At 59.7% G+C, this 106,328-nt stretch carries 140 protein-coding genes (2 of these 140 running past the window's edge); 35 read left to right on the top strand and 105 right to left on the bottom strand.

Annotated features, from left to right (window positions below; translation table 11 throughout):
* From AZSP09_RS18935 to AZSP09_RS18890, 11 genes are all read left to right on the top strand, one after another.
* Positions 1–247: the end of a hypothetical protein gene (locus tag AZSP09_RS18935; RefSeq protein ID WP_152091177.1), read on the top strand. Its footprint begins 698 nt before the window's first position; 247 of the gene's 945 nt are visible here — the last part of the coding sequence; the start codon falls outside the window, past its left edge; its stop codon occupies positions 245–247.
* The gene (locus tag AZSP09_RS18930) at positions 244–2,151 is read left to right on the top strand and encodes a hypothetical protein (protein WP_152091176.1); all 1,908 of its coding nucleotides are present in this window, start codon (positions 244–246) and stop codon (positions 2,149–2,151) included. Before AZSP09_RS18935 ends, AZSP09_RS18930 begins: the two co-directional genes overlap by 4 nt.
* Before the next feature lie 105 nt (positions 2,152–2,256).
* Positions 2,257–4,617, top strand: a complete 2,361-nt coding sequence (locus AZSP09_RS18925) for a hypothetical protein (protein ID WP_152091175.1) — start codon at positions 2,257–2,259, stop codon at positions 4,615–4,617.
* A gap of 6 nt (positions 4,618–4,623) precedes the next feature.
* On the top strand, positions 4,624–4,782 hold the full coding sequence (locus AZSP09_RS20045) for a hypothetical protein (RefSeq protein ID WP_172974839.1): 159 nt from the start codon (positions 4,624–4,626) through the stop codon (positions 4,780–4,782).
* A 193-nt stretch (positions 4,783–4,975) separates the two neighbouring features.
* Positions 4,976–5,632, top strand: coding sequence for an ERCC4 domain-containing protein (locus AZSP09_RS18920; protein WP_152091174.1), 657 nt, complete (start codon positions 4,976–4,978; stop codon positions 5,630–5,632).
* A gap of 18 nt (positions 5,633–5,650) precedes the next feature.
* Positions 5,651–5,908 carry a hypothetical protein gene (locus AZSP09_RS18915; RefSeq protein WP_152091173.1) on the top strand — a complete coding sequence of 86 codons (258 nt, stop codon included), beginning with the start codon at positions 5,651–5,653 and terminating at the stop codon, positions 5,906–5,908.
* A gap of 23 nt (positions 5,909–5,931) precedes the next feature.
* On the top strand, positions 5,932–6,471 hold the full coding sequence (locus tag AZSP09_RS18910) for a hypothetical protein (protein ID WP_152091172.1): 540 nt from the start codon (positions 5,932–5,934) through the stop codon (positions 6,469–6,471).
* Positions 6,472–6,481: 10 nt separating this feature from the next.
* Positions 6,482–6,763: a hypothetical protein gene (locus AZSP09_RS18905; protein ID WP_152091171.1), complete on the top strand. Its 282-nt coding sequence runs from the start codon at positions 6,482–6,484 to the stop codon at positions 6,761–6,763.
* Complete coding sequence (locus AZSP09_RS18900; protein WP_152091170.1) at positions 6,763–7,044, top strand: hypothetical protein; 282 nt, start codon at positions 6,763–6,765, stop codon at positions 7,042–7,044. The genes AZSP09_RS18905 and AZSP09_RS18900 overlap by 1 nt, the downstream gene beginning before the upstream one ends.
* 73 nt (positions 7,045–7,117) lie before the next feature.
* A complete protein-coding gene (locus AZSP09_RS18895) occupies positions 7,118–7,324 on the top strand; it encodes a hypothetical protein (protein ID WP_152091169.1) in 207 nt (68 codons plus the stop codon).
* A 2-nt stretch (positions 7,325–7,326) separates the two neighbouring features.
* Positions 7,327–7,635, top strand: coding sequence for a hypothetical protein (locus AZSP09_RS18890; protein ID WP_152091168.1), 309 nt, complete (start codon positions 7,327–7,329; stop codon positions 7,633–7,635).
* Here the strand turns inward: AZSP09_RS18890 and AZSP09_RS18885 are convergent.
* From AZSP09_RS18885 to AZSP09_RS18855, 7 genes are all read right to left on the bottom strand, one after another.
* The gene (locus AZSP09_RS18885; RefSeq protein WP_152091167.1) at positions 7,613–7,876 is read right to left on the bottom strand and encodes a hypothetical protein; all 264 of its coding nucleotides are present in this window, start codon (positions 7,874–7,876) and stop codon (positions 7,613–7,615) included. The genes AZSP09_RS18890 and AZSP09_RS18885 overlap by 23 nt on opposite strands.
* Before the next feature lie 2 nt (positions 7,877–7,878).
* Complete coding sequence (locus AZSP09_RS18880) at positions 7,879–8,580, bottom strand: hypothetical protein (RefSeq protein ID WP_232058918.1); 702 nt, start codon at positions 8,578–8,580, stop codon at positions 7,879–7,881.
* 401 nt (positions 8,581–8,981) lie between these two features.
* Positions 8,982–9,716 carry a hypothetical protein gene (locus AZSP09_RS18875; protein ID WP_152091166.1) on the bottom strand — a complete coding sequence of 245 codons (735 nt, stop codon included), beginning with the start codon at positions 9,714–9,716 and terminating at the stop codon, positions 8,982–8,984.
* Positions 9,717–9,721: 5 nt separating this feature from the next.
* Entirely contained in the window at positions 9,722–10,009 is a 288-nt protein-coding gene (locus AZSP09_RS18870; protein ID WP_152091165.1) for a hypothetical protein, read from the bottom strand.
* Between the two features lie 116 nt (positions 10,010–10,125).
* Positions 10,126–11,217, bottom strand: coding sequence for a hypothetical protein (locus AZSP09_RS18865; protein WP_152091164.1), 1,092 nt, complete (start codon positions 11,215–11,217; stop codon positions 10,126–10,128).
* A 111-nt stretch (positions 11,218–11,328) separates the two neighbouring features.
* Positions 11,329–11,877, bottom strand: coding sequence for a hypothetical protein (locus AZSP09_RS18860; RefSeq protein ID WP_152091163.1), 549 nt, complete (start codon positions 11,875–11,877; stop codon positions 11,329–11,331).
* Positions 11,870–12,412, bottom strand: a complete 543-nt coding sequence (locus AZSP09_RS18855; RefSeq protein WP_152091162.1) for a DUF262 domain-containing protein — start codon at positions 12,410–12,412, stop codon at positions 11,870–11,872. Before AZSP09_RS18855 ends, AZSP09_RS18860 begins: the two co-directional genes overlap by 8 nt.
* Positions 12,413–12,530: 118 nt before the next feature.
* On the opposite strand from AZSP09_RS18855, the gene AZSP09_RS18850 reads away from it, so the two are divergent.
* Positions 12,531–13,178 (top strand): ribonuclease HI family protein, encoded by a 648-nt coding sequence (locus AZSP09_RS18850; RefSeq protein WP_152091161.1) that lies wholly within the window; start codon positions 12,531–12,533, stop codon positions 13,176–13,178.
* A gap of 13 nt (positions 13,179–13,191) precedes the next feature.
* On the opposite strand, the gene AZSP09_RS18845 is transcribed toward AZSP09_RS18850, so the two are convergent.
* The 29 genes from AZSP09_RS18845 to AZSP09_RS18705 all read right to left on the bottom strand — a co-directional run bounded on the left by AZSP09_RS18845 (position 13,192) and on the right by AZSP09_RS18705 (position 38,727).
* The gene (locus AZSP09_RS18845; protein WP_152091160.1) at positions 13,192–14,340 is read right to left on the bottom strand and encodes a hypothetical protein; all 1,149 of its coding nucleotides are present in this window, start codon (positions 14,338–14,340) and stop codon (positions 13,192–13,194) included.
* Between the two features lie 49 nt (positions 14,341–14,389).
* A complete protein-coding gene (locus AZSP09_RS18840) occupies positions 14,390–14,755 on the bottom strand; it encodes a hypothetical protein (RefSeq protein ID WP_152091159.1) in 366 nt (121 codons plus the stop codon).
* A gap of 12 nt (positions 14,756–14,767) precedes the next feature.
* On the bottom strand, positions 14,768–14,962 hold the full coding sequence (locus tag AZSP09_RS18835) for a hypothetical protein (RefSeq protein ID WP_152091158.1): 195 nt from the start codon (positions 14,960–14,962) through the stop codon (positions 14,768–14,770).
* Entirely contained in the window at positions 14,959–15,234 is a 276-nt protein-coding gene (locus AZSP09_RS18830) for a hypothetical protein (protein WP_152091157.1), read from the bottom strand. Before AZSP09_RS18830 ends, AZSP09_RS18835 begins: the two co-directional genes overlap by 4 nt.
* Positions 15,235–15,246: 12 nt before the next feature.
* Positions 15,247–15,756 (bottom strand): hypothetical protein, encoded by a 510-nt coding sequence (locus AZSP09_RS18825; protein ID WP_152091156.1) that lies wholly within the window; start codon positions 15,754–15,756, stop codon positions 15,247–15,249.
* Between the two features lie 17 nt (positions 15,757–15,773).
* Positions 15,774–16,238, bottom strand: coding sequence for a hypothetical protein (locus AZSP09_RS18820; protein WP_152091155.1), 465 nt, complete (start codon positions 16,236–16,238; stop codon positions 15,774–15,776).
* Between the two features lie 54 nt (positions 16,239–16,292).
* Entirely contained in the window at positions 16,293–16,493 is a 201-nt protein-coding gene (locus AZSP09_RS18815) for a hypothetical protein (RefSeq protein WP_152091154.1), read from the bottom strand.
* Positions 16,494–16,578: 85 nt separating this feature from the next.
* The gene (locus tag AZSP09_RS18810; protein WP_152091153.1) at positions 16,579–16,863 is read right to left on the bottom strand and encodes a hypothetical protein; all 285 of its coding nucleotides are present in this window, start codon (positions 16,861–16,863) and stop codon (positions 16,579–16,581) included.
* 80 nt (positions 16,864–16,943) lie between these two features.
* On the bottom strand, positions 16,944–17,315 hold the full coding sequence (locus tag AZSP09_RS18805) for a hypothetical protein (protein ID WP_152091152.1): 372 nt from the start codon (positions 17,313–17,315) through the stop codon (positions 16,944–16,946).
* A gap of 15 nt (positions 17,316–17,330) precedes the next feature.
* On the bottom strand, positions 17,331–17,846 hold the full coding sequence (locus AZSP09_RS18800) for a hypothetical protein (RefSeq protein WP_152091151.1): 516 nt from the start codon (positions 17,844–17,846) through the stop codon (positions 17,331–17,333).
* Positions 17,847–17,857: 11 nt separating this feature from the next.
* Positions 17,858–18,283, bottom strand: a complete 426-nt coding sequence (locus tag AZSP09_RS18795; RefSeq protein ID WP_152091150.1) for a hypothetical protein — start codon at positions 18,281–18,283, stop codon at positions 17,858–17,860.
* Entirely contained in the window at positions 18,280–18,549 is a 270-nt protein-coding gene (locus AZSP09_RS18790; RefSeq protein WP_152091149.1) for a hypothetical protein, read from the bottom strand. Before AZSP09_RS18790 ends, AZSP09_RS18795 begins: the two co-directional genes overlap by 4 nt.
* An 11-nt stretch (positions 18,550–18,560) precedes the next feature.
* The gene (locus tag AZSP09_RS18785) at positions 18,561–19,055 is read right to left on the bottom strand and encodes a hypothetical protein (protein WP_152091148.1); all 495 of its coding nucleotides are present in this window, start codon (positions 19,053–19,055) and stop codon (positions 18,561–18,563) included.
* A 104-nt stretch (positions 19,056–19,159) separates the two neighbouring features.
* Positions 19,160–19,480 (bottom strand): hypothetical protein, encoded by a 321-nt coding sequence (locus tag AZSP09_RS18780; RefSeq protein WP_152091147.1) that lies wholly within the window; start codon positions 19,478–19,480, stop codon positions 19,160–19,162.
* A 23-nt stretch (positions 19,481–19,503) separates the two neighbouring features.
* The gene (locus AZSP09_RS18775) at positions 19,504–22,749 is read right to left on the bottom strand and encodes a DEAD/DEAH box helicase (RefSeq protein WP_172974838.1); all 3,246 of its coding nucleotides are present in this window, start codon (positions 22,747–22,749) and stop codon (positions 19,504–19,506) included.
* Between the two features lie 182 nt (positions 22,750–22,931).
* Positions 22,932–23,234: a hypothetical protein gene (locus AZSP09_RS18770; protein ID WP_152091145.1), complete on the bottom strand. Its 303-nt coding sequence runs from the start codon at positions 23,232–23,234 to the stop codon at positions 22,932–22,934.
* 2 nt (positions 23,235–23,236) lie between these two features.
* Positions 23,237–23,656, bottom strand: coding sequence for a hypothetical protein (locus tag AZSP09_RS18765; RefSeq protein WP_152091144.1), 420 nt, complete (start codon positions 23,654–23,656; stop codon positions 23,237–23,239).
* Between the two features lie 3 nt (positions 23,657–23,659).
* Positions 23,660–24,196, bottom strand: a complete 537-nt coding sequence (locus AZSP09_RS18760; protein WP_152091143.1) for an HD domain-containing protein — start codon at positions 24,194–24,196, stop codon at positions 23,660–23,662.
* A gap of 130 nt (positions 24,197–24,326) precedes the next feature.
* Positions 24,327–27,680, bottom strand: a complete 3,354-nt coding sequence (locus AZSP09_RS18755; RefSeq protein WP_172974837.1) for a UvrD-helicase domain-containing protein — start codon at positions 27,678–27,680, stop codon at positions 24,327–24,329.
* Between the two features lie 72 nt (positions 27,681–27,752).
* Positions 27,753–30,515, bottom strand: coding sequence for a PD-(D/E)XK nuclease family protein (locus tag AZSP09_RS18750; protein WP_152091141.1), 2,763 nt, complete (start codon positions 30,513–30,515; stop codon positions 27,753–27,755).
* Positions 30,516–30,620: 105 nt separating this feature from the next.
* A complete protein-coding gene (locus AZSP09_RS18745) occupies positions 30,621–32,003 on the bottom strand; it encodes an Eco57I restriction-modification methylase domain-containing protein (RefSeq protein WP_152091140.1) in 1,383 nt (460 codons plus the stop codon).
* A gap of 59 nt (positions 32,004–32,062) precedes the next feature.
* Complete coding sequence (locus AZSP09_RS18740) at positions 32,063–33,112, bottom strand: hypothetical protein (protein ID WP_152091139.1); 1,050 nt, start codon at positions 33,110–33,112, stop codon at positions 32,063–32,065.
* An 82-nt stretch (positions 33,113–33,194) separates the two neighbouring features.
* A complete protein-coding gene (locus tag AZSP09_RS18735; RefSeq protein ID WP_152091138.1) occupies positions 33,195–34,661 on the bottom strand; it encodes a hypothetical protein in 1,467 nt (488 codons plus the stop codon).
* 73 nt (positions 34,662–34,734) lie between these two features.
* Positions 34,735–35,325 (bottom strand): hypothetical protein, encoded by a 591-nt coding sequence (locus tag AZSP09_RS18730; RefSeq protein WP_152091137.1) that lies wholly within the window; start codon positions 35,323–35,325, stop codon positions 34,735–34,737.
* Between the two features lie 92 nt (positions 35,326–35,417).
* Entirely contained in the window at positions 35,418–35,762 is a 345-nt protein-coding gene (locus AZSP09_RS18725) for a hypothetical protein (RefSeq protein WP_152091136.1), read from the bottom strand.
* A 129-nt stretch (positions 35,763–35,891) separates the two neighbouring features.
* The gene (locus tag AZSP09_RS18720; protein WP_152091135.1) at positions 35,892–36,227 is read right to left on the bottom strand and encodes a hypothetical protein; all 336 of its coding nucleotides are present in this window, start codon (positions 36,225–36,227) and stop codon (positions 35,892–35,894) included.
* Between the two features lie 425 nt (positions 36,228–36,652).
* Complete coding sequence (locus AZSP09_RS18715; RefSeq protein WP_152091134.1) at positions 36,653–38,023, bottom strand: ISL3 family transposase; 1,371 nt, start codon at positions 38,021–38,023, stop codon at positions 36,653–36,655.
* Between the two features lie 16 nt (positions 38,024–38,039).
* Positions 38,040–38,420: a helix-turn-helix domain-containing protein gene (locus tag AZSP09_RS18710; protein WP_152091133.1), complete on the bottom strand. Its 381-nt coding sequence runs from the start codon at positions 38,418–38,420 to the stop codon at positions 38,040–38,042.
* 1 nt (position 38,421) lies between these two features.
* Positions 38,422–38,727 carry a type II toxin-antitoxin system HigB family toxin gene (locus AZSP09_RS18705; protein WP_152091132.1) on the bottom strand — a complete coding sequence of 102 codons (306 nt, stop codon included), beginning with the start codon at positions 38,725–38,727 and terminating at the stop codon, positions 38,422–38,424.
* Between the two features lie 139 nt (positions 38,728–38,866).
* Between AZSP09_RS18705 and AZSP09_RS18700 the strand changes: the two genes are divergently transcribed.
* From AZSP09_RS18700 to AZSP09_RS18655, 11 genes are all read left to right on the top strand, one after another.
* A complete protein-coding gene (locus AZSP09_RS18700; protein WP_152091131.1) occupies positions 38,867–39,190 on the top strand; it encodes a hypothetical protein in 324 nt (107 codons plus the stop codon).
* A gap of 130 nt (positions 39,191–39,320) precedes the next feature.
* A complete protein-coding gene (locus AZSP09_RS18695; protein WP_152091130.1) occupies positions 39,321–39,521 on the top strand; it encodes a hypothetical protein in 201 nt (66 codons plus the stop codon).
* Positions 39,518–39,790 (top strand): hypothetical protein, encoded by a 273-nt coding sequence (locus AZSP09_RS18690; RefSeq protein ID WP_152091129.1) that lies wholly within the window; start codon positions 39,518–39,520, stop codon positions 39,788–39,790. Before AZSP09_RS18695 ends, AZSP09_RS18690 begins: the two co-directional genes overlap by 4 nt.
* On the top strand, positions 39,780–39,986 hold the full coding sequence (locus AZSP09_RS18685) for a hypothetical protein (protein WP_152091128.1): 207 nt from the start codon (positions 39,780–39,782) through the stop codon (positions 39,984–39,986). Before AZSP09_RS18690 ends, AZSP09_RS18685 begins: the two co-directional genes overlap by 11 nt.
* 11 nt (positions 39,987–39,997) lie before the next feature.
* Entirely contained in the window at positions 39,998–40,201 is a 204-nt protein-coding gene (locus tag AZSP09_RS18680) for a hypothetical protein (RefSeq protein WP_152091127.1), read from the top strand.
* 13 nt (positions 40,202–40,214) lie between these two features.
* Entirely contained in the window at positions 40,215–40,784 is a 570-nt protein-coding gene (locus AZSP09_RS18675) for a hypothetical protein (protein WP_152091126.1), read from the top strand.
* Between the two features lies 1 nt (position 40,785).
* Positions 40,786–40,992: a hypothetical protein gene (locus AZSP09_RS18670; RefSeq protein WP_152091125.1), complete on the top strand. Its 207-nt coding sequence runs from the start codon at positions 40,786–40,788 to the stop codon at positions 40,990–40,992.
* Positions 40,993–40,997: 5 nt separating this feature from the next.
* Positions 40,998–41,171, top strand: coding sequence for a hypothetical protein (locus AZSP09_RS20040; protein ID WP_172974836.1), 174 nt, complete (start codon positions 40,998–41,000; stop codon positions 41,169–41,171).
* Between the two features lie 10 nt (positions 41,172–41,181).
* Positions 41,182–41,652 carry a hypothetical protein gene (locus AZSP09_RS18665; protein WP_152091124.1) on the top strand — a complete coding sequence of 157 codons (471 nt, stop codon included), beginning with the start codon at positions 41,182–41,184 and terminating at the stop codon, positions 41,650–41,652.
* A complete protein-coding gene (locus AZSP09_RS18660) occupies positions 41,649–41,897 on the top strand; it encodes a hypothetical protein (RefSeq protein WP_152091123.1) in 249 nt (82 codons plus the stop codon). Before AZSP09_RS18665 ends, AZSP09_RS18660 begins: the two co-directional genes overlap by 4 nt.
* On the top strand, positions 41,894–42,112 hold the full coding sequence (locus AZSP09_RS18655; RefSeq protein WP_152091122.1) for a hypothetical protein: 219 nt from the start codon (positions 41,894–41,896) through the stop codon (positions 42,110–42,112). Before AZSP09_RS18660 ends, AZSP09_RS18655 begins: the two co-directional genes overlap by 4 nt.
* Before the next feature lie 223 nt (positions 42,113–42,335).
* Here AZSP09_RS18655 and AZSP09_RS18645 read toward each other — a convergent pair whose 3' ends face one another.
* The 6 genes from AZSP09_RS18645 to AZSP09_RS18620 form a co-directional block, all read right to left on the bottom strand.
* Complete coding sequence (locus AZSP09_RS18645) at positions 42,336–46,202, bottom strand: RHS repeat-associated core domain-containing protein (protein ID WP_172974835.1); 3,867 nt, start codon at positions 46,200–46,202, stop codon at positions 42,336–42,338.
* Between the two features lie 70 nt (positions 46,203–46,272).
* Complete coding sequence (locus AZSP09_RS18640; RefSeq protein ID WP_152091119.1) at positions 46,273–46,725, bottom strand: hypothetical protein; 453 nt, start codon at positions 46,723–46,725, stop codon at positions 46,273–46,275.
* Between the two features lie 83 nt (positions 46,726–46,808).
* Positions 46,809–47,039 (bottom strand): helix-turn-helix domain-containing protein, encoded by a 231-nt coding sequence (locus AZSP09_RS18635; RefSeq protein WP_152091118.1) that lies wholly within the window; start codon positions 47,037–47,039, stop codon positions 46,809–46,811.
* Between the two features lie 68 nt (positions 47,040–47,107).
* Positions 47,108–48,190: a DUF4942 domain-containing protein gene (locus AZSP09_RS18630; protein ID WP_152091117.1), complete on the bottom strand. Its 1,083-nt coding sequence runs from the start codon at positions 48,188–48,190 to the stop codon at positions 47,108–47,110.
* Positions 48,187–48,540 (bottom strand): hypothetical protein, encoded by a 354-nt coding sequence (locus AZSP09_RS18625; protein WP_152091116.1) that lies wholly within the window; start codon positions 48,538–48,540, stop codon positions 48,187–48,189. Before AZSP09_RS18625 ends, AZSP09_RS18630 begins: the two co-directional genes overlap by 4 nt.
* 1 nt (position 48,541) lies before the next feature.
* Positions 48,542–49,156, bottom strand: coding sequence for a hypothetical protein (locus AZSP09_RS18620; protein WP_152091115.1), 615 nt, complete (start codon positions 49,154–49,156; stop codon positions 48,542–48,544).
* Positions 49,157–49,358: 202 nt separating this feature from the next.
* Between AZSP09_RS18620 and AZSP09_RS18615 the strand changes: the two genes are divergently transcribed.
* Complete coding sequence (locus tag AZSP09_RS18615) at positions 49,359–49,994, top strand: hypothetical protein (RefSeq protein WP_152091114.1); 636 nt, start codon at positions 49,359–49,361, stop codon at positions 49,992–49,994.
* Here the strand turns inward: AZSP09_RS18615 and AZSP09_RS20035 are convergent.
* The 7 genes from AZSP09_RS20035 to AZSP09_RS18585 form a co-directional block, all read right to left on the bottom strand.
* Positions 49,987–50,157 carry a hypothetical protein gene (locus tag AZSP09_RS20035; RefSeq protein ID WP_172974834.1) on the bottom strand — a complete coding sequence of 57 codons (171 nt, stop codon included), beginning with the start codon at positions 50,155–50,157 and terminating at the stop codon, positions 49,987–49,989. The two genes, AZSP09_RS18615 and AZSP09_RS20035, sit on opposite strands and share 8 nt — an antisense overlap.
* Before the next feature lie 15 nt (positions 50,158–50,172).
* Positions 50,173–50,685 carry a tetratricopeptide repeat protein gene (locus AZSP09_RS18610; RefSeq protein ID WP_152091113.1) on the bottom strand — a complete coding sequence of 171 codons (513 nt, stop codon included), beginning with the start codon at positions 50,683–50,685 and terminating at the stop codon, positions 50,173–50,175.
* 230 nt (positions 50,686–50,915) lie between these two features.
* Positions 50,916–51,206, bottom strand: a complete 291-nt coding sequence (locus tag AZSP09_RS18605) for a helix-turn-helix domain-containing protein (RefSeq protein ID WP_152091112.1) — start codon at positions 51,204–51,206, stop codon at positions 50,916–50,918.
* Complete coding sequence (gene dinG / locus AZSP09_RS18600) at positions 51,203–53,353, bottom strand: ATP-dependent DNA helicase DinG (RefSeq protein ID WP_152091111.1); 2,151 nt, start codon at positions 53,351–53,353, stop codon at positions 51,203–51,205. The genes AZSP09_RS18605 and dinG overlap by 4 nt, the downstream gene beginning before the upstream one ends.
* Positions 53,354–53,424: 71 nt before the next feature.
* Positions 53,425–53,700 carry a hypothetical protein gene (locus AZSP09_RS18595; protein ID WP_152091110.1) on the bottom strand — a complete coding sequence of 92 codons (276 nt, stop codon included), beginning with the start codon at positions 53,698–53,700 and terminating at the stop codon, positions 53,425–53,427.
* 23 nt (positions 53,701–53,723) lie between these two features.
* Complete coding sequence (locus AZSP09_RS18590; protein ID WP_152091109.1) at positions 53,724–53,969, bottom strand: hypothetical protein; 246 nt, start codon at positions 53,967–53,969, stop codon at positions 53,724–53,726.
* 12 nt (positions 53,970–53,981) lie between these two features.
* The gene (locus AZSP09_RS18585; protein ID WP_152091108.1) at positions 53,982–54,401 is read right to left on the bottom strand and encodes a hypothetical protein; all 420 of its coding nucleotides are present in this window, start codon (positions 54,399–54,401) and stop codon (positions 53,982–53,984) included.
* 634 nt (positions 54,402–55,035) lie between these two features.
* Here AZSP09_RS18585 and AZSP09_RS18580 point away from each other — a divergent pair.
* The 4 genes from AZSP09_RS18580 (at position 55,036) to AZSP09_RS18565 (ending at position 57,829) form a co-directional block, all read left to right on the top strand.
* Positions 55,036–55,233, top strand: coding sequence for a hypothetical protein (locus AZSP09_RS18580; protein ID WP_152091107.1), 198 nt, complete (start codon positions 55,036–55,038; stop codon positions 55,231–55,233).
* 223 nt (positions 55,234–55,456) lie between these two features.
* Positions 55,457–55,927, top strand: a complete 471-nt coding sequence (locus AZSP09_RS18575) for a hypothetical protein (RefSeq protein WP_152091106.1) — start codon at positions 55,457–55,459, stop codon at positions 55,925–55,927.
* 220 nt (positions 55,928–56,147) lie between these two features.
* Positions 56,148–56,540, top strand: coding sequence for a hypothetical protein (locus tag AZSP09_RS18570; RefSeq protein ID WP_152091105.1), 393 nt, complete (start codon positions 56,148–56,150; stop codon positions 56,538–56,540).
* Positions 56,541–56,767: 227 nt separating this feature from the next.
* Positions 56,768–57,829, top strand: coding sequence for a DUF7146 domain-containing protein (locus AZSP09_RS18565; RefSeq protein ID WP_152091104.1), 1,062 nt, complete (start codon positions 56,768–56,770; stop codon positions 57,827–57,829).
* 86 nt (positions 57,830–57,915) lie between these two features.
* On the opposite strand, the gene AZSP09_RS18560 is transcribed toward AZSP09_RS18565, so the two are convergent.
* Positions 57,916–58,200: an HU family DNA-binding protein gene (locus AZSP09_RS18560; protein WP_152091103.1), complete on the bottom strand. Its 285-nt coding sequence runs from the start codon at positions 58,198–58,200 to the stop codon at positions 57,916–57,918.
* 214 nt (positions 58,201–58,414) lie between these two features.
* Here AZSP09_RS18560 and AZSP09_RS18555 point away from each other — a divergent pair, with 214 nt between their 5' ends.
* The 5 genes from AZSP09_RS18555 to AZSP09_RS18535 all read left to right on the top strand — a co-directional run bounded on the left by AZSP09_RS18555 (position 58,415) and on the right by AZSP09_RS18535 (position 63,044).
* Entirely contained in the window at positions 58,415–59,743 is a 1,329-nt protein-coding gene (locus AZSP09_RS18555; RefSeq protein WP_152091102.1) for a hypothetical protein, read from the top strand.
* A 223-nt stretch (positions 59,744–59,966) separates the two neighbouring features.
* A complete protein-coding gene (locus tag AZSP09_RS18550) occupies positions 59,967–60,416 on the top strand; it encodes a hypothetical protein (protein WP_152091101.1) in 450 nt (149 codons plus the stop codon).
* 227 nt (positions 60,417–60,643) lie between these two features.
* A complete protein-coding gene (locus tag AZSP09_RS18545) occupies positions 60,644–62,290 on the top strand; it encodes an ATP-binding protein (RefSeq protein ID WP_152091100.1) in 1,647 nt (548 codons plus the stop codon).
* Between the two features lie 217 nt (positions 62,291–62,507).
* A complete protein-coding gene (locus tag AZSP09_RS18540; RefSeq protein ID WP_152091099.1) occupies positions 62,508–62,846 on the top strand; it encodes a hypothetical protein in 339 nt (112 codons plus the stop codon).
* Positions 62,847–62,861: 15 nt separating this feature from the next.
* Positions 62,862–63,044: a hypothetical protein gene (locus AZSP09_RS18535; RefSeq protein WP_152091098.1), complete on the top strand. Its 183-nt coding sequence runs from the start codon at positions 62,862–62,864 to the stop codon at positions 63,042–63,044.
* A gap of 263 nt (positions 63,045–63,307) precedes the next feature.
* Here AZSP09_RS18535 and AZSP09_RS18530 read toward each other — a convergent pair whose 3' ends face one another.
* The 15 genes from AZSP09_RS18530 to AZSP09_RS18460 all read right to left on the bottom strand — a co-directional run bounded on the left by AZSP09_RS18530 (position 63,308) and on the right by AZSP09_RS18460 (position 72,713).
* Complete coding sequence (locus tag AZSP09_RS18530; protein ID WP_152091097.1) at positions 63,308–64,981, bottom strand: rhomboid family protein; 1,674 nt, start codon at positions 64,979–64,981, stop codon at positions 63,308–63,310.
* Positions 64,982–65,135: 154 nt separating this feature from the next.
* Positions 65,136–65,408: a hypothetical protein gene (locus tag AZSP09_RS18525; protein ID WP_152091096.1), complete on the bottom strand. Its 273-nt coding sequence runs from the start codon at positions 65,406–65,408 to the stop codon at positions 65,136–65,138.
* 99 nt (positions 65,409–65,507) lie between these two features.
* Positions 65,508–66,332: a restriction endonuclease gene (locus AZSP09_RS18520; RefSeq protein ID WP_152091095.1), complete on the bottom strand. Its 825-nt coding sequence runs from the start codon at positions 66,330–66,332 to the stop codon at positions 65,508–65,510.
* A 19-nt stretch (positions 66,333–66,351) separates the two neighbouring features.
* Positions 66,352–67,254: a hypothetical protein gene (locus tag AZSP09_RS18515; protein WP_152091094.1), complete on the bottom strand. Its 903-nt coding sequence runs from the start codon at positions 67,252–67,254 to the stop codon at positions 66,352–66,354.
* 9 nt (positions 67,255–67,263) lie between these two features.
* Positions 67,264–67,548, bottom strand: a complete 285-nt coding sequence (locus AZSP09_RS18510; RefSeq protein ID WP_152091093.1) for a hypothetical protein — start codon at positions 67,546–67,548, stop codon at positions 67,264–67,266.
* Positions 67,549–67,555: 7 nt separating this feature from the next.
* Positions 67,556–68,704, bottom strand: a complete 1,149-nt coding sequence (locus AZSP09_RS18505; RefSeq protein WP_152091092.1) for a hypothetical protein — start codon at positions 68,702–68,704, stop codon at positions 67,556–67,558.
* A 6-nt stretch (positions 68,705–68,710) separates the two neighbouring features.
* Positions 68,711–68,983: a hypothetical protein gene (locus AZSP09_RS18500; RefSeq protein ID WP_152091091.1), complete on the bottom strand. Its 273-nt coding sequence runs from the start codon at positions 68,981–68,983 to the stop codon at positions 68,711–68,713.
* Complete coding sequence (locus AZSP09_RS18495) at positions 68,970–69,149, bottom strand: hypothetical protein (protein WP_152091090.1); 180 nt, start codon at positions 69,147–69,149, stop codon at positions 68,970–68,972. The genes AZSP09_RS18500 and AZSP09_RS18495 overlap by 14 nt, the downstream gene beginning before the upstream one ends.
* Entirely contained in the window at positions 69,146–69,349 is a 204-nt protein-coding gene (locus AZSP09_RS18490) for a hypothetical protein (RefSeq protein WP_152091089.1), read from the bottom strand. The genes AZSP09_RS18495 and AZSP09_RS18490 overlap by 4 nt, the downstream gene beginning before the upstream one ends.
* A gap of 130 nt (positions 69,350–69,479) precedes the next feature.
* Positions 69,480–69,725 carry a hypothetical protein gene (locus tag AZSP09_RS18485; RefSeq protein WP_152091088.1) on the bottom strand — a complete coding sequence of 82 codons (246 nt, stop codon included), beginning with the start codon at positions 69,723–69,725 and terminating at the stop codon, positions 69,480–69,482.
* Positions 69,726–69,734: 9 nt separating this feature from the next.
* Positions 69,735–70,151: a hypothetical protein gene (locus AZSP09_RS18480; protein ID WP_152091087.1), complete on the bottom strand. Its 417-nt coding sequence runs from the start codon at positions 70,149–70,151 to the stop codon at positions 69,735–69,737.
* A gap of 59 nt (positions 70,152–70,210) precedes the next feature.
* Positions 70,211–70,906: a Mom family adenine methylcarbamoylation protein gene (locus tag AZSP09_RS18475; protein WP_152091086.1), complete on the bottom strand. Its 696-nt coding sequence runs from the start codon at positions 70,904–70,906 to the stop codon at positions 70,211–70,213.
* A gap of 84 nt (positions 70,907–70,990) precedes the next feature.
* Positions 70,991–71,224, bottom strand: coding sequence for a hypothetical protein (locus tag AZSP09_RS18470; RefSeq protein ID WP_152091085.1), 234 nt, complete (start codon positions 71,222–71,224; stop codon positions 70,991–70,993).
* Between the two features lie 31 nt (positions 71,225–71,255).
* Positions 71,256–71,807: a hypothetical protein gene (locus tag AZSP09_RS18465; protein ID WP_152091084.1), complete on the bottom strand. Its 552-nt coding sequence runs from the start codon at positions 71,805–71,807 to the stop codon at positions 71,256–71,258.
* An 18-nt stretch (positions 71,808–71,825) separates the two neighbouring features.
* Positions 71,826–72,713 carry a PD-(D/E)XK nuclease-like domain-containing protein gene (locus AZSP09_RS18460; protein ID WP_152091083.1) on the bottom strand — a complete coding sequence of 296 codons (888 nt, stop codon included), beginning with the start codon at positions 72,711–72,713 and terminating at the stop codon, positions 71,826–71,828.
* Between the two features lie 243 nt (positions 72,714–72,956).
* Here AZSP09_RS18460 and AZSP09_RS18455 point away from each other — a divergent pair, with 243 nt between their 5' ends.
* Positions 72,957–74,012 (top strand): exodeoxyribonuclease VII large subunit, encoded by a 1,056-nt coding sequence (locus AZSP09_RS18455; protein WP_152091082.1) that lies wholly within the window; start codon positions 72,957–72,959, stop codon positions 74,010–74,012.
* A gap of 8 nt (positions 74,013–74,020) precedes the next feature.
* Entirely contained in the window at positions 74,021–74,833 is an 813-nt protein-coding gene (locus AZSP09_RS18450; protein WP_152091081.1) for a helix-turn-helix transcriptional regulator, read from the top strand.
* On the opposite strand, the gene AZSP09_RS18445 is transcribed toward AZSP09_RS18450, so the two are convergent.
* From AZSP09_RS18445 to AZSP09_RS18255, 40 genes are all read right to left on the bottom strand, one after another.
* A complete protein-coding gene (locus tag AZSP09_RS18445) occupies positions 74,834–75,340 on the bottom strand; it encodes a DUF1643 domain-containing protein (RefSeq protein WP_152091080.1) in 507 nt (168 codons plus the stop codon).
* A gap of 15 nt (positions 75,341–75,355) precedes the next feature.
* Positions 75,356–75,589 (bottom strand): hypothetical protein, encoded by a 234-nt coding sequence (locus AZSP09_RS18440; protein WP_152091079.1) that lies wholly within the window; start codon positions 75,587–75,589, stop codon positions 75,356–75,358.
* Between the two features lie 66 nt (positions 75,590–75,655).
* Positions 75,656–75,937: a hypothetical protein gene (locus AZSP09_RS18435; RefSeq protein ID WP_152091078.1), complete on the bottom strand. Its 282-nt coding sequence runs from the start codon at positions 75,935–75,937 to the stop codon at positions 75,656–75,658.
* 12 nt (positions 75,938–75,949) lie between these two features.
* Positions 75,950–77,044, bottom strand: coding sequence for a recombination directionality factor (locus AZSP09_RS18430; RefSeq protein WP_152091077.1), 1,095 nt, complete (start codon positions 77,042–77,044; stop codon positions 75,950–75,952).
* A gap of 11 nt (positions 77,045–77,055) precedes the next feature.
* On the bottom strand, positions 77,056–77,463 hold the full coding sequence (locus tag AZSP09_RS18425) for a hypothetical protein (RefSeq protein WP_152091076.1): 408 nt from the start codon (positions 77,461–77,463) through the stop codon (positions 77,056–77,058).
* 66 nt (positions 77,464–77,529) lie between these two features.
* Positions 77,530–77,805 (bottom strand): hypothetical protein, encoded by a 276-nt coding sequence (locus tag AZSP09_RS18420; RefSeq protein ID WP_152091075.1) that lies wholly within the window; start codon positions 77,803–77,805, stop codon positions 77,530–77,532.
* A gap of 17 nt (positions 77,806–77,822) precedes the next feature.
* The gene (locus tag AZSP09_RS18415) at positions 77,823–78,575 is read right to left on the bottom strand and encodes an N-6 DNA methylase (RefSeq protein WP_152091074.1); all 753 of its coding nucleotides are present in this window, start codon (positions 78,573–78,575) and stop codon (positions 77,823–77,825) included.
* A 475-nt stretch (positions 78,576–79,050) separates the two neighbouring features.
* The gene (locus AZSP09_RS18410; RefSeq protein WP_172974833.1) at positions 79,051–79,854 is read right to left on the bottom strand and encodes a PRTRC system ThiF family protein; all 804 of its coding nucleotides are present in this window, start codon (positions 79,852–79,854) and stop codon (positions 79,051–79,053) included.
* Positions 79,844–80,521: a PRTRC system protein A gene (locus AZSP09_RS18405; RefSeq protein ID WP_152091072.1), complete on the bottom strand. Its 678-nt coding sequence runs from the start codon at positions 80,519–80,521 to the stop codon at positions 79,844–79,846. Before AZSP09_RS18405 ends, AZSP09_RS18410 begins: the two co-directional genes overlap by 11 nt.
* Before the next feature lie 2 nt (positions 80,522–80,523).
* Positions 80,524–81,282, bottom strand: a complete 759-nt coding sequence (locus AZSP09_RS18400) for a PRTRC system protein B (protein ID WP_152091071.1) — start codon at positions 81,280–81,282, stop codon at positions 80,524–80,526.
* Positions 81,272–82,291, bottom strand: coding sequence for a hypothetical protein (locus AZSP09_RS18395; protein ID WP_152091070.1), 1,020 nt, complete (start codon positions 82,289–82,291; stop codon positions 81,272–81,274). Before AZSP09_RS18395 ends, AZSP09_RS18400 begins: the two co-directional genes overlap by 11 nt.
* Positions 82,282–82,518, bottom strand: a complete 237-nt coding sequence (locus AZSP09_RS18390; protein ID WP_152091069.1) for a hypothetical protein — start codon at positions 82,516–82,518, stop codon at positions 82,282–82,284. The genes AZSP09_RS18395 and AZSP09_RS18390 overlap by 10 nt, the downstream gene beginning before the upstream one ends.
* A gap of 29 nt (positions 82,519–82,547) precedes the next feature.
* Complete coding sequence (locus tag AZSP09_RS18385; protein WP_152091068.1) at positions 82,548–82,757, bottom strand: PRTRC system protein C; 210 nt, start codon at positions 82,755–82,757, stop codon at positions 82,548–82,550.
* A gap of 42 nt (positions 82,758–82,799) precedes the next feature.
* On the bottom strand, positions 82,800–83,492 hold the full coding sequence (locus AZSP09_RS18380; protein WP_152091067.1) for a PRTRC system protein E: 693 nt from the start codon (positions 83,490–83,492) through the stop codon (positions 82,800–82,802).
* Between the two features lie 92 nt (positions 83,493–83,584).
* Entirely contained in the window at positions 83,585–84,712 is a 1,128-nt protein-coding gene (gene dnaN / locus AZSP09_RS18375) for a DNA polymerase III subunit beta (RefSeq protein ID WP_152091066.1), read from the bottom strand.
* Between the two features lie 178 nt (positions 84,713–84,890).
* The gene (locus tag AZSP09_RS18370) at positions 84,891–86,660 is read right to left on the bottom strand and encodes a hypothetical protein (protein WP_152091065.1); all 1,770 of its coding nucleotides are present in this window, start codon (positions 86,658–86,660) and stop codon (positions 84,891–84,893) included.
* A 45-nt stretch (positions 86,661–86,705) separates the two neighbouring features.
* The gene (locus tag AZSP09_RS18365) at positions 86,706–87,722 is read right to left on the bottom strand and encodes a hypothetical protein (protein WP_152091064.1); all 1,017 of its coding nucleotides are present in this window, start codon (positions 87,720–87,722) and stop codon (positions 86,706–86,708) included.
* Positions 87,709–88,077 (bottom strand): hypothetical protein, encoded by a 369-nt coding sequence (locus AZSP09_RS18360; protein ID WP_152091063.1) that lies wholly within the window; start codon positions 88,075–88,077, stop codon positions 87,709–87,711. The genes AZSP09_RS18365 and AZSP09_RS18360 overlap by 14 nt, the downstream gene beginning before the upstream one ends.
* A gap of 210 nt (positions 88,078–88,287) precedes the next feature.
* Positions 88,288–88,944: a hypothetical protein gene (locus AZSP09_RS18355; RefSeq protein WP_152091062.1), complete on the bottom strand. Its 657-nt coding sequence runs from the start codon at positions 88,942–88,944 to the stop codon at positions 88,288–88,290.
* Positions 88,945–88,970: 26 nt separating this feature from the next.
* Positions 88,971–89,600: a hypothetical protein gene (locus AZSP09_RS18350; protein ID WP_152091061.1), complete on the bottom strand. Its 630-nt coding sequence runs from the start codon at positions 89,598–89,600 to the stop codon at positions 88,971–88,973.
* A gap of 154 nt (positions 89,601–89,754) precedes the next feature.
* Complete coding sequence (locus tag AZSP09_RS18345; RefSeq protein ID WP_152091060.1) at positions 89,755–90,843, bottom strand: hypothetical protein; 1,089 nt, start codon at positions 90,841–90,843, stop codon at positions 89,755–89,757.
* Positions 90,844–90,932: 89 nt separating this feature from the next.
* Complete coding sequence (locus tag AZSP09_RS18340; protein WP_152091059.1) at positions 90,933–91,448, bottom strand: hypothetical protein; 516 nt, start codon at positions 91,446–91,448, stop codon at positions 90,933–90,935.
* 3 nt (positions 91,449–91,451) lie between these two features.
* The gene (locus tag AZSP09_RS18335; protein WP_152091058.1) at positions 91,452–91,931 is read right to left on the bottom strand and encodes a hypothetical protein; all 480 of its coding nucleotides are present in this window, start codon (positions 91,929–91,931) and stop codon (positions 91,452–91,454) included.
* A 10-nt stretch (positions 91,932–91,941) separates the two neighbouring features.
* On the bottom strand, positions 91,942–92,457 hold the full coding sequence (locus AZSP09_RS18330; protein WP_152091057.1) for a hypothetical protein: 516 nt from the start codon (positions 92,455–92,457) through the stop codon (positions 91,942–91,944).
* A complete protein-coding gene (locus AZSP09_RS18325; protein ID WP_152091056.1) occupies positions 92,454–93,215 on the bottom strand; it encodes a hypothetical protein in 762 nt (253 codons plus the stop codon). The genes AZSP09_RS18330 and AZSP09_RS18325 overlap by 4 nt, the downstream gene beginning before the upstream one ends.
* A gap of 70 nt (positions 93,216–93,285) precedes the next feature.
* The gene (locus AZSP09_RS18320) at positions 93,286–94,251 is read right to left on the bottom strand and encodes a TAXI family TRAP transporter solute-binding subunit (protein WP_152091055.1); all 966 of its coding nucleotides are present in this window, start codon (positions 94,249–94,251) and stop codon (positions 93,286–93,288) included.
* Between the two features lie 14 nt (positions 94,252–94,265).
* Positions 94,266–94,412 carry a hypothetical protein gene (locus AZSP09_RS20030; protein ID WP_172974832.1) on the bottom strand — a complete coding sequence of 49 codons (147 nt, stop codon included), beginning with the start codon at positions 94,410–94,412 and terminating at the stop codon, positions 94,266–94,268.
* Between the two features lie 4 nt (positions 94,413–94,416).
* Positions 94,417–95,193: a hypothetical protein gene (locus AZSP09_RS18315; protein ID WP_152091054.1), complete on the bottom strand. Its 777-nt coding sequence runs from the start codon at positions 95,191–95,193 to the stop codon at positions 94,417–94,419.
* Between the two features lie 117 nt (positions 95,194–95,310).
* Entirely contained in the window at positions 95,311–96,048 is a 738-nt protein-coding gene (locus tag AZSP09_RS18310) for a DUF4088 family protein (RefSeq protein ID WP_152091053.1), read from the bottom strand.
* A 2-nt stretch (positions 96,049–96,050) separates the two neighbouring features.
* Positions 96,051–96,620 carry a hypothetical protein gene (locus AZSP09_RS18305; RefSeq protein WP_152091052.1) on the bottom strand — a complete coding sequence of 190 codons (570 nt, stop codon included), beginning with the start codon at positions 96,618–96,620 and terminating at the stop codon, positions 96,051–96,053.
* Positions 96,613–97,041 carry a hypothetical protein gene (locus tag AZSP09_RS18300; protein WP_152091051.1) on the bottom strand — a complete coding sequence of 143 codons (429 nt, stop codon included), beginning with the start codon at positions 97,039–97,041 and terminating at the stop codon, positions 96,613–96,615. Before AZSP09_RS18300 ends, AZSP09_RS18305 begins: the two co-directional genes overlap by 8 nt.
* Positions 97,038–97,409: a hypothetical protein gene (locus tag AZSP09_RS20025; RefSeq protein WP_172974831.1), complete on the bottom strand. Its 372-nt coding sequence runs from the start codon at positions 97,407–97,409 to the stop codon at positions 97,038–97,040. The genes AZSP09_RS18300 and AZSP09_RS20025 overlap by 4 nt, the downstream gene beginning before the upstream one ends.
* A gap of 316 nt (positions 97,410–97,725) precedes the next feature.
* Positions 97,726–98,994: a hypothetical protein gene (locus tag AZSP09_RS18290; protein WP_152091049.1), complete on the bottom strand. Its 1,269-nt coding sequence runs from the start codon at positions 98,992–98,994 to the stop codon at positions 97,726–97,728.
* 178 nt (positions 98,995–99,172) lie between these two features.
* Positions 99,173–100,324: a toxic anion resistance protein gene (locus AZSP09_RS18285; RefSeq protein WP_152091048.1), complete on the bottom strand. Its 1,152-nt coding sequence runs from the start codon at positions 100,322–100,324 to the stop codon at positions 99,173–99,175.
* On the bottom strand, positions 100,321–101,124 hold the full coding sequence (locus AZSP09_RS18280; protein ID WP_152091047.1) for a toxic anion resistance protein: 804 nt from the start codon (positions 101,122–101,124) through the stop codon (positions 100,321–100,323). The genes AZSP09_RS18285 and AZSP09_RS18280 overlap by 4 nt, the downstream gene beginning before the upstream one ends.
* 93 nt (positions 101,125–101,217) lie before the next feature.
* Complete coding sequence (locus AZSP09_RS18275) at positions 101,218–102,843, bottom strand: hypothetical protein (protein WP_152091046.1); 1,626 nt, start codon at positions 102,841–102,843, stop codon at positions 101,218–101,220.
* A gap of 45 nt (positions 102,844–102,888) precedes the next feature.
* Positions 102,889–103,269, bottom strand: a complete 381-nt coding sequence (locus tag AZSP09_RS18270; RefSeq protein ID WP_152091045.1) for a TetR/AcrR family transcriptional regulator — start codon at positions 103,267–103,269, stop codon at positions 102,889–102,891.
* A complete protein-coding gene (locus AZSP09_RS18265; RefSeq protein ID WP_152091044.1) occupies positions 103,269–105,326 on the bottom strand; it encodes a site-specific integrase in 2,058 nt (685 codons plus the stop codon). Before AZSP09_RS18265 ends, AZSP09_RS18270 begins: the two co-directional genes overlap by 1 nt.
* Positions 105,323–105,601: a helix-turn-helix domain-containing protein gene (locus tag AZSP09_RS18260; RefSeq protein WP_232058924.1), complete on the bottom strand. Its 279-nt coding sequence runs from the start codon at positions 105,599–105,601 to the stop codon at positions 105,323–105,325. The genes AZSP09_RS18265 and AZSP09_RS18260 overlap by 4 nt, the downstream gene beginning before the upstream one ends.
* 3 nt (positions 105,602–105,604) lie before the next feature.
* Positions 105,605–106,328, bottom strand: partial view of a GIN domain-containing protein gene (locus AZSP09_RS18255; RefSeq protein ID WP_152091042.1) — the 3' portion only. It continues 191 nt past the right edge of the window; 724 of the gene's 915 nt are visible here — the last part of the coding sequence; the start codon falls outside the window, past its right edge; its stop codon occupies positions 105,605–105,607.

Genomic DNA, 106,328 nt, shown 5'->3' with positions numbered 1-106,328 from the left:
CGAGAAGACCAAGATGCCGATGGCCGAAGGCTTGAAGAAGGTAGCCCCGAAGGCGAAGACCGTGAAGCGCATCCTGCCGGCGACGTTTAGCCAGTGGGATCGCGCCATGCGCGAAATCCCCACCGAGCGCCTGGAAGCCCTCACCGACCCGGTGGTGAGCCTACTGGGGGCGGTGGCCGGCCTTGTGCCGCAGCAGATGCTGGCGGGTGCCCGCGCCCTTGGGGACGAGATGGAGGCACGGGCATGAGTAAATCCGCCAAGCTCGCCGACTGGGAAAAGTTCGTCATTGCGAACGGCTGGCAGGCCCAGGCCTACGAGCTGGCGGCCGTCGTCGGCCAGCCGGTCGATGCGATCCAGCGCCTGCGCGCCACGGGGGCATGCTCCCGCCTCGAAAAGGCCAAGGATTTCGCCGAACTCTTCGCGCTGTGGCATGGCCGGGAGCCAGGGGAAGACGATTGGCCGGCACCCCGCAAACTCGGTTCTCACGGCACTTACGAGTGGCAGTCGCCGGAAGTCGCCCTGCTTGCCAGTCTGGTTGGGCAAATCAGCCAAGCAGCGATTGCCGAGGTCCTGACGACTCGGCTGCGGGAGAAGACGGGCGATCCCGACGCTGAACGGACGCCGACGGCTATCCAGGTCCGCACGAATCTGATCGGTCTTCAAACGACCGATGTGGTCGGGGGGCTGACCACCGCCGAGGCAGCCCGTGACATCGGCTCCTTCGCCATCGTCAATCAGACCATCGACAAGGGGGAGTTGAAGACCCATCGGGTCGGGCGCCTTCACGTCATACCTTACGCCGAGTGGGAGGCATGGAAAGCCAAGCGGGTGTTCCCGCCAGAAGGCTACGTCCAGTTGTCCACCATCCGGGAGCCACTGTCGATCAAGAGCGACAAGCTCTCGGAATATGCCCGCATGGGGCTGATCCCCACGGCGATCCGATGCAACCCTTACGGAACCAAGGGGCCGTCGACGCAATTCGGGACATGGTGGATTTCCAAGGAAACCGCCGACCAGCTTCTGGCTGATCGCCGGGCCGGCCGCCAGATGCCATGGCATGGCAAATACACCGACAACCTGAGAACCACCTACAAGCTGTGGGAGAAGCGCAAGCACCCCGAAGCCTGCAAAACCTGCGTCGAGATTTGGGGCGAACAGGGCGTCCCGCAGAACTTCGAGGAATACTCGGCTCGCTATCCGGGCCTCGCCCACGGGGCCAAGCGTCATCTGACCCGCCCCTGGTCGCCGGGCATCACCCTGGAGGAAGTGGCAAACCAGGCAGGAAAGACGGTCCAGGAGGTGCAGCAGGCCATCGACAATGGCGTGCTGGCAGCGACGGCCGAGGAGGGCGTCCAGTACGTCACTCGCACAGATGCAACCCGCTGGATTGCCCGCAAGTGCCCGGACGGTGAAAGCGCCCGGTCCTGGATCACCCTGGACACCGCCTGCGACACCTACTTCTTCACGATGCGGGAGCTGCGGGGCTTCATCGACGCGGGCGATTTGAAGACCAAGATCGGCGTCACCGGCACGGCCAAGGGGGTGAACTACGTCCTGCGCCACCAATGCGGCCAGCTACGGGAAAAGATCGGGTTCACCGAGGAGCAGGCGGCCCGCCGCCTGGGAATCACCGTCGAGCGTTTCCGCCACCTGGTCGAGGGGGTTGATTGGCGTGCCGCCGAGAAGATTCCCCTGGTGACCGTCCAGGCCGTCCGCAAGCGACTCGAATCGCGCCAGGGCTACACCATCGAGGAAGCGGCTGCTGCGCTTGGCAGAACCGAAGGGTGGGTGAAGGAGCAGATCGAGAAGGGCGCTACGCGGGTTTCCCGCGCCAAGTGGGACCGTCGCCGCCTCTACATCACCGAGCCGATGTTGCTGCGGCTGCGGGAAGTGTCGGAGCAGCCCCCCGAGGTCGAGAAGCTGGGCGCTGAGTGGCTGTCTTTGAGCGAAGCCGCACTTGAGGCAGCAGTGAGCCTCGCTACCCTGAATGCTTGGGGTGTGAAGGGCGAGCTTCCCTACAAGGAACACAAGGGCGTTCGCCACTACCACCGGGAGGCGGTTCGTGCCAGGGCGCGTAGCTATTGGGAGAATCCACGGCTCCATCGAGCGATCCCCCCGGCCTGGTTCCAAGCGGAAACCTGTGCGGCATGAGGCGAGGGCTTCTGACGAAAAGCCAGAACCCCGTCATCCAGCCTGATAGGATCGACCCATGAACGAGATCAGCCAACTCAAAGAGACCAAGATTATTGGCCTTCAGTGACTGATACCAAATGCCTTAAAGTAGCACCTGATTTTGATGAAATAGGTACAGAAATGATCAAACGCCCACTTTCCAAGGAAGCCTTAGCAATTCTCTCCAAGGTGACACCCCAAAACGTTCAAAACGTGATGCTGAACGCTGTGGAGAAAGCGCTTGTGGAACTTCGGGATGAAGGGTTTCATGTTCTGTCTGAAGCAATTTGCGCTTGCCCCGATGAGAAACTTCGCGAATTGATGGGGAACGCTATGCGCTCTGCCATGAATTTACTTCGCTTTGGTTTTACTCCTCAGCGGCGAGAGAAAATGAGTAGCTGCGCGCATTTGATTGTCACAGTGCCTTTTACTCTGTCGGGTTCTGGTCACTGGAACAGCATCGATGTCCTGAAGATTTTGTCCTCCGGGATTGATGTTCAGATGGATCAGTTGCGCGATCCGAATGGCGCCCAAATGCCTGGATTGGTTGTGGCGGTACCAAATAAAGCCACAAGCCCAATGGATCTGGTCGGGTTGAATTTTATTCTGAGCAACCCGGAGAAGAATGATGCTGATCAGCAGTATTTCGACTGGTGGGCCTTGGCAGGAAGAACCACAGTCATAGCAAATCAGGCCGCGACTGACCCGGAATGGTACTCGCGGCAAGCATTCTTTTACGCATTTGCCATGGCTGTGCCGAATATGCCAATCAGAGAGGCTATCGATGGCCCATTAATTCTGACTGACTACGGCCAGAAGGTTCTCGACATTATCATGACCTCGGTAGCGCAGATCAATCGGACGCAAACCGACCTCCGCGTTGACCTGATGGCTGTACGCAAACTGTCTGACGGAATTACGTGCACCCAGGGCATTGCAATTCAGAAGGCTTTGGCGACTGTACATGATTCTCTGGGGAGCGTGAGAACCCAGGCAACAGATCCAGACCGCTTGATGAAAATCGTGGCAGGGATGGAATTTGTTCGCCGCCCTTCGTCGGCGCAACTTCTGGGAGTTCAGTTTGTGGGTGAAAGCGGAGCGATGTTGGCGTCGAGCCGACTGTTGCTTCCTGCGGGATTTCCCCAGAATCTTGCGGACATGGAGATCGACAATTTTTCCAAAAAGGCTGGCGTGGAAATTCAAAGACTTCCATCGGTTGAATTGGATCAATACCAGAAAAACGAAATAGGCTCGCCTTATGTCCGGTGGGTTGACGGTCAATGGTATGACCCGTCATTGCTCAAGGCTGGACCAAAGGCTCGAGACATTCTTCTGACTGGTGAATGGGCTATTGGATGGGATGCTCGAATCCAGAATTCCGACAATCCAACATTCCTCGAACAATTGAAGACGCTTCCAGACCCTGTGCGTCAAGCACGCGGCGGTATTGAAAACGTCTTACGAGAACATTACACCAAGGCGTTCTTGAAGGACTTCAAGGAGACTATCAGGCGCCCAGGGCTGTCCAGGGAGGCTGCCGCTGTAGTGCTGGATGAAGAGCTTGGTTACCCAGTTCTGGATCTGCTTCAAGCTGGACATGCAATGCAAGTCTTGCCGTGCCAGCAAATGTACTGCGCCGCTCACTTTGCTGCTGCAGGAGGGGCGCTGTTCGTTGTACGCGAACGTCTGATGGACGCATTGGCTCAAACGGACCTTTCCGACGACTATCCAACAGAGGCGATACGAATACCGTTCCCGGATTGCTATTTCCACTTCGAGAAGCCCATCACCATTGATTCTTCGGATGGCAAATCACACATCTATATCGACGGTTTCTATGTTTCCGAAGAGACCTCCGAGGCAGATGAAAACGGCCCGGAGGAGCGGCGTTATACGATCGTTCCAATAACCGTAGAGGCTGATAAAACATTCGACTTGACCAGCGAGGCTATGCGGATTGTTTGTTCGCCAGGTGACGGAAAGTTGATAGGAGAGAGTTTGGCGTGTGTTGATAATGCCGTGGCTGAGCACGCGGAAGACAAGAGTGCGAAGGCTGTAGGTTCTCTCTTCAAGGAATTCATGCGCACGATGGTTAAGGTCCTGCTCTACACCTCGTTGCCTGACCAACGGCGCCGAGAGGTGAATTCAAAAACCGATGGCATGACCAGTGCTCGACAAAAGCAAGGGAAAGAGCGCCAGAAAGCGATGGATCGGGCGTCAAAGCTCTACGATTACATATCAATAGGCCCGGAAAGCGACGAAGAGAACGATTTGCTTCCAAGTGGCGAAAGCAAAGGGAAATCAACCCATGTGCGTCGGGGCTCATACGTGTGGCAACCTTGGGGGCCTGGGAATTCACTCCGCAGGAACCAGTGGCGTCGACCGACTATTGTGAATCGTGACAAGGCAGATGAGCCTGACAAAAAGACGTACAAGGTTGGCTAACAGGGTATGAAGACGACAAGCTGGGTGATTCGGGAAAAGGCAACCGGGAAAGTGCTTCTGGAGACCTTCGACAAAAGGAAGGTCGAGGCGCTGAATGTTGCCAAATACGAGGCAGTGCCGATCCTGGAATACCTGGGCAGCCTGAATTCGCCCCGCTCGAACTGATACAATTTTGACAACACGGCCCCTCTCGGTGACCTCGCGGCAGCGGGGAAGCTGCTGAGGGGTTCTTTTTTGGGCCAGCAGGTCCATTCCTCCGCCTAACCCCCGGAATCAAACTGCATTTCCGCATGGAGCCAGGCAGCTTCCTCCCCGATAATCGATTATCCCCTCACGGCGCCGCCGTATTCCCTTTCGCATGACCGAAAAATCCGCAAAGGACGGTATCAAGCCCGTCATCATCACCGCCGACAGCCGCGAAAGCCGCTCCGGGATCGCGCTCAAGCTGCAAAACCTCCCTGGCGTGTCCCTTGAGCAGGCCGAACTGACCAGCGGCGACTATCTCATCGGGCCGGGCGTCGCCGTCGAGCGCAAAGCTGCCAGTGACTTCGTGATCAGCCTGATGGAGGGCCGCTTGTTCGACCAGCTCGCCCGCATGGCCATCGAGCATGAGCGGGCAATCGTCCTGGTGGAAGGCAACATCTACGAGACTCGCTCGGCGATCAGCCCAGAATCCCTGGATGGAGCCTTGTCCTACATCTCCTTGCTCTCGGGAGCATCGCTGATCCACTCGCCGTCCCTGGCGCGAACCCCCTACATCCTTCACCGCATGGCGCTCCACGTCCAGCATGGTCTGGGCTACGAGCTGCCGCTTCGAGCCGGCAAACCGAAGGGGCCGGCTGCGGCTCAGTACATTCTCGAAGGCCTGCCCAGCGTCGGGCCGAAGCTCGCTCAGGTTCTGCTCGCCCATTTCGGTTCGCCGCGCGCCGTGTTTGCCGCAACCCGAGAGGAGTTGCTGCAGGTGAAGGGACTCGGCCCCAAGAGCGCCGACACCATCATTGCAGCCCTCTCGTAACCTCCCTGGAGATACCTCATGAGAACCTTGCTTCGCAACTTCTTCTACGCCGTCGGCCTGGTGCTGATTGCCTTCCTCTACACGTCCAACCCGGACGAGATACAGCTTCGCGATTTTGCCCTCCTTGTCCAGAGCAACACGGCCCAGCAGCTCACGTTCCTGCTGACCATGGTGATCACCGCGCTCGAGTTCATGTTTGGCTTCTCGTACACCCGGTCGCTCCCGGCTGTGGGTGTCGCGGTCGCCAAGGGATCGAGTACCGCCCTGAAGTGCTGAACACGAAAGAGGACTAGACCGTCATGGACAAGAAATCCATCCGAAAGCGAATGGCCGAACTGCGGGCGCAGGGCGTGTCCAAGAAGGACATCTTCGAGGAGTTGAAGGGCGGGGCCTATTCGGACGGCCGCCTGGCCTACCTTTTGGCATCCAAGGCCGATATCAGCCTGGTGCGCGCGAACAAGTGGAAGATCCGGGTCATGATCACCGTGGCCGTCATCCAGATGATGCTGGCCTTCCTGGTGGGGTGGCAGGTGGGCGAGCCCGTCAGCACCGGCTATGCCCTTCTGGGCGGCCTGGTGGCCTGCGCGATCCCGGCCCTGACAGCCTACGGGTTCATCAACCACAACGTCGCCGCCTACAACCTCTTCATCGTCGTCAGCCTGTTCCAGTATTGGATTCAGGTCCGCGACGTCATGCAGGGCTATAACGCTGCCTGGGTGGGGGTTGCCTTCGCCACGGTGATGCTGACCTTCGTGGTCTACCTCCGGATCCGGCTCTTCCCGGAGATCCGGGCGATCTGTCCGGCCAAGGACGCTTCCGGCCAGTATGCTTTTGCCTGACGGGGTGCTGATGCTGGCAACCATCCTTCATCCGGGCGGCGAGACCGACACCTGCGAGTTACCAGAGGACGAGGTTCAGCGGCTGCGGCTGCTTCAGGATCTTGTCGGTGGCCACCTCGAGGCGGTGCCCGTGCCGGGCGCCAAATACCTGGTGTTTGGGGGGGAGGCGAAGGATGGCTTGCATGTCGTCAATGAGACTGCCTCCGCGACCGCACGAGAGGCCGAGTCCATTCAACCTGACGACTACATCGCCGGGGTTGTCGTCGTCGTGCCCAGGGAGGCGCTGGCCTGATGTCCACCGTGTCCAATCGCGAACTCTGTGAGCGGTTCGGCATCGCCTTCTACAAGGTTGGCGAAGTCTACGAGACCGACAGAGCCGGGCAGCCCATACCGGACGAGGATAAAGGCAAGTGGTTCGTGTCGGCGCCCGTGGGGACGTTCGCGCCGGGCGAGATCGAGGCAATTTCGCTCTCGGATACAGAGGAACTGGCCGAAGCGCTGGCAGTGGAAAAGCTCGGGCTGCTCGAGCTGTGGCGGACCATTGAGGGAATGCGTACCAACGATGTGCTCTGATCGCCGCCGGCGGGCGGGAACCTGCCCGGAATGTGACAAGGCCGTCCAGGCCGTAAGCCAGGGCCGCCCACCGTTGCGCGTCCTGGTCGGCCATGCCCTCGGCCTGCTGCTTTTGATTTGCGTGGTGGCCCTGTTTGCCAGCGCCGCTGGGGTCAGCGAAGAGCGGATCAACATCCTGGGCATGCTGGTCGTGCCGGTGGGCGCGGTATGGCTGCTGGCGGGGGCGGTTGGTGGCCAGCAGGAAGGGTTCTTCTGCCGCGGCTGCGGCTATTCGGAGTGACAATGGACCGGGAACGCCTGATCGCCTTGCATACCCTGTCCATGCTGACAGCGATCGGGGGTTTTTTGTCTCTGTTCAGCAATTGGGTGCTGGTCATGACTGTCATGCCGCTCCATGTCTATTTCGCCGTCCATGGTGCTCGGGCTGCTGGTTCCCGCCGCATCGCCTCGGTGGCCATCGCCTTAGCGGCAGTGCTGCCGGGGATCAATACCTTGGTGCTCCTGGTGGTGAACAACCGGCTGGCCAAGGCCATGTTGGCCGCCGGTGTTCCCCGCGAAGCCTTCGGCTTCAGGATGCTGCGGAAGGCGTAGCCTCGGCGACTTCCTCAACCTGGAAAGAGCCGTAGATCCAGAGGCAGTGCATCGGATCGTTCCTGACCTCGGAGCCGTAGAAGCGGCGATGGCGATGTGCGTTCTCCGGCTCATCTTCCCATAGCTCGATGGCGGCATCGAGATCCTTGTCGTTGATGATCAGGCGCTGATTGCCGTTGGTCACCACACGACCCCGCAGGAACTCGAGGCCGTGCTTACGGATGGCTTCCGTAATGGTCATGCTCAGGCGCCGCCGGGAATGGTCGCGATGAGGGTGTTGACCATCGTGCCGGAGGCCTTGAAGGCGCCTTCGGGCAGGGCTTCGATGTCACCGCCGCGGGCGCGGATCAGATCGCGGAAATCCTGAGTGAGCTTGTTGTCGCGGAAGGAGACACCGGCGGACATCACCGAGGTCAGCAGGCCATCGGGCTTCAGGAAGCGGAGGGCGTGTTGGACATGCTTGATATCGGCCTGCTTCAGGAACGGAGGATTCATCGTGATACGGTCGTAGATCGGCATGGGCTCGACTGCCAGGAAGTCCATGTGGTGCACAGAGTTGAAGCGCCCGCTGCTGACCAGGAAGTCGAAGTTCGCCTGCATTAGCTCGTAGCAATCGACGACGGCACCGGCATCGACACAGGCGAAGGCGATGTCGCCGCGGCCGGCTTCCGGCTCCAGAACCATCATGCCCGGGCGAATACCGGCGATTTCCATCAGGCGGCCGACGACGGCCGGCGGGGTCGGGAAGAAATTGAACTCGTCCTTGGGGACTTCGACCTGGCCGGTGAGGATGATCTGGTCGATGCGCGTGAAGGCGTCGTCATCGAAGAGGTGGGCCTGGGCTTTGCGGTTCCACTTGCCGCCGGCTGCCTCAAGAACCTTGTTGGTGCGCTGGTACATGTTGCGGTCCAGCTGCTCGTCAATCTTCAGGGCATTGCCGTTCATTTGGGCTCGGCTCAGGACGGCCAGAACATCGGTAGCTACTTGCATCATTTCTTCCTCATGAAAGGGCTGCAGGAGGTCTGCTGCCTACAGGAAGAATTCTGCCGATCTACCATCACTGATTCTGATTTGATTGGAACCTCGGAAACCAAGCAACGGCAAGGGTTGCGGGTCCATAAAGGACCGTGTTTCCCCCTAGAATTTCCCGTCGTCGATCGCCTTGCTCAACTTGTCGATACTCACGCCGTAGCAGACGCGCTCCCCCTTCTCATTGGTCCCAAAGGACAGCAATGATTCGTCCGAGAAAAGCCGGGCGCGGAACTTCTCGAACTCAAGGTCGCGCCTCTGTCGGCGAGGCCTGCTGGATGTCCGCCCTGCGGTTTTGTCTCCAGTCGCGCCCATCGTCATTTCCCTTGCGGACACCGAGAAAGATCATTTGCAGCCGCCCAGATACGCACATGGCCGTCCCCACTGGGCACGGTTCCGTAGGTGGTGGGGGTGCCCTCGGAGTCGTCGCTATCCACAGAACAGAGCCGGAACGGGTTGTCGCGGGTCTGCCCACCCTCGGACAAAAGGATGGATTCCACGATCCACTCGCCATCCCAGCCTTTCGCCGTCACGAAGTCACCAACAGAAATTCCTGCGTGACGTTCGGTGCGCACCTCGTCCGGTGTGCGATCGTTGCCTTCGGGCAAAGGGGGCGGGGACCACCCGGCAGGCCGGTCATTGAGTCGATAATCGCCGTCGGCACGGCAGCGCGCGATGACATCAAGAGCCAGCGCCCGAGCAGCCCTCGGCGTCGGGCGGTAGCTCAACGGGCGGTCGTCGACAAACGCAAGGAAGCCGGATTCGCAGCCCTTGCCGATGCACCAATCATGGCGACCATCCTCCCCGCTGGTAGGGATAGCCTCGACCAAACCGCGATAGCCCACATGGGCGATGGAGAAACTGAGCAGGGAGCGTTCCAGGGTGCCGCGCCAGGTGGCGCCCAGCTTGCATCCGTCGTCGCAATAGACGTTGAAGATGTCCCCATTCTTGATGCCATGTCCGACACAGACACGGTGGACATGGGGCAGTCCCAACACATCGAAGTCATCGAAGCCATGCTCGGAAGAGGTGAGGTGGGTTGTGATCTGCATGGTGATTAGCTCCCTTCCTTGTCGAAGAAGGCCTGAAGCTCCTTGAGTTCGGATTTGGCCATCAGCGTGCGCTCGCTGCGCGCTTGCTGGAGGCCGGTCTTGAGCGCGTCGAGAATCTGGTCGAGGTTGCTGCACAGCCCGATATTCAGCGACGGCTGATCGCCCTCATTGGGCACTCCGACGGTCAGGGTGATGGACAGGCCGGCGGCATGGTATTCGCCTTGCGTGCTGATCCGATCGAGCGCCTTCAACTGCCCATCGATGGCCTTGATGCGCGAAATATGGTCGTTCATGGGATTCCCCTGTGCTGTAAGTCGATGAGGGTATTTTGCCGATCGGCACTCCCCGTTTCTGGGATAAGTAGAACGAAGCCGAGGCCACGATTTCGCATGGCCCCGGTGTGTGCTGGTTAGGCGGCCAGCAGTTCGGCGGAGGTGTCGACTTCATCCTCGCCAAGGCCCGCGCGGTACTTCAACTGGCGCAGGTTGCAGGCGGCGATGGTCTGGTCAGTGCGCTGTCCGCGATAGATCGGCTGGACGAGGCTCTTGACGACGTACAGGTACTCCACCTCGACCAGAGCTGCAATGGAGGGGATGGGGTAATTGGCCGGGATCGTGACCGATCCGAGCGGGACAGCGACACCCATGTCGTCGATCGCCTGCACGGTGATGCTGCGCTTCGTCGGGTGGATCGAGGCGACTTGCAAGGTGGCGGACTCGATGAACTTGATCTTGATTTGGGCGTCTGTCTTGCCCTCGCCATAGCTGGCGTCGATCAACTTGAAGACGATGCCTTCCTTCCGCTCGGCCCGCAGGCGGGCGTAGAGGGCGCGCTTGGCGGCAGTGCCAACGGCGGTTTCGATGGATACGATGTTGGCCGGGTTGCCGAGACGATTCACCAGCACGTCAACCTTACGCTTGCGCTCGAGGCAGGCCACGTCGCGCTGACACTCGCCCGCGATCTTCATCACGTCAAACACGTACAGCACCTCACCGACCTGTTCGGCGTCAATCTCGGTGTCTTGGGGAAGGGAGGTCAGGACATCGACCACGGCAGCCGGAAGGGTGGTCTGGAAGCCGTTCTTGTTGCTGCCGATCACGGTTTCGCGGCGGGCGACCGGGCGGCGCTCGCCGTCGTACTTTTCCTGAGCCAGATAGCGGTCATCGTTGATGTAACGATCGACATCGGACTCAGGAACCTGTGTGAGCAGATGAAGCTTGATGCCGGTCGGCGTGCCGACATCGGCAGGAACCACGTAGGCTGCGCCCGTATCGGCAGGGTTATAGCCACCCTTGAGTTTGCTTTTCACCAAGGCATCGAACGCCTTCTTGGCTTCGTCGTAGGGGGCAGGGGTGGCGATCTTGGGTTGAGCCTTCAGAGGCCCACCGCGCCGACCGTTGAAACCCGTGACGATGAAACCACCGTCCTTTGCTTCAAGCTGGACGCGGTATTCCTTGTCTGCCCCATCTTTGGTGGAGAGAAGGCGGATCGATTCGTTCATGTTGCGGCTCCTGTAGTGGTTGAGTTACAGGAGCCATCCTACGCAGGCAGGCCGGGCGATTCTGGATTAAATAGAATCACCGAAAGCCGCTCCCAGTAAGGGTTTTCGTCGCTAACGGACAGCCGCAATGTCACCAATCGCAGCGGATTTTTCGCGCACCAGGCGCGTCCATTCTTCCCAGTCTGCATCGCTCATGGTCAGCTGCTGGCGATCGCGCATGAAGCGTTCGTCGACCGCATCATTCAGTGCCGCAAGTTCCTTGGGCGAGGTCACCCGGCCCAGCATGGCTCGGACATCAGCAAAAGTCCGCAACCCATCAAAGGGGTCTGTGCCCGTCCCTGCGGACTCGTCTGCTCGAAGCAAGATGTGGCTGGCCACCCGCTCGATCAGCTCTTGGATAGGCGTGGATGCCTGGATGTCCTCGTCAGGAGAGAAACCAACGTAATCGACATACCACTCCAACAACCCAGGGCGTCCAGCAAGGACGGTCTCCGAGACCTTTTCGTATTCCTCCTCGCGACAGACCGTGATGGTCATGGCATCGCGTTCGGGATCGACGTGCCCGGGCTGGAAACTGACGAGGGCGTAGAAGGCCGGGGCATCCGGCTCTTTGACGTGGAATGCGGGTTGTTCGGGAGTGGTGACGCAGAGTTCAATCATGGCGAGCTTCCTTCTGGATGGAGGGGCTGGGCAGCACACGCTGCTCGGCGGTATGAGGGGTGCCGCTGAAGTTGAGCCGGTCATAAAGCTCCATCAGGGCGTTTTCGTCGATCGTGTAGTCGAGCTCGAAGCACTGGAACGGGCGGCGCTTGAACCGAAGTTGATCGGCGGCGGGCATCGAGGGGAAGCAGACATCATCGAAGACCACCAGGTCGCCGGCGAGGAAGTCTCGCAGGGCCGAAATCCGTTGCTGTCCGTCCAGCAGCCAGGCGGACATTGGCTTGGGCTGTCCATCCGGTTCCCAATCCGACCCGTTCACCACGTATTGACCGCACCCAAGGCCGAGGAAGATGCCTTCCACGAAGCGACGCTTCTGGGCTTGGGTCCAAACTTCCGGGCGCTGCCATGGCGGCAGGGTCAGGTTGAGCAGGCGCCGCTCAGCCGGCACTGCGGGGCCCGGCGGTGGAATATCGACCAGATGACCAATCTGGTAATCATGCAGGGTTCCTTTGAGGAGGGGGGGCGGTATTGGCATGGTGCTTAACGATCAAATGACAGGTGAGACAAGTATATGGAAGCACATGCTGTCGTTCTGGAAATTGAGAAAGGTTGGGGCGGAATCGGTACGATTGAAATATCGAAGGAGATGACACATGAACAACAGCACCTGGCAAGCCTGGTTCGACGGCGCCACCAACCCGAATCCGGGGGCGCGCGGTATCGGCGGCGTCCTCAAAGGACCCGCTGGCGAGCGAATCGAGATTTCAGAGAACATCGGGTTCGGCACCAACAATGAGGCGGAGTACGCTGCCCTGATGGCGGTACTGGATGCGGCAATCGACGCCAAGGTGCAGAAGCTGGAGGTCTTTGGGGACAGCCAACTGGTCATCAAGCAGGTGAGTGGGGAATGGCTCATCAATTCCAAGGCGCTCGTCCCGATGTGCCAGTCCGTGCTGGACCTGAAGGCCCAAATCCCCAGTGTGGCCCTGAGATGGATACCCCGAGAGCAGAATGCCGAAGCCGACGTCCTCTCGAAGCGGGCGATCGGTGTCACCGAGCCGGCCGTGGTCGACCGGGCGATATGGATGAAGATTACGGATATCGGCAAGCCGTTTGGCCTCTCTGGCATTGCCCTGGGGAAGAAGATGGACCTGGCCAAATTACGCGAAAACGGCAAACCGACGCAGCTGGCCTTGGACAAGGGGTGTGCGCTGAGGGTCGAGAACGGGTTTGGCCACGACACGTATTGGCACCGCCAGCTGCTGCCGGCGGCGCTGCGTGAAGCCCTGTTGCTGGACTGATTCTCTGGTAGGGCTACTGAAACGGGATAGTGGGGACGGATGCGGCCCAGGTGGTGCGTTTCCAGCCGTCCGGTAAGACCACGTTGCCGACGATGCCCGCCATGGACGAACAATCCACGAACTCATCCTTCTCCACCAGGCGGGCCATTTCCTCGCACAACGAGTGATTCTCCTGGATGAATACCTCCGCCAAGCCGGCGTAATGGTCGCGTAGGCGGCCGATGGCAGCCCGGTTGGCGGCTACGCCGAGCTCGTCCGCCGGCGAGGGATCGAAGACTTCCCCGTGGCCGGCCGACAGGTAGGCGGTGGCGAGCTGGGACATCGAGGCGATGTCGCCGGATCCGCTCAGGGACTTTTCACCGAAGAAATGATGCTCGGCGGCCACGCCGGCCATCGTCATCAGCATCGACCACTCCAAGCGCTCCTTGGTGACTTCGGTTGGGTCCTTGGGGGTTGGGATGGTGACAGAACCGACGATCAGCGAGTTGAGGTCCGTGTCGATGCACACATAGGCGTCCTCCGGGACGGCCGTGGTGAGCCCGTAGCAGATGGCATGGCCGGCCTCGTGAATCGCTACCCGGTGGCGGCCCTCCGGGGTCAGTGACGAAACGTCAGCCAGCTCCAGGACGCCAGTGTCCCGGATGAGCACGCTGCGAAGGAACCAGACGAAGACGTCGCGGAAGCCGAAAACCACAATGGAACAGAGCAGGGCGACATAGACCGCGGGCGCTGGCGCCGCAAGATAAAACGCGCGCCACTCGTCGAAGGCCAGATACCCCAGGCCCGCTACACAGGCCGCCACAAAAAGTCCGTTGAGGCAGCGCATCCAGACCTGGCGCGTGAGGACCGGCTGCAGGACGAAATGCCCCAGGCCGACCGCAATCGCAGCCAGCCCGAGAGCAATGATGACGGGGATGGAAACAAGGCCAAGGGCGTCCGCCGGCGGGGCTGCGCGGAGCAGGGCCCGGAGCATCCATATCCCGCCGCAAAACAGGCCCAGCATGGCCACGCTACTGACCTGCCGATGGTGCACGCCAAACCAGCGCCGCAGCCAGCTTCGCAGCAGGATGGTCGAGAGGGTAAGTCCATACCAGAGGCCGCGAGAGCGCGCCGCCGAGAAGATGGTGGAGATCAGCAGGGTGGAGTTCTTCAGGTTCGACATGCAGTAGGGCTTAGTGGTGAATCAAACCGCATAGCTTGCCACAGCATCATCAAGGGGCAACGGGAAGCCCTTCAACAAAATGCCAGTCCGTGATGGATGCCTGATCTTTGATGGCAACCTTGCTGCCCACGCTGCCGTGCCACTTGAACCACAGCTTTCCGATCCGGTAGGCCTCGCCACGGTTCGTCATCACGACTTGCCGGTCGGGCGGGAACACCAGGCCTCGAAGCGAATTTCGCACGAACAGCCTGAAGTCTGCGTCGGTCAGCTTCTCGTTGTCGACGTTGGCTGCCAGTGTCGGCAGGAAAATATCCGCTGCGGACCGGCGGGGCGCGAGGTCAATGGCGGCCAGCGTAGCCTGGGCCTCGGTGAGGAGGTGGGCGGCCTGTTCAATCCGCTCCTGGTTGGTGGGCATGTCGTTCTCCGATTAGGCGGGCCACTGGCCCGTAATCATGAAGGTCCATTCCTGGGCAAGAAAGCCAGTCACGCCCTGGGCGCGAACCTCGCGGACACGCTTCAGGGTCAGGTTGAATTTGGCTGCGAGGGCGGCGATGGTGACCTTGTGCTTGCGCATCATGGTGCAGACCATCGGCCCCGACAGCCAGAGGGGGCCAGTTTTCACCACTTCACCCGGAGGGCCATATCGACGAACTGGCTCTCCTGGTAGAACAGGTCCACCGCGTAGCCGGCGGCCTTCAGAGCGTCGATGGCCTTGCGCGGCTCGGCGGCGAGCTCGTTCGAGCCATAGAGCCAGTGTGCGAACGGTTCATCGCGGATCAGCACTTCGCGTTTCTTGTCCTCGGCGGCCTTCCGGATGTGCTGCTCGATGGTGGCAAGGTAGTCCTCGGCACTGGGGCCGCTGATCTCGCGGGCCTGGGCGGCGGTAAGGATCATGGGTGCTCCTGGTCAGTTCGGGGATTGGATGGGGTAGCAGAGGGCGCCGCACTCGCATTCGCCGGAGGGAAGCGGATCGCCAGCCTCGACACGCATCGTCAGATCCTTGACGTCCTGCAGCGACTCGTCCGTATGCAGCCGGCCGCAGTCGTCGCACCGGTGCAGGTTGTAGATCTCGAAGGCGTCTTCGATGGCGTCGTCTTGGGCGTTCGCCTGAGTGGTGTGGTAGCCGTTCGACTGGCGGGCATCATTCACCCAGTAATGCCGGAAGCCGTCGGGCCCGTCTTCGCGGAGGTGGTAGCCCAGTCCCTCGAGGTCCTTGATGGACAAGACGGCTTCCGGCGGCAGCTTGGCCGGATCGGGCAGGTGGCGGGAAGCGTCGGACTTGACGGCGACTTCCCACAGATCCTCCGGCAACGGGGTGACCTCGATCCAGCAGGACTGCTTGAGCAGGCCCGCGACGACGAGGCTGATCTGCCGGGGACCGTAGAGGCGGCGGCAAACGGTGTCTTGAACGGACATGGTGGATTTCTCCCTGGTCAGTTGAAGGTTGCGACAGGAGTGGCATGCTCGCCGGCGGGGATCTCGAGCCGGTCCCAAGGCATGGTTGTGTGCGCAGGTACCACGGTGAGGCCGATGGCTTCCAGCGTCTTGCGCAGGGCCGCAGGGGGGTTGTCCTGGGCATTGGCGTCGAAGGTGGCATGGATCACCGTGCCGATGACTGCGTTGATACCGAGGCCTCCCGGGACAACCGCATGGATGCCCTTTTCCGGATCGCCGGCAGAAGGGATATGGATCACCGCAGCCGGCGCCTGGGGAAGTTGCGACTTCTCCCAGATCAGCGACACCAGATCCTTGGCTTGGAAGTCCGCCGGAAGGTCGTTGGCGGCGCGGAGGGCCGCAATCAGGTCGCGGGCGGTCTTGAGGGCTTCGCGCTCACCTTCACCGAAGAGGGTGGCATTGGCTAGGCGTTCGGCGGTGAATTCGAGGTCTTTCAGGTTCATGGCTGGCTCCAACAGGGGAGAAAGGTTATCTGGGCGGCTGAATTTATCGAGGGTCTAGCTTTCGTAGGCAATCGCCTTTTTTTGCTCATCGGTCAGACGGGAAAAGTCGTCGTTGGTGACCAGTTCGCAATGCTCACCTTCGCCGCTCTTGCAGTAATCACAGGCGTTGCACGAAAAACAATAACCACACCCGCAATCATTACCGCCGCAATCGCAGCAGTTGTAGTGGTCGTGGCATACATCGGGAGTCTTCATGGTCAAACCTCTATTCAGGAGGGGTACTGTCATGTCATTTTGCCAATCAGACCCTAGCGGTTCTGATTTAAGTAGAGGGTCGCGCTCAGGACGTGATGCCCATGAAGAAGGATTCGCCTTGAGGTCCGTCATAGACGGTCGGAAGGGTCGTGGTGAGCCACTTCGGGAACATCGAGCCTTCGTCCATGCTGTCGTCCATGCGGACAGAAACCTTGCAGCGCCCGACGGAGCGGGAACTGGTTTGAGTCATCTGCCGCCACTCTTTCCCCGAGATCGTGAGGGTGGTGTTGCCGCCGAAAATCAGGCGATCCAGCGGCTTGAGGATCAAGCGACGGAACGTGGCGGAAAGAGTGTTGTGAGCGGTTTTCATAGATAAGAAGATAGCAATTCGCTACCTCCTAATCTGAAAAACCTCCTTATCAAGAATTCTCGTAGCCCAGGACCTCCGGGTCAGGAGCATTTGAACCAACCGAACGCTCTCTTGATGCGTTCCAGTAGGGACTCGGTGGGCCTCCATGTGCACCATCCCTCTTCGCGCGGGCCTGTGATCCGCATGTCGTCGTGCATCCGGTACAGGAAGGGGGTGGCAATGCGGCAATGCGGGCAGGCACCAACAGCTTCGACAACCGCCACGGACGGCAGGGGGCGGGTCACGATCCCTCGGAGCAAGTCATCAGGAATTTCGCGATCACAAAATTTGCACTCGCCGGTAAAGTCGGTCCAGCAAGCGCCGTTGGGAAACTTGATTGGCATCTGGCTGGCGATGGTTTCCATCCCGAGCAATTCGCGCTCGCGAGGGGTGATGGGTTTGGTGCCGTCCATGTCTGGTTCTGCCTATTACGCGGGGATCGGGGCGGACTCTTCCGCGCAGGAGGCATCACTGAACTCTGCTGCGGCCGTGGAAAGACATTCATTGCCATCTTCCTGGCTGGTTGGCCAGATATCCACGATTGCGCCCTCATGCGTTCGCTTGATGAGCACCGACAAGTCGCCGCCTTCATCCGCTGGGAGGAGGGCCGGGACGGTGATCCAGAGCGAATCCATCGCCTTGGGGTCAGTGGCGATCAGGTTGTACTCAAAGCCCGGAAGCAGGGAGACTGCCTGACCAGGGAAGGCATCCCCTTCGATGTAGGTGTCGTTGCAGATCGCGTCGCCAATCTCGTCCTGTACCGCCTGCAGGAGCATCTGATCGCCGGCCCAGGCAAGGCGCCAGTCGATGATCCAACTGCGAGCATCAGCATCATCCGGATCGACCGGTTGGGCGGCGGTGCGCAGCATGTCGTTGAGGCCGTCGGCGATGCGTGAATCATCGTCTTCATCGACCAGAATTTGCAGGGTGACTATCTTTGCCATGAGAGCGTCCTTTACGGATAGGCGTAGGTGAGAACGGTGCAGGTAACGGGGGTGGTTCGCTCGACTTGGAGCGCCGATCCGTCAGGGAAGGTGAAGAGGTCCGTGCTGGCCACCGGATCGCTATCACTGTGCCCGCCGTGGTCATGGGCGATCTTGTGGGACAGGATCGGAGGATTACCGTCCAGCGCCATGACTGCTTGCTCGGCGGCGCAGGCTGGGCGATGAAGGGCCGCTGGGCACCCGACTCCCGGGAAATTCATGTTGCCGGCGCGGACGGCCGCGACTTCGGCGGCGTCGGCTGCCTTGTAATCGGGGTGGGCACGCTCGCGCGCCTTGCAAGGGCTGCAGATGGTTTCGGTGTTGAACTTCGACACGATGCTGGACACCTTGCTCAGATCAGCGCCACAACGCTCGCAGTGGGTCGGCCAGAGGCTCATGCAGCCTTCCTCCCATACTGATGGTTGAGAGTGCTGGCGATGGCGTCAGCAACCCCCTTGGATGGGCAATCCGCCAGGTTGTCGATGGAGTTGTCGGGCAGCACCCCGTAGATGCCCCAGGCGGATACGTTAGGATCGTCGTCGGTGGTGGTTTCGTGCGTCACGGCGGCGATCTCCGTCAGCGAGTCAGGCGGGATCGGCAGTCCGTTCTCGCAAAGGGCGACGACACCGAGAACGATGAAGCTCTGGTAGATGGTCAAAGGCATAGCGGCTCCCATCACAGCGCAGCCAACTGGATGATGAGGTCTGCCGCATCCGACACGCCCATATCCACGTGCTCGGCAACGGCCTTCTCGTTGGTGGCCAGTGCAATGGCCTTGTCAGGGACATTCATGCCGAGGCGCTTCATCTCGCTCAGTTCGCGCACCAGATGCGCGGAGAACTGCGCCGTGTCGTCGTCGCTGACGTCTTGCCAGCACCACGAAAAGGCACCCACCGGGTAGAGCTTCTGTCCGTCGATGAGCACGGCCTTGTAGGCGTCGGGACGCTCGCCGCTCTCGATGCCGAATTCGTGGAACAGGAAAGCATCCTGCTCGGCGTCATAGACGATCTGGCCGCAGAAGTCGGTATGGTTGTTGAGGACCATCAGCCGCTGCGCCTCCTCGAAGGAGAACAGCGGGCAGGCAAAGCCATTCCAGTGCTGGTCCTGGGTGACACCATGGAAATAGCTTTCGATGGCGTCGATCTGGAAAACTGCGGGGCGTTGCGGCATGGGTTACTCCTGTAGTGCGATGGAGTCCATGCTACGCAGGCGGTACCGGCGTTTCTGGAATTTCTAGGGAAACGCGAACCGGCAGATTCCCGGTCCGGGAAGGACTAGATGGTCGGCTGAATGAGGCTGACCACAGCGGTCACGATCAGCGTGGCGAAGAGTTGATTGAGGGCGCGAGCCTTCAGGTTGGCGTGCCATTCCAGTCCAGCAGTGACAGCCGAAACGGCGATGCACAGGCCAAGCACTGGCAGCGCCGATTCGTGGCCAAAGAGTTGCAGGCCGAGGGCGGCTACGCCCAGGACCCCGCTGATGACGACGCCGGCCGCCAGGGCCGGGGATGAGGCGTAGATCTTGCCGGCGATGCGCGCATCCGCTGATTCGTCGAAGGGCTTGAGTTGAAGCAAGCCAGGCAGGTGGATTTTCATGGTTGCCAGATCTTCTGGATGGGCTAATGCCCCGGTGAAAACAGCATCTCGATGTCGTCGAAGTTGAGGCCGCCGGAGTGGGCTGCAGCATCACCGTCCATCACGGCGGCGATCATTTCTCCCTTTCGCTCGCCGATCTTGATGACGCCTTCTTCAAGCGATCCCTTGATGACAAGGAAGTAGGCGGTAACCGTCTTGTCTCGATCGTCACGGGTGAGGCGGGCAATCGCCTGGTCGATCTTCTTCGGGTTCCACCAGGGGGCAAAGATAATGATCGCGTCCCCTTCGGGAATATCCAGGCCGACACCGCCAACGCCAAGGGTCATGAGGAGCACGTCGCTCTTCCCCTCGCGGAAATCGGCCACATTCACGCCCCGCTGCTTGAGGGACATGTTGCCCAGGAGCATGCGGTGGTTGATGCCGGAGTTGTTCAATCTATCTGCGATCAGGCCAAGCATTTCGGCCCATTCGCTGGTGATGACGACTTTCTTGTTTTCGGCCAGCAGCTCCTCGAGGACCTGCATCAGGTATTCGAGCTTGGCCGACTCGGCGTTCTTGGGAACCTGGTCCGACTTGACCAGGGCCGGGTGGCAGCAGATCTGCCGGAGGCGGGTGATAGCAGCCAGGATCGAGATTTGGTTCTTGGCCAGGCCGGTCTCCGCAATCATGTCGCGGATTTCCTTGTCCAGCGTGGCTCGGGTGGCCTCGTAGAACTTGCTCTGCTCGTCGCCCATGTTGATGTACCGATACACGGTATTGACGGGCGGAAGGGCGTTTCCAACGTCCTTGTTGCTCCGGTGCAGGTGATAGGGGGCGGTCAACATGCCCACCATGCGCAATCGCTCGGTGGCGAAGAGCTCGCCTTGTCGAACCTGCTTGACGAAGTTACGCCGGAACCAGGCGTTGTCGCGGAGAAGGCCGGGAGCAACGATGTCCGCAACGGACCACATTTCCTCGATGTGGTTCTGAAGGATGGTCCCGGAGATGACAACCTTCTGTGCGGCCTTCAACTGCTTGCAGGCCCGGGTCTTCTGGGCCTTGTGATTTCGTAGGTCGTGCCCCTCGTCCATCGCTACGATGTGCCAGTCGTGCTGGAGAAACAGTTCGATGTCGCCGGAAAGGGTGCCATAGGTCGTAACAATGGCATCGCTCTCCTCGCGCATGGTGCCAAGCTCGGCCCGTCCGGTTCCGTGATAGACGCCGATCTTCATCGTTGGGTAGAACTTCTGTCCCTCGTCGACCCACTTGCTGATGAGAGTGGGGGGAACCACGATCAGCGAGTTAGGGGCATCCGGAGTATCGGAACACTCTGCCCAGATGTGCGAAAGCGTCTGGACGGTCTTCCCGATGGCCATCTCGTCCCCAAGGATCGCGCCCACACCGACCTTTAGCCGGGAGCGAAGCCAGGATACCCCGTATCCCTGGTAGGGGCGGAGTGGCAGAACAGCGTCCTTGAGCAGACCATCAGCGATGGGCGCTGGCGGCGAAAGGAGCGCCTTGTGGAATGCCTTGATGTCCTCGGCGCCGTTGATGATGATCCCAGCACCATCCCCGATATGGTCGAGCAAGGCGACATCAAAGCGGCTCATGCGGAGAGGCTTTGATGCGCCGCCCTGGTCGTTGATGTCGAGCAGCAGCCGGGCCAGGCGTTGAACCTGGTTCATCGGGATGCGAATGAAGTTCCCGTTTGGAAGTCGGGAATACCAGGACCGATCTGTCTCCGTCCCTAGCTTGACCTGTTCGACAAACTTCGGGTTCTGCAGCAGCTGGCGAAGAACTTCGACCAGATTGACCTTGTGCTCACCGATGGTCACTTCCAGACGGACGTTGTACCACCCATTCTCCTCCGTTTCTTCTACCGTCATGGCCCAGTCTTGATTGGGCAACACGCGAAGGTTGAAGTCGTTGGCGTAGGTGACGTTCCAGCCTGCTTCAATCAGGGCGGGAACATATTCGTCCTGGAATTCGATGGCCGCCAGAAGGTAGTCTTCATCGTCGTCGTAGTCTGCGGCGATGATGTAGGTCGAGCTGTCTTCTCGCGAGAGAACCGGCGTTTCGGCAAGGGTGCCAATCATCTGGTGCTCGTAGGCAACATCCCTTTCGATCCGATAGCGTTTGGCGCCTTCCGTCTTGACGATCTCGGTACCGGAGAACGGTACCATCCGATGGCCTGGGTACTGGAACCACACCTTGACGAAAACTTTCCGTTCCCAGTGTGTCTCCGAGTTGTTCATTTCCAGGCAGGCGACAGGCGTGACGCGGCCTTGGTCAATCACCTCGATCGTGGGCAGCGCGGGGAGGGCAGAGGACGCACCGAGGGAATCGACAACCTTCTGAAGCTCCTCGATGTCCTTGTAGACGATTTCGGTGTTTGCTTCAGCCGCAGCCAATGCGAGCGCAGGGAGTTCGTTGGTGACACGCCCGATGGTTACGGTGTTGGGGTCGATGTACCAGGGTGGATTGCTCGGAAGCAGAAAAGCGCGCTCGCCATCGGGGAAGGTGCATGCCAGGCGCCAATGGTCTTCGCCGTTCGGAAGCCAAGCAAAATTCAGAGTCGCATCCTTGCCGCGAGTCAGAAAGGTATCCGGCCGAAGGGTGGAATACGCCCGTCCCGTATCGACAAGCGAGGCAATGAATTGCTCGCTACCAATCAGTCCTTTGACATTGAGTTCGCTACCGCTGGGGAGGTCGTTGCCATTGACGAAAAGTTCGCGAATGATTCGCTTGTCCTCGTCGTTGAAGAACGTTTCCATTGGAGCGCGGTGATATCCCATCCCATAGGACCGGCTAGGGGTGCTAACGGCTGCTGACCAAGAACCGTCAATCCGTTTTGTCTTCGAGAGCCCGCCCTTTTTCAGGTAGGCCGAACTGCCCAGTGAGACGTGGTGCCCGGAGAAACAATAGATTGTCGCTCGGGTAGGGGCATTCGTCTGATTGGCGGGGGTTCGTAGCTTCGCCAATTGGGCCGCCGGCGCCGACATTTGTCGCGCCAGGTTGATGAGTTGCTGGGCACCCGTCGAGAAGGCATGCGAGGGCGTTATTGCTCCGCGCACTGAATGAGTTGGTGTCTTTATCAGCTCAATGAGTGCTGCCGCCGCATGCGGGCACTTGGATGCTCCACAGGAGCAGGCGCCGAATATTTGGTAAGGAGGTCGAGTATATTTGTCGTACTTAATCCGGAATTGGGCACGAACCGGACGAAAACTTCTTGGGTCGCGAATATCCGCCGTAAACAGCCCAGACTGATCCTGGTTGATGTTGAGGAACATGACATCTTCCCAAACACCATATGCGCGATTGAGTTCAGTCTTGTTGAGGCATTCTAAAACCTTGAGGAAATCAGGATTATTAGAGGCAAGGGAAATATTCGGTGTCATATAACAGCGGAAATCTGGACAACAAAATTGTAATCCGGTAGTCCTTTTTGACCAAAGGGTTATCGGCGATCTGATTACTGGCCCTGATGATTTGCGAAATCGATCAGAGGCCCGAGGTCGCGGCGATCCGCGAGATCGAATTCCGAGAAGAAGACGCGCCGGTCAGTAGCATGGCCATGCGCCTCCAAATACGCCGTCAGTTGCGGATCGGCAGAAGTCCCGATGAAGCGCCAACCGCATTCGTAGTCGTGCCAGCCCTTGATCGGGGTAACGGTTGCCGTCCGCTGGGGATAGGCTTCATTGTTGAAGCTGCCGTCGGAGATGGCGGTTCCGCCAGCAGGGTTGTTGAAGCAAAATTCGGTGACCGTAATTTCCATGGTCAATCTCCTGTAGCGGCGACGAACTTCCCCACAATGACGACCGTTTTGGCCGCATGAACAGGGTGTTTCGTCTCCCGATTGATGAAGGTGGGGGTGTAGTAGGGCTGGTAAGTCGTGTCCCTTCCTCCTGCTGCCAGAATGGCGCGGTGCTTAGCGGTCAGGCACGGGGCCGGAGTCGCCTCCATACTTGCCTCGACGACACGACCCCGGACTGTGGCGTGGACATTCTTGCAGCGGTCACGGATAACCCGCTGGCGCCCGGCTTCGGAAACACGGAAGGAACAATCTTCCAACTGGATGGCGCTTACATGGCCGACGACACGCCCCTTATCCGGCCCCTCGGCCGCGCGGACAGACAAGAACCCGGTCTTATGAAGGTTGAGATACACGTCACAGAGCAGGCCATTGGTAATCGACATGATCTAATCCTTGCCCTGGGCCAGAGTACGCAGTGATTCCTCAAGGATGTGCCGAGCCCGGGCAAGAAGGATCGGATCGGCTCGCACCAGTACGTCGAGCAGGGCTTCCTTCTCGCTGAGATAGACCCTCGCAAACTTGTGGTCGTGAGCCATGATGCTCAGGCTGTTGTCGATCAAATCGGCAACCTTGATCGTTTGTGCTTGCGCTGGCGCTTGGGCGCTGTGTTCCCTATCGATTGCCTTCCGGGCAGCACGGTTGCCATCTTCCGGCTGCGATACGTCGGTCAGCCAGCCGACCAGCTCGGCGACCTCGGCACCAAACTCCTCTTCAATCTCCTCGATTGTGGTTTGGGTGTCCTCCACCGTGTCGTGAAGGTAGGATGCCGCGACCATCACCGGGATATGGGCGACCGAACGCACGATTTCCGCTACCGCCTCGGGATGGACGATATAGGCGTCGCCGGTGTACTTGCGTTTGTGATCGATCGCCGCATGGGCTTTATCGGCAAAGTCATGGGCACGCTGTTCGAGGTCGTTCATGGTCGGCTTGAGCATTGATAGGCAATGACGACAGCGTACCCCATTGCCTATGCCGTTTCTGGGATGGTTGCCGTGTCAGAAACGGACCGGCAGCACTGCCCAGGGGAAGAGGGAATCGCCCCTGCGGCAGTCACAGTTCTACCAGTTCGTCCTGCAACGGAAAGTAGATGGCCGTCCGTAAGGAATGCGCATCCGATGGAAACAGGTTCGCATAGCGTTGCAGTTGGGGGCGGAAAGATTCGGCGCGCGTGGCAAGAGCTTCCCGGCCAACTCCATTGGCGATCCGGACAGTCTTGTAATCAATGATCCACCGCTGATTCGCGAAAACGAATGTACGGTCGATCACGTGATTAGACGTGCCCTTCTGGCCCAGGCTAGACCACGCCTCCTCGGCGGCGCTTTGCGGGTGATCTGCGAGTAGCCACTGACCGACTTCGCTGTTCAGCGTCCGTATGATTGCTTCTGCTGCTTCCTCCGCGCCGGCAATAGCGTCCCGCGCATGCCCTTGCCGAGCAAGCCAGCGCTGCCAGGCAGGTTGCAGAGCTTGTACGCGACCGATAGACCAGTTCGCCATCCCCTCGACAACAATCTGCTGCAATACCCGGTGCACCAGTGTGCCCACAGATGCCTCCAGGCGTTGTGCGCCCTCCAGTGCTTCCAGAGGGAGCGGAGGATTGTCGTTGTCGATTGCCAAGTCCTGACCTTGCAGCAACGCGGGCGTTGTGGGCTGGCGAAGCCGGATCAACGGCGGAACGAATGCGGCGGAGGAATTCACCGGCAACTGGGAGGCGTCGACCGACAAATCGAGCGCAGCAGCTGCGAACACGGGTTGCGCAACTTCGTTCCAGATCAGGGCGAGCAAACTCCCGGAGGCCGGGGTGCTCAATCCGTCAAACTTGGTGAGGTCAGACTTGGCGACCCCAACCAGGTGGAGTTGGCGGATTGCCCGTGTCGCGGCAACGTACAAAAGGCGCTCGTCTTCATGCGCAGCGCGTTCATTTTCAAGACGACGCAAGGTGTCATAGGGGATCGGGTCTTTGCCGGTGCCTTTGCGGCGCATCGGGGCAACAAGCAGATTGGAGCGACCATGAGGGCCTGCAACTTCATCCCACAGCAGGAGAGAACTGTCATTCCCTCCCGTTTCGTGGTCCAACCCGAGGACAATTACCGTGTCGAATTCCAGCCCCTTGGACTTGTGGATGGTCATCATCTGTACCGCGTCCCCCAAGGGATCGGCAGGCGCAAACAGCTTCGCGGCGCGATCAGCCAGTTCGTCGGCGTCCAGTTGATGCTCGAAGGTCAGGCTATCCATCAGATCAAGGAACGCAGTGACATCGGCCATGGCGGACGGCATATCGAGACAACGGGGGCCATCCAGCATCAGCCAAACTCCCTCAAGCCAACGGCGGGGAGATTGACGGTCACGATTGGCAAAAGCCTGCTGAAACACTGACCGAACGTGCAACAGTCGCATCTGGCCGTCTTGTGAGAGTCGCTGGACGCGATCCTCCTGGTTCATGAGTTGCCAGATCGTCCGGGCATGGTCGTCGCCGGCGAGGGCATGCAGATCGGCCAGCGTCAGACCACACCAAGGGGCGCGCAGCGCGGCAAGCCAGTGCACCCGGTCAGCACGATGACAGAGGGCGCGATACAGGGTGAGAAGGTCCTGGACGTGTTGCCGCCCATCCAAGCCCTCGATATCGACCGCCTGGAAGCGCAGGGAGGGGCTTCTGTGCCGGATTTCTGCAACAAGCGCATCGAGATGCTTCCGGGCACGAACTAGAACCGCGATTTTCTCCGTCGGCGCTTGCTGACGTGCGTTGATAATCAGATCGAGAACACAGGCGGCTTCAGCGCCAGCGGAATCTGACCCTGGGCGTTCGATCACTGCATGCACCGTTACCCCGGCGTCGGCTCGCGCCGGCTTGGTTGCAACCGATTCAGAGTAGCGCACAGCGCCGGCCTCTGGGCTGTCTTCGGCCGGGAAAACCGTCGGGAACGTGTTGTTTACCCAGTCAACAATCGCAGGGAAAGAGCGGTTGTTGCGGCAAAGGCGCAGGTGCTGGAGGCTAATGTCGCCAATCCCAAAATCGCGAACGCGCAGGAACAGCCCGACATCCGCCTTGCGGAAGCGGTAGATCGACTGCATAGGGTCGCCGACAACGAAGAGGGTTCGACCGTCGCCCGGCACCCAGCCTCGCGTTAGCTTTTCCAGAAGCGCCACCTGGCTTGGGCTCGTGTCCTGAAACTCATCCACCAGCAGATGTTGAATCCGGTAGTCCAGCGCTTGCGCCAGATCGGTAGGAGCCTCTTCGTCCCCGAGAGCCATTCCGGCGCGGCCGGCGATTTCGATGAAGTCGACTTCACCAACGTCCTGGAAAACGAGCCATAGCTGCCCCGCAGCCAAACGAAGCAATCGGGAGAAGCATTCGACCGTCGCCCAGTCCGCGCGATCAAATTGCGGCTCAGGCAAGGAAGGGACAACAGAAAGGGCGTCAGCCAGGCCGGGAAGCCCGGAAAGGCTGCGCAGCAATTCAAGCATGGCCTGCTTCTGGTCGGCATTGTCCGCACCGGCGGGAAAGCCTGAGCGTTTGTCGACGGTCTTTCGGATCGTGCCGGAGCTGGTGAGCAGGAATTCGGCCAGAGCCTGCCAACCGGGGAGGTCGTCGATGGAGGCGTCAAACGGGACAGTCCAATTGCTCAACGCGTCAAAGCAGCCCGGAGCGTTGGCAGCGGCAAAGCGAGCAAGGGGCATGATCTCGGCTTGCAGTGCGGCGTCCAGCAAGTCGGCCACGCGCACCAGATCACGTTCGATCAAGGCAGCAAAGCCGGCCTCGACTTCGGGACGTAAAGCACCGCTCTCGATGCGAGATGCATGATGAACCCATTGGTCACGGCGGCCAAGCATGGACACCAGCAGGGATTCCAGGCGGCCAGCATGGTTGTCCATGAAAGACAGCGCCTGTGCCACCACGTCGGCGTCAGCGGTCCCATCATCCACCATTTCCAGCGTGCGCTGGGCGGCGGTGGCGTAGTGGATGTCGGGTTCCGCGCACACGGGGGGCTGACAACCAAAACGACTGAGATAGGGCATTTGCCGGGCAAGGTTCGCACACAGGGCATCCAGCGTGGTGATACGCAAGCGGCCAGGGTGCCCCAGCAAATTCCAGTGACGGGCGGCATCACGCTTCAGAACGTCTTGAGCGAGATCGAAGGTTTTGCGCTTGTGCGGCTCGGACGGAACAATCCCGGCAGCCGAGCGTTCAAGGCTCCCAAGGATGCGGTCTCGCATCTCCGTGGAAGCCTTGTTGGTGAACGTCAGGGCCATGACTTCTTCCGGGTTTTCAACAACAGCCAGCAGTCGCAGAAAGCGCTGGGTCAGCAGTTCCGTTTTCCCGGCCCCGGCTGGCGCCTCAACGATGAATGAGTTGATTTCAAGCGCCTGTTGCCGCGCTTCTGCATCCTGAATCAAAGGAGTAGTCATGTGATCCCCGGCCATGCCATAAGAGTTGGTATGGGCCTATTTTGCCAATGTGGGTATGCTGTTTTTGGAATTTCAGGGGGCGGGATTTCCGCTCTGAGCAAGCAACCGGCGATACTCCGGCAGGCGCAGCAGAGGGAGAACTTCGCAATACTGGAGTTCCTTTTCGTCAGAAAAGAGCACAGGCGCATGACCGACCTTGATTTCCTGCGCGATGGCTTGCAGGCGCGTTTCCCAGTGCTGAATCACGCTGGTCCACGAGGGATACGCTGCTGGCGGGAAAAGCTTTTGTTTGTCGTCGCCGATTCCAGGCACGCCCGGTAGCATGTCCGAGTCCTTGGCCACGCCGACAAATGCCGGCTTGTCGAGTTGCACCTTGGCAAACGCAATTGCGGAGACATCCTCACCGGCCAGGGCCGCATAAATGGGCACCTGGGGCTCCGTGATCCGTTGGGACGCCCAGTTCTTGATGTCGATGCTCGCGCCGGTCTTGTAGTCGATGACGATACGGCGGCCGTCGTCCAGTTCATCAATCCGGTCGATGACCACATTGACGGCAATATCAGCGACCCTGATGACGCGCTGCTCTTCCTTGGCGACGACCGTGAACGGAACGGTACGTTTGGCTTCGATGTCCAGCCAGAGCCCAAGAATGCGCTCAAGACGCTTGGCTTCAATCTCGCGAATCCGAGGGGAAAAGGTCTGATGCGACTTTTTCTCGAACTGCGCGATGCCGGCGATAGCCGCGCGGGAAATCGCGGCGGCACGCTCATCGCCGCTCAGCGACTGAAGTGCATTGGAACCCGTTACTTCGGTCCAAAATGCTTCGAGGGTTGCGTGCACCAAGGTGCCGCGATCAGCAGGGTTGAAGCCCTCAACCGGAGCCTTGAGCGCTTGCGCGCCCAAACGGTACTGGTAGAAGGCCCAGGCCGGGCAAATCGCCTGCGCCCGGAGCAGCGAACTCCCGCCGCCTACAACCTCCCCAGCAGCGACAGGGGGCGCAACAGTGTCGTCGACCGCTTCGCAAGCCCCGGAATGGGCATTGGCCAACTGAGAGGCAAGCGTGAGCGGGTAGGAATAATGGGAAACGACCTGAGCTATTCCCTCAAGCAGTGGGCTTGGCCGACGAATCCTGTTTCCATCGGCCAGAGCATAGGAAAAGGTGATTTCAGGCGCAGCAAACAGCAGCCGAGAATGGACGCGCTGGGCGAATTCAAATTCGACCTCAGCACTGGATCGCGCGCTTCCTGCTTCGCGTTGCACGGTTGCCGGCAGCAAAGGATTGGGGCGGGGGGCGGGGGGCCAGGTGTCATCGTTCATTCCCATCACCCACAGAGCGTCGAAAGCAAGGCCGGCGCTTTCCAGAACCCCCAACACCTGGATGGTTGGGGTGCCGCGCGTTTCCGGCTGGAAGATCCGCTGCCTGCAAATCTGGTTGAGGCGTCGAACAGCATCGGTTGCGCCAATCGGGCCGAGCAGCGCATCAAGAGCCGCAAGGCCGTCCAGAACCTCTGCGAATGCAGCGCGTGCCTGAAACTCGGAACTGGACAGGGAGCGTTCCCCCGGCCACCCGGCGGCCCCAAGGCAGGCGCGGAAATGGTCAGCCCATTCACTGGCATGACGGCGGTTCGGCCCGCTGGATGCCAGGTCAAGCAAGCGGCGCAAGGCATCAACCGTAAGGGGGCACAGTTCGCGGCCTTGCTGAGCCAGCCGCTCGGCCAATCGCAATAGCGCATGCCCGGAGGTAAAACACGGAAGCTCCTGACGCATCGCTGCATCAAGTCGAGCACGCTCATCAGCCTCGCTGTCCGCTGCGGACCAGCTTCCGGCGAGAAGGATGCCAGAAAGGCGCGTTTGTTCGATCACTCCGCGTGACGTTGCCACCGACAAAAGATCGAGGGCGACACGGACAAGGGGCTGCTCGGCCAGGTTGTAGCCCAGCGAAAAATTGAACGGGCGAGCCCGGTCACCAGAGCCGGGCCGCAAGGTCTCAGGCACCAAGGCGTCATCGAGGAGGTGGTGGAGTTTTTCGCGGACGCTGGCGAGATCGGGCGCGACAATACCAATGCTGCGCCCCGTTCCCTTTTCCATCTGCTCAATGGCCCAGGCGACAACAGTGGCGCACTCGGCATTGCTATCCGCAAGGGCAATGGCGCTGGTATGCCCGGATTCCGCCGAGACAGCATCATCGTGCAGCACACGCTTTCCAACCGAGGAAGGGGAGCAAAACTCCACAACCGCGCCGCGCGCCTTCAGCGCCGCAAAAAGACGGTTCTCCAGTGGCGTAGTGCGGTCAAATCCGACAACCTTCAGTCGCTCGGGAATCGAGAAGAACCCTTTTTCGAGCAGGCAAATGACGCGCTCGTTCCAGCCTCCGAGATCAAGGGAATCAATCTCCTTGCAGCGATCAAGAAAGGCATCTCGCCAGCGCAGGAACAAGCCACCTTCGCTTGAAACTTCTGCCCCGGAATCCGGGAGCATCCAGTTGCGTTGCAGGGCCAGTGCTTCCGCCGCCGCACTGGCCATACCTCCCAAGTCGAACAGTTGAGCCGCATCGCTAAGTGAGCTGGCAATCACCTGCTCCCAAAGCAACCCCTCGGAGAAGGTATCCAGAGGATTCGGCAGATCGTCGAGGCCGGCAATCAGCGCCTCATTACCCAGATCGGCTAACCACTGCCCGAGAGTGAGTGTTCGAGGCGTGCGCCACACCCGGCATTCATCGCTCGGCGGGATGGCCCGCAGGGTTTGAGCCAGGCGGCTGGTTGCACAGAGATAAAGGGTGCTGTCGGACAGGGACTGTACGGCAGCGTGATCAATATGGGATTGGTGCGCTGACATGGGATTGCCTTGGAAAGGATATGAATCAAGGCTACAGAAATGAAGGGGGGCTTTCTTGAAAAGCTCGAATAAGCAATCCGTCCCGATTCGATGATTGCAGGCGCATTACAAACGGACCGGCAGCTGCCGCAAAAGCGTGGTGGTCAGCGAGAAGAATTCCGATTCCAACCGGGCGGCGTGCGCCTGCATCCACTCGTTAGCATCCTTTGAGGACAGCATCTCCTCGATCTCGTCCAGGGTCTTGCTATCGGCGGCCACGATGGACAAGTTGTGGTTGATGGGGAGCACTCCTTGCGGGACACGCACCGGGCGCAGAGTGCGCGCAATACGCGGTACCAGCAGGATCGGCTCGCTGAGGGATCGCCGATGCCAGCTTTCGGGTGGCATCCACGGGATCTTGCGCAACCCTCGCTTGGCCATGCGGTGCATGTTCGCCTTCAGGTGGGCAAGGATCGCCGGCGGGGGAGGCGTATCCGGGTTGGTTCGGATCGCATATCGCTTCGGAGGCTGAAGCTGTCCATCACGGATGTCGTCGGTGTCGATTGCCGGCACCAGGAACTCGGCGGGAAGGGTTGCGGCGGTGGCCTCGTCCACCACGAAGATGCCATTGGTGCCGAGCCAGGGGGCAAGCGTCACGCTGGCGATGTCGCCCAGGGTAGGCCCCTTGTGCTGGTTGGGATGTTCCAGCCGGTCGGGGAACACTGGCGCGGCACTCAGGGGAATGGATGCCGGGGACGGCGGGCGCAAGACCACAGCTACCGGGTGAATTCGCGGGGGCGTGCCGGCCCGACGGTCCTTGGGCCGGTAGAAGGTCGTCGAAGGGTCAAGCCGGCGCAGGTGATCGATCGCCAGACGCTTGCCGATGGCCTCGCGGAGCTTTGAGGCACCCAGGTTGAACAGCCAGCGATCAGCGGTGACAAGGGCCACCTCGCCGTCAGGCAGCAGGGCGGAGGCGCAGCGGTCAAGGAAACTGTGCAACAGGTCGGCGACAGCGTGTTGCGGGAGGGCGGCTGCGTATTCTTCACGCAGCAGGGCCGGTACGTTGGCCCAGCGAAGGTAGGGCGGATTGCCCGCGATGACGTGGCAGTAGGGGGTGGTCGGCCCCTGGGTCAGAAAGTCGGCGTGGCGCACCAGGCGTGTGGCGATCGCGGCCGCCATGGTCGCACACCAGCCATGCTCCTCCAGTATCTCGGCAACCCGCTCGCGGGAGTGCTGCGCTGCGCCCGGGTGCAGCTCCCAGCCTTGCAGCACGTCCACGAGGGTGTCGCCATCGATGTCGGGTTCTTCCCGCAGCAGGCGGACGAGGGCTCGCCCAAGAAATACCCCGTCCCCGCAGGACGGATCGACGAGGCGGCGCTTGCCGCGGGGCCAATCAACCGCGTCGAGGAGGTCGTCGACCACCGGTTCGCGGGTATAGATCGCCGTGGCGGCATGCAGGGTGTGGATGGCTTGGTCGCGCGGCGAAAGGGTGAAGAGGTCTCGGTTCATGGGGATGCCTTGTTGAGCTGCGGAGCCGCCTGGACGGCTCCGGGAAACAGGTAGAGCGGTCAGCGGACTCGGGAGACGCTATGGCAGGGGCCGTAGTCCGGACTTTCCCAGGTCTCGCCGACGGCAAGGTTGCGGATGTCGGCGATATCCTCGTCCGAATAGCCGAGGGCTTCGCAGAACATCGCGGGGCCGATGATCAGGCGCGAGTCCTTGCTGGTGGGGGAATGGAAGGCGCTGACGTCCCAGAACCCTAGATAGAGCGGGATGACGGGGCCGCTTTGGTCGAGGCCAAGTTTTTTCACCGCATCGACGGCCGCTTCGTCGGCCGAGTCGAAGCTATGGTCGCAGGCATCGCCGGCGGGGCCGATCCAGTCCCACATGCCTTCGATTTCCGGCTCCACAGCTTCCGTCAGCCGAACCCCATGCTCGCCGCACTTCAGGTGAGCCCAGAGGCCGTGCCGGTGACGGCGGAGCCAGGCCAGCGCATCCTTGGGATTGACCGTGCACTCGAACCCGACTTCGGTTTTCAGCGCGTTCTTGGCGCTCAGGTAGTCGAATAACGAGGACACCGGAGATGCGCCATCAAAGTGACGTGCGACGGAATCCGCAACGTCGCTACGGCCCCACTCGTCGGACGCCAGCACGATGATGTCCACGTCCTGGGCGGCGACGAACCAATCGTTGGCGAAGAACTGACGCTCGATCACACGATCGTCGCTGTGCGCCTCGGCGCGGATCAACTCGTACTTGATCGCCAGCTCGTCAGCCGAGAGGCTGTGAATGTCCTCCAGGGACACCTGCTGGGGCCACGACGAATAAGGGCAGGTCAGGTCATTGCACAGCTGGCCATTCAGCGACGTACCGCACTTGGCGCAAATCATCGGGACGGCAGGTGCCGGAGATGCATCGGCGTAGCGAGCGATCAGGTCTTCAAAGGACAGGTCTTCGCGCACCGCGTTGACCGAGTAGCCTAGGGCCGTCGAGAGATTGTCGGCGGCGGTTTGGACCATCACACCGGAATCGTCGGCGGTGTCGCCGTGGATGATGAGGTGATTGCGGACCACCAGGGCAATGAGGCCGCCCGGGGTGGTGATGAGTTGCAGTGACATGTGGTGCCCTCCTGAGTGATATGCACCCAGGTTACCGATCCACGTTCCCACATTCTGAGAAAAGTAGAACGAAAGGGCGGGCTTACGGATGCTGTCTCAGGAGGACGGTCTGGTTCTGCCCGACAAACCCTTCCAGGTATTGCCCCGTGGCGGTGAGCAGACTGCCGAGCGGAGATCCATTGGGGAGCATGATCGTCTCCGGACGCCACTTGGCGATGAAGTCGCCATAGCCCGGCGCCCCGTTCATCGCCCTGGTGAAGTCCATCACGAATTCGTCCCCGTAGAGGTCAAACCGGCTGTCGGCAAAGACTTTCATCTGGGGGTGGTGGAATGCGATGTAGCCGCCGAAGTTGAAGTCGTGCATCACGTGGGAGGTCTGTCCGCTGGCGACCAGATAGTTGATCGCGTCGGTCGCAAAGAATCGCTGCTCCTCCTTCTCTCCATATCCGTTGAGCCCCAGGCGAGCGACGAACAGCAAGGGGAGCGCACACGCCAGGACCAGCGCTTGCCGACGGAAAGAGAGCGTTGGGGGGATCTGTGCCGCCAGCCTGTCCATCATGGGCGTTTGCGCGGACAGGCGAGCGATGATCGGGAGCATGGCCATGACGAAGTAGGGCATGTTCCGCTGAGCGTCATAGGCGATCAGGAAGAAGCTGAGGAAGATCACGACGTCCCGGAGCGACAGCCTGCATCGAGAGAAGCCAGCCGCCGCGACCGTGGCGGCAATGAGAATGACGAGTTGGCCACCATACAGATCGCTCAGTGCCGGCGAGCGCCACTCGTGGATCAGCTTGCTCTTGGTAACGGTCGAGGACGCGATCTCGAAGACCGATTTCCACACGTCGAAGCCATAGGGGTTGGCGCCGGTGAACAACGCGGCAACCAGGGCGGCAGCCAGGATGGGCAGGGTGATTCGCGCGGCCGATTTGATGTCCTGTTGGATGTACCCCTGGACGAGGATGGCAGCGGCCAATACCCCGAGGTAAAGCAACCCCATGGGGAATCCACCATGGAGGTTGGCCCACAGAAGCATGCCGCACGGAATGAGGGCAAGGTAGAGCGTCTTCCGGGTGGCCACCCAGCGATCGCCGAGATAGATGAACAGGCCGAACAGGAGAAACGAGAAGATTTGGGGCCGTCCGTACATGGTCAGCACGCTGCCGGCCGACAACGATGCGGTAAGACCGAACGCCAACAGCGCGTTGGTGAAGTGCGGTCGAACAACGCCGTAGAGGCTCATGAAAAGTGCCGCGGCAACAGCCGAAACCAAGATCCTGACACCATCAAGTCCGCCGAGGCGGAAGGCCTCCGCGACGAGAACTTCCCCTCCCCACTGAGTCAGGCGGTAGGGTTTCCCGTTCATCGTCCAAGAGAGCTCATCCACTTTCGGGAGCTGCATGTGATCAAGGATCCAGTTTCCGTTGATGAGATGCCAGTGAAAATCCGAGTTCATCACGCCGCTCGCGTTGTACTGGACGAGCAGGGCGCCGGCGAACAAGAGCACCAGGATTGCCAGTCCTGAACGGAGGTCGAGGAGAAGAGATTTCATGCGGTCTTTCAGTGAGCCAATGCGGCAATCATACCGGCATGGGAATGCGGTTTCAGGAGGCGCTGCTGAAGGGTCAGAATAGGGCCGTGAGCAACGCTTGGCTTCTGGCTGACAGGTGGGGTTGGGTGCGAGGCTTGGGCCTGGCTGGGGCGGTTTGTGGAGGCTGTGCTGGCGCCAAGGAAAGCTGCCCAACTGTCCACATGTTCACGTTCTTGTACCGGACGATATCGACCTGCAGCAGATTCGAGAGCGATGGCTTCACCGTCCATGACGGATTCGCACCGGCAAATCGGTCATCGATGGAACGGAGTTGCCGGCATTCGTCCTTGGTCAGCGCGCGACCGGAGCCCAGAGGCGACGACAACCGGAGTTGGCCAACGCCGGCCGTGGGAAGGTGCCAGGTCGATTCGGCGTGGCGGCTACCACGATTGCTCATCTTCGACAGTGCCGCGTGCAGGAGGCCATTGATCGATACCGGCGAAAGCTCCCAGTTATCCCTGGTGGTCGGCTTGATTGCGGCGTCCCGCTCGCATATCTGGGCGGCTTCGTCGGGCGTGAGCCGACGTGGGGCATTGAGTGGGATGCTGAGATGCAAGGGGGCCAGAAAAGGCTTCTTGATCCCGAAAAGATGATTCAGATCAGCGTCGCTGGCAGCAGTCATCATAAAACCTCGTGAAGAATGCTGTCAGCTTACAGATCAGCGCGTCCCAGATATGAAAAAAGCCCGCCGGAGCGGGCCGCGATGCGCGATTTTCATCAATCTGCCAATTTGCGAACGCGAAGAACGGTATCGGCAAATGAAGAAATTAAACCAACTGGAGATTTGGAAAGTTCCTTCAGGACGGGAGTAGCGAGATCAGCTCCACCAAAATTGATCAGATGTGAAGCTGCAGCAAGGCGAACAGAAGGGGATGCGTGGTTCAGCAACTGCTGAAGACGCTCCGCTGCGACACCGGCACGACCCCATTGGTTGACGATCTTGTCCACAAGCTTCGCCTTCTTGTTTCCTGAAGATGGGTCGCCTGCCTCAATGTCAACCCACTGTCCTTCTGCTGCCAGGATAAATTGGTGTGATTGGTCCTGAATATTCGATTCAGTCATTATCGAGCAACCTCTGTCTGAACGATGTCGTCAAGATCAACGAGCGAGCGCTAGGCCATTGCAATACGAGCTGGAGTTTCATAGGGTTAAAAGCCCGCCGAGGCGGGCCGGATCACGTAACCGAAATCACTATTTTGCGTAGCACCTAAGGACAGCTCTTGCAGACTGTTTTATCAGTTCCGCAGGATCTTCAGCTAGTTCTACAAGAACAGTACGTGCTTCTTCAAGGCCATCACTTTTGATCAAAGCTGCGGCTGCTGCGAGCCTTACCTTCGATGAAGAGTTGTGCAATAAGGGTGATAGCACCAATTTGGCTTTGCCTTGCTTAACAAGTGCGGCCACCAGCTTTTCGTTCTCACGGTTAACGGCATTGGCTGACTTGGAATCGGCTCTCGCAATGTGACTCCAATATTGTTCTGCATTGCGGGCAAAATCGACGGTTATGTTTTCCATCGCGGTATTCATTTCAACTCTCCATTCAATACGCCTCGAATAACGCTCATGCCAATCTCGTGCTGCTCTTCAAAAGATAAACCACTCAGGGTATTCCTGAAGCGAACGCTTGTAGCAGAGACATTCGTTGAATAGTAGGCACTTATTTGTTGGTGAGCAGACTTGGGCAGATATACAAAATTATCAGTTGAGTTCAAGCGACTTACAGCAAATCCACTCTTGGTAGCTTGGCACTGTTCAACAACGTGGTGTAACTCCAAGCCGGGTATCCGAAGGCTATTCTGCGCCTGGCGGAAATTACGGAATGTCTGGATGGTACCAAGTTCTTGCGCGACGGTCTTAAGCGCTTTGCCAGCACCAAACGCGGCTTCGGAGGCGGGCGTTGGAGCTCCTGACAATATCTGGGGCTTCGGATTTTCTGGTGTACAGACCCTGATTTAGTCCCTTGTTGGCCAATGGTCGATTTCGGCCAGTAAGGTGGACAGGTCGGTTCCGAGCGTCACTTCCTTTACGACGTTCCGGACATCGTATTGCGGTTCCTCGGGCGTCATCCGACCAAGGCTGAAATACATCCGTGGGCCTTCAAGTTCCTCAAACTTCGGTCGGCGCTTCACCTTCACCTGCTCCACCCGCCGTGCTTTTCGCTGCAACACATCGGTGAAGAGCACCTTGGCGCGCAGCACCTCGAAGCTGTAGCCATTCCCCTCCTGGTACACCTTCCGGATTTTGGCATTGAACGACTCGGTGAAAGCGTTGGTGATCGGATGCTCGAAGTAGGCCAGAATCTGTTTCCGCCATGTCCGCCAGGCGGTGGTGATGGCCCGGAACGGCTTGGCAAGCTCCGGCGGAATGGCTTCCTGCCAGCGCAGGTACTCCGCCGCCGCCTCGTCAGGGGATTCGCAGTCCCAAATCCTGAAGTAGCGTTCCTTCAGTTCGTAGGCGGCCTTCAGCTGCGGGAAGTTGTTGAGCCAGCCGGAAACTGCCAGCCATTGCTCGTCGGATAGCTCGTGCTGGCGCATCGTCAGCAGCTTTCGCTCGCGCTTCAAAGCCAGATTCAGCTTGCCGCTGATCGTGTCCTTCATTCGTCGCCGGACGGCCTCTAGTGCTTCATTGCCCATGCGGATGATGTGGTACTTATCGACCACATGAACGACGTGCGGCAGCACTTCCTGGATGGCCTCGCGGTAGGGGCGATACATGTCCGTGCTGGCGGCCTGAATCCACTCCGGATGCTCAAGACCGCGCAGGAATTCGACGATGGTCTTCTTGTACCGGTTTTCCAGCATATCCACCAGGCACCGGTCGCCGATGTTGGTGATGACGCCGCGTGGCCGGGATAGGTAGATTTCATCCAGTCCAAGGATGACCGGTGTATCGCGCTGGTATTGCTTCTCCAGTACGGCAACGTACTCCCCAAAGATGGCGCGAACGGTCTTCTCATCAATGCCGACCTGCTTGGCGATCTCCGTGAACGGGTATTCAAGCGATTGCCGCCCGATCCAGCGCACCAGGCGCTCGGTCATCTGCCGGTCGGCGTCGACCTCCGGTACGACGGCGGTAAAGGTGCGCACGCAGTCATGGCATTTGAGGCGCGGGACATCGAGATGGATAGCGACTGCGCGGCCGTGGCTTGGCAGGTCACGGACGAACAAAGTTTTCTGCTGGTGAATGACCACCTTACCCGCCGGACCACATGACGGACACAGGCGGGAAATCGCCTTGGGCGTGGCGCGAACGTGATATTCGGTGTCGGTTTCCCGGAAATCCACCACATCCAGGCCGGGCAGATTAAGGAAGTTGACCGGCATGGCGCTGCCTACCGGATCAAGCAGCGGCAGACAGCTTGGATGGGCGAATCAGGCTCTCGGCGGGGATTCCGAACTTCTCGTGCAGTCGCCAGATCATGTTGAGCGTCAGTGGGCGTTTGTGATTCAGGATTTCATAGACGCGGTTCAGACGGCCGATGGCCGGCACCAAGTCCTTCGGTGCTAGTCCGGCTTGCTCCATGCGGAACTTGATGGCTTCCACCGGATCGGGGAGGTCGATGGGGAAGTGCTTGGCCTCATAGGCTTCGACCAGCGTCACCAGCACCTCGAACCGGTCTCCTTCCGGCGTGCCAGGCTCCGGCTCGTTTTCGAAATACGCCGATACTTCGCGCAGAACAGCCCGATAGTCGGCGTCGGTATGAATTGGGCGGATTTCCATGTCAGGGCTCCATTTCGACGGTTTCGGCGTCAATCAGATCGTACTCGGCGTGCGTGCCGATGAATTTCACGTAGATGGCCTGGAAGCGATAGGCCACCGAGACCACCAGGCGATAGTCATTACCCTTGATGTTGAAGACGACCCGGCGATTTTTCAGGATGCTGGCGCTTCGGTACTGCGCCTTGATATCCGATGGCTGGCTCCAGTTCGCCTTCTTCGCTTCATCTACCCATGATTTCAAAGGTTGCTCGGCGTCCGGATTGGATTCCCAGAAAAGTCGCAGGTAGCTGACGGCAATGATTCTCATGCGACAAGTATAGTCCCGCCGTGGGATATAGCGCAAGCAACCAAAGGGGCAACCAAAGGGAAAACACCGCTCGGCATTGAAAAGGTCTTGCAAAATACTCGCAACGCGAGTATGATTAACTCATCAACTGGAGCTAATTATGCGAACCGACATTGACGTTATTTGCGATCGACTTCTGGATTCCGAGGAGCACGCTGTTGAATCTGCCATCCCACAAGTTGCGGAGGATGCCGTTAATCTGATTCGCGGACTCGAAGCGGATGCGCTGCGCTTCCGCAAGCTCATGGCGCTGCTTCAATCCGCTTACAACGCCGATCCGGCGGAATTCGACGGACTCACCGCCTATTGCTCGATGCTGTCCGGCTGGCGCAATGAGCGCACCGTCAAGGCAGAAATTACGTGGCGAGATGAGCGCGATGCTGATCTCGATCTGGCGTCCGTGCTGGACAAAATCAACCTGTGAGGACAATCAAAATGGGGCTTTCTGACGCATTTTTGGCAATGCTCTGGGATGAGGTCGAGCGTAACAGCCTCTGGGGCTGCGAAGCATATGCCGTCCGCAATGCCTTGATGGGCTATCCGGGGTTCTGATCATGAGCTTGGAAAATTGTGCCATCGAAGACCATCTGCACTCCTCTGGTTATAAGACCGAGCGGATCGGAGGCGTGGTGAATGTCCATGATCCGATCCATAGTGCAGTAACTGGCTCATCCGAACTGGTTGTGACCGGCTGGCGGCTCAAGGAAATCCGCACGATTGGGCAGGCGTGGGCGTTCATCGAGGAGCGTTCGTGATTGATCAGCGAGCCATCGTACTCGATACGTGGGCGGGACGCCGCTACTACGCTGTCGAGGTGATTGGCGAGACGCCCAAGAAGGTTCGCGTCCGGATTCTGACGCAAGGTGGCGTGATGTTACCCGGCCGTCGCTACCTCCATTGTGGCGAGGAAGTGCTGGTTCCAAAGCATGCGGTTGTCAATCTGCCCGCAGAACAGCACAAGATCGAGCAAGGCTACTACGACGGGCATGTGACTGGATATGGAGGGGTCGGAGATGCGAGATAACGCCGAGGCGAAGCTTCAAAATGCTGCACGCAAACCGCGCCGCAAGAAGCAGGATCTGGAATTCATCAAGTTCCGTGCTCGCCTGTTTTCGGACGAATCGCTGCTGAAGTTCGGAACCAACGAGAAGGGTGAGCGGGTCTGCTACGGGGTGTGCCTCGACAAGCTCTGTCAGGCTATCGATGAAGGCAGGTTTTAGGGGGAAATTGCATGAACGCATTGGAATACCGCTTGATTCAGGACCTGCACAAGAAGCCGCTGGTAATGATCGAGAGTGCCTTGGGTAACGGACAGGAAATCTATCCGGATACGCTTCGCTCTCTTGCTGCTGCGCTGATCAAGATCGCCGCCGAGTCGGAAGCCAGAGATATGGGCAAGGGCTATTGCCCGGCAAGAGAAACAATCCGGTTTTGAAGGAGAAATCAAAATGGCTACCCTGAAGTTCTACCTGCTGCCCGCTGACCAATGCGCCAGTGCATTGCAACTCCATGTGCTTGCTAAAGAGGATGCCCTGGCGGCGAAACGCGAACTCTTGGCCAAGTACGGTGCCGATGCAATTTTGCGTTCCGGTGCACACGTTGAAGCCCTGGCTTGGCGCGACAAACCCATTGCGATGACCGGGTTTACGGTTCCGCGATTCGAGCATAAACAAGGGGTGTGGCTTCAGAAACCGAAGAACAATACGCTGCGCGGCAAACAAGCCGCACTCGACATGGAGGAAGTGGGCGAGCTACTGGAAATCTGGCAATGGTCACTTGAACGCGCGCTGGGCGTGCACGGCAGCGTATTCGGCTACTACCGCGGCAGCCGCGTATTCCTTAATTCGGTTGCTCGACCGCTGGATGATGGTCGGGTGGTATTGAGCTTGCCGGTGCGCGATCGTCAGGATTCCGAGCGCAGTTCGGGCAGCGATCCAGTGGCGCCGCCTTTCGCTGTGCAGATCGCACAGGAAGAAGCTGAACGGCTGGTGGGCGAACCAATTGCCGAGGTGGTGTAACGTGGCCTTCAATCCCTCCCCAAAAGTCGCCGACTGCCGCGACATTGCCAAGAAGTGGAACAAGCCGCAGATCATCATCCTGGCCATCGATCCGATTGCGGGCACACTGGAATACGCCAGCTACGGCGAGAACAAGGCGAACTGCGACGAGGCCAAGCGCCTCGCGGATGTTGCCTACCAAGCCATCATGGACAAGTACGAGGAATAGCCGCCATGCACATCATCACCATCGAAAAGGGCGCAGCCGGGAAATTCAACGTCCTGCTCAACGGGCACAGTTACCGGATTCATCGGAACCTTTCGGAAAACCGAGCGGTCGAGGTCGCAGAAGATGCTCGCCGGCAGTTCTGCGCAATGAAACAACGCAGCGTGATCGAGCGCGTCTAAAGAGGCCGGTATGGAATCCATTCAGCAAGCCATCAAGTACGCCGTTGCCACGAACCGCATGCGTGTTCAGGCGCCTACCGACATCGAGGCCGCAGATCATATCTGGTCGGCGGTGCTGGAGGCGATGAAGACCGAGGGCATGGTCCTGTTGGACAAGCCAGTCACCACGGCCATGCTGCACCGACAGATTGAGGAAACCGGAAAGTTCGAACAGACGCTGGCCGAGGTTGCGCAGGAACTCAACGAAGCTTTGGGCAACTTCGATTACGCCGAGTCCACGGAGGATGCCGGGAAGGCGCTCAAGGCTTTGGTGGATACGGTTCGCCAGGCCGTGACGATGGTCGAGCAGACCAACCCAAACTGGCCACTGCATAAGCAGCCACCGCAGTCCGCCGAGGACAGACTGTGGGAACATCATCTACTGCGCGGCACCCTGCCAAGTGATGCGGCAATTTTAGCTTCCCGGAAAGCGGCCACATGAACATCCAGACCGGCGAGAAACTGTTTGAATTCCGCAGCAAGCAAGATTGGATCAATAAAGCCTCACGCATCTGGCGCTTTCACCAGGTCAGATCCGAAAACACAATCTGCGTCGACCAGCAGGGTCGTATCTGCAACATCGGCGCGCACTTCATGACCGCCGAGCGCGACAACGCCTATCCAATCGAGGTTTTTCTGTTGCGGCAGGATATGGTGCTCATTAACAAGGAGCCTATTGGTCCATGAGCCAGAACAACAAAAAGATGGAGAAACACGGACTATCCGAAGCCGATCTGCTGCTGGAGAATGGTCATCGCTTCGTGGAGGTTGCCAAGCTTGGCCTGAAACACGCAGGTAAGTGCTGTCTCGATTGTGGCTTCATGCGTCGCGCGGACGGCAATAACAAACCATGCAAAGGGCCGGTAAAGCTGGCACTCCGGTCGAATGAAGCCGATCAGTGAGCGAATTGCCCCGCCAGCACCACAGGATGTCCGGGCGACCAGAAAGGCGGCTGGACTCACGCAGGCGCAGGCTGCGGCGCTGGTGTCACCGGCGCAGGGAAAATCCGCTTACCGGGCGTGGCAGGTCTACGAGGTTGAAGCGGGACAACCCGACCATCGCGCCATTCCGCTCCCGACGTGGGAACTATTCCTGTTGCTGACCGGGCAACATCCAACAATGAAACTAACCAAGAAACGGGCTCTGTCCACCAGTAACTCCGAAGGGTAATTTGTCGGGGTGCCGATTCTCAACCTCTTCGTACACCGGAAAATCCGAAGCCCCCAATATCTCTGCGGTGATACCAATTAAAGGGACAAGTCGGGGAGTCCAAACTGCAGCGTAATACAGCGGAATCCACCAAAAGCGCCCTTCTACGTCCACCCGTGACAAGGGGTTCCCGGCTACATATGCGAAGGAGTTGATACCGCCTGACAACCCGATAGGGTCGCTCTCCAGATATCGACCTGACGCCTTGTCGTAGGTCCGATTCCAGTTCTGGTACAGCCCAGTCTCAGCCTCGTGGTACTGGCCCGGATAGCGCAGGGTGACGGTCACAGACCCGGTGGGAGCCGCGACACCGAACGGCAGGTCCTGCCACTGCCACACGACGTTCTTTGCGCTGTCGGTACCGATGCGCGGGCTGCCCAGATGGTCAGGATGCAGGTACGTGACGACACCGGCGCTGATCTGAGCCAGGGGGCGTCCCTGGTCATCCCAGACGTATTCCTTCAGCGTCGTGCCAGCGGCATCGGTTTCGGCCAGCAGGTTGTCGTCGGCGCCGTAGTGAAACAGCGTGGAGGCACCTTGGACGATCTTCTGGGCCCGGTGGCCATCGAAGCTGTAGGCATACTGGCCCAGGAGGGTACCGATCGATCGCGCAGCCGCAAGCCGGCCGGCTTGGTTGTACTCGAAGGTCAGACCGCTCGCTGCCAGGGTATTGCCGGCGGCATCGAGCGTGACCGTACCGGACGGGTTGTTCGCCATGCGGTTGGAGTTGGCCGAATAGCCGTACCAGCCGCTGCCATCCCCCTGGCGATTCCCGTTGGCGTCCCAGATGAAGTTGAGTGCCGAGTTGCTGTTGGTGATCCGATCAAGCCAGTCATACCCGTAGGTGTTGGCGTTGATCGAGGTGATGTTGCCGTTGGCGTCGTAGCCATAGGTGCGGCTATCGATGGTGCCGGTCGTCCAGGAAGTCAGGCGGCCCTGGAGATCATAGGCGCGGGTATCCACCAGGCCGTTGCCATAGGTCTGACCGGTGAGCAGCCCGTCCGCACGGTACGTGCGGCCGGTGACGATGTTCTGCCCGCCGGTGGCGATCGACGAGATCTGGCCCAGGCTGTTCCGGGTGTAGCTCAGGGTTCGCCCGCTGGGGTAGGTGATGCTGGCCAGCTTGTCCGCTGGCGTCCAGGTGTAGCCCGTCGTGAAGACCTGGTTGCCGGTCGTCCAGGTGACCGAGGCAATACGGCCAAGGCCGTCGTAGGCGTAGGACCTCGAACCCGTCGGATCGGTGACAGAGCAAAGGCGGCCGATGCCGTTGGAGCAGGTGTCGTAGGCGTAGGTGACGTCTTCGCCCGTCGTCGGGTAGGTGATGCTGGTCAGCCGGTTGAGAGCGTCGTAGGAGAAGCTGGCGGTGATGCCGCGGGCGTCCGTGCTGGACAGCACATTGCCTGCCGCATCGAAGGTCCGCAGGATCTGTCCGCGGTCGGGACTGCTTTCGCTCTCCTGGTTGCCCAGGCCATCCGTCGTGAATGCCCAATGGGCGCCGTTGGGGACTGTCAGGCTGGCCAGGTTGCCCGAGGCATCGTAGCTCGAACTGGTTGTGCCCTGCAGACGGTCCACCGCGCTGGTGATCCGATTCAGCGGGTCATAGGCATAGCTGCTGGCGTGCCCGTTCGGGTCCGTGATCCCGGTGGTGTTGCCCACCGCATCCAGGACCATCTGCGTGGCCGAGCCGCCGGCATTGACGTTGGTGACGAAGTTGCGCGCGTTGAAGGCGTAATCGACCTGGCGGCGGATCGTACCGGCCGAATCCTTCACGACGGTCTGGGTCCGGTTGTCCTTGAGGTCGTAGGCGTAGGCGACCTTGTTGCCCGCGTTGTCCGTGACGCTCGTCAAGCGATGGGCCGCATCGTAGGCATAGGTCAGCACCACGCCGTCTGGTAGGGTAGCCGTCTTCAGCTGCTGGGCATTGTCGTAGGTGAAGCTGGTCGTCCGGGCGCTGCCGCCGCCGGCCGGAGGCGTCTCGGTCGCCGAAGTGACGTTGCCTGCCTTGTTGTAGACGAACGTGGTGGCCACGCCGTTGGGGCTGGTCGTCTTCAGCAGGCGGCCGGCGCCATCGTACTGGTCGAAGGTCGTGACGTGCCCCAGGGCGTTGGTCAGCTTCTTGATCTGGCCGCATTGTGCCCCGGTGGTGCAGTCCCAGTATTCGAGGGTTCGGGTGTCACTGAGATCGACTCTCGGGCCCGAGATGGTGGCCACCTGGCCCTTGGCCGTGTAGGTGAGGATGAGGGTGCGGCTGCTGCCACCGGCGGAAACGGTGATGGTCGTCGGCAGGGTGCCCGTGTAGGTGATGCTGGTGGTTCGATCAGGCTCGGTGATCGTCGTGGGCAGGTCGAGATCCGGCGACGAGTAGCTGTAGGTGGTCGTCCGCTCTGCACTGGTGCCGGCCGCCTCGGTCATGCCGGTCAGCCGATGTAGGCCATCCCACGAATAATTCGTGACTCGGCCTTCTTCATCGGTTCGGCTGGTGAGGTTGTTGGCTGAATCGAACGTCTGGCTGCGGGTCTTTCCGTCGGAGCTGTCAGTGCGGCTGACCAGCAGGTTGATACCCAGGCTGTTCGAGAAGGTGAGGGTTTGCGTGTTCCCGATGGCGTCCGTGATGACGGTCTGATTCCCGTTGTAGGCCAGGGTGAACTTGCCATTGCCGCCGGCGTGCTGAGTGCTGACGGCCTTGCCGGAGGTGCTGTCATAGGCGTAGGTGGCAAACCGCGAGCTGTTCTCGTCAACGATTCCGGTCAGTGAATGGGGATTGGCCGTGTCCTCGTAGAGGTACTGGGTGACGACGCCGGCCGCCACAACGGTGTCTGCCCGGGTGGCGCTGGCCAGGTTGTATTTCGCATTCCTGACAAACTTCACCCAGGACCCATCGGGGAACGTGGCCGTAGTGAGGCCAGTGCCGTACCAGGTCAGCGTGATCTTGTGCCCGAAGGAGCCGGTGACGCTTTGAAGGAAGCCGTCGCCACTGAAGACGTAGGTGGTAACCAGACCTCGGGGGTTGGTGTCGGTGACCGGCAAGCCTTTCGGATTGAACACCTCGATGGAGCCATCGGTGCTGGTGATCGTGTAGTACCCGTTGGCAACTGTCAGTTTCGCCTGGATGTCAGCACCGGCAACCCAGCTCGAACCGGATTTCGTGAAGATGATGACGCTGCCGTTGCCACCGACATACTGAATCTGCGCAGCCCCGATGAGAAGCCGCTTGTTGAACGAGTACGACCAGCCTGTCCCCAAGCCATCGTCCCGCGTGGACAGGCTGTTGTAGAAGCGCTGGAAGGAGGGGATTCCAAACCCACCAGGGAAATCAGTCTCGACGTGGAGCTTGTTCCCGGTCGAAGCGTCGCAAGGGTTGCCGACCAGGCTGGTATCACCGACGACGGCCGTCCGTGAGGCCCCTGTCTTGCCAGCAGGGCAGGATGAAGCGGCATGCGACGATCCACCGCCAAGCTGAGGTTGGCTCGACGCCACGGCCTGAGTTTTCCCCGGGCTGATGCAGTCGTTCCCCAGCGGGCCGGTGAAGGAATAGCCCGCCGGGCACGGCACGGACGGGTAAGAGTAGGAGTGATATTCGGTCTGAACCGAGTAGGGGCACTGCCCACCCGGATAGGGGGCTTGCGAGGTCTGGATGATGACGGCACACCCACCATTGCAGCCGGAATAAGTGCCGCACCAGCGGGTTAAGGCATAGCCACCGGGCGAGCAGGCCTGCCCGGGAACGGAGCCTTCCGCCTGACAAGCCGCAAAGGCGGATGCCTGGTCGGGGTAGTAGGACATGGTATTGGCGTCCGCCACGGACGCCATGCACCACATCAATATCGGAATGAGGTATCTGATAAGCATGACTTTACGAGAGGTTGGTTGGAACGGACCCGGTGATTTCCCAGGCAGCGTAGATGCAGCGGTCAGGCCGGTTCTCGAAGGAATCCAGCAACACACCATCAACGATCGCGAACACGTGTTTTGCTACTTGGCAGATGAAGCGGCCCTTGGGGAACTGCCTGACGAACGTTGCGGGGTTCATGCGCCGCTGCCCTTTGACGGCAGGGAAGCTGATCCGCGCGGCCCATCCCTGGCGATTTAGCCAAGCCGAGAACTGGAAGCCTCGGCTGCACTTGCGGCCGGCCTCCTTCAGGAGGTCGTAGGCGTCGTCATAGGAAAGACTGCCAGCGATGGCCAAGGCCCTCACCGTGCAGTCATTGAGCTGCCGGGGGCGGGAACTCGAGGCGCGGCCGCCATCGGTGCAAACCCATGGGTACGCAAGTCGATGGGCACGGCGGTCAAAATCGACCAGGCTCATGACGACCTGCCGGGGAGAGTTGGTGGACGTGATCATGGATGTGAAGCGGGCCCACCATCGGCTGATGGCAGGCCCTGCGGCGATCACAGGCCGGCGACAGCGCGTGCGTGTGCCAGATCGTCGTCGCTCACCTTGCCGCTGGCGTGGAGCGCCATCAGGAGCTTCGTCGGCGAGGGGATGTTGCGGCCCTGTTCGTAACGGCTACCGCCGCTCTGCGTGACGCCGAACTTGCGCCAGTAGGTTGCCTGGTTCTCGCCGGCCTTCTTGCGCAGCTCGACGGGGTTGCTGAGATCGATTTTCGCTTGTTTTGCCATTTCCCGACCTTTCTGTCGTTAGTGATTAGGTGAAACGAGTATGCCAACCGGTAATAAGTGTTTCTGGATTAAGTGGAGGCGACCTCGGGTATCCGGCCCGTCCGCTCTGCTTCATGGAGGGCGGTCCCAAAGTCGTAGTCGAACTGCCAACTACTCTCGTCCTGCCGTCCGCCGTGGCGCCGCATAAATTCCGCGACCCTTACGGACACGGGCGAGGGGAAGAAGACCCGGCGTCCGTCCGGAGAGAACAGCCCTTCGCCAATGCCGGAAATGATGTCGAAGGGGATGAGTCCGTGATGCAGGGGACGATCGACCTTCTCTTTGGCTGGGACCTTGCGGAACCGAGCAGGAATGGCGGCCGGATTGCGCCAGGCCAGGACCATGTTCAAGCGGTAGGCGATGTCCGGATGAACTTCGAGATGGCAGGTGCCAATCTTGTAGAGTCTCACCCTGATTGCGCCGCCATCGAGCTCGTGCCAGACGCCAAATTCGCCAGCCTGGTGGATGGTCTCCAGCACCCGGGTGGTGATAATTGCCGGCGGCTCGCCGCGGCCGAAGAACTTGGCGATCACGCATCGCAGGTCATGGACGAAGTTGCAGCGCTCGTGACAGAAGGAGCCGAAGTAGGTCCGCATCCTTGAGATGATCATCCGCTTGTAGAAGCCTTCGGGGCTGTTCGTGGCATGGTGGTCGCTGAGGTTGAAGAACAGTCCTTCCACCCGGTCCGCAAAGAACTGGGCGCGGTTGGCGATCATGGTCTGAAGGGTGGCGCGCACGCTGTCCGGCTCGAACGGTGGCGTTTCGTGAGCGCGGATCTGGCGGGACCATTCGTTGCGGGCTTCAGCCGGCATCAGGTCCAGGACATCAGTGAGCTTCATCGCTCGCGACCAGAAGGCCGCGTCCAGAGAGCGGATGGCGGGGCCGGCGGCGAAAAGGGTCGTTGCCGTGTAGTTGCCGATGCTGCGTTCCTTCTGGGCGCCGGTCAGGAAGTAGCACATGACATCCGATGCGCCGGCGACGTAGGAGGCAATTTGCTCGATGTCAGCGCGCAGCTTCCGGTATTCGGCGAAGAGGGCGTCGAGCGGCGTGTAGAGGGTGAGCGCAGCATGCTCCCCGTCGAGGAGGGCCAGGACCTCGGTTTCCCCGCTCATTCCGACAGCCCCGATGGTAATGGATTGCCCGTCATCTCATGCAGGATGGTCACTGGCGCATGACTCACGCCGACCCCATTCCGGCGCGTGTAGACGCGGAGCGCGCCCGTCAGCATGCAATCCCACACCTCGTCCACCTCCGACTGGGTGGCGAGCCGGGTCAGAAAGACATTCAGGACCTTGTGCAGCTGGTCGCCGGACATCCAGGTAAATTCCCCAATGCCCAGGGCGTTTCCGTAGCACGGCAGGCCTTGCCAGCCGAGAGCGCGCCAGGCGCGCCATGCCTCCAGTGCAGTGGCGCCAAGAGAGGGTTTGCAAACTGCCTTGGCGTGGTGCGTTGCTTCGATCATCTCAGGCCGCCTGCAGGTAGGTTGTGCCAAGCTGGACGAGGCCCGCCAGCACCTCTTCATGACGGGACAGACTGGAACGAGGAATGCCGTCAAAGCGCCTCGGCGCCTCGATCTCGTTCCGGACGGCGGTGTAGTGGCGCGACGCCTTGGCGGATTCATCGGCTGCCACAGCTTGGAATGCATGCGCAGCGGCGTCGGGAGCGCCGTTCTGGGATGAGCTATCCCGCGAATCGGCCTTCCGAAGCACGTCCAGGCGCTGATCATTGGCTTCCCAGCTCTTCCGTTCTGCGGCGGTCAACTCGCCGCGTAGCGCGGCATTCACCACCCGTTTGAACTCCGTGATCTGGGCCACGTCGTCGATGGGGATCGACCCAAGTACCGAAGCCGAGACATTGAAGCGCAGGCAGTAACTGAAGTAGGGGGCGGGGACCTGGCGGCGATCAACCCAGATGTTGGGGCGCTCGAGGATGTCATCGGCCGACTCGAAGTAGCGTCCAAGATGGCGAGTCGTTCGGGTAACGGTGCGACGTGGATCAAGGGCGAGGACCTGCATGAGGGCGCAGGCCTGTTGCCATCCTTCATCATCGGGGCTGATTTTTTGCGGCCAAATGACCATGGGAATCTCCTTCGTCGGGTCGGTGCAGTTGAGAACTGCAGCCAATCCTACGCAGGGGGCATAGCCATTTCTGGAAATTCTACGGAACCGAGAACCCGGCAGAATCCACGGAAATCGACGTCCATGTCCGTTCAGGACACGCCACTTAAATTCCATTCGGCAGCTGGCGACCGCGCCGACAGAGCTGTTGCATAATGGCCGGATGGTTTTTTGCGAAGCTCCTCCCCTCATCCTGTTCCTGCATGGCGACCTGGCCATCACCACGCGCTCGATCCCGTCGGTGCTGGCCGTGCCCATCTACCTGCTCGTCTGCCTGGTGCTGTGCATTCGGAGGCGGACACTCGGGTGGGTGGATCCGCTGATCGTTGCCGGGCTCGTCGCTGGGCAGCTCGCTCTGCTGAAAACAGGGGTGGTCACCGACGGTGCCGCAGGACTGCCGGGCTATGCGCTCCTCGCGCCCTTCATGATCTTCCTGGCTGGTTATGCCGTGTGGCGGCTGACCGGGAAAAAACCGCTGTCGAATTGGCCGTGGCCACGCTTTGGCCTGGTGGCCACGTTGACGCTGCTGCTATCGGATATCGGGATCGCCCTGATAACGCCAGCGGCTTCCGGCAAGGTCTGGCAATTGGGCGGCGCGTGCATGAAGGATGCGTTGCTGATTGGTCCGCCGTTCGTGATGATCGTGTTCTACTGGCTCCTGGACTGTCGGTCGTCCATGGTCTTCTGTAGCCAGAAATGCGTCCGCCTTGGACGCTGCCGTTTCGGGATGGATGGGAAAAGCGGGGACTGCCACTGCCAGGGTGACAAGGACCTGGAAGAAGCGTCCCGCGCTAGTTGATCAGCAGATCCGAGAGGACCAGGAAGGTGAAGAGGAAGGCCGCGGTGATGCCGGCCGCCTTCCACCCGGTCAGACGGAACCGGTCGAGATTGAAGGAAACCGCGACACCAAGCACGGCGCCGATGGTCAGTTGAACAACTTCAGCAGTGTTTGCAGCAACCATTTTCGCCACCTCCGCTCAGTGTAACTGCGCCGAAACCGCCGGAGCGGTGGGATTCCGCGTCGCCAGCTTGCGCAGCTGCATCACCAGTTTGCAAAGCTCGTCCTCGGTGAAGTGCTCACCGACGATCGAATTGTCCTTGTAGGCGAGCGCGCCCAGCACTTCGATGGCCTGCATACTGCCCGCCTTACCGGCGCGGTACAGCCAGTAAGCGGCTTCCTTGCGGTCCACCGGGGCGCCAAGACCACCGGCCAGGCACATGCCCAGCGCTGCCTGAGACGGGACGTGATCCCGGTTGGCCGCCTGGCGAAACCAGGCGCAGGCATCTTCCGGGTTCTTATCGACACCACGACCGAGGGCGGACAGGGCGGCGAACAGACCCATTGCGCGGGCGTCTTCCTTGTTCATGGCGACCTTCAGCAGCGGCACGGCAGCGGCATAGTCACGCCGTTCCAGGGGCGCGACGTAGGGAGCCGGAGCAGCGTCCTCGCGGAACGCATCAGCGCCGAAGAAGCTATCCAGAATGTTCATAATCCTTTTTCCTTTCGCGAAAACGCATGCGGTTCCGCCTTGTGGGCAGATTAGGCGATGCGAGCGAGCTGCGGATGTTCAGCTTTAGCATGAGTGTGCTCCAAGTTTGTTGCCACAGCCAAACCCTGTCGGGATCGGCGAGCAGCGAGTTGTGAAACTATTCGGCATAGTCGTCCGTAATGTACGGGGAAATCGGCTTTGCCACTGCATGACTCACTTATACCGGGCCGTCACGGGCGTTTCTGTTTTTTCTTCGACGCATCCTCCTCGGTCGGCACCACATCGTCCGGCCGCGGATCCAGAATGTCGCCCGGGCGGCAGCCGAGAACGATGGTCAGCACCGCCAGAGTCTGCAGGTTGAGGCGCGCCGGCGGCGATTCTACGATCCGGGCGAGCTGGGCATACTTGATCGCATCGGGGGCGATCGCCTTGATCCGGTTGTGCAGCTCGGTGACAGTATCGATCTTGGCGGCCTGCATGCATTCGCGCAGCCTCCAGGTGACAGGGTATTTCAAGCTCATGGTCTTACCTCCTTGCCCATCGCCATCACGCGGAAGGGCGGCAATCCGCGCAGCATTGCGCGGCCAAAACGAGATTCCCACAGACGGGGGTCGGTAACGACAACTTGACCGTGGTCAGTTTCAGTACGGATCAAACGGCCGACGGATTGCTCGAGCTTGCGCGCGGCATCCGGTACCGAGATCTCCATGAAAGGGTTTCCGCCGCGGCGCTCGATCCAGCTGGACAACGTGCGCAGTACCGGGCTGTCGGGCACAGCAAACGGAAGCTTGGTGATGACGACCTGGGTGCAGTAGCTCGAGGGAAGATCGACGCCCTCGGTGAATGATGCCAGGCCGAAAATCGTTGAGGGCTTGCCAGCATCGATTGCGGCGCAGTGCGCGGCAATGATCGCAGCCTTGGACTGCTCGCCCTGGACCAGTACCCGGGCACGCAACTCTTTCGGCAGCCGGCCGGCGATGTCTTCCATCTGGCGCCGACTGGTGAAGAGCACCAACATCCCTTCAGGGCCCTGCTTCGTCATGTCGTCCACCAGGCGATCGGTAACTGCCTTGGTATGGGCGTCGTAGTTTTTTGGGCTCGGCATCTTCGGGATATCGATGAGGCCTTGGGTGGCATAGTCGAACGGGCTGGGCAGATCCACGCACGGCACGTCGTAGGAAGCAAGGCCGGTCCGGCGGAGGAAATCGTCGAAGTTCCCCAGTGTGGTCATGGTGGCGGACGTCAGCACCACGCCTGCAGCCTTTTCCCAGAGGAGGTTGCGCAGGTAGCCGCCGGCGAACACCGGAGATGCATTGATCTGGTAGTCGACGCTGTTCTTCTTGAAGCTGACGGTCTCAATCCATTTGGCCACCGGCGGGGCATTCTCACCGGGTTCCTCGAGGAAGAGAGTCCAGGTGGTGTTCACCTCTTCCATCCGGCCCAGCTGGAAGCCGACGTCGGCCAGCAGCTTCTCGAACAGCGCTTGTTTGCTGCGATCGGTGCCGAGCCGGTCATTGAGGGCACCCTGGCACTCATCCAGCAGGCCGGCCAGGCTGTTCGTCAGGTTCTTGATGTTTTCGCCGATCTCGAAGAATTCCTCGGGGAGGCAGGAGTCCTCGAACTCGAGCGTCGGCCGCGGGCATTCGGTGGTCGCCCGGAGCTGAGCAAGGCTCGAGAGGAAGCCGTAGGCGTCGCTGAGGTCGGAACGCAACCGGTCAGCCTCATCGTGGATCCGCTCACACGTGGGCTCGAACGCCGTCCCCAGAGCGTCTTGAAGCGAGGCGGCCAGGTTGGCCAGCTTTTCAGCAGACCGGCGCTCAGCGTTGATGAAATGGCCAGAGGCAAAGCTGGAGACCGCCTTTTCAGGAAGGCCATGAGCCTCGTCGATGACGTAGAAACATTCTTCCGGAGACGGGAGGATTTTGCCACCGCCCATCGCCAGGTCAGCGAGGAGCAGATCGTGGTTGGCGACGATCACGGACGCATCCCGCAGGCGCCTGCGAGCAGCCATCTGGGCACAGCTCTTGTAGGACGGGCAAGCGCGGTTGAGGCATCCGTGGCGGTCAGTTGTGATCGACTTCCACACCTCGTCGGCTACCGATTCCCGCGTGTCGCGATCGCCATTCCAACGACCTTCAGCGAACTCCTTGGCCATGGCCTCGAGATCTTGCCGGATCACATCGGAGTCGCTTTCGCTGGCGGCGCGCTCCTCCTTGCGGTCGAACATGGTGATCTGCTGCATGTCACCGATCGCCTGGTTGAGCTTGTACTGGCAGACGTACCGGGTCCGGCCCTTGGCGAGCTCGATCGACACCTTGATGCCCGCCGCCTGGCTGAAAAGGGGGAGGTCGCGGGTAGTCAGTTGCTCCTGCAGCGCGATGGTCGACGAGGAGATAACCAGCTTTTTGCCCTTGCGCATGGCCATGATCATGCCGGCAAGGCCGTAGCCCAAGGACTTGCCGGTACCGGTGGAACCTTGGACGACCAGTACCGTCTGCCCCGGGACCGGCTTGCCGGCATTCGGGCCAGGGTCCGGGCAGCGGCCCAGGGTTTTCGCCACTTCGGCGATCATGACCCGCTGTGCCGGGCGCGAACGGAAGCCTGGGATGACCTTGGAGATGGCAGCCAGCTTGTCGCGGATTTCTTGTTTGGTGTCTTCGGTGAGCATGGACGTCGGTCGGTAATGTCTGATCTGTTTCCAAGGCTACCGACCTGACCTGGGCGCGTTTGGAATTAGTTCTACTCTGCGTAGTAACCGTCCGAATCGACTGCATCCGGAGTGGTGATGCAGTGCTCGATACGGGTCTGAGTCTCTTGCCAGTCGTGGTGAATCGTCTTCAGGCCGCGGGGGAGGGCGGCGCAGGGCCGCACCTCGATGTAGCCGTCGCCGGTGACCCGATAATCCAGCTTGTGCCGGCTGACCAGCTTCCGAAATGCCCGGTAGTGCGGATCGGGTGAGCTCCGCTTTCTGGAGGGGGAAAATGCCCGCGTCAACAGTTTTCCGAGAAGCTTCATGTCCGGTCTCCAAAGGGCTCGTGTCAGCAGGGAAGTTGCATGGGGTTGGCTGTGCGCAGGAAGGCCGCCGAGGGGACCATGCGGACGAAGGTGCCGTCTTCGTAGTCTTCGGTAACCGGCACGGTCTGCTCGACGCCGGTGACAAAATCCAGGATCGGACTCGCTGACTCGAAGACGCCGCTGTTGAGGGCGGCGAACACGGCGTTTTCTGCCTCTTCCGGATTGTCGGTAGCGCAGAGGATGAAAGCCTTGATCACGATTGCAGCCATGAGGGAAGGTCCTTACGAATGAATGACGGCGGCGGGCGCCGAGGTGATGTGAATGGGGGCGCGGTACTTCGCGCGAAGGCGTTCGCTCTCGACCTGGATGAAGGCGGCCAGGCGGGGGAATCGCCCTTGGATTTGTCGCCACTCGGTCATGAGGCGGCCGCGGTGCCGCAGAAAGGACTGCTCGTCCTCTTCCTCGGCCAGGGCAGCCAGCTGAGCACGGACAATGCTTTCGGCCCGGCCGTAGGCGGTGCGCTCGATGCGGCTAAGCGAGGACACCGAGTTGCGGAGGCTGCGGAGCATTGCGGGCACTGGAACGTTCATCCCGGCAATGACCTCGCGGATGTTCGTGCTGCGGTGGATCTGCTCGAGGGCCATTCGGCCCCGGATCTCCAGGTTGCGCAGCTCGTTGTCGATGAAGGTGGATGTGTTCATGCCTTGGCAGCTTATGGAAGCGACCAGGGCATTTCTGGAAAAATGGCGATCTGGCGTACCGCCAACACACCCCGTCCGTAACGGACCAGCAGGATTCAATGACGGTTGAATCGGGGGCTTGCAATTTAGGCGAATTGAAGATAGGATTCCCGCGAAGGGCTGAGTACCGCCCACCGGTTTCATTTGTTCCGGTGCAATCTCACTGGCGTCTTACGGGTTGTCGATATTCAACCTGCTTTTTCGGTCGCGAAGCTTTTTACAAAGCTTCCGTCTTCCGGACTCTGGCCTGCGGTCGTAGGCTAGTTCTTGACCTGTCCTTGGCAATGGACTTCACCCAGGTCAACTCTCTGTCACTTCTGTGACGGATTTTTTCGATGCGGCCGCATCGGACTCCCCAAGTTTTTCATTGGCTGACCCTTGATTGGATCAGGTTCGTTTGACGTGCGGTTTCCGCTCGTCATGAAGATATGTGCTGTACATATCAAGAATGGAATTTCAGATCGACTCTGCAGAAGTTGATCGCCGCTGGATCAAGCGAGAATAGCCCCACGGGGTTATTCCGCTCCAGCGTATCCACCCTCTCGGGACACCATCCCGACAGGGATCACGGTGTCCCCTTCTTGGAGACACAGTGATGAAAGTTATGATGATTGTCTGGATCGCTGCTCTGAGCATCGCCTATCTGGTTGCTGGCCGTTCTTTTGAACAGGCTCTGCTTGCTGGAAAAATCGTGCTCTTCGGCTTCGTCCTCGGATTTGTCGGTGCCAAGCTTTCCGCTGCGCTCCATGCGTATCGTGATGCAAAGCCCGCCCTTTCCTCCCATCGTCGTTAACTCGCAGTATTAGACCCTTTCGATTTTTCGAGGGGTCTTCTTTATGAGGCCCACCAGGCTGCATAAACAAGACTCTTTACCTGGCTGAGTTATCAGCTCGTCCCTTACTGCTTCGGACGTGATCGAAGCCGCTTACCGTCGCCCCTGGCGACAATTCCCTGATCGGGGCACCTTCCCCGACAGGGGTCATGGTGCCCTTTTTCGTTTACGAAGGAGTTCCACCATGAAAGCACGTCTCTCCCTGTCCGTCCTGTTTGTTCTGCTCATCGCTGCCAGCGCTCCCGCGCGGGCCGATCTGCTGACTGGTCTTCTCGTAGATGCGAGCTCGCGTCTCCTGAGCAAGGCTGGCCATGCTGTCGTCGCCTCGGTGAAGGATGCCGTCACACCGAAGGAATCCGACGAAGAACGCAGGCTGCGCGAAAACGCCGAAATCGAAAAGGCTGCTGACCAGATCCTGGCCCAGTACCCCGAAGATCAACGCGAGGCCAAAAAGCCTGAAGTCATGATGCGTCTCACCAAAGTCTATGCGCAGTACAAGACGATGGAAGCGCGTCAGGAAGCTGTTCGCGCCGAGCAAAACAGCATCGGAAACATTCTCATCGATTCCACGGTTGGCTCTGCCTCCGCGGTGATCGGCAACCGCATGGCGATCGATGGCGCCGCTCGTTCCGCATTTCTTCGCACGCGGTTTTGAGGTGGTGCCCGGCAGTTCTCCCTGGCCTCTGGTTGGGGAGCTTTTCAAAGCGCCTTCGCTGAGGACGCTCCGAAAAGCTGCATGGTCGGTTTTCCCGAGTGATCGGAAACGCCTACTGCTCTGCGTTATGAGCTGCTAACCATCCTCACCCAAGTGAGGTTCCCGTCGGGGCACAATTCCCGACAGGGAGTGGTGCTCTTCTCAACCAAGGAGTTGCACCATGAAAAGCTTTCCCATGATCGCCTCGTTGCGTAAGTCCAGTAGCAAGGTCATTCCCTTTGCCAAGGCCGCCTATTTGGCTGCCGTGGCTGCAGCGACCCAGATCGCCATCAGCTCCATCCCGGAAGAGGGGGTGGTGTTGTGGTCGTGTCGCGTCGGCAGTGATCGGCGGTACTACTATCAATACCAAGTGCGCCTTTATCCGGATCAGCAGTATCGAATCGTGTCGCGCCACAGTTCTGGGCACGAGAATTCTTCTGATGAGGCCTACACCTTCCTGGTGGATGCCATCCTGGAGGCGCTGCTGCAGCGTCGTGATTACTATCAGGCTGAAGCGGACGACCGCGAAGCTGCGCTCGATGCCTACTACGCCGATCTGGCGATGCAGGTCTAACGCATCGCTTCCTGGCATCTGCAACCTTTTCCCCTTCCTTCTGGAGGGGGCTTCTCAGCGTTCCTGTGCCAACGGGGGCGGCGAAAAGCAAAGTTTTCCCGAGTGATCGGAAACGCTTACGGCTCTGCGTTATGAGCTGCTTCCCTCCCCGATGTTTGGTGAGGATCCCCTAGTCGGGCCCATCTCCCGACAGGGGGCATGGTGCCCTTTTGTGTGAAGGAAACACCATGTCGAACATCCGTTTTTCGGATATCTGCAAGAAGGAAGTCAAGGCCAAAGCCGCTGGCATGTGGGACCGGATCATCCAGTCCCTGGCGCCGTCGATATCTTCTGCGCTGGACCATCCGGGTCTGGTGCATATCGACTGCCCGATGCATGGGGGTTCTGGCGATTTCCGGGTCTATCGCGACGTTGTTGACTCAGGTGGTGGCGTTTGCACCTGCGGAAACTGGCCCGACGGCATTGCGCTGATCGGAGCGGTGAATGACTGGACGTTCAAGGACTCGCTTTCGGAGATTGGTCGGATGATCTTGGGTGACAAGCCCCAGCTGACTCCTGTCCATCGTGAAGCGCGCAAGCGTGACACGGCCCGCGAAGATGCTGCCATCCGGCATCGTCTCGTGGCTCTCTGGAATGGTGGTTTGTCCATCAAGAGTGCTGACGCTCGGATCGCCTGGATGTACCTGGTGAGCCGTGGGCTGAAGCTGCCCCGCAACCTCCAGAGTGTCCGTTTTCATCCGTCGATGGCCTACTACGAGAAGGGCGAGCTGGTCGGGCATTTCCCAGGCTTCATGGCCTGCGTGATGTCGCCTGATGGCACCCCGGTGACCATTCACCGGACGTTCCTCTCGGAAGATGGTCGCAAGGCCCCTGTCGAGTCGCCGAAGAAGCTGTGCCCTCATGCGAGCTACCGCCCGCTGCAAGGATCGGCAATTCGACTGTTCCCGGCTACGGACACCCTTGCGGTGGCCGAAGGCATCGAGACTGCGCTGGCAGTAACGGAAATGACCGGCATTCCTTGCTGGGCAACCGTTACGGCTGGTCTGATGGCGGAATTCGTTCCTCCTCCAGGCATCAAGCGCGTTACGGTCTTTGCCGACAAGGACAGCCCGAGCAAATTCCACCCAAGCGGTCATGGGCAGGAAGCTGCGAAGGCCTTGGCGGAGCGGCTGTGGAAATGCGGTATCCAGGCTGGCGTTGAACTTCCGCCCGGTGATATCCCTGAAGGAAGGAAAGGGATTGACTGGCTGGATGTCCTGGAGGGTGTCAATGCTCTCAAGGCAGCCTAATTACATGATTCACCAACTTCTCCCCGACTTGTCGGGGAGTTTTCCAGACGGCCTGATGCAGACCGTCCGGAAAGCTGAGCGAGAAGTTATTTCTTCTTTTTCGCCACGGCCGCCTTGAAAGCAGCGCCGGCGGAAAACTTCGGTACCGTGGTCGCCTCGATCTTGATCTCGGCACCGGTCTTCGGATTCTTGCCGGTGCGCGCGGCACGGGAGGATGCCTTGAAGGAACCGAAGCCCACGAGGGTCACCTGATCGCCTTTGGCGACGGCAGCGGTGATGGTGTCGATAGCAGCGTCCAGGGCCTTGCCCGCAGCAGCTTTGGAAATGTCGGCGCCGGCAGCAATGGCGTCCACGAGTTCGGATTTATTCATTGGGTTTTCTCCTAGTGATGAATTGCGAGGCAAATCAATGCCTCCAAACAGATCATAACCTCCTGACATTGGGGTTTCTGGTTTTCTCGGGTGCCCGAGGACGCGAACTGGTCTGCGTTATGACCTGCCACTGACGAGTATCACTATCGTCTTTCCCTTGTGGGGCCACATTCCCCACTGGGGAGCATGGGCCCCTGTTTATCGGAGGTGTCCCATGTTTAGCAACAAAGAAGCTGCACTCAATAACATTCTTCGGCCGGAAACGGTCGTTGCATTGGAAAACGTCTCCTTCTCCATGCGCGCTCAAGCGTTGCCTGGGGTTGTGGAAGTGTCTTACAGCATCGATGAGGTTCTGATGTCCGGCGACAACCCGGACGGAGACACCATTGATGTTCGCCGCTGCATGCGCATCTCTCCGGATATCGAGGAGCGCATGGTGGTCCTCGATCGCAACCAGGGCATCATCATTGCTGCTGGCCTCGCCTATGACCAGGATTCGAGTCACCTGAATCCCTGCGAACCCGGCACGGCCAACGGCAACATTTATCACGTCAGCAAACGGCGTGGAGATGCCGATGAGCAGCGCAGCTATTACGCGGCGCTCGGTCTCGACGGCGACGGCAACAAGGATTTCTCGTGCCAAGTCGTTGCGGACCGGATCGTGAAGCGTGTGATGAAAGGGCTCGGTAACGATCTCTCGACGCTCACGCGGCTGCTGCACCGCTTGCGTGCCACCGGCCGTCCCGTATCGAAGGCCTCCCTGGAAACCGTGTTTCGGTTCGCGATCGAACAGGAAGGCTGGGAATATGCCATTGACTACGTTGTTGACGCGCTCTATGGCGTCCGCTTCTGGAATCATATGGACGGCAAGCTGCAGGATGCTCTTCAGCCCCTGGCGGATCTCTTCTCCGAATCGGAGGCCGAGGCCTGCTGGGATGAAGCGTTCGCAGCTGGCGAAGTGGGTAGCCCTCTCGCTGTTCCGCTCGATATCTATGAGCACTCGGGCATCGCTTACTCCGTGAGCGGTACCGGGATGAACTGCGCCTGGGACACCTCCCGCGCTGCGGCGGTTTGGGTGCCTGACGATGATGCCATCGACAATATTCGGTCGAATGTGCTGTCGGAGTTGGGAGTCGGCCAGGTCGCATGGTTTGGTGCGCTCGGCAGTGAGACCGATCCGCTGCATGCCAGATTCACCCTGGACGGTTCAACCTGGGTGGGTGAAGGCAAAGGCTGGAAGTGGCGTGAAGCGCTCGACCAAATGGTCGCGGCGAGTTCCATGTTCATCGACCGGAAGGCGCTGGACTCCCTGATGAACGCCAAGGCAGTGGAATACTGCAAGGGCGTGCTCGAGGAGTACAACGATTGGGTGAACGGCAACGTCTATGGCGTGCTGTGCTACGTGATCGATCGCTCTACCGGCCGGATCATCAAGGACGAGGAAACTGAAAGCTGGGGTCATCTCGGCAGCCAGTATGCTGAAGACGAGCTCGATGCAATCGTGCTCGCCAAGGCGCTGGAATACAGCCAAACCGTCCATTAAGGATTCGTTCCTTACCGTCCGCAAGGGCGGTTTTCTTGAGAGCCCTGGAAGTTCAGGCCCTTCAAGAAAGCCACCGGTTTTGTCTCGTGAGAGGCCAACGCTAACGATCCTGCGAAATGGATCGCTTCATCTCTTGGCAAGTTGCCTTGAGGTACACCAACCCTGCGGGTCCAAATCCCGACAGGGGTGGATTACCGCAAAAATCCTTATGAGGAGATTTGCCATGTTTGATCCAATGACAGAGGTTCAGAAGGCGGCGGTAGCTTTAAGTCTGCATAAGGCGGGCGTTCAGCAATTGCCGACGTGCTACACGGATGACGAAAAGCAGGTGACTTCCGAAGACGGTGAATCAACGTGGTGGGAGCCCATTATTGACGGGTATCTACTATGGACTTCAAAAACCAGCCCCGGCTGGGGAGAGTGGGTTGAAGTACGGGTCTCGGAAAACATGCAATTCTTCTACGTTGTGGCTGATGAATATCAGCCATGGGGTACCGGAATGGATGTCTCGTGGCGCGTAGCAACTTATCCCGCCACCAACCTACTGGACGCTGTGCGCCATGCGATCAAAGTTTCCCAATCTGAGTTTTCGCTTGATGGTTTGATTGAAAATGAAGACACGGGAAGATATGAACGATACGTGCATAAGCCGCAGATAGCTCTCGATGCTTAGTTCTGCGGATTAGAAGAACCCCAAGTCTGGGGTTCTCTTTTTTGAACACCTTGTTTCGGCATGGTATTGAGAAAAGATTTTGTCTCGTGAGAGGCCAACGCCCGCGTGTCCTGCGTTATGGACCGCAATCTTCCCTTGGCCGACGGGCCTTGGGGATATTCAACCCTGCGGGGGCATCTCCCCGCCGGGGAGTGCTGCCCGCAAGAATCCTTGCAAGGAGATTTGCCATGAACCAAGCAGCACTCGAAAGCAACAGCATCACCAGCGGCGTCAACGAATCCCGCTTCCTGGAGCACCTGAAAACGCTCTTCAGTACCTCGACCACCGTCCTCGCGGAATGTTTGCAGAACGGCCGGCGTGCTGGTGCCAGCTCAGTCGTGTTCGATTACGACGTCTCGGAATCCTCCCTGACGATCACGGACAACGGCTGCGGTATCGCCGACTTCCGTGCTCTCATCACGGTAGCCGAGTCGGGCTGGTCACAGGAAACGATGGACAGCGAACGTCCTTTTGGCATCGGCTTTTTCTCGGTTAGCTTCGCCGCCGAGAGCGTCCTTGTCGAAAGCAAAGGCAAGCAGATCGTGTTCTCCTCGGAGGATCTGATTGCCAAGCGCCAAATCGCAGTCGAGCCGTCCAGTTTCATCGGCGGCACCCGCATCACGCTGCAGCACTGCAAGCTCGATGCAGTGAAGGTGGGCCAAGCACTCGCCTCCTATGCCAAAGGCTTCGCCATTCCTGTCTTCTGGCAGGGAGACGAGATGCCGCGGCCGCACGCACACGCCAACCTGGTTGGAACGCAAACGTCTGTGGGGTTCGTCCACGTGCCTGGAATTCATAACGATTCCAAGCCCGAGTTCGAGTCCATGGGCTATGTGTACTGCCAGGGCCTGCCGGTCAATGTCTCAGGCTTCACCTCGCACTACGGCGGAGAAATTCGCCCGATCGTGCATGTGGACCACCTGCGATACACGCCGCGCATGCCGGATCGCGACAGCCTCATTGACCCCCAACAGGCAGCCAAGGATTTCGACGTGGCCCTGAAGGAGATCTGGCGGGAGCATCTGGTGGCAAAGAAGGCTGAGATGTCCGCTGCGGACTTCGTAGAGACCTGCTGGTCAAATGCGAAGCGCGCGGGATGCCTCGACCTGATGGTGGACGTGCCTGTTTTGCCCACCAAGGTCCTTACCTACGTGGGTGAGACGCCGGTGCAGCGCCGCGACGGTGACAGTTTCCTGTATCACAACCGTGAGCAGGTAACTCAAGCCCAAGTGGTATCGGGAGCAGTAATGCTCTTCCGGGATTTCGACGAGGAAGACCAGGGCGATGACTTCACCCGCCTCATGTGGGCGGAGAAAGCCCAGGTTCTCTTCGTTTCGCACGAGCTGCCGTCGCAACACTGGGCGGTGCAGCACTTGCGAGATCTCGCAGAGGAAGAGGTCAAGGTTAGCGGCCGCGTCGTGGCCAAAGACGAGTTCAGCGGTGGCTGGGTCGATGGCGACGTGAAGTTGATGGAGAACCTGGCGGTTACGATCGCCGGCGTGACTCATCTTCTGACCGAGGCCGTGGCTGTCGGGTCCGGCGATTGGGGAAGCTCCCGCACGTTCCTGGTGCCCAAGGGCATCACTCGTGCCGGGTACGTCCTGCGCCAGGCATCAACCTATACCGACTCCAACGATACGTACTGCGAAACCGACTACGAGATCGACGCTGATCGCTTTGACGACCTGGTTGCGATCCTGTCCGGTGAGCCTGCTGTGGAGACCCTTGAAAAGTGCCTCTACAACGCTGGCGTCCGTCACAAGACCAACCTCCGCAATAACAGCTTCCGCGTGCAGTTCGACGCAGACGGCACCATGACGATCACGGCTGAATAAGCCCGGTTGTCTTCGGTCTTTCCCTTTGGGAGAGACCTTTCTTGAGCAGTCCTGAACGGACAGGCTACTCAAGAAAGTCTGGTTTTCTCCCGTTTGGGAAAACGCTTGCGCGCTGTGCGATATCAGCCGCTTCAATCCAGCTTCGGCTGGGTATCTCAATCGCCCCGGGGGCCGCCTCCGGCGGTGTTCTCCGCGGGCACATCCTGTGGAGGCCACCATGGCGTTTGAAATCATCGTCACCGACCCCGCTGTTCAGTCCGCCATCATCCAGGCAGTTGGAGGAATCCTGTCAGCCGCTATTGCCGCGATCGCTGCTGCTCTCATTGGGCACCAGATCGCCGGCCGCAAGCGTCTGCAGGCCGCACTCCAGACTGCTGTTTCCGATATCCAGTTCCTCCTCGCCGTGGAGACCGCTCACTGCGATCTCCACAAGGAAGTTAGCGAGGAGTCCTTCAAGCAGCGCATCCGCCAGGTTGCCCGCGAACAAGGACACGAATGGTCCGGGAAGTTCACGCCTGGTCGGGCGCGAACGATGTCGATTCTGAATGGCGACTAAGCGAGGAGCCGCATCATGGGCTACGAAAAGTTCTGCGCAACCTACAACTCGCTCCGCGAGAAGCACCGGAACGACCCGGGCGCCCTCGAGATCATTGAGCGCTTTGGTCGTGAAGTGGCATGGATGCGCGTCCTGGACATTCTCTCGGCGTGCTTCATGGCCGACCTTGCAATCGCAAAGGCAAAACAAGCCGCCTGACCAGGCTGCTGAAACCTTCGCACCTTCCCCTCCGCCCATGGCGAAGGGGCTTTCTACAGGGCTCCTCCAAGAACCTTGCAGAAAGCAGCACCACCGGGAGGAGCTGTCCGCTAGCGGATCTGCTCGCTTTATGAACGCCAGCGTCGAAGTCTCCAGTGCTTCATCAAGGAAACGGAAACGCTAAGGAACGAAGTTTCGCAGCAAAAATTAAAGCAGCCCTCGGGCTGCTTTTTTTTCGTCCAAAATCTGGAGAATGACCGTGCTTACTGGCTGCTGCCAGCCTTGTTGATCGTAGCCATCACCGCCACCATCTCTTGTTTGATCTCCGCCGCTCTGGCCGGGTCGGCTGGCACCGGGATACTGCTCCCCGGCTGAAACACCGACTGCATTGCAAGCGACTCTTCCATCAACTCACCCATCCGGATCGTTGCTTTGAGCACCGGCATACGCGGGTCGCTGGGGGGAAGGTAGCCGTTGCGGAGGGTCTTGAGGACTTCAGCCATCCTGGGAGCGAAAACACTCCGGCTTCGCTCATCGCTTTCTTTGATCGATATCTTGCCGGCCGCGACGTCTTTCTCCTCCTGATCGAGCGACGCCATCAGCTCGGCAAACTGCTTCATCCCCACGGCCACGGTTGCCGAACCGTGAATCGACTTCTCGACATCGACCTTTGCTTCGGGGGCGAAATGCACCAGGCCAACGGTGGCCAGCAGGGCAAGCGCAAAACCAATGACGCCACGTTGAAGCCGTAGCCGATGGAATGCCTCGATATTCAGACGCTCCGGGAGGATATACGCCAGCGCCGAGCCAGCCACCAGGCCGCCAATATGCGCTGCAGTGTCGATCCCGGTCTTCGTCAGGCTCTGGATGATCGAGTAGGTGATGAAAAAGCTCAAGCTGGTGATCATCTGCTTGCTGAAGGACTTCGGCAGGCGCTTGCGGTGCTGGAAGATCGCAACGAACAGTGCGCCGGTGACGCCGAAGATCGCGCCAGATGCGCCAACGGCAACGGTGGTCTGCGAAGCGAAATAGAGGCTGAGCGAACTGCCCACAACACCGGAGGCAAAGTAGATCAGCGCGTAGAGGCGGTGCCCGTAGATGCGCTCCACAATCAGGCCGGCGCTGACCAGGGCCGCCATGTTGATGACCAGGTGGAAAACGTTTCCATGAAGGAACATCGAAGACAGCAGGCGCCATTCCTGTCCGTTCTGGACCGCCGAAGTAGAGTTTGCGCCCCACTCGTAGAGCATCGAGATCGGTGACCCGAGGATCTTGGCGCCGGCGGCGACCATGGCGATCCAGACGACTGCGTTGGCCACGACCAGGAATGAGGTGACCCACGGCATAGGGGCGAGCTCGCGGACGCTTTCCATGAATTCCCTGACCTCGCGGACAGGATTCGTGATGTCCACTGCGGACAGGTCACTCCGGTTGCGCAGGCGACGCCCGATCGCTTCCGCCAACTGGTCCTGTGCACGGGCATCCAGCCCTGCAAGGGAGATGTGCGGACGTGAAGGGTTGGAGCCGGTCAGGAAGTGTTTTTTGTCGGGCAGCCCGAGATCCGGCGAAAGCGCGAAGACCAAGCAGGGCTGGTCATGAATTGCCTGGATCGAAACGCCCTTGATGGATTCCCACGGCAGTTTCTTCTTTGGTCCGGACAACATGGGGGACTCGATGCCTTCATCAGTGACCTGGAGCACCAGTTGCCCAGGACGGAACTGACGGAGGAGGAAGTAATCCACCAGGCCGATGAGGACCAGAAACGAGACCGCCATTACGGCCACACTCGTCCCGGTATGGGGCGCGCGCAGCATCGAGATAGTGAAGCCGATCAGGGCAAAACCCCAAAGCAGCATTCGAGACTTGTACGCCTCGCCCCGATTGGACGAGAAGAAGGATTCGATCCCTGGTTGGATCACTTGCGATTTGCTGTTCACGGATACTCCCTGATAGGCCCGAAGTCGTTGCTCGCCACAGTCAAGGCGAAGACGACATTTTCAAGGCCGGGAAGGGGGGCGGCAATCAGGAAAAGCAGACGAAACAGGGGGGTTGGACGTAGGAATGGATGTGGAAATACGCCCGGAGTCGACTTTAGGCCACCATCGGGCTCAAATTGCCCCGCCGTCGGGCCCCGCGGCGATCAGAAATCAGGTCCCGCAAAGCCTTGCTATGGAACGCCATGAGGACGGATCGTTGCCTTTCAGTCAGAGCAGGATCGCTGCACATGGCCTCGAGCAGGCGAGACTGTACCCAGATCAATCGCTTCGCATGCGTTTCGGCCGACAAGCCTTTGCCATCCCCCGGCATCCGGGCCGTGATTTCCAGGGCGTCACGTCGCAGCTTGTAGCAGAGGGAGAATTCCATTGGATCCCTTGAAGACGGCCTGATTGGCTCATTGGCCGCCGCCGGCGCTCGCGCGGTGAGTCTCTTCAGGTACTGAACCATCATCAATGCCACCAAGTCCTAATCGATCGGGCGGGTACCGGTACAGGCCGGATACCTCGGGCAACCCCAGAACATAGAGCCCGCCATAGCCCCGCGCGTGGCCGATCGCTTGACCATTTCGCTTCCACAACGGGGGCAGTTTGGCTGCTCGTCTGGATAGGGGCTGCTTTCCGAGTTGGTCTGAGCGATCAGCCGCAGCATCAGGTTGGCAGACACCAGTTCGATGCTTTGGCCCTCGGCAAACTTCTTCGCGTCGGCGGTGAACTCGCCGGCCGCAACCACAAAGCCGCCGACGGCACCTTCCGCCGCCATGACCCCGTATAGCTCGCGCACGATGGCCACGCCAACCCTGGTGGATTTCCATTGCTTACACTGCACAAGGTACTTGTCCATTCCGGACCACAGCTCCAGATCGACGCCGCCATCCGGTGCATTCCCGCCGCGCTGGACCACGCGATACCCCTTTCGTCGAAACACCTCGGCGGTTAGGACCTCGAAGTCTTGCCAGGAGATTTCGCCCAGGGCGGTGTGGCTGGGGTGGTTGGCCACCTGGGCATGCAACGCGCGCTGCCGGCGCCGGCTGAAGAAGGAAATACAGGCCCCGAGAACGAAGATGAACGGGATCACGTACTGAAGGATCGCCGACAGCCCCATCAGGAGTTGCTTGCCTACATTGTTGGCCAGGTCGTGAGCGCCGGCTGCGGCGAGAGCTTGCGGGGGGGCGGAGGCAAGGTGGTGAAAGCCGAAATAGGCCCCAACGGCAATGATGAGGCTGGCCTGCCACGGCAGCAGAGATGCGATGTCGAGCATGGCGTCGAAGAGACTGGCGTTTCTACGGGACATGGTGTTTTCCCTCTTGATGTCAGCCGATCTTGTCGGTCTTGGGTTTGTAGTAGACGGTATTCCTTGCGTCCCGAGGATTGGGAGGCCAGGTTTGATAGACGGTCCGGTCCATGTCCTCATGGAGCAGGAAGAAGGCAGTTGCCCAGCAGGTGATCAACACGCCGGCCATAATCGGGATGGACCACTCGTGATGCATGGCGAATGCCTTGAAGCCTTCGATGTGCCAGCTCCGGAGGTCGATGAAATCCGCGCCGAGGTAGAACAGCACGCCATATTCGATGGTGGCGGCCGCCATGAACGTGACAGCTGCACGAGACCAGTTCTTCATCCGAAGGGCGGCGAGTAGGCGTGCCCCAAGGGTGATCGACAGAAAGAGCGCGTATGCCCGTAGCAGAAACGGAAGAGCATCGTCCACCGTCTGCCCGGTGACATGCTTGGCGGCTCCATCGCTTCCGGGCCATGGCTTGCCACTCAGTTTCATCGACATCCGCGCGGCCGGCTCGAGAAGGCGCCGTAGCTCTGCCTGGGCTTCCTCCCGTATGTCCTTCCCGGACGCGCTGCTGCCGGCGGAGGCTGGGTTGTCGGTGGCCACCGAGGAGACCGTGACAGTGGGCTTGAAGTCCCATTGGAAAGGGATTCCGGGATTCGATGGGAACAGAAAGGCGAGGGTCTTCTGGCTGTGCGGCGGGAGGGTTGCCGTCACGGGCCAGGCTTGGTCGGATGAGACGTTGATTGAATTGGTCAGCTCCAGAGAAATCTTCAGCGTTGCCGGACCGTCATTGATCGCATACAGCGCCGCGCCGCCCTCAAGGTCAATCCGTTGAATCTTGGCCGGGTAGTTGGCGGCGTTGGCGATGGACGAAGCCAGCAACGCCAACAGGGCGAGAACAAAGCGAACAGGGAAGAGGGAGCGACGCATCATGGAGGTCTTTCAGACGAAGGGCCGTGGGCGGGCCCAGATCTCGACGAATCGCTTCTCGAAGACCTTGGAAACCAGCCAGGCGACATTGCCGGCCAGGACCATCCCGACGCACAGGCCGATCAGTTGGGGGCCGTTCTTGTGGTGAAGGATGGTCAGCCAGCCACCGTCGGAACTGACCATCTTGAATACCTTCTGCAGCAACGGCAGGTTTGCGGCCAGCAGGATGAAATAGGTCAGCCAGCAGGACGCAAACAGCATGACGACAACGAAGGTTTGGGAGAGCTTGCGCAGCATGGGCGACCTATTGAATGACGTAGCTGGGCTGAGCTGTGCCAGCGATGTGATCGCGCCCGATCATCATCGGCTGAATCCACTGCGGGCGACGCAGGGAATGCTGCGGACCGTAAGGCTGGGCGCGGAAGTGGCCACGACGGATATGAGGGCGGACGCCGGCGGCGCGGATAGCGTGGATGGCATCCAGTTCGGACGGCAGGCTGCACGGACCCACCACGATGCGGTCGTAGAGTCTGGCTGCCTGACGCGCGGCCTTCTCTCGCTTTGCTGACGACTTGAGGCCGGAAATCCGCTTGAACGCATCCGTGCCCTCACGAACTTCCCGCTGACGAGCCTCTTTGGTCCCGAGATAGACCAGCACTTTGGCGACGTGCTCGATCACGGGCCTGACCACATGCGCATTGGGGAAGTCGGAGCGCGCCCGGTAATGCTCGACAACCTGATCCACCAGAGCCGAGATTGGCATCTTCTCGTCGCTGAAGGGCAGTCCCAGGTGCGTGAAACAATCGTCCATGACGCCGCTCTTGCCGACCGGACTGCCAAAAATGATGAGGTCGAACCCTCGAACTAGATCCCGGCCGTGCAAAGAGGGGGTCAAGCCGGCAAATAGGTAGCACCCTTCGACCACATGCTCACCAGACAAGGGATCCGTCATCTCGGTTGGGAAGTGGCGGTGCTCGCCGAATTCGATGTAGATCTCATCGAAGGGCGGGTGGAACCATTCGGCCGGGATGTCCTGACCGAAGTCCGTATCGTGAAGCATCGACTCCAGGGCGTCGGTGGTCTGGAAGGAACGGACCCGCTGATGAAAGACCATCAGCCGGAGCCCGATATCGCACAGCACGTCCATCCGTCCTTGGTACATGACGCGGGCCAGATCGGGATAACACTCGAACATCACCGTGGCGATATCGTGACGCGATGTGCCGGGACGCTTGGATTCGGCGACGACTGCCGGCGCGAACTCTTCCAGGAAGCGAGCCTCGAGGGCTAGCGCATCGTTTTGGGCCACCCGCTTGTGATGGGGTAGGGAGAGAATTCTGGGGTCGGCACAGCCCTGGCCTTTTTCGTAGGCGCGACCGTAAGCCTCGGCAAAAGCCATGAATTTCCGCTGCTGCGCGGCGGTAAGCGAGGCGAAGAAGAGGGTATTTTCCATGGCGGGCTAATTTTGGGTGCCGTTGTCATTGGCGGCAACCAAGAAATGCCGCTCCAGACTGGGGGTTAGACGGAGTTTTGGACGGTTCGCCAGGTCTCTGTCCCGGATGGCGAGCTTTTTCCAGCCCACCGGGATGATGGAGCACACAATCACCCGAGCGCCGTTGTGGATCACGAACATTTCGTCCCGGATAGCCTGGGTGGCCACGTCGATCAGGCGCTCCTCGTCACCGGGAACGATGACGCGGGCCTCGTTGGGTGAAGGATCAGCGGGCAACATAGCGCCCTCCCTCCTGGATGACGGTTTTGGCGGCCAGCATGGCATCCAGATTCTTCTGAAGCATCCGGCGCGGAAAGCCCGTAACGTGCTCGATTTCCTTCATGCTCATTCCCCAGTAGTCGCGGATGATTTCCCGCAGGTGGTCCCTGATTGCTGCGTCGTTCATGTGCTGTGCGGCTCGGCTTCCTTGACCCACAGGCCGCCATACGCACAGAACAGATCAGGTGCCCAAGAGGCGCGCTGGGCACTCGCGCGGACTTCGCTGGCGGTCGCTTTGCGAAACCCTTTCGCTTTGGCTTTGGCCTCGACCGCTGGAAAGCGCGGATCGCTGGTGTAACGCTGATGGTTTTCGTCGTAACGGTCCATGTGAGGTGACTCGTGTTGATGACGAGGGGAAGTTTGCCAACCAGGGAGGGGTATTTCTGGAATATCTGCGCCGCGCAGAAGCAGGCACAAGCCGTCCGTGAAGGACCGGCTGGATGACGTAATAGTCGAGCTAGTCCGCCGGCGAGTAGCCGGATTGGAGGGCCTGAATCTCGGCCAGAAATGCTTCTTTGACCTGGGCCTCATCGCAGCCCATCAGCACAGCGTCCTCAAGGGCGTCGAGGGCGCACTGGCGTAGCTCCGCCAGGTTTTCCCGCAACACCTTCAGTTTTTCGACGCAAGCGATCACCGTCCCATCCGGACGGCGCCACGGATTCTCCGGCGAACCATAGGGGGCGGTTGAGGCAGTACGGCTCACGATGTTGTCCTATTTGTTGGCAGCTTGTTTTGCCACGGCGGCAACCTCTGCCGCCTCGGGGGACGAGAGGTGCTTGAATTGCGCGCCATCGTGCCCCCACAATTCGCCGGTTTCCAAGTCCACCACCGCCCACTTGGCAGGGCAGTGCGTATTCAGCGTCACGGCGATTGACTCAGCCAGGCTCGGCACCTCACGCCCTGAAAGGAGCTTGCGGCTTTCTACCGCCGCCGCAGGATCCGGAATCTGCTCGATGGCGTCGGACTTGAAGTAGTGAATCCATTGGGTGCCAGAGCGTCTGCCGCCACGCTTTTGGCCGTCTGCATATTCCCAAGTCACATTGCCCGCATTGACGCCTGTGACCCGGCGAGACGCCGTTTTGAACCGGAACACAGCCCCCGGCTTGATCTGCTCTATAGCGACGGACATGACTTTCCTTTCGTGATTTCGGTTTGGAAGCAAAGATATACCACTTGCATCGTACGGCGCTATTTCAAGGTCCAACTGAAGGCGAAATTGCCTGGATGCCTTTGCCGCCGCAAGAACCCCTCCTCCTGGATTCGGGCCAGGTAGTCGGCTCCGCTCTCGCCCATGCGCCGCGGCGTGGCTCCCTGATCGCGCAGGCGACGCTCCACGTAGTCCGCACCGGACTCGCCATTCCGCAACTTTGCCAAGGCTCGCTCGTTGGCCACCGACCCATCCGGGGTGAGAAGAAGCGTGCGGGGTTTCGATCGTCCGCGCGGCGTCGCATTGATAGCCTTGTAGATGGTGCCAATGTGCCCCTTGAACGCAATTTGGCCGTCAGATGTCAGGCGGGGGTGAGGATCGCAGTAGCTGACGACACCACACACTTCTGGCAGGGACTGGCGGAGTATCCGGAATGCACGGGCAAGGGTCCAACTCTCGCCGTTGGCTTCGATCTCGTCCAGAAGGACGAATCTGCCAAGCTCGACGCCTTGAGAGGCTGGCAGGCCGTCCAGCAGCGCGGGAATAACAGCTTGTGTCATTGGAACGGAAAACGTCGCCACGCCGGACAGGGTTTCCTTCTGGAATGGGCGTTTGACGAACAAGCCGACGTTCAACCGGGCTGCCGGGAAGCTGTGCGCATAATGGTGCCGAGTCACAAAAGCTTTCGCAGTAGCGGTATCGATTCGTTCGACGGTCGCATGACGGTGGTCGAACACTTCACCCGCTGGCCGGTATCGATCCCGTCCATCCCGCCATCGCTGGCAGCGGGAAAAATCAAGGGGCAGCGAGCCTTGCATTTTTCAGGCAAGGCGCTGGTCACGGCGGCGATCGAGGTCACCAGCCACGCGATACGGCGTAAAGCGAGTTGCGCCGGTGGTGCGATTCAGGCGGACAATGCCGCTCCGGGTGTAATGGAGCTCAACGACGTCTGCCGGGATCGGAACCTGTGCAACCGAAGTGATCGCCGGCACGGCAGCGATCGGAGCAAAGAAGAGAATGGCGGCGAACAGCAGCGGAATCAGAATGAGAGGCATGGCAAGTTCCTGCGTTGGTTGAAGGGACAGGCTAGAGCGCCTGAATGGTGTAATCGTCCAGAACCGAGCTCTTCAGCTTCTTCAGTTCCTTCTGGATGAGGGATTTCGTGGGCTCTCCATTCACGTAGAGACTGACGAGGTAGTCATCGCCGCCAGCGGCCGGATGCACCCATGCGTCGACGCGGTGAGTCATTCCCTTGGTCTTCATCCGGGCATCAGCGCGCTTCAGCTTGTCGGCATCCTTCTTCCGCGCGGCATCAAGTTCCTTGTCGAGATCGCCCATGAAGCATGTCTCGCACTTGCCAGCCCGGTTGGTGCTCACCGTCTCCGGGTCGAAAGCGAGATTGCCGCAACGCGAGCACTGGACCAGCTTCACCGACTCCAGCATTGCGTCGATATCGGCCTCGGTGGCATCAGCGAAGGCCTTGCCCTTGCTGTGGAGGAACGCTGTTCCTCCGTTCGGAGCCAATTGGATCTGAATCTGCAGGCCGTACCCCGGATACATCCAGCTGCACGGGGACACCGTGGCGGTGAGGGTGGCCGCGCCAACGGCGCGGGTGCGTGAGATGGTCTTTTCGATCATGAAATCTGCTCCAAAGAATCAGTAGTACCGGCGGGGACGCCAATCCAGAAGCTCGTAGTCGCCATCGGGCTGATACGACGGCCAGAGCCCGGAATCCAGGCACTGTTTCAGTTCGCGCATGGCCTTACGGAAGAGGCGCTTTCCGTCTTGCAGCATGTCGTCGGGTGCGCCATAGAGCGCGCAACCGTAGGGGGCATCCTCTTCGATCGGCAGGAAAACAAAGTCGAAGTCGCGCTTGAAGATTTGGCGCAGGCCTTCGAGATACATCGCCGCTGACAGGTCGTAGTGGTAACGCTCGCAGGCCCATTTGAAGGCATGCCGGGAAGCGTCCGTGGTCTTCTTCACGTCCAGACAGATTCCGGTGTCGAAGTCGACGCACAAGCAGTCGGGCCGAATCTTTAGCCAGATCCCGGTTTCTTCGTCTTGCCAAATGATCGAGTGCTCGACGAGGCCAGCTCGCAGCAACGTGTCCGCCGAAGTGTGCTGGGAAACGCTTTGCGCGATGCCCTCAATGACGGCCATCTGGTCTGGCGTAAGAATCTTCTTGTTGGCGTTGGCGATCTCGAATTCCTTGTACTCCTTCAGGCGCTTGTCCGAGATGGGCGCAACCACATATTCGGCGGCGTACAGATGAGGTTCGAGCAGTCGGGTATGGACCGCCGTGCCCAAGAACATGGCCGGCGTTTCCTTGCGATTGGCACCCTGCAAGTAGGCTTGGAAGTGCGCTGGAGAACGCAGAATTTCCTTGAGTCCGGACGACGAGACGCAGGAGCGGTCAGCGTGATACACCTCGTTCGGGATATCGGGGCGGCAGTGCAGCTGCCCGAAAATATCTCGAAGCGAGGGTAGTGGCGCATCAATAACAGCTGGCTCCGGTACTGCGGCAATGGCAACGGCGGCGGACATGGCGGGTTCTCCTTGTTCTTTACTGAGTCAAGTTTGCCAACCTGCCCTAGGCGTTTCTGGAAAAAGTATGGCCCCTGCCACTACGCTTTCCACGTCCACTCAGGACAGCAGAAACCACATCTCGCGCGGAAAAAATATGAGAACCAACGCCCTCCTTTTGGTACGTTCGAGGGTGGAAAGGAACCGCAATGAAACCTGCTCGCCTCAAGCCCGAAAAGGCTCCCCTCTGGTTGGGAGATCACGATGAACGATAACGCTACGATGCCTGAAGCCTCGGCTCTCTTTGCCGACGTGACGCCCGGCACCTGCCAGCAATTCACCTCGCTGCTCCTGGAGCGCCTGGCCGTCTCTCAGCTTCCAGAGATGGCGGGGATGATCCGCTTGCGGGGGCGCTGGACAGACCCTGGGCGCGCGAGCGGCAAGTATTTCTATGGGGCAAAGGTCGTTGATGACGGCGGCGCGCAAGCCAAGGTCGAAATCATGGCCTCGCTGGTGGCCAGCAGGGGAATCGTCCCTGGGCAGAACGTGATCCTCTCCGGGCGCCTGGTGATCAAGTCCGGAAACTATGGCGTCGAGGTAAAGCTGGCGGCAACGGATATCCAGCTTGGAGAGCAGGAAGAGGCCGCGCCCACTGCGATGGTCCAGCAGGGACGGATGACCCTCGAACGCTTGCGGGCGCTATCACTCTGGCGCGTTCCGTTCCCGGATCGCGATTCAATCTCCATCACCATGATCCAATCGACCTCGGCGGCTGCCCAGGTCGCCAACGATTGCATGGCGGAGCTGACCAAGCTTGGTGACGCCGTGGGCGTTTTCCCTGTCCGGGTGAACATGCTCGACCCCGTGGCCATTGCTATGGCGATCCGGGAGGCAACCGCCGACGACATCGTGATGATCATCCGTGGTGGTGGTGATGCCGCCGATTTTGAAGTCTTCGATGACCCCAGAGTCCTCATGGCCCTCGCGGAACAGAAAGCGCACCGCGTCGTCGGCCTGGGCCACACCGGGAACGCGACTTTGTGTGATCTAGTTTCAGATTTTTCGGCCAATACGCCGGCGCAGGCCGGAGCCTATGTCCGGGAGCGCGTCCAGCAGCGACAGCGACTACTGGGCGAGGTCGGCAAAGAGCTACGCCTGGCGCGTGAGCGCGCAGAAAACCTCGAGAAGGAGCGGAATGCGGCTCAGGTCCAACTCCAGACCTCTACCGAGTTGCTGAAGAACGCCCGTGCTGGAATACCATACTGGGTTGCCGTTGCTGCATTTGCCTGTGGTGCATTCCTGGTCTGGATTGCGCGCTGAGAACCAGAATGAAGAAAAAGCCCGACTCAAAGTCCTACTCCGAATTGATGGCCAACCTGGCGAGGAACGTAACCGCCACGATGGCTTTGCTGCCGAAACACTTGTCGACCTTCTATGGCCTTCAGAAGAAGACGGGCACCGGTGTCGCCGCATTCAAAAGTTTGACCGACCCCAATGCCGCCGGTACTACATTGGAGGTGGCGGCGATTTTTGCGGAGGCTGCGGGCGTCCCGTTGAGGCAGCTTCTTGGGCCGGGTCCTTGCGACCGACCGAAGCCCAGATCGCTGACGGACTCCCCTGCTGACATCCGCAAATTCATTGCTGGCCGCCTCGAGGAGCTGGTCATGGAATCCCTAGGGAAAATCACCTGGCAATCCTTGTCCAGGAAAATCTGCGCAGGACCCAGCACGTTTGCCAACATCAGACTGGGCATCGACGCAGAGGAACAGGACCAGCGCGTCCGGCTCAGAACCATCCACGACATTGCCCAATTCTTTGACATGTCCGTTGCGGATTTTGTCAGGCCTTACCCGGAGGGCCTGGGAGGAACGACCTCATCCCCTCAAGAGGCTTCTCATGCAGGAAATCTCTGCGTGGATCTGCTCGTCCTCAAGCGGAATCTGAAGGAGGCCAGAAAAGCCCTCGGCTGGTCTCAACCAAAGATGGCGTTGGAGGTCGGCGTGAGTGTTCCGACCTTGCGCAATTGGGAAACCGACGATGCCACGATTAAAACGTGCCCGTCCATCCCTCAGCTGAACAGACTCGCCCAGGCCACCGGCTATTCTGTGGCGTCCTTACTTGGGATCAGCACGAAGATCTGATCAGAGCAGATCGTAGGGTATGGGCGAGATTCCGTACCCAACATAGAGTGGGTGTTTTGGCGATCCGTCAGCGTTTTGGCCAAGGCAGTAGGGGCTGACCCCAGCATCCCGCAGCAACGCGACAACCTCCCTGGCGCGGCCCACGTGAGCGCCATGGGTACCCCAGGCACACAGGACCATTCCGGCGTCTTTGACGGCTTCCAGGATAGCGGCGTTGTTCTCCTGTCCTACCGGGTCTCCAGTCTCGTAGAGCGCCCCTGGGTCGGTGCTCACCAGGGCGAAGATATTGGTGACCTGCAGGCCGCCGAATCCCATCGCCAACGCCCGGCGCTGACAACGCTCGACCGTCGGGTCGTTCTGATCCGCATCCGCGATCGACGGATTGAGCATCACCATCACAAGAGGTTTCTTCGAGCTATCCCATGTCCGCCATAGACGGTAACGATAGCGTTGGCAGTCCGAAAAAACGGCCCCCGATGTGGTGAACAGGTCGTTGATGCCAGCCATCGTCGCTCCGATCGATCAGATGAAGAGGCCGAATTTCAGCCCAGCAATCTTGATCGCCGGGGTTGCGGCCGCCACCGCGGCGAACCCGGCGGCGATCGCATTGAATCGGGCGGTCTTGGCCATGGCGTCGTTCAACTCCTTGTCCATGTCGTAGCCGAACTGGAATTTAACGAGGGCGGAGCGAGCCCAGAAGTAGGCCGAGATGGCTGCCAGGAAGGCAGCAAGGAAATCCAAGTATTCCTGGTGCATTGCAGATGATCTATGAATGGGGAGGGGGGAATTATGCCCGCCGCCTGCGCCGTGGCATAGACCATTTCAGATGCCGCCGAAGAATAGCTCCTCGATCTGATCCTCAATAGTCTTGGCAGGGCGAAAGGCAGCGGTCGAACGGGCCAGCTTTGCTGCTCGCGCGTTGGCCCAGGTCATTGCGGCAGACAAAGGGAGGGGGGTGAGCATGCAGGGACCTGAGCGGGGAAGGCAACCGTCGATGCGATGTTGGCTTTTGACGCAGTAGCCACCCGCGACCGGCTCAACTCGGAAATCAAATTCCTGGGCCACGCCGCGGGTGCTGCGAAGGAGGAAGCGCTGAGATTCCACGCTTCGCTCCTATCAGGCTGCAAGCAGATCCGGTTGCTGGGCGTCCGGAGCCTCCGGGACCGCTGATGCTTCCCCGGCAGCGGGAACGCCTTCCTCCCCGCTGGACTGTTCCGCCGGCGCACCTTCGCCACCCTGGGCAGTCGATTGCTCGGGCTCATCGCCACCAGGCTGCTGGGTGGCCAGCGAGTTCAGGCGCTGGGTCAGGCTGTCCATTCCGCGCAGACCGGTGCGCTGCCCTTGCTGTTCAACTGCGGCAATCAGGTCCTCGTCGGACAGCCATTCATCGGGGTCCTCGAGGTCGTCGGCGAAGTCGCTGTTGGCCAAGCCGGCGCGCAACGCTTCCTCCAGCCCTTCGATGGACAGTCCAGCCTGTTCCATGGCCTCCTGGTACTCCCGTGCTTCCTTGACGGCATCCAGGATCTTCATGCCCGGGCGGGTCACCAGATCCGCGAAATAGATCGGCTCGCGGAAAGACTGGGTGGTCGTCTTGGTCTCGAGGATCAAAAGCATGGGCATGTTGGCGATGCGGCCGCCGGTGAGGCCCGAGAGCTGATTGAGGCGGGACCCGAGTCGGTCGAGGGAGTTGAACGACGTCGTGCGCAGGATAAAAGCCCCCAGCTCGTCCTCCTGCCCTTCGACGCGGAAGTAGGCCCGGCTGAAGTTCTTGCACCGCTGGCGTTGGCCATATTCGCACGCCTCCGGCCGCGGGCAAACCATTTCCTTGACCCCATCTTCGGTGATGCGGCGCGCACGGTCGCCGTTGCCGACGCAAAGCGCACGCCCCTTTTGGGGGTCGAACGCGCTGAAGCTGTTGTGCAGGTTCAGATTGACGTCGTTGTAGGCGATCCGCACGGGGATAGCGCGCAGCTTCTCTTCGCCCTTGGTCAGGGTTTTTTGAAGGGGGTGCTCTTCCCAGACACGGGTTCTCTTGTCCTGGAAGAGCGTGGTCAAAGTGAAATGATCGTCCTTCACAGGCAGGGCCTTGTCGTTCTTGACGACGGTATGACCGGCGGTGATGCGACCAATGACCGGGGTAGTCAGGGTGATGCCCCGGTTGACGGCGAGGCGGGTGGCCTTGGAGGTGGTCTTTTCGGCAATGGCTTCCATGTCGATACTCCTCAGAAAATGGCGGCCAGCGCGGCACGGCTGGCGGGGGAAAGGGATTCGGCACTGATCAGCTTGCGCACCGGCGCCTGGGCGGTCGATTGGGCGGGGGCAGGTTTGGCCGGCGACGTCGCAGTCGCGGTAAAACGCCGATCGCTGACCACATCGTAGGAGTCGGCCTGCTTGATCTTCCCGTCGCGGAGACTGTCTGCCATGACTTCGGCCTGGCCGGCGGAAATCGGGTTTTTGGTCTGCTCCTTGCCGTTCTGCAGCTTGCCGGCGGGGCCATACTCCGTATAAACCCGGCACGTGCCGTCCGGCTCCTGGGCAATGGTGATTCGATAGTCCTTGTCCTTGCCGGGACTGGAGTGATGCATGTCGATTCGGCGGATGACGGTTCCGGAAATCGTCGGACGGGGCATGGTGTTTCTCCTTTGTGGTACGGGATCAGTTTGCCAACCTGACCCCTGCCTTTCTGGAAAAAGTAGTTATCGGGACGCTGGCAAGGCAGAGTTCGAGCAAGCGGGAAGAAGCGGCTCATCCAGTCCGTAATAGACGCGCACCGCCACGGCGACATCAGGGGGGAAGAAGCTCGCGTAGAGCACCAGGTTGCGCTTGGCCGCCCGGATGCCGTCTTCAATGGACGTCAAACGGTCGTGGTTCGCGGCGAATAGCTTTTCCCCTAGCTGTCGCAGCAGCTCAGGCCCGGCCGGCGAGTTGTTTCTGGCGGCGGCGATCAGTGGGTCGTAGGCTTCATTAAGCACGGGCATCTCCTCGTCCGTCAGGCGGCGGCAAATAGCTCGTGCTGATACACGTTTGGATGGGCATGGGCTGCGTCCACCAGGGCAGCCAGGCGTTCCGGGGCCTGCGCGGGCAACACATTGGGGACGGTGGGCGCCGTTGCATGGACGATGGTTTCCATGCCCTTGTCGGGGAAGAGAGAGTCACCCCGGAGAACCAGGACCTCGCCCAGCTTGAGGTTGAAGATGTTGCAGTTGGCCACCAGCTGCAGGGCCATGATCCGGGCGCAATAGGCATCGATGTCGCACCCGGTTACCGCCAGGCGAATCAAGGCGTCTTCGCCCCAGTTGAAAAGGACGTGGTGCGCGAAGGCGAGAAGCATTACCCCACTTCCACACGCTGGATCGCAGACTTTGATCAGTTGCCCGTTGTCCTCCGGCTTTTCGCCGGCGGTCATCTGGGCCATCATCGAGGCCACGCCCCAGGGGGTGAAATACTGTCCGAGCTGCTGGCGGCCGCCGCGCGACGCCATCTCCATGTAGAGAGGACCGATGATGTCCTCGAACGGCTCGCGAGATCCAACGATATCGGCGTAGGCCTCGATCGCTTCGGTGACTTTGGGCCGCGTTTCTTCGGGAATGGTTTGCCACTCGGGTAAGCCCCAGAGTGACATCACGCCGCTGATGAAGAAGCCGAGCATTTCATGGGGCCGATGACGGTATCCGTCGTCGAGTGCCCCGAGGAGAGGGTTGAGGTGTTTGGTATCCATGCAGCCAAGGCTACTGAACAGCATGGGGCGTTTCTGAATTTATTGGGCCGGCTCCGATGGCCGAAGCTGTTGGCGGCAGAGTGTCCGCAAAAGACAGTGATGCGCGGAATCGCGGCCTGATATTGCCTGCTCAAATGAAAACGGCTGGCTTTTATCGCTCCAGCTGGCAGTTCTTGGGGAGGAGGATGTGGACTATGGACAAGTGCGGGCAGAGTTCGGCACCGAAACGACGGACATCTAGGTTGTCGATGCCGTTACGCCAACCAGGCCGCGCCGGGGGGCGTGAGTGGCTTATGCAATGATTGGTCAGAAAACCGCGCCGAGACAAGCTTTGCGGCCTTTCACACATGCCGTTGGGGTGAATGCTGTATGGATATTGACCCGGATTTAAGCATGACCGACTTTCCCTAGATTTTTCGGCCATTCCCACGAAGTCAACGGGGGGGGTTATCCACAGCTTCTGTGGATAACTTTCCTTGTCCTGGTTGGGCAAAACCCGTCATGCAGCCTTGGGCAGCAAATCGGGGGCGACCGGGGCGGGCCGAATCGAATCCCAAGCCGCTTTGCTGACCGGAATGGACGAGGAGCGTCCAGTGGCAAGGTTGAAGAAAATGCCCGAGTAGTTGATCTGACCGTGGCGCAGCGCCTCGGCAAGCCACCCGTAAATCCACGTTGCGGCCATCGCGTTGGTGGCCAGCCCTTGCTTGAGGATGCTTTCCCGAGCGGAACAGGACGGGGAATTGTCATCCGGGCCGGTCACGATTTCGGGGTAAAGCTCCGACACCAGCGGCAAGCGCATCGGGTTGTCGGCAACGGCCTTCCCGTATTGGCCGACGATCACCTGTCCCGAGACGGCATCGTTTCCGGCGTCAATCCAGTACCCGGTGTGATACGACTCCAGCGCAAAGGCTTCGATCTCTCGACGCGCCGCCTTGGAATCGACGCAGCCGATGATGAAGTCCACCGACTTATGCTCAAGCGCATCGCGGGTAAACAGTCGAGGTTCGTCCCGCCATGCGAGGCCGTGGCCGATATTCAGCCGATTGACCATGATGCTGGCCTTGTTGCGGCCCACGTCGCACGGGAGGAAGTTTTGGCGCAGGCAGTTGTGTTCGGACACCGTATCGGCGTCCCACACATGCACATTCAGGCCGTGCGGGTGGCCGAGAGCCACCATGCACTTGCTTAGTTGGGCAAGGCGCGGAAGCAACTGCGACCCGGTGCCACCGCAGCCGATGACATGAACCTCAACGGCACGGTGCAGGAGCTTTTCAGAGAGGATATGGACGTTCTCAGTCGTCATGGTTGTCGTTCCCCAATTCGGTTTCGTTCGGTATGTGGTCATCAGCATACAGAAGGCCCCGTACCCATTCAGTTAATTCAAGCGAAAGCCCGAATCCAACGAAGCGCATGACAACACTAACCTCCGGCTTGTCGAGATTGCCGACGACGAAGGCCAGCTTCGCATCATCGGTCATATCGTCGGCGTCGTCCTCGTCCGAAAAGAACGCGCCTTGCGGCAGGTTGCCGTGGGAGTGGCAATCCACGACAGGCAAGCAGCGCGGTGTCGCATCCGGGCGGTGGTAGCGGATATGCCCGGCCCCACGACTGATGACTTCCGGCTCCACGTAGCCAACCGCCATCTGGACAGGATCGAAGGTGAGCCATGCCGCATGCTCCATCGGGGCGACTTCTCTGGCTCGCCGGATGAAGTGCTCCAGTCCAGCGACCAGAGCGCGACGGTGCAGGTTGATCGAAAAGCGCTTGGGGGGCTGTCCGTAAGGCAACGGGATGGGCGAATCCATGACCTTGAGGATCGCGTGAATCCAGGGACGGCGGACCTCTACATGGAGTCCGTCGCCGCAGATCAGGAAGCGGTGGCTATTCTCTTCCAGCAGCGCGAGAGGTTCGTAGCGCGGACACATGACGCAGGGGCAGGCTGCTTGAAGGGTGGCATCGAGCATGTTCATGGTCAGTCCTCCGCCAAGCCGTCGAGGCGATCCACCAGCTGACCGAGCGTCAGTCCCTTGATGGGACGCAGGACGCGCTGCGGGAATTTCTTGAACTTGCCGTCCAGAAGGTCGATGCAGAATTGATGAACACCGCCTTTGTAGTTCACCGGCTTCGGGTGATTCGGGTGGCTGAAATTGCTGTCCCAAAAGGACTTCTCCCAGGCCGCGACAGATTCGGCCACGGTGCTGTCCGGTAGGGGCATGGACCCGGTGCAGACCTTGCCGTCCTCCCACACGTTCATTGTGGGAAGGTGGCAAAGCTGCGTATCCGCATCGGGGCGACCATCGCCTTTGACCGCATAGGCCCACATGGACTGCCCCTTGGCGACGAACACAATGCCGGGAGTGAGTCCCGTACCAGCACGTTTGCCAACGCTGACGCTACCCTCGGCACCGGGGCGGCAATCGAAGAAGTAGGTACGCTGGCCGGGGCGCTGCCACCAGACCACATGCTCAAGGCCAACGTTCAGGATGTTGTCCGTGAGAACACCGGAACGCACACGCGAGGCTTCCAGCAGGGACGCGCAGACTGACTTGAGGCTGGAGCGGTCAGCGGGGCGACCTGCACGAATCACCGGAGGACCATTGTTCTCACCAGCATCAACCGGGTGGATCGTGGCATAGCTGGTGCCGGAATGGCCGTTGCTGTTCTCGTACAGCAGGATCGCCGTTTTCAGCTTCACGCTCATGGCGGCGCAATCGTGGACTTCAAAGCTCATTGTTCAGATTCCTTGCTTCATGGAGGGCCGTATCCAAGGCCCGGAGGACAAGGCCAGTATGACGAATGCGAGGCAGTGATTCTGAAATACCTGCTTCCGTGGGGGCGAACATCACGCACCCGCTCCAAGGCGGTTCCTCGCCGCCCTCGGCAAAGTATCGGTAGTTGTCATCAAACACGCGGTCGAAATCTGTCTCGCCGGTCCAGCCGCAAACGATGGGCGGTTCGTTGGGGATGCTGCACTCGTCGTTCTGGTACGGCGTGGCGAAAAGATCGTTGTCAGAGTCGATGCGATCCAGATGCAGCAAGGCTGCGAGGAGCTTTCCAACTGTATGGTCAGCCAGCAGCTCAGTAGCGGCGGCAAACTCCTCGTCGGTGGCATAAGGAAGCTCGTCCGAGATATTGACGTAGGCCCATTCGGGGATGCCATCGAACAGGTCGGCTCGGCGGGGAATATCGGCGTCGTCGGCTTCATCGCCGTACTCTTCCAGCACGACAGATTCGTCGTCCTCGCCATACCAGTAGAGGTTTTGCGCCATTTCAAATGCACCGCCGACGGTATGCGGGGTGCCGAAGTGGCAAAGCGACCCTTCGAGGATGCCGAGGGCTTTCCGGCCAAGGCCCGGTTGCAACGCTTCGATAGCCGAAAACGCTTTGCCGATGGTGATCCATTCGGGACGCCCTGCATTGATCGCCACACAGACCAGCGGCTCACCGTTCTCCGTCGAGAACTCTTCCTCGGAGTCACGGTGGGGCAGAATCAGCCGCGCATAGGCCGAGATCAGCTTGAAGCTGTAATCGCCTCCAACCTCACGCTGCCAGCCTTTCTCGATCAGGGTGCGGATCGCGCTTGCGCTCATGCTGGTCCGGCGCAGACCAGCCAGGTCGTCGTCCGAAATCATGCCAAGACGACTCATTGCCAAGACGAGGCGAAGGTGCCGCTCACCCGCCGGGGTGAACTCGATGACGGCGGGGACTTCGGGAGCGAATACAGGCAGGGTCAGAAGCACGGCGGCACCATGTCAGGGGAGGGGATGGCGATAGGCTTGTTCGAGCGGCTGCTGGCCGCGAGGCGGGAAACGGCCTGTCCGACCAGCTTCTCGGTCTTGCCGTAGCGGACGCCACCGATGCCTGTCTTGCGGCTTTTCCGCTTCTGGCTGTCCGGTGCCTCGACCATGTTGCTGGAAAGCCCTGTGAGGGCTTTCTGCACCATTTCCTCGAATGTCTCGCGGTTCATGCGTCGTTACCTATCGAATGAAGGATGACTTACCCTTTGGTCCCCACGCCTCTACGAAATTCGTAGGTCTGCGTGTCACCCTCGAAGTTGCCGCCCTCGACGGCAGCGTTCGTCAGATCGGCATGGATGGCCGAGTAGAACTGCTTGACAGCCTCCGGGGCCATCTGCGGATCGGGGTCGGGCAGGGTGCGCCCGTTGTAGATGAAAATTCGACGAACGGCGACGGGGGTGAGGCTCATGGAAATCTCCTGTGTCGGTAGGTGTCGGTACTGGTCTGATGGTCAGAACAGTTCGGCGGTAACGGGATCGTCGGTGACGACGGCGGCGGTAGTCGGAGCCGGGGCCGGGGCCGGCTCGGCTACTTGTTGCACCGGAGCGGGGGCGGATTCGGGAGCCACAGCCGGTGCGGTGACAGCAGCAGTCGATGCGGCGGCGTCGGCACCTTGCAGGGTAGGCGTCGCCGGGGCTTCGGCAGAAGTGGTAGCAGCCGGTTGGGCTGCGCCTTCGCCCTGCGGGGTATCGCCATCGCCGGTTTCGTCTTCGTCATCTTCGCCGGTGCCGCAACCGTCGAGCAGGGAAGGGGTAACGGCTTGGGCCGGGGTGGCCTTGGCACCTGGCTTGGTCGTCGTGCTGGTCTTGCCCGTGGTTGTCGCGGGCTTCTTGTTGCGATCCGCAGCCTTCTTCTTGGCCTCGTCGGCAGCGGCCTTTGTTTGGGCCTCGGCAGCAGCCAGCGCGTCACGCAGCGAGGTCGTGACAGCAGCGCGGGAGGTCAGCCATTGCGCCAGAACACCGGGCAATTCGGCGTCGAGTTCTTCCGGGGTGCCTTCGCAGCGGAAGGGGGTAATGAAAGCGTTGTCCTCCTTGTCGTTCAGCTTGACCGGCTCGACATAGACGCCAACCTTGCCGTCCTTGGCGGGCGAGAGAAGGATGTGGATGCTGCGTTCGGCAAGCAGCGGTTGCAGGGCTTTGAACATTCGGAATCTCCTTGATTGGTGCGGGTTACAAGGGCATTTTGCCCATCTGCATCATGTGTTTCTGGATTACTTCTATGCTGCGTAGAAGTGCGTTAGGCGCGGAGCGGCATGACCACGGTGAGCGGGTAGTCCTTGTCCTTCGGGCGCATCGTGATGGCCGTCGCGGCGGGGGAGTAGCCGATGACGGCTTCTTCGCTGGTCGAGCGGATCGTCGCTACTGCGTCGGACAGGTAGTTGATGTTGAAAGCCAACTCATACGGGGTGTCCGACGAGGACGCGGAGTCCAGTTCGCACAGACCGGCCTCGCCTCGGCGCAGGGTCGTGGTCGCCTTCGTGAAGCTGATCTCGACCTTGTGCTTCATCACATCCTGCTTGGCCTTGTCGTCCGGTGCTGCCGCCAACATCGTCAGGGATGCGGCGAGGCGGTCGGCGGAGACGGTGACCCGTTCCGTACTGGCAGGGATCACGTTTTTCCACGCCGGGAACTGACCGTCCACCGAGTTCCCGAAGAGGACCGTTCCATCCTCGAAGGTGAATTGGACGTTCTTCGTGCCGAGCGTCAGCGTGACATTGCCGCCTTGACCGAGCAGCTTCTTCGCCAGCAGAACCGTCTTGCGAGGAACGATCACGTTGCGGGGAACCAGCGTATCGGACCCGGCGATGGGTTCATGGCTGACAGTCATGCGGTGGCCGTCGGTCGAGACGATGAACAGGCCAACATTGTCCAGCGTGAAGAGAGCGCCGTTGAGGAACACGCGCACATCAGCGTCCGCAATCGACGGGGTAACGTCCGCGATCATGTCGGCCAGTCGACGGGCGCTCATGGTGATCGAAATCCGCTCCTCCTTCGCGGGCGACATTCGCGGGTAGTCGCTGGCGGCGAGGGTGGGCAGACGGAAGCGGGAACGCCCCGACTTCACCAGCAGGGTGCCTTTGTCGGCCTCGATGCTGATCTCGATGGGCTGCTTTTCCGGCAAGGCGCGAACAAGCTCGTTGATCCGGCGCACGTCGACGGCAATTTCGCCGCCCTGCTTGACTTCGACCGGAGTCAGCGCCTTCGCCAGCATCCCAGTGTCCGAGCAGATCATGCTCAGTTTCCCTGCGTCGGTGGTTTTCAAAAGCACCGTGCCGAGCATGGGGACGGTGCCGCGAGTGTCAGCGGCTCCGGCAACGAGAGCGAGGGGAGAGGCGAGGCTTTCCTTGGTGGTGGTGATTTGCATGTCGGGTATCTCCTGAGTTGATGGGTGGAGCGGCTTTCTGCCGCATCGCCATGTAGTCAAGATACCGACCGAGGGGGGGCGTTTCTGGATTAAATTCGCACGAAACTAGAATACGCAGCCAGTCGAAAACTGAGCGTTTACGCCGTCCGGGAAGGACAGCAGAAGCTATCAGGAGGTCTTAGGACAGGTGGCGTTGTCCAGCCCCATTCCCGTCCCTCCAGGACACGAAGGCGGCCCGATTTTCATTGCTGACGCGGAGTGACGCCGGCAGGAAATACGAGCGTAGGGTGCGGCCCTCGGCCTCCCCGTTGTCTTGGCAATACCGGGCCACTACATCCATGCAGCAATGCTGCCAAGCATCGTATTGGAGCATTTCTTGGTCCCACCAGGCGCATCTGCATTCGGATGAAATAACCCCCTCCGCGAGGCGGTTCCATAGCCGAACATACTTGGCCCCCGCATCGGCCCCGCTCGAAGGAGCAACGAGCTGGACGCCCTGCCGCGCAGCCCATGACTCAATGTCTGGATGGGTGGCGAGCAGGGTCTTCGCTACCTTCAGGTGCTTCGGTCGAGCACCTAGCCGGGAACCAGCGGAGGTTTCACGGTCCAGGAACGACGTGATGGGTTCTTTGCGGATTGCGATGCTTGCCGCCATCATCCCGGTGGCCAGGTCGACCATCAGTCGAATGATTGGCTGTCCCTTCTGCGGCCGTTGCGCACCGGCAATACAAACCGCCGTCTTCAGGTCGTCGGCCTCCCATGGCGACCGCTCGGCAGCGCGCTCAAGGATGGACATTACCTGCTTGTACTCGGTCAGCTGGCGCAGCGCCTCCACATCCACCTGCAGCGAGCGGAGAAGGGCATCAGGCTCTTGCCCGTATTCCTCACGAAACTCATCGTAACGCTCAAGGCGGAAGCTGCGGTCCATCATGCCGTCCTTGCGCAGAACGACAGCCGTCAGGCCGAATTCCATCAACAGGAAAACGTCGCCGGGGTTCTCCGGCTTTGGCTTCGCCATGCGATTGGGTGACTTGGGCTTTTCCTTTGGTTGATCGGTTTCCGTTCCAGACCGGCAGACGATACGCAGCAAATCGGATTCCTGGTCGGACAAGTCATCGCGAAAAACCGCCATCCCAAAATGATTCTCTGTCGTGCAGACCGCAAACACCTCCTGTGCGATCTCCCCGTAGCCATCCGGAAGGGACAGCGCCAGGGATATAGGCCACTGGACGTGTTGCTCACGATATAGCTCGATTTCGTCGGCCGCCATACTGAGGGACCAAGCCACATGAACGCACGCGGATTCAGCCAGTCTCTTGAAGACTCGGCATAAGTGATCTGGCGCTCTGGGGTCATCCATCATCGCGGACTCAAGCAGTTCAATTCGGATCTCGGGAACCATATCACGCTGTTCGACTTCACCCCTCGGCTTTGGGAATAGCGCACCGATCCGGAAGCGCCAGATCCCGATTGGCGTGCTCGTCGAGGTGAAACCGGCGGTGGCGACGAAGGATAGTTCCTGTATCCAGTGCTCGTGCGGGATGCCGTTGAGAAGCACCTGTGCCTTATGGGTGCGCACATCCTTCGCGGCCCATTCCGAAATGGCTGTAACGAGCGGCGAAGGGTCGCCAGCTATGTTGGTTTGCTTCCCAAGAGCTTCGATACGGTGCTGCTGCGTCTTTGCGTTCTTCCTGAGTCGTTCGATATGCACGTTGTCTTGCGAAGACCAGAAATCAGTTCCCCGCCGATACCCTTTGCTCTCTTCGTACAGGCCAGCCTTTGCTGCCTTCAGCAGTTCATTCCAGCAGCGGGGAAGGTGGTCAAGAAGAGCCTCTTCTGCAGTGCGCCGATCACGAACTACGCGCCCGTTTTCCTCGATGCGGCGAATTAGATCCTCAACGTCCTGATCGAAGTAGTTTTGTTCGAGAACAACGGGGGTAGCAGTCATCTTTACTTCGTCCTCTATGGAAGGCATCAACGATAGTCGCCTCGATCAGACCTGCCAACTCTTTGGCTTGCTGGCGCGTGGGACGGCCAGGATTTCCCCGAAGAGAAACACGACGATCGTCAGTGCTCCGCCAAGGCCGGCCGAAAGAATTGATATCTCGTGAAGTGGCGGCTGCACCACAAGGATGGCGACCATAACGGTGGCCACAAGGGTAGCCATGGCTCTTTTCCAACCCCTTTTCAGGCGCACACCGGGCAAGTCCATGAGGGACGTGGATACTTCCTCGGCCGCCTTCACCTCCTTGGCCTGCAGGTCCTTTAGGGACACAGGGGCTTCCCCCAAGGGGCGGAAGTTCCGGCGGCTGCGCTCGTCGACCTCCTGCCGTACAGTAGCGTAAGGGGGATAGTCCTCCGGCCATCCCTTGGTGGTGCTGACGCCATAGGCAGTGAGGATCGGCAGCGACCATTCGGGGTAACGCAGGGGCTCGATGGAGTCCTGGTCGAGGACCGCCCACCATTCGTCGCCATGGGGGCCTGGCACCTGGATGAGTGCCAATCGATCCGGTGCCGGGTAGTCGTATGGCGTGGTGAGAGCAGGGTAGTGGGTCGCTCCCTCCGAGCGCAGAAATTCGATCCGGTTCTTGCCCTCGTGCGCCAGGAAGAGGCCGAGGGGCACAATCCAACAAACCACGGCGCGTTCGGTTCCGTCCGTACAAGACAGGAAGCGCTCCAGCAACGCAGCCCGCTTTTCCTGGGCGACGTGCTCAGGGTGCCAGCGCCAACTGTGCCCCATGGTCAGATCGAGCGGAACATTGCGCAGATCCGATGCCCCGAGTGGATCCCAGCGGCCGCAGAACGGAAAGGTCTCCTTGAAGAAGGATGTGCCGTCCTCACCGCCAAGCTGGCCGAATTTGGCGGCCAGCGCACGATCCTCCAGCCCGCCTTGAGCGAGCCGATCGACAATGGCCTTTGCCCTCACCAGAGCGGTGACGGCCTGGTGCAATTGGGGCGGCGGTTCATCCGCGAAGGGAAGCTCGAGGAGTCTCTGGTCAGTGCTCTGCATTCGCCATTGTTGCCTGGATAATGCCGGTCAGATCGGCACTTTCGCCGTCCTCGTAGGCTGGCCAGGGAATGATGGGGCGCTGTAGCTTGAAGGCGCCGAGGACGATTCCGGTCGTGGAGCAGCGATACCGAGCGACAGGCGTGTCCATGCGGACAGCCAAGGGGCCTGGGCAGGAAATCCCCGCCTGTTTCATCATTCGCTCGTCGAACAGGATTCCAACCTGGCTGTCTGGGGCATCGCCCCAGAATCGCCAGTTCTGGATCAGGACAACCCCGACATAGGCCGACACAATCAGGAAATGGGCAAGGAGCAGGCGCTTGACCGTGGAAACGACGGGGGTAGGGCTATGGGGCATAATTTCTGGAGCTAAACGACGGCTCCGACAGTTGGCAATAATCCGAGGGTCAGTCCTACACCGACAAACGTAGCGCACGAGAGCGCGGCGCGAAACTGGGAGTGTGCAGCCCATGCGCTGAAGGCCACCAGGCCGCCAGCTACTTGAAACAGAACTGCGTGGTCACGTGCAAGCAGTAGGAATCCCATAGCCTTTTCCTTGGCGCTGGTCTTAACGGCGAGCGTTCATGACGTAACTCGGTGGCGTATCTTCTGCCAAGCGACTGAGAATGGCGCGATCTTCAAACGGGCAGCCAAAGATGTCCGAAAGAGCAGACTGCAGCGCGCTCGGTAAAACGCCAACCTGATCATCCTCGGAGTCTGGTGCATCAGAAAGCATCCTCTCGATCAAATCGAGTCCCAGCACCATCTGGCACTGGCCAAACCACGCCATTGCATCCTCGAAGTCGGATGACTGTGCGAGGAACGCAATGACCGTCGGAGGTGGTGAAAACGAACGATCCTGAAGGCAATGCAGTGGTCTCCAAACTTGGCGGACATTGATGACGCCGTTAGCTTCCAACTGCGATGGGGACACCTGCAAGGCCGCCTGGCCGAAATCTCGGCATGTTGGATCGCCGTTCCTGTGCTGGGGCATTCGAATAATCGCTAACCGCGAGTGAATCGTCACCTGGTCGATGGTGTCGTTGGTCACACTCAAGACCGTTGGCGGCCCATAACCGAATACTTCCGAAAGCCGGAGTGCCAACGCCTTGAAGTCGACTTTGTCATGGTTGACCCGAGGTGGCTCGCGCCGACCGGCCTCAACCTCGCTAAAGTCAGGGAAAACCCACAAGCCACAAACCATCCGATAACCATGCTTCACCATAACCACCTTGCCCTGTATGCGTTGTGCTATTTGTCGAGATACTTTTTCGCAGAGTCCTTCGATACGCCAAGTCTTGCTGCTAATTCGGCATGCAAATCATCTCGGGAAGGCTTCTTGCGACTCTGGTCGATGAATGCCGTCTGGACGAGTTCCAGGCAATGCTTCAACGGCCGGATTAGTTGGAAGGGAGGCACATTGTGGCGAAGCGCGAAATCCATTGCATGGATGATTGAGGTGGCAGCCACCCCATACGGAGTGATGCCATTCTGCAATCCTTCTTCGCACCCGTTCTCGATTTTCTGCTGAAGGGCCGCGAAAACCGATTCAGGCAGGCTTGCGTCCAGGACTTCGTTATCGGCCGCATACGCAAGTGCGCTGTGCGCTACCATCTCATTGAGAAGCTGGGCGCTGATGAAAGTGGCCATGAACATCCCGCGGGGTGACAGTGACCTGGCATCAATATCGGCGTCTGTAGGTCGCGTGGAATCTTCTTTGATTCGATCCCGTTCGGCCTTGGTCGCCTTGCCAGGGCACGCCTTTGCGATTTGCAAGTAGGCGAGCCTGGCCAGCGTATTGGCTGACTCAAGCGATCCATCAAGTAGATCGCCAAGTCGCTCCGCGAAAACATCGTCCAGCGGTGTACCAAAAGTTCCCATGTTTTACACTCTCTTGGCGATCAGAACGCGTCGAGCGCGGCGGTCAGCATCGGACCTCACGCTCATACCGCTTCCAGTCTTCATATTGTTGCGACGCAGTACCGGTAATCCACCGGAAAATTCGATAACCCGAATTTACTGACGTAGCTCGCTATCACGAAGCATCAAGGACTTGCATCCCGTCCAGATAGACCAACAGCCCATTGACCCGCTCAGTACCGCCGTGGCCATTCGGCCGAGCCCGGGCACGCCAAGCGTCGCGCATGGACATGATGGTGTCGAAGCCGCAGTCGCGGGCGAATTGACGCTCATCCCTTCCTGGGCGGACATTCTCTTGCTCGTCGTCCTCGGGAAATGGGGCCCACACCCGTAGCGAGAAGTGGTTCAAGGGCTCGCCTGTCGAGTAGCTGAAGTTGCAATCGAAGTGATAGCCACAGCCGTAGGCAGGGTCGAGCCAGAGGTCGATTCGGTTCCAGTCGGCCGCCTTGGCGGTGGCGAGCAACTGCCGATCGCGGCGGCGGATGAGCCGCACTTCGGTACCGGGCACGATGGCGGCGGGGTCGTAGAGGCGCTTGTACAGGTCACGCGGGGAATTCATGTGGTCTACGCAGAGCTGCCAGTTGAAGCTGCCGACTGACATGCCCCGAGGATCTTCCAGAATCACCTGGCGCAGGGCGCCAGCCCGCAGGTTGCGCTCTTCCTCGTCGCCCAGGGCGATGGTGACTGGGGTATCCGTCGCCTCTACCAGCTTTCGGCCCTTATCGGTCAGGCGCAGCGTGAAGCCGCGAAGGCCGAAACGAGGGCTGTGTGCAGCTTCCAGTGAGCCGTACCCAAGATCATCGATCCAGGGGTGATGGAGAAAAAATGCTCCCTGGTAAATGCCGGGAGCTTCCGCGTCAGTTTGTCCACAAACCGTTCCGTTAGGGATCGTCAGGGACCGCAGGATGATGGCCCGGGCGCGCATGTCAGGCGCCTTCACCTGGCGTTTGGTCGGGATACCCAACTTCTGAGCCAGCTCGATGCCAGAGGGCGTCGCCACGAACTCGCTGCGCTCCACCAAGCGGGGGGCGATCAGGTTCTGGCTGGCCAGGCTGTCGATTGTCGCCGGTGCGACGCTCGGCAGATGTTTGCGGGTGCCCCAGGGATTGCCAAATTTCGTCCGCTTGACCACAGCATCGCAGATGGCGAACTGCAGGGCCTGTTTCTGGAGCGGCGAATATCGGGAAGAGATGGCGGTATTCATTGTCATCCTTTTTAATGATGTCCTATGCACACAGCTTATCTGGCCGGCGCCGCGGATTCTTGAAAATCCCGATGCCCCTTTGGGGGAAGCTATTTCCAGTGCCAAACAGGACGATAGCCAGCCTGTTCAACAACCATTGTGGCTCCAAGGCGGGTGAAGAAAGCCGGGTATCCGGCTGCCTCGTAATCAGTGTGATCTTCCGCGAAGATGATGGTCGTGACTTGGTAATTCGCCACCAGGCCGAGACGCAAAGCGTGGGCTATGACGTACCCCAATCCTTTCCCTTCCAGTCCCTTGGCGACAGCAATGTGCCCAATACGGGCCGTTCGAGTGTCTTTGGTGACCGAGAATCGCTCGACGTAGCCGATGGGCCGGTCACCAACATAGATGCCTATGTCGTCGGTGTGATAAACCCGGCCATTGGTGAGCTGCTGGCACCAGAGATACGGACCCCTGGCATCACGAAACCAGCGCAGCGGATTTGCTTTGAACAAGGCGATCGCTTCGTCTTCGGACAGCGTTCCGCGCAGCGGGCCGATGCTGGCCTTGAATTCTTCCGTCGCGCAACCAATCGCGCCGACGATGGCTTCCAGTTTCTTCAACATGATCTAGCGATCCCTCCCGGACAGACTAAAGCCAGCTGACACCAGCATGCCCGTTGGCCGGGGTAGGCGCCTGCCGCCGGCGTCCTCAAGCATTCTCAACACCAGCAGATTGATGCCGTCGATGCGGCGCTCGCGTGTCATTTGACCACCAAAGGACAGGGCGTACCAAGCAACCGCTGCTGACCGGGACCGGCCCATCTCGCAATGCACCAACAACCGGGTAATGTCAGGAGTGCCTTGAACGCTGTCCAGGAAGGACACCACCGCCTCCGCATCGAGGCGGGAGAACACCTGTCCAACAGATCCGCTGCCCAGGCTTGATTCGTCGAGATCGTCGAATTTCAGGCGAAGGGTGGGTCCGAACCCGGCAGGAATGCGAGCATCGGAACTACCCGGATCGGTGATTGAGACTACCGCGGTTCGCGGATCTCCCGTCATGGCTTCAAAACGGGAGGAAGAGAGATAGTCGATATCGTTGATCACGCCGGTCCTTTCAGCGCGCTGAACAGATTCCAATGGCAGCGCAGATCCTGCGCGCCAAAGACAGCTTTTTCGTCGGGATCAGCGCAAGTGCATCATCAAAGACTGCTGGATTGACCAGCAGCCGATACAGCGCCTCGTTGTAGCGGTCGTATTCAGACGGGAAGTGGGTCGAGAATCGTTCGGCTGCATACTTGGCCACGGCGCCGGAGCGGCTGACCCCCGCGCCGCAGTGAATGATCAGTGTTTCGATGTTGGGTGGGAGTTGGTCCAGGAAGGCCCGGATGGCCAATGCATGTTCCTTGGTTGGGAAGCCTCGAGAAGATAGCGCCCACATGCGCCCATAGGACGCGATAGTCCTTTCGTCATAGGAAGCATCGGCAACGCTAACCCGCAGTAGCTGCTCCCAACCTTCCAGAAGTGCAGCCTCCTCTCCGGGGTTCATGATGGAGATGATCGCGGCACCTGGCAGCGGCTTCAGGCGAACTGCTGATGCCTCGCTGATGAAAGTAACCGAGCGGACCGTCATACCCGATGCCCGGGGGCGGTCTGAATGAACACCTGCTGGTGCAGAGCCACATCCCCTTCGGCTGCCACGCCGAGTTGGCGCCGCAAAAATCGGGTTGTGGCAGCGTCGAACACGTTGGTAAAACCGGGGAGGTGCCCACGAACGGCCGCTTGAATTAGCAGGGAGACGAACCAAAGCTGGAAGAGAATCCACATGTATTGGTTGGCCGCTGCACGGATCGAATCAGGGCCTTGCTGGAGGGTCGCAATGATCGTTCCGTAGGCTTCCGGCTCGAAACAAGCGAGTGCAAATAGGGTCCAGAAAGCCAGGATCGGGATACCGAGGAAAAATGTATCCAGCGCCTTGATGGCTACCCAGCCAATATTCATCACCTGGGCGAAATAGAGCCGCGGGTCGCGCAACACCTGACGCTTTATCTTCGAGTAGTCCGTGTCGCTTAACGTGCCGACATGGACATCGTTGACGAAAGCATCATAGGTAGCCGAGGAAGGCTCCTGCAGTTCCTTGTCTAATTTCTTCCACGCGAGGTACGGCCATGCGATGCTGGCCACAAGAGAGTCCTTGGCGTCGTCAAGGCTGAGCAATTCTCCTTGGGGGCCATATTTTGTTTTTCCGAAGTACAGGTACGACAGCAGCATCAATGTCAGGAATGGTGAGAACGAGCCCGTCAGTAGGTAAGACACACTCCCTGCCAGCACGCCACCAGTGACCAGATCCAGAACCCTCAGCCAGAGGGCATTGCGAGGTTTATTTTTCATGTGCTCTCCTGATGTGATTTGGCCATGACCCAACAACGGATCATGGCCAAGGACTATGCGTCGAGAGGGATTACTTCTTGCCCTTGCCGGCGACCGTTTGGCTGCCGCCGAACTTCGGTACGTCGTAGACGTTGCTCAGGGCCTTAATCTCGTTCCAGGCCGGCTGGTAATTGCCCTCCTGCAGTTCCTGGAGCTTTTCCGCCAGGCATTGGCGGAGCTTGGATACATCCTGCGCTTTCTCGCCCTTGAAGGGGCGGGTGAAGAGCACGTTCGGCACGGCCAGGGCGTTGTTGTTGTACACGCCCAATCCCTTGTAGTTGATCGAGCGAACGACGTACTGCGGGTTGTTGGCCGGCACGTCGAAGGGGACCAAGGTCAAACCGGAATCCTGCTTCAGCGGGGCGATCGAACCGCTGGGCCAACCGCTCACCGACATGGCAGCAGCCACTTCACCCTTGCGCACCATGTCAAAGGCTTTGCTGTCAGTGTCGACATCGACCATGTTCATCCCGTAGCCCATGGAACGGTCGATTTGGCGACCGAGCAGCTGTGCAGAGCCGACCAGTGCCACACGCTGCCCCTTGAGGTCGGAGAAGCGCTGAATGAGCACGGTCTTATCGTCGCCCTTCAGGAAGCCGAACTTCTTCTCACCGGCCACGCGGAAGCCACTGGCGGCGGTGACGACGTGCAGGTAGTTGAAGTTGAGACCAACAACACCCTGGAGGCCAGCAACGTTTTCATCGCCACTCTTCATCGTGGCCCAGGTATCGACCTGAGCGATGCCGACGTCGGCATCCTTAGTGGAGAGGGCGTTGAGGTTGTCCAGGCCGCCGGTCGTGGTCACTTCGCAGACAGGAACCGCATTGCCGCAGGCCTTCTTGATGTCGGCGAAGACCTTGCTGTAGCCCTTGCCGGCGGGGCCTGTCGCGATCTTCAGGCCGTCGCATTCGGGGGCGGGAGCGCCGTCGACCTTGGCGGCATTGGCGGTAATGGAGGCGGCCAGCAAGGCCACCGCAATGAATAGATTTTTGCGCATGAGAGATTTCCTTGTCAGAAGTTGAATTTCTTGTTGGTAGCCGAGACGTCGTTCTGCGTCGGCTGGGTTTGTTCAGGCGAAGAAGGGGCGTTCAGGAGAGCGAACACCACTACCAGGACCACCGCGGCGGAGCCGCCCCACTTGAGAATCTTCCAGAACATGTTCTTACCTCGCGACGGTCTGCAGTTCGGGGATGTGGATACCGGACAGGTCCAGGGTCATTCCACTGCCGAAGGTGAGTTGCTGCTGGTTGGAGAGTTTGCTGGCCTCCAATTCCAACTCGGCGAACACCTGGTTGAAGTTGTCGCGAACAGAAGCGAAGGCCTCGTCGGCGAGCATCTGGTTGAGCAGGTCTTCACCAGATGCCGCGTTCAGTTGGGCGATCGCAGCCTGACCTGCCTGGCCGAACGACCACTCGAAACGCTTGTCGTCGATTACTTCCTTGAGCTGGCCCAAGGCTTCCTCAGCGCGCCGGTATTTGGCTTCCAGCACTTGATGGGCTTGTCGCATGGATGCCAGAGCAGCCTCCTGTTTCGAGGCGTCATAGCCGGGCTTGGTCCGCTTGCGGTCTTCCAGCATGTCGGTGAGGCCTTTGATCTGGGTGCCGATCTGGACCACGGCCTGCTTGAAGAGGGCAACGCGCTTGGCCTTTTCCATCAGGAAGTTCTGTAGCTGCTCGATGGGGTTCCGGCGTGCTTCAGCCTTGCGGGCTGCCAGCAACTTGTTCTCCCATTTCTGGCCGAGCAGTGGCAGGGCCTGCATGATGCCGACGCCCAGGGCGCCGAGGACGATCAGGACGATCAGCCCGACGCCGGCGCTGGCTGCCGCCCAGATGAGCGGCGCCGCCAGGGCGAGGATGCCCAGCACCCCGGCACCGGCTGCGATGCGCAGCCCAACGATCTTCGTCTTCCCGGGGTCGGGCGATAGCGAAGGAAGTGACATAAATTCTCCTTGTCAGATTGAAGTAAAAGATTCCCTAGAAGGGGCGAAGCCTTACGCCTCTTGCATCTCGTAGCCTACGCATCAGGCCACAGGGAATTTGGTTTTTTTGGTTCCCCGTTATTGGGACAGGGCAGCCTCTCGATGCTCGACCACCCGCTTGAGCAGGCGGTCCACCCAGGACATCCGGGATTCGCGCCGTTGCCGAAGCTCTTCGCGCACGTCATGGAAGCGACGCCGCCAGTCTTCAACCCAGACGCCCTGCCATTCGGGCGTTTCGGAAAGGAACTCGATCAGCAGTTCGGCTTTGAGCAGGATTCGTTCGTTGAGAGTCTGGGAATACTGCGTGTAGCACTCCCGCAGGTACTGCTCGGATACATGGAACAGCCGTCCGATCGATTCGTTGGGGAAGAGTGTGTCGACGCAAAACGCACTGCAGGGGATGTCGTGTAGCAGTTCCTCGCGCGCTTCCGGTGGGATAGGAGTGCCCAATTCGGCTTCGAGGGCGTCGAGAAGCCATGCAGCACCCTTGGCAAGTGCCTCGACGCTGGTCTCCCTGCTGCGCACGAAACCGTACCCAGCAGGGCGCAACAGGCGAAGCAGGGTTATTACGAAAGAGGAAAAGCGGCCCTTGAACCACCTGTCGAGGTAGCGATAGGCGCCGGATGTGATGATCGACTGGACCATTTGATCTGCAACCTCTTCTGTATTGCTGGTCAGCTTGGCGACGACATACTGCTCGAATGTCGGCGCGGTGGTAGCGGTAACCGTATTGTTCAGCAGTTCGCAGAAGTGGTCGTAGTCGCGCCGCAGAGCGGCTTCCTGTTCTTGCGATATCGAAAGAGCGATCTCAGCCATTTTCAGGACCTTCCCGTCAGGTGGATCGATGTGCTGCAGTTGGCCAGCACAGCCTCAGCCTGTGCGGTTGTCGTGCCGATCAGGGCCGACAGATGGCGGTATTCGGCGGGCAGGAGGCCTGCGTCGGTAACAAGCCCTCGACCAATCAATCCGACCAGGTGCGCCGAGATTGCGGGGCCGACCCCCTCCCCGGGAGCCTCCGCCTTGGCAGCATCAATCGATGCTTGGTCGAAGGGGTTAATCAGCAGGTCCTTACCGGACTTTGTGTGGAAGGTGAGCAGGACTTCCTCAACCACGATGTCGCTCAAGGTCTTGAAGGCCGCGTTGATGCTGTCGCGAAGCGTATTCGCAACCTTCTTGGCCAGCTGCGCACCATCGGTGGCTTCCTTCCACAGCTGCTGGTTGTGCAGTACCGACATACCAGCGCGCGGAGGGGCGGACAGGAATGTTTCGCTGGATTGCCCCACGTCGACCACAACGAGCTTCGCTCCAGGAGCGTCCGCGAGGGCGTTGGCCAGGAAAGACATGCCCGAACCAGGTTGGGCAACTACGGGCTTGTTGAAATCAGACATGGATGGACTCCAAAGGGGGGAGAGAAGGGGATGTGCCGTCGAACCAATCGCGGCACCATCCGATGCTGGTGATACTTAGTTGGCCCAGAATGTGGATCACGAAGGCGTTGTAGAACTGCTCAACGGTATAGGTGGTGTCGAGGGTCCGCGGCCCGGCGAGGTCGATGGCGTGATAACCCTTGATTGGGGCGAGCAGCAATTCCTCGGACGCCATGCCGCCACGTCCAACCACGAACCGCGGCTCGCACAGAACTTCCGAGTAGGCGGCGACCAGGTGATGGATCACGTCCGCGAGGCGCATTTCGGGGTGGTAAAGGTCGCCCAGGGCTTGCGCGACATCGCGCCAGGTCGATCCGGAACGCTCGCTCTTGGCAAATCGCAACAGCGTGAGGAGCCGCGGATTCATGATGGATTCGCTCATTGCTTCATCATCCGAGAGAGAACGATGTGGTCGGTATCAGATTTGACCAGGATGGCCGGAGAAACCTGCCCGGCCAGGCGTTCGCGGAGTTTGCCGCACCGGCCGCTTTCGGGCGTTGCGAGGAACACCACAGAATGGTCGATCTTGGAACCCTTGATGAACTCTTGGGCGGCCGGCCGGATCTTGCAATCACCATCGAGCAGTTCGCTTTCGGGAACATCAATGGCAAACGGGCCCGTCCTTGCCTTTGGGTCAACCGCGGCTGCGGCCGGCGCCGGAGCTGAAACTGAACCTTGGGATGGTGCCGCGTTTCCCTGGGCAGGCTTTGGCGTAGAGGAAGCGGCATGGCTTCCACTCGGCGCCATCATGTAACCCAGGACGAAGGGGGTCCAGAAGGAGCCAGAGGAGGATCCTTGTCTGGCTGGGGTCGAAGTCGGTGCCGCACTGGCGACCGAGGCTGGCGCGCGGGAAGTAGCGGCGGGTGCCGAGTTCGTTGAAGCGCGCGAAGCGGAGCTTGGCTTGGCGGCAGCACCAGCGTATGACGCCCTGGCCGGGCTGTAGCTGACAGGCCGGCTGACGCTCACCGAGCGCCCCGCACTCACGCTACCAGCAAACGAAGGAGCGGAAAGCACCAGGGAGAACGCTACGCCTGCAACAAGAGGAAGAACGGCGGTAGCTTTCATGTCAATCACCCCCGCCGCCACCGCAATCGCCACCCGAACCGCTGTCGATCGAACTGCTGACTGGCGAGCTGTCAGCCGGGACATAGAACGTCGAAGAGCAGTCGGACGAGTGGCGAGAGGGGCGATCGTCATCCAGGATGGCCGAAGCAACCATCCCAGCCGCTGCGCCCACCAACAGCCCGTCGACCATGGACGGCCCACTGCTCTCGACGGGGGCTGGGGATGCTGCCGGCTCTCGAGTGAACGACTGCACCGGACGTTGCCAGGCAGGAACCCATTCGGGCTTTTCGATCTTCTCGAATTCGAGCGGCTTGCTGCGCACGTCTTCCAGGGCGGGCACCGACTGGGCCTCCTCCTTACGGTTGAGGCCAAGCATCTCTTCCAGGCGACGGGCCCGTCGCACCAACATCATGCCGAAGCCAAAGAGAGCGCCGCCAATAATACCGGCGACAATGGCCAGGGCCCCACTGCTGCCATAAATTTTCTGGCGCGTCGCCATCCTGCTATAGACGTCATCCGCGAATGCAACCGTCCCCTTGATCTTCGGGGCACCAAATGCCTCCGTTTCGAGGACATTCATGCGTTCCCAGTTGGGTGCCCATTTTTCCAGCTTGCCGGTGGCGAGGGTGTCCAGTTCTTCCTTGAGGGTGTCACCATCCTTGGTCAGGTAGGCGATCTGCGCCTTGACGTAGGCGGCCTGCTCCAATGGCATCAACTCTCCCGCCGCGGCCGTCAGTTCCTTGTAGCGTTTTTCCTCGACCAACTGATGGAGGAAGCTATTGCCATTCGCCTGCTGTCCAGCGGGCGAACCACCGCCGGGGGCGACGATATCGAGCACCGTCGGCAAAAACAGGATGGGGAAAGCCATCATGAGGCCTGTCAGCGCGGTAGAGATTCTTCCGCTGGCGACGCCGACAATCCCACTGATCAGGATTGCCCCAACAGCAAGCGCCTTCGGCAACGCTCCTGTCAGAATGCCTCGTAGCGAATCAAATACCGTGTTGAAGGGGCTGGTCATGCCGCCCGGCCCGGACGTGATACTGGCAACCGACTCACTCAAAGCCGGAAGATCGATGGTCGTGAAAGCCGACATCGGCTCGATGTTCATGTAAAGTAGGAGGGCGCCCACAGCCATCACAGCCGCAGCGCCAGCAACGCCAAGCACCCGAAGACCACGGTCTCGGATGCGCATGCCGCGAGACTTTAGTTCTTCGATTGCGCCGGAAGTGTCTTCCGACTGGGTGATGGCAGTGGAAAATGCGTCACTCATGGATATTTCTCCTTTATCGCGAACCGCTTACAGCGTTTTCGCGTGACGGATCATTGCATGCGACGCCCGATATGCCGACAGCGAAATGCAGCCGTTTCGGGGGGGTTAGGCGTAGGAATGGACCCTGACGGTCATTTCTGACCATCAGTCCGTCGACTTGGGGGCGTCTTGAGAGGGTTTAGGCGGCCGTTTTATCCGGCAGACGGCGAGCCAATCGATCCTCGAGCTCGGATCGCATGGTCAGCAGCTTCGCCTCGGCCTCGTGCCGGCTGCGGACGCCTTCCTGCTGAATGCGGATGACGTCTTCCACCGTTGAGATCAGCGTGGCCTGAACCTTCTCCAGGGTACTGACATCGATGACAAGGCGCTGGTTGGCCTTGGCCGTCTCGACCGAGTTCTTGTGCAGCAGTTCGGCGTTGCGACGCAGGAATTCGTTGGTCGCGTTGTCAATCGAGTCCGCCAGCTGGACCGCATTCTGCTGCTCGTTGAGCGATAGGGCCAGCATGAACTGGCGCTTCCATGCCGGCACGGTCAGTTCTCGGATCGTGTGGAACTTGTCGACCAGCATGTGATTGTTGGCCTGGATCATCCGAATCATCGGCAGGGACTGCAGTGCCGAATGCTGAAGCGCTTGCAGGTCGCCGACGCGCTTGTCGAGGTTCGAGACCAACGTTTCCAGATCGTTAAGCTCCTGCACCTCGGCCGGTGACAGGTCGCGAAGTCGCATGGCGTCCGCTTCATCCCGCAGGGAGTTGAGTTTCATGCGGCCGGCAGCGATATGCAGGCCCAAGAGACGATATTCCTCCTTCACAGCATCGAACATCTCGTCGAGGCTTTGCACGCGGGTGGAGAGGCCAGTTTGAGTCTTGGAGACCTCTGTGAGCAGGCTGTCGACCTGTTCCTTGGTGGTGTTGAACTGCTGGACGAACTTGTCCTTGGTGAGCTTCATGCGATCGATGAAGCGCCCGATGACGGGGATCTTTGAGCGGCTGTCCGACAGCGCGCTGAGATTGAGCGATTTGGCAGCCAGCACCACCTGGTTCAACTTGGTGCCCGTCTCGTCGAGATCGGAACTGCGAACCTGCTCAAGCAGCGTGTCCGCATAGCGCGACGTGTGATCGGCGACATCGCGGCCGAACTCGGCGACGCTGATCGGATTGCGGGAATCGATCTTGGCGGCGAGGCCGGTGATGGCCGGCAAGTCGCTCTGGGAAAGGCCAACGGCCTTCAGCGTTTCGGCATCGAGCACAGCGGGGAGCGTTTGGTCAGCGGTTTCGACCAGATTGCCGACCTTCGGGTCAGCAGCAGATTGGGTGGTAACGGTGTTCATCGGGCAGATCCTTTCAATGCAGAGAGACTGGTCATCAGCGATTCGTGGGCCTTTGCCGCCACGGTGATCGCTTCAGGACTATTCTTGATGGAAGACACCAGCGCCATTGTGTGTTGACGCCACACAGGGACTAAGACGCTGCTGATCTCATGGAAACGCTCAACCATGTCGATGGCCTGGGCCCGGGTCAGCTTCATCTGGGTCAGGCTCATCTCGTTGGAGCTGAAGAGGGCGGCCATGCTGGCGAGCCTGCGGGCAAAACGCTCCCGCGGATTGTCGAAGGCGATCTCACCCGCCGGCGGAAGCCCCGCATCCGGGTTGCGCTCGAGATAGAGCTTGCCTGCGACCATCTTCAGCTCGAGTTGGCGGGACTCCTTGGCGTGTGCCGCCATCATCTCCTCCAACTTGCCCACTAGGGACACAACATGTTCGGACAAACGATCGGCCTCTTCGATGAGGGTGTCGACCGCCTTCCGAGACACCTGATACCGCACCTTGCCCTCCAGGGCCGATCCGGTAACCCGGGCAAGCCAGCCCGGCTTTTCCGCAACGATGCGCGGATCAGCCTCGCTGAGCTTCGCGACAATTTCCGCGATCTTTCCCGCCAGGAGGCTGGTCGGGGCCTGCTCCATGGCGGACGACAAAGCCTCAATCCCCGCGCTGGCCGATGAGACATTGCAGAAATTGGTGATGGCGACCGTAGAGGCCAGATTAATCTCTTCCTGCATCGCCTCGATCGCTGCGCGGTCTTCATCGGAATACTTGCTCAGGTCGATGTGCTCGGTCACTTGCTCGGTCATGGTCTATCTCGTGTTTCCTGATGGGCAGAGTGTAGGCTTATGCCAACAGCGTTTCTCGGATTTCTCGGATCTGCTTCAGGGGCCAAATTGCGCTCATGCCGCCATTCCGAACAGGTCACGGGTGACGGAATTGCGCCGGCGAGTACGAAAATGACGAACCCGTTGCATAACAAGGGGATTTTCCTGCAAAAATGACAGGAAAGCATAGCGAGTGATCAGGTGGCGCAACACCAAGCGCCCATTTTTGGTGCGCGGAATTGCTGGCATCTTCAGCTTTCCCTGCTGCACCAGGCGCCGCCACGACACATCCGGAGCCCAGTCACGATGCAAGTCCGCAAGGGACATGCGCTGCTGTGCAATTTGCTGACGCTTTGCTTCCCGCCGCGCCTTGATTTCGTTCCTCTGTTTGGCCAGCACTTCCTCCTGGCTGGGAATGATGGGGACCGGCGCCTCCACCGACATGGCCAGCGCCCGCGCATGCTCATACTGATAGCCCGCCAAGCCCAGGCGTTCGCGCCATGCAGTCCGGCGAAGGATTTCGTCGATCTTCCCTTCCTGTCCCTTGGCGACAGAGAGAAAGCCGTAGCTGACGTAGTTGCGGTACTCGACGCCGGCGACGTGATGGCCCTCCATCAGGAGTGGCCGTGCATTGGGGCCATGCCAGTCATCCACCACGCGGTCCAGCTCGAAGAGCATGAACATGGCCGCGCCTTCGGCGTCGATCGAGAACATCTCGCTGTTGGCCACGTCCATGATGGTCCGCTGGTGTCCTTTGGAGACAATCTCCCGGTGACCGATGCAGCCTTCTCCACCGAAGGCGTCGATCATCACGTCACGTAAACCGGTATACATCCATGCGTGGCCCTCGTCCCATCCTCGGCCGCAATGGATAAAACGAGCGGGGGGAATCGCTACCTTCGGCGCTTCCGGTACGTCCGGTACCGGGTAGCGGGCACCGCGCTCGATGTCCCGATAGATCTTCAAGCCCGAGTAGGGGAGGGCGAAACCCTGCAAAGACCAGTGAGCCGAGATCGCCAGAAGAGCCTCCATGGACACGATCTGGAACCGCGGGGCGATACCGAGGCCGGCGGCCGCCTCGCGCTCCTCGATGTCGATGGTCAGGGCGTAGCGAAGCAACTCCTGCAGCATCGCCGGGCTGTAGCCATCAACGGCAAATCGGATGTACCCGTTTTCGTCGATCGTCCGGCCGACCCAAGTGCGGCGGGAGAGGTCGTGGAAGGTGTTGGCCAAGAAGCGCCGGAAGGCCGCCAGGGGGCGCATAAAGGCGTTGTGGGGCTCCTGAACCATCTGGTCCATGCTGCGATCGTTCTTGACGGCAAGGCACGTGTAGCAACCCGTGCGGCTACCGCAAGCCGAGGCGGTACGGTTGCCATCCGAGCCGGCGATCACACATTCCCCGCTTGCTTCCCGGTAGATCTCGATGACGCGCTTGAAGTCGGAGTAGGTCTCTTCCAGGCCGTTGCTGCACATGCCCAGGTAGGTGAACACTTCGTCATACGACCACTCGATGATGGGCGCGATGGCAACGTTGCCATCGGCATTGGTCTGGACAAGCTGTTCTGCTGATTCTGCTCTCTTCGCCAGATTCCCGGCGCGAACAGCACTTTCCGCTCGGCCAACGCCCTCTAGGGGAGGGGCAAAAAGTGTTACTCCCGCGCCGTTACTGGCTTTGCAGTGAGTAACACTTTGGATGGTCAAAATCAGGCTTTTGTGATGTTTTGGATGGGGTGATTTGCTGGTTTGTTACTGCCCGCGCCCAAGTCGTTCGGCCAATTTGTTACGGTCATCGAGCAACTGGTCGTACATCGAATACACCTGCTGTACATGTGACAGCATGGACTTGAACGCTTCCTCCGCCTGTCCGCTGTTTTCGGTTTTCACCTTCTCTTGCAGAGCCTTGTTCTTGGCCAGCAGGGTAGAGATCAAGGCTTCGTCGCTCTCAGTTTTCTGACGCGCCTTCTGACCGGATTTCAGTTCCTTGATCTTCTCTTTGAGGTCAGGGTAGCGGTTGTAGATGAGGGAGTGCGATACGCCACATTTCTCTGCGACAGCGCTGATACTGATGCTTTCCCCTGCATCCAGCATCTGTTTGATGGCTTGCTCGATTTGTTCGCGGGTGTCCATTAGCTTGCCCTCTGGTTGTCTTGAGTCGGCGGCAATAGCCTGCCAATGATCTTGTTGGCGGCAAACAGGTTGTCTTCGAGAACCTGCCTGAAGGCTGCGAACTGACCTTGGGCGGTATCGGGCATTGCCGCGATCCGATCCAGCTTTGTCTCGCAGTTGGCCTTGATGGTCTTCCAGTACGGAAGGTGCTTTGGTGTGGCGAAGTAGGTGTCGCAGTACAAACAATGCGAGGGATCAGCCGCATTCTTGATCTTGCAGGACGGCCCCTTGGTGCAATACCCGTGGGGAAGCCCTCGAATCGACTCGCTGTGCCGAGTTGCAAAGGCAACGACATCCTTTGCGCTATGGAAGTGGGCTTGATGCTCTGCGCCATAGACAACTTCATCCTGGCCACCATTCAGCCCCTTGAGTAGCTTGACCAGGCGCTCACCGCCGCCACCGGCCACCTGGCCCTCAACCGAAGATTGAACAATGTCGTCGATGGACTTTTGATTTACGAACGTCTCGAAGAACTCAATGCACTCCTTCAGTTCGCTCAGCGATTTGTAGCCGCGTTCCCCATAGACAAGGGTCATGGCCCTATTGAGGTGCTTGAACTGGTACTTGATGTCATCGATATCGCCAAGGCGATTGGCGATGATGAACCATGCAAAGGTATGACGGAACTGATGTGGCGATAGATTGAAGCAAATGCCCTCTTCGTAGGGAACGCCCCGGCTGCCACTGTTTGCCGACACCGATTGGTAGTTGCACTCCATGCGCTCCAACTGGGCAATGTCAGCGCGGGTGACAGGGATTCGGTATTTCCGGAGAGAGAGCATCACGTTGTAGTCGCTCCCGGTGCCTGTCCAAATGAATGCCGTTGTTGAGGCAGTCATACGGATGCCGAACAATCGGCGATCCGACAGGCCAAGCTCTAATTCATGGTGCTGTTCCGGTGTGAGACGGTCGCTCAGATGCTCAAGAAAGAACCGGGCACGCTCGTAGAACAATTCGTTGATCCGACTCAGAAGCGAAATGGCTTCATAGGTCAATTCGTTTGCTACCCAGTCCAGCTCGATAGTGTTGTCATCCGTTTTGGACAGAATGCTCTTGACGAAGAATAGTTGCTCGCCGTTCTCCTTCCGCTTTCCAGCGCTGCCGGTCTCAAGCGCAAAAGCCTCGTTGTCTCGCATGCCGGTAAAGGCGAGCACCAGCATATAGACATGTCGAGGAAGATCCTTGAAGTAGCGCTGGATCAATTTACTGAGCCGGGCGTGCGCTACCCTTTGCCGCGACGGGATGACCGTGCGGACTTCTTTTACTGGACTGCCTGGGATGGCTGTATTTGTCAGTCGCATCAGGGCTTCAAGCTCTTGAAGCTGGGCACCGGCTTCCTTGATATAGGCGTCTGCCTCTGCGATCAGGGATTTCATTACGCCTGTGGGGATGATTGGATGGCGCAGGCGTGCTTCTGCCTCGTGCTTGTCGATAGCACCAAGGGTCAGATCGTCCAACAGGTCACGATAATCGCTTCTGATGACCAGCCCATAGTCTGCAACATGCTTCAGGGCGTCACGGAATGTCTTGTAACCGGAGGAACATTCTTGGGCACTCAAACCGCCGTGATCCTCACCGGCAAGCATAAAACCCAGCATCAACGTCCGAAGCCGCAGTAGCTCCATCGTCTCGAAGTCACGGAACGATCTAACCCCGCGCTTGATGAGATATCCGGCAAACCGGTTGAGCGTTCTGACTCGCTGGGAGACAGAGTTCCACTTGTAAGTTGTGCCACCTTCTTGCAAACCGAGGTGCAGTAAGGCGAGCATGATGGACTTGATTTCGAAGTCGAACATCGTGCTGCCGGAGTTGATCACAACAGCCTTGTTGATGTTTTGCGGCCTGAATTCAGTATCGCCAAACCGAACAGTAGCTTGAAGGGAGCGGCGGTCTCGATAAGCCCAGACAACCATTGACGATAACTTGGCGACTGCTTGCCCATCTAGCGCGAGCAGCTTCACCCGCCCATCAACGCGAGCAATCCGGTCTAGGAGTTCGGACAGGTCTGATACGTTCATTCAGCGCCTGATTTTCCGCCACGGCGGAAAGACAGCTTCATGGAAGGGTGCTGGTTGGTCAGCAACAAGAAGAGTTCCCACGTTGCCAAAGGGATCGCCCTGGCATTCACGTTTTCAGTGTCAGTAGTCTCGTATCCAGACCAAGTTCGATATGGCTTCGTCTTGGCCGTAGAAACCAATTCAGCAGCCTGCGCCTGGGTCAGCCCAGCGTGTTCCCGAGCAATCCGAACTTCGGTCGGCGTAGGCTGGGTAATACGTTCGGAAATGACTTTCATCAATCAGAAATTGCCATCGACGAACTTGATCTTGCCCATACCGGAGACATCGGTATCGCGCTGCGGCGGATTGCCTGCGATCTTGATCTTGCCGACGCCCGACACGCGGGCCACAACGGATTCTGTAGCGGTCGCCTTGATGTTGCCTGCCCCTGATACGCGCAAGCGGCCATGGGTGGCAGAAAGCAGGTAGGCAGCAATATCACCAGCGCCGGACACATCCGCTTCCAGGCGATTGACCTTGCCGGTGACTTCGATGGTGCCCGCGCCCGAAACATCGAGACTCAGTTCGTCCTGGTCGATGTCCCGATAGGTGACATTCCCTGCGCCCGAGATACGCAGACTGGCCACGTTGGGCAACGTTACTTCAACACGGAAGCCGAGCGGGCCAGTGCGTTGTTCCATGCTGCCACCATTGCCGATCACCTTGCCAAAGTTGCGCCCGATGTGGATTGATCCACCTTCGAAGTAATCTCGACCGGCAATTTGTGTGTTGCCATTGCCCGAGATGATTTGCGTTACCCTTCCACCGTTGTTGATGATCATCATCGGTTCGTTGTCGACCGTCAGGCAGTCACAGGAAACCGTCGTCAGAATCTTGGGAAGATCGTTGGCGTCGTTGGAGAAGACTTCCATCTTCGGTTCAGAGCCTTGTCGAACCACAATATCCACGGCCCCGCTCAGTCTGATCTTGCGAATATTGGCCGTGATGGAGCGACTTTCGCTG

Origin of the sequence: Azospira sp. I09 (genome assembly GCF_009177135.1) — a bacterium.
GTDB classification, from domain to species: domain Bacteria; phylum Pseudomonadota; class Gammaproteobacteria; order Burkholderiales; family Rhodocyclaceae; genus Azospira; species Azospira oryzae.
Note: the sequence above shows the minus strand (reverse complement) of the source record. Positions and strands in the feature narration are given on the sequence as shown.

Excerpts from the sequence above, each read along its gene's own strand:
- AZSP09_RS18930 (WP_152091176.1), top strand. The coding sequence starts at position 244 with ATGAGTAAATCCGCCAAGCTCGCCGACTGGGAAAAGTTCGTCATTGCG.
- AZSP09_RS20045 (WP_172974839.1), top strand. The coding sequence starts at position 4,624 with ATGAAGACGACAAGCTGGGTGATTCGGGAAAAGGCAACCGGGAAAGTG.
- AZSP09_RS18920 (WP_152091174.1), top strand. The coding sequence starts at position 4,976 with ATGACCGAAAAATCCGCAAAGGACGGTATCAAGCCCGTCATCATCACC.
- AZSP09_RS18915 (WP_152091173.1), top strand. The coding sequence starts at position 5,651 with ATGAGAACCTTGCTTCGCAACTTCTTCTACGCCGTCGGCCTGGTGCTG.
- AZSP09_RS18910 (WP_152091172.1), top strand. The coding sequence starts at position 5,932 with ATGGACAAGAAATCCATCCGAAAGCGAATGGCCGAACTGCGGGCGCAG.
- AZSP09_RS18905 (WP_152091171.1), top strand. The coding sequence starts at position 6,482 with ATGCTGGCAACCATCCTTCATCCGGGCGGCGAGACCGACACCTGCGAG.
- AZSP09_RS18900 (WP_152091170.1), top strand. The coding sequence starts at position 6,763 with ATGTCCACCGTGTCCAATCGCGAACTCTGTGAGCGGTTCGGCATCGCC.
- AZSP09_RS18890 (WP_152091168.1), top strand. The coding sequence starts at position 7,327 with ATGGACCGGGAACGCCTGATCGCCTTGCATACCCTGTCCATGCTGACA.
- AZSP09_RS18885 (WP_152091167.1), bottom strand. The coding sequence starts at position 7,876 with ATGACCATTACGGAAGCCATCCGTAAGCACGGCCTCGAGTTCCTGCGG.
- AZSP09_RS18880 (WP_232058918.1), bottom strand. The coding sequence starts at position 8,580 with ATGAACGGCAATGCCCTGAAGATTGACGAGCAGCTGGACCGCAACATG.
- AZSP09_RS18875 (WP_152091166.1), bottom strand. The coding sequence starts at position 9,716 with ATGCAGATCACAACCCACCTCACCTCTTCCGAGCATGGCTTCGATGAC.
- AZSP09_RS18870 (WP_152091165.1), bottom strand. The coding sequence starts at position 10,009 with ATGAACGACCATATTTCGCGCATCAAGGCCATCGATGGGCAGTTGAAG.
- AZSP09_RS18865 (WP_152091164.1), bottom strand. The coding sequence starts at position 11,217 with ATGAACGAATCGATCCGCCTTCTCTCCACCAAAGATGGGGCAGACAAG.
- AZSP09_RS18860 (WP_152091163.1), bottom strand. The coding sequence starts at position 11,877 with ATGATTGAACTCTGCGTCACCACTCCCGAACAACCCGCATTCCACGTC.
- AZSP09_RS18855 (WP_152091162.1), bottom strand. The coding sequence starts at position 12,412 with ATGCCAATACCGCCCCCCCTCCTCAAAGGAACCCTGCATGATTACCAG.
- AZSP09_RS18850 (WP_152091161.1), top strand. The coding sequence starts at position 12,531 with ATGAACAACAGCACCTGGCAAGCCTGGTTCGACGGCGCCACCAACCCG.
- AZSP09_RS18845 (WP_152091160.1), bottom strand. The coding sequence starts at position 14,340 with ATGTCGAACCTGAAGAACTCCACCCTGCTGATCTCCACCATCTTCTCG.
- AZSP09_RS18840 (WP_152091159.1), bottom strand. The coding sequence starts at position 14,755 with ATGCCCACCAACCAGGAGCGGATTGAACAGGCCGCCCACCTCCTCACC.
- AZSP09_RS18830 (WP_152091157.1), bottom strand. The coding sequence starts at position 15,234 with ATGATCCTTACCGCCGCCCAGGCCCGCGAGATCAGCGGCCCCAGTGCC.
- AZSP09_RS18825 (WP_152091156.1), bottom strand. The coding sequence starts at position 15,756 with ATGTCCGTTCAAGACACCGTTTGCCGCCGCCTCTACGGTCCCCGGCAG.
- AZSP09_RS18820 (WP_152091155.1), bottom strand. The coding sequence starts at position 16,238 with ATGAACCTGAAAGACCTCGAATTCACCGCCGAACGCCTAGCCAATGCC.
- AZSP09_RS18815 (WP_152091154.1), bottom strand. The coding sequence starts at position 16,493 with ATGAAGACTCCCGATGTATGCCACGACCACTACAACTGCTGCGATTGC.
- AZSP09_RS18810 (WP_152091153.1), bottom strand. The coding sequence starts at position 16,863 with ATGAAAACCGCTCACAACACTCTTTCCGCCACGTTCCGTCGCTTGATC.
- AZSP09_RS18805 (WP_152091152.1), bottom strand. The coding sequence starts at position 17,315 with ATGGACGGCACCAAACCCATCACCCCTCGCGAGCGCGAATTGCTCGGG.
- AZSP09_RS18800 (WP_152091151.1), bottom strand. The coding sequence starts at position 17,846 with ATGGCAAAGATAGTCACCCTGCAAATTCTGGTCGATGAAGACGATGAT.
- AZSP09_RS18795 (WP_152091150.1), bottom strand. The coding sequence starts at position 18,283 with ATGAGCCTCTGGCCGACCCACTGCGAGCGTTGTGGCGCTGATCTGAGC.
- AZSP09_RS18790 (WP_152091149.1), bottom strand. The coding sequence starts at position 18,549 with ATGCCTTTGACCATCTACCAGAGCTTCATCGTTCTCGGTGTCGTCGCC.
- AZSP09_RS18785 (WP_152091148.1), bottom strand. The coding sequence starts at position 19,055 with ATGCCGCAACGCCCCGCAGTTTTCCAGATCGACGCCATCGAAAGCTAT.
- AZSP09_RS18780 (WP_152091147.1), bottom strand. The coding sequence starts at position 19,480 with ATGAAAATCCACCTGCCTGGCTTGCTTCAACTCAAGCCCTTCGACGAA.
- AZSP09_RS18775 (WP_172974838.1), bottom strand. The coding sequence starts at position 22,749 with ATGTTCCTCAACATCAACCAGGATCAGTCTGGGCTGTTTACGGCGGAT.
- AZSP09_RS18770 (WP_152091145.1), bottom strand. The coding sequence starts at position 23,234 with ATGGAAATTACGGTCACCGAATTTTGCTTCAACAACCCTGCTGGCGGA.
- AZSP09_RS18765 (WP_152091144.1), bottom strand. The coding sequence starts at position 23,656 with ATGTCGATTACCAATGGCCTGCTCTGTGACGTGTATCTCAACCTTCAT.
- AZSP09_RS18760 (WP_152091143.1), bottom strand. The coding sequence starts at position 24,196 with ATGAACGACCTCGAACAGCGTGCCCATGACTTTGCCGATAAAGCCCAT.
- AZSP09_RS18755 (WP_172974837.1), bottom strand. The coding sequence starts at position 27,680 with ATGACTACTCCTTTGATTCAGGATGCAGAAGCGCGGCAACAGGCGCTT.
- AZSP09_RS18750 (WP_152091141.1), bottom strand. The coding sequence starts at position 30,515 with ATGTCAGCGCACCAATCCCATATTGATCACGCTGCCGTACAGTCCCTG.
- AZSP09_RS18745 (WP_152091140.1), bottom strand. The coding sequence starts at position 32,003 with ATGAACCGAGACCTCTTCACCCTTTCGCCGCGCGACCAAGCCATCCAC.
- AZSP09_RS18740 (WP_152091139.1), bottom strand. The coding sequence starts at position 33,112 with ATGTCACTGCAACTCATCACCACCCCGGGCGGCCTCATTGCCCTGGTG.
- AZSP09_RS18735 (WP_152091138.1), bottom strand. The coding sequence starts at position 34,661 with ATGAAATCTCTTCTCCTCGACCTCCGTTCAGGACTGGCAATCCTGGTG.
- AZSP09_RS18730 (WP_152091137.1), bottom strand. The coding sequence starts at position 35,325 with ATGATGACTGCTGCCAGCGACGCTGATCTGAATCATCTTTTCGGGATC.
- AZSP09_RS18725 (WP_152091136.1), bottom strand. The coding sequence starts at position 35,762 with ATGACTGAATCGAATATTCAGGACCAATCACACCAATTTATCCTGGCA.
- AZSP09_RS18720 (WP_152091135.1), bottom strand. The coding sequence starts at position 36,227 with ATGAATACCGCGATGGAAAACATAACCGTCGATTTTGCCCGCAATGCA.
- AZSP09_RS18715 (WP_152091134.1), bottom strand. The coding sequence starts at position 38,023 with ATGCCGGTCAACTTCCTTAATCTGCCCGGCCTGGATGTGGTGGATTTC.
- AZSP09_RS18710 (WP_152091133.1), bottom strand. The coding sequence starts at position 38,420 with ATGGAAATCCGCCCAATTCATACCGACGCCGACTATCGGGCTGTTCTG.
- AZSP09_RS18705 (WP_152091132.1), bottom strand. The coding sequence starts at position 38,727 with ATGAGAATCATTGCCGTCAGCTACCTGCGACTTTTCTGGGAATCCAAT.
- AZSP09_RS18700 (WP_152091131.1), top strand. The coding sequence starts at position 38,867 with ATGCGAACCGACATTGACGTTATTTGCGATCGACTTCTGGATTCCGAG.
- AZSP09_RS18695 (WP_152091130.1), top strand. The coding sequence starts at position 39,321 with ATGAGCTTGGAAAATTGTGCCATCGAAGACCATCTGCACTCCTCTGGT.
- AZSP09_RS18685 (WP_152091128.1), top strand. The coding sequence starts at position 39,780 with ATGCGAGATAACGCCGAGGCGAAGCTTCAAAATGCTGCACGCAAACCG.
- AZSP09_RS18680 (WP_152091127.1), top strand. The coding sequence starts at position 39,998 with ATGAACGCATTGGAATACCGCTTGATTCAGGACCTGCACAAGAAGCCG.
- AZSP09_RS18675 (WP_152091126.1), top strand. The coding sequence starts at position 40,215 with ATGGCTACCCTGAAGTTCTACCTGCTGCCCGCTGACCAATGCGCCAGT.
- AZSP09_RS20040 (WP_172974836.1), top strand. The coding sequence starts at position 40,998 with ATGCACATCATCACCATCGAAAAGGGCGCAGCCGGGAAATTCAACGTC.
- AZSP09_RS18665 (WP_152091124.1), top strand. The coding sequence starts at position 41,182 with ATGGAATCCATTCAGCAAGCCATCAAGTACGCCGTTGCCACGAACCGC.
- AZSP09_RS18660 (WP_152091123.1), top strand. The coding sequence starts at position 41,649 with ATGAACATCCAGACCGGCGAGAAACTGTTTGAATTCCGCAGCAAGCAA.
- AZSP09_RS18655 (WP_152091122.1), top strand. The coding sequence starts at position 41,894 with ATGAGCCAGAACAACAAAAAGATGGAGAAACACGGACTATCCGAAGCC.
- AZSP09_RS18645 (WP_172974835.1), bottom strand. The coding sequence starts at position 46,202 with ATGTCCTACTACCCCGACCAGGCATCCGCCTTTGCGGCTTGTCAGGCG.
- AZSP09_RS18640 (WP_152091119.1), bottom strand. The coding sequence starts at position 46,725 with ATGAGCCTGGTCGATTTTGACCGCCGTGCCCATCGACTTGCGTACCCA.
- AZSP09_RS18635 (WP_152091118.1), bottom strand. The coding sequence starts at position 47,039 with ATGGCAAAACAAGCGAAAATCGATCTCAGCAACCCCGTCGAGCTGCGC.
- AZSP09_RS18630 (WP_152091117.1), bottom strand. The coding sequence starts at position 48,190 with ATGAGCGGGGAAACCGAGGTCCTGGCCCTCCTCGACGGGGAGCATGCT.
- AZSP09_RS18625 (WP_152091116.1), bottom strand. The coding sequence starts at position 48,540 with ATGATCGAAGCAACGCACCACGCCAAGGCAGTTTGCAAACCCTCTCTT.
- AZSP09_RS18620 (WP_152091115.1), bottom strand. The coding sequence starts at position 49,156 with ATGGTCATTTGGCCGCAAAAAATCAGCCCCGATGATGAAGGATGGCAA.
- AZSP09_RS18615 (WP_152091114.1), top strand. The coding sequence starts at position 49,359 with ATGGTTTTTTGCGAAGCTCCTCCCCTCATCCTGTTCCTGCATGGCGAC.
- AZSP09_RS20035 (WP_172974834.1), bottom strand. The coding sequence starts at position 50,157 with ATGGTTGCTGCAAACACTGCTGAAGTTGTTCAACTGACCATCGGCGCC.
- AZSP09_RS18610 (WP_152091113.1), bottom strand. The coding sequence starts at position 50,685 with ATGAACATTCTGGATAGCTTCTTCGGCGCTGATGCGTTCCGCGAGGAC.
- AZSP09_RS18605 (WP_152091112.1), bottom strand. The coding sequence starts at position 51,206 with ATGAGCTTGAAATACCCTGTCACCTGGAGGCTGCGCGAATGCATGCAG.
- dinG (WP_152091111.1), bottom strand. The coding sequence starts at position 53,353 with ATGCTCACCGAAGACACCAAACAAGAAATCCGCGACAAGCTGGCTGCC.
- AZSP09_RS18595 (WP_152091110.1), bottom strand. The coding sequence starts at position 53,700 with ATGAAGCTTCTCGGAAAACTGTTGACGCGGGCATTTTCCCCCTCCAGA.
- AZSP09_RS18590 (WP_152091109.1), bottom strand. The coding sequence starts at position 53,969 with ATGGCTGCAATCGTGATCAAGGCTTTCATCCTCTGCGCTACCGACAAT.
- AZSP09_RS18585 (WP_152091108.1), bottom strand. The coding sequence starts at position 54,401 with ATGAACACATCCACCTTCATCGACAACGAGCTGCGCAACCTGGAGATC.
- AZSP09_RS18580 (WP_152091107.1), top strand. The coding sequence starts at position 55,036 with ATGAAAGTTATGATGATTGTCTGGATCGCTGCTCTGAGCATCGCCTAT.
- AZSP09_RS18575 (WP_152091106.1), top strand. The coding sequence starts at position 55,457 with ATGAAAGCACGTCTCTCCCTGTCCGTCCTGTTTGTTCTGCTCATCGCT.
- AZSP09_RS18570 (WP_152091105.1), top strand. The coding sequence starts at position 56,148 with ATGAAAAGCTTTCCCATGATCGCCTCGTTGCGTAAGTCCAGTAGCAAG.
- AZSP09_RS18565 (WP_152091104.1), top strand. The coding sequence starts at position 56,768 with ATGTCGAACATCCGTTTTTCGGATATCTGCAAGAAGGAAGTCAAGGCC.
- AZSP09_RS18560 (WP_152091103.1), bottom strand. The coding sequence starts at position 58,200 with ATGAATAAATCCGAACTCGTGGACGCCATTGCTGCCGGCGCCGACATT.
- AZSP09_RS18555 (WP_152091102.1), top strand. The coding sequence starts at position 58,415 with ATGTTTAGCAACAAAGAAGCTGCACTCAATAACATTCTTCGGCCGGAA.
- AZSP09_RS18550 (WP_152091101.1), top strand. The coding sequence starts at position 59,967 with ATGTTTGATCCAATGACAGAGGTTCAGAAGGCGGCGGTAGCTTTAAGT.
- AZSP09_RS18545 (WP_152091100.1), top strand. The coding sequence starts at position 60,644 with ATGAACCAAGCAGCACTCGAAAGCAACAGCATCACCAGCGGCGTCAAC.
- AZSP09_RS18540 (WP_152091099.1), top strand. The coding sequence starts at position 62,508 with ATGGCGTTTGAAATCATCGTCACCGACCCCGCTGTTCAGTCCGCCATC.
- AZSP09_RS18535 (WP_152091098.1), top strand. The coding sequence starts at position 62,862 with ATGGGCTACGAAAAGTTCTGCGCAACCTACAACTCGCTCCGCGAGAAG.
- AZSP09_RS18525 (WP_152091096.1), bottom strand. The coding sequence starts at position 65,408 with ATGGAATTCTCCCTCTGCTACAAGCTGCGACGTGACGCCCTGGAAATC.
- AZSP09_RS18520 (WP_152091095.1), bottom strand. The coding sequence starts at position 66,332 with ATGTCCCGTAGAAACGCCAGTCTCTTCGACGCCATGCTCGACATCGCA.
- AZSP09_RS18515 (WP_152091094.1), bottom strand. The coding sequence starts at position 67,254 with ATGATGCGTCGCTCCCTCTTCCCTGTTCGCTTTGTTCTCGCCCTGTTG.
- AZSP09_RS18510 (WP_152091093.1), bottom strand. The coding sequence starts at position 67,548 with ATGCTGCGCAAGCTCTCCCAAACCTTCGTTGTCGTCATGCTGTTTGCG.
- AZSP09_RS18505 (WP_152091092.1), bottom strand. The coding sequence starts at position 68,704 with ATGGAAAATACCCTCTTCTTCGCCTCGCTTACCGCCGCGCAGCAGCGG.
- AZSP09_RS18500 (WP_152091091.1), bottom strand. The coding sequence starts at position 68,983 with ATGTTGCCCGCTGATCCTTCACCCAACGAGGCCCGCGTCATCGTTCCC.
- AZSP09_RS18495 (WP_152091090.1), bottom strand. The coding sequence starts at position 69,149 with ATGAACGACGCAGCAATCAGGGACCACCTGCGGGAAATCATCCGCGAC.
- AZSP09_RS18490 (WP_152091089.1), bottom strand. The coding sequence starts at position 69,349 with ATGGACCGTTACGACGAAAACCATCAGCGTTACACCAGCGATCCGCGC.
- AZSP09_RS18480 (WP_152091087.1), bottom strand. The coding sequence starts at position 70,151 with ATGTCCGTCGCTATAGAGCAGATCAAGCCGGGGGCTGTGTTCCGGTTC.
- AZSP09_RS18470 (WP_152091085.1), bottom strand. The coding sequence starts at position 71,224 with ATGCCTCTCATTCTGATTCCGCTGCTGTTCGCCGCCATTCTCTTCTTT.
- AZSP09_RS18465 (WP_152091084.1), bottom strand. The coding sequence starts at position 71,807 with ATGATCGAAAAGACCATCTCACGCACCCGCGCCGTTGGCGCGGCCACC.
- AZSP09_RS18460 (WP_152091083.1), bottom strand. The coding sequence starts at position 72,713 with ATGTCCGCCGCCGTTGCCATTGCCGCAGTACCGGAGCCAGCTGTTATT.
- AZSP09_RS18455 (WP_152091082.1), top strand. The coding sequence starts at position 72,957 with ATGAACGATAACGCTACGATGCCTGAAGCCTCGGCTCTCTTTGCCGAC.
- AZSP09_RS18450 (WP_152091081.1), top strand. The coding sequence starts at position 74,021 with ATGAAGAAAAAGCCCGACTCAAAGTCCTACTCCGAATTGATGGCCAAC.
- AZSP09_RS18445 (WP_152091080.1), bottom strand. The coding sequence starts at position 75,340 with ATGGCTGGCATCAACGACCTGTTCACCACATCGGGGGCCGTTTTTTCG.
- AZSP09_RS18440 (WP_152091079.1), bottom strand. The coding sequence starts at position 75,589 with ATGCACCAGGAATACTTGGATTTCCTTGCTGCCTTCCTGGCAGCCATC.
- AZSP09_RS18430 (WP_152091077.1), bottom strand. The coding sequence starts at position 77,044 with ATGGAAGCCATTGCCGAAAAGACCACCTCCAAGGCCACCCGCCTCGCC.
- AZSP09_RS18425 (WP_152091076.1), bottom strand. The coding sequence starts at position 77,463 with ATGCCCCGTCCGACGATTTCCGGAACCGTCATCCGCCGAATCGACATG.
- AZSP09_RS18415 (WP_152091074.1), bottom strand. The coding sequence starts at position 78,575 with ATGCTGTTCAGTAGCCTTGGCTGCATGGATACCAAACACCTCAACCCT.
- AZSP09_RS18410 (WP_172974833.1), bottom strand. The coding sequence starts at position 79,854 with ATGACGACTGAGAACGTCCATATCCTCTCTGAAAAGCTCCTGCACCGT.
- AZSP09_RS18405 (WP_152091072.1), bottom strand. The coding sequence starts at position 80,521 with ATGAACATGCTCGATGCCACCCTTCAAGCAGCCTGCCCCTGCGTCATG.
- AZSP09_RS18400 (WP_152091071.1), bottom strand. The coding sequence starts at position 81,282 with ATGAGCTTTGAAGTCCACGATTGCGCCGCCATGAGCGTGAAGCTGAAA.
- AZSP09_RS18390 (WP_152091069.1), bottom strand. The coding sequence starts at position 82,518 with ATGAACCGCGAGACATTCGAGGAAATGGTGCAGAAAGCCCTCACAGGG.
- AZSP09_RS18385 (WP_152091068.1), bottom strand. The coding sequence starts at position 82,757 with ATGAGCCTCACCCCCGTCGCCGTTCGTCGAATTTTCATCTACAACGGG.
- AZSP09_RS18380 (WP_152091067.1), bottom strand. The coding sequence starts at position 83,492 with ATGTTCAAAGCCCTGCAACCGCTGCTTGCCGAACGCAGCATCCACATC.
- dnaN (WP_152091066.1), bottom strand. The coding sequence starts at position 84,712 with ATGCAAATCACCACCACCAAGGAAAGCCTCGCCTCTCCCCTCGCTCTC.
- AZSP09_RS18370 (WP_152091065.1), bottom strand. The coding sequence starts at position 86,660 with ATGACTGCTACCCCCGTTGTTCTCGAACAAAACTACTTCGATCAGGAC.
- AZSP09_RS18365 (WP_152091064.1), bottom strand. The coding sequence starts at position 87,722 with ATGCAGAGCACTGACCAGAGACTCCTCGAGCTTCCCTTCGCGGATGAA.
- AZSP09_RS18360 (WP_152091063.1), bottom strand. The coding sequence starts at position 88,077 with ATGCCCCATAGCCCTACCCCCGTCGTTTCCACGGTCAAGCGCCTGCTC.
- AZSP09_RS18355 (WP_152091062.1), bottom strand. The coding sequence starts at position 88,944 with ATGGTGAAGCATGGTTATCGGATGGTTTGTGGCTTGTGGGTTTTCCCT.
- AZSP09_RS18350 (WP_152091061.1), bottom strand. The coding sequence starts at position 89,600 with ATGGGAACTTTTGGTACACCGCTGGACGATGTTTTCGCGGAGCGACTT.
- AZSP09_RS18345 (WP_152091060.1), bottom strand. The coding sequence starts at position 90,843 with ATGAATACCGCCATCTCTTCCCGATATTCGCCGCTCCAGAAACAGGCC.
- AZSP09_RS18340 (WP_152091059.1), bottom strand. The coding sequence starts at position 91,448 with ATGTTGAAGAAACTGGAAGCCATCGTCGGCGCGATTGGTTGCGCGACG.
- AZSP09_RS18330 (WP_152091057.1), bottom strand. The coding sequence starts at position 92,457 with ATGACGGTCCGCTCGGTTACTTTCATCAGCGAGGCATCAGCAGTTCGC.
- AZSP09_RS18325 (WP_152091056.1), bottom strand. The coding sequence starts at position 93,215 with ATGAAAAATAAACCTCGCAATGCCCTCTGGCTGAGGGTTCTGGATCTG.
- AZSP09_RS18320 (WP_152091055.1), bottom strand. The coding sequence starts at position 94,251 with ATGCGCAAAAATCTATTCATTGCGGTGGCCTTGCTGGCCGCCTCCATT.
- AZSP09_RS20030 (WP_172974832.1), bottom strand. The coding sequence starts at position 94,412 with ATGTTCTGGAAGATTCTCAAGTGGGGCGGCTCCGCCGCGGTGGTCCTG.
- AZSP09_RS18315 (WP_152091054.1), bottom strand. The coding sequence starts at position 95,193 with ATGTCACTTCCTTCGCTATCGCCCGACCCCGGGAAGACGAAGATCGTT.
- AZSP09_RS18310 (WP_152091053.1), bottom strand. The coding sequence starts at position 96,048 with ATGGCTGAGATCGCTCTTTCGATATCGCAAGAACAGGAAGCCGCTCTG.
- AZSP09_RS18305 (WP_152091052.1), bottom strand. The coding sequence starts at position 96,620 with ATGTCTGATTTCAACAAGCCCGTAGTTGCCCAACCTGGTTCGGGCATG.
- AZSP09_RS18300 (WP_152091051.1), bottom strand. The coding sequence starts at position 97,041 with ATGAGCGAATCCATCATGAATCCGCGGCTCCTCACGCTGTTGCGATTT.
- AZSP09_RS20025 (WP_172974831.1), bottom strand. The coding sequence starts at position 97,409 with ATGATGGCGCCGAGTGGAAGCCATGCCGCTTCCTCTACGCCAAAGCCT.
- AZSP09_RS18290 (WP_152091049.1), bottom strand. The coding sequence starts at position 98,994 with ATGAGTGACGCATTTTCCACTGCCATCACCCAGTCGGAAGACACTTCC.
- AZSP09_RS18285 (WP_152091048.1), bottom strand. The coding sequence starts at position 100,324 with ATGAACACCGTTACCACCCAATCTGCTGCTGACCCGAAGGTCGGCAAT.
- AZSP09_RS18280 (WP_152091047.1), bottom strand. The coding sequence starts at position 101,124 with ATGACCGAGCAAGTGACCGAGCACATCGACCTGAGCAAGTATTCCGAT.
- AZSP09_RS18270 (WP_152091045.1), bottom strand. The coding sequence starts at position 103,269 with ATGGACACCCGCGAACAAATCGAGCAAGCCATCAAACAGATGCTGGAT.
- AZSP09_RS18265 (WP_152091044.1), bottom strand. The coding sequence starts at position 105,326 with ATGAACGTATCAGACCTGTCCGAACTCCTAGACCGGATTGCTCGCGTT.
- AZSP09_RS18260 (WP_232058924.1), bottom strand. The coding sequence starts at position 105,601 with ATGAAAGTCATTTCCGAACGTATTACCCAGCCTACGCCGACCGAAGTT.